The 115,343-nt window shown below is 73.6% G+C and carries 94 protein-coding genes, 3 tRNA genes and 1 other RNA gene (2 of these 98 only partly in view); 31 read left to right on the top strand and 67 right to left on the bottom strand.

Translation table 11 applies throughout. The features are described 5' to 3' along the window. Positions 1–310: the 5' portion of a GatB/YqeY domain-containing protein gene (locus tag H4O22_RS01810; protein ID WP_182525412.1), read on the bottom strand. Its footprint begins 149 nt before the window's first position; 310 of the gene's 459 nt are visible here — the first part of the coding sequence; it begins with the start codon at positions 308–310; its stop codon lies beyond the left edge, outside the window. A 26-nt stretch (positions 311–336) separates the two neighbouring features. Here H4O22_RS01810 and H4O22_RS01805 point away from each other — a divergent pair, with 26 nt between their 5' ends. From H4O22_RS01805 to H4O22_RS01795, 3 genes are all read left to right on the top strand, one after another. Further along, positions 337–1,272: a metallophosphoesterase gene (locus H4O22_RS01805; protein WP_182525411.1), complete on the top strand. Its 936-nt coding sequence runs from the start codon at positions 337–339 to the stop codon at positions 1,270–1,272. Positions 1,273–1,359: 87 nt separating this feature from the next. Next, positions 1,360–1,433: transfer RNA gene (locus tag H4O22_RS01800), tRNA-Pro, on the top strand. Between the two features lie 89 nt (positions 1,434–1,522). Further along, on the top strand, positions 1,523–2,350 hold the full coding sequence (locus H4O22_RS01795) for a hypothetical protein (protein WP_182527262.1): 828 nt from the start codon (positions 1,523–1,525) through the stop codon (positions 2,348–2,350). Positions 2,351–2,374: 24 nt separating this feature from the next. Here H4O22_RS01795 and H4O22_RS01790 read toward each other — a convergent pair whose 3' ends face one another. The 8 genes from H4O22_RS01790 to ffs all read right to left on the bottom strand — a co-directional run bounded on the left by H4O22_RS01790 (position 2,375) and on the right by ffs (position 9,252). Further along, positions 2,375–2,821: a hypothetical protein gene (locus tag H4O22_RS01790; RefSeq protein ID WP_182525410.1), complete on the bottom strand. Its 447-nt coding sequence runs from the start codon at positions 2,819–2,821 to the stop codon at positions 2,375–2,377. Positions 2,822–2,938: 117 nt separating this feature from the next. Further along, the gene (locus H4O22_RS01785; RefSeq protein WP_182525409.1) at positions 2,939–3,982 is read right to left on the bottom strand and encodes an aspartate-semialdehyde dehydrogenase; all 1,044 of its coding nucleotides are present in this window, start codon (positions 3,980–3,982) and stop codon (positions 2,939–2,941) included. After that, entirely contained in the window at positions 3,979–5,250 is a 1,272-nt protein-coding gene (locus H4O22_RS01780) for an aspartate kinase (protein WP_182525408.1), read from the bottom strand. Before H4O22_RS01780 ends, H4O22_RS01785 begins: the two co-directional genes overlap by 4 nt. 94 nt (positions 5,251–5,344) lie before the next feature. Continuing rightward, complete coding sequence (locus tag H4O22_RS01775; RefSeq protein ID WP_227465847.1) at positions 5,345–5,980, bottom strand: DUF5063 domain-containing protein; 636 nt, start codon at positions 5,978–5,980, stop codon at positions 5,345–5,347. Further along, positions 5,973–6,572, bottom strand: coding sequence for a recombination mediator RecR (gene recR, locus H4O22_RS01770; protein WP_182525407.1), 600 nt, complete (start codon positions 6,570–6,572; stop codon positions 5,973–5,975). Before recR ends, H4O22_RS01775 begins: the two co-directional genes overlap by 8 nt. A gap of 9 nt (positions 6,573–6,581) precedes the next feature. Then, on the bottom strand, positions 6,582–6,986 hold the full coding sequence (locus tag H4O22_RS01765) for a YbaB/EbfC family nucleoid-associated protein (RefSeq protein ID WP_182525406.1): 405 nt from the start codon (positions 6,984–6,986) through the stop codon (positions 6,582–6,584). Positions 6,987–7,013: 27 nt separating this feature from the next. Further along, the gene (locus tag H4O22_RS01760; protein WP_182525405.1) at positions 7,014–9,104 is read right to left on the bottom strand and encodes a DNA polymerase III subunit gamma and tau; all 2,091 of its coding nucleotides are present in this window, start codon (positions 9,102–9,104) and stop codon (positions 7,014–7,016) included. Between the two features lie 57 nt (positions 9,105–9,161). Then, positions 9,162–9,252, bottom strand: an RNA gene (ffs, locus tag H4O22_RS01755) — signal recognition particle sRNA small type. Between the two features lie 127 nt (positions 9,253–9,379). Between ffs and H4O22_RS01750 the strand changes: the two genes are divergently transcribed. Continuing rightward, positions 9,380–9,468 (top strand) — tRNA-Ser (locus H4O22_RS01750). 207 nt (positions 9,469–9,675) lie between these two features. Beyond that, entirely contained in the window at positions 9,676–13,188 is a 3,513-nt protein-coding gene (locus tag H4O22_RS01745; RefSeq protein WP_182525404.1) for an Ig-like domain repeat protein, read from the top strand. Between the two features lie 61 nt (positions 13,189–13,249). Here H4O22_RS01745 and H4O22_RS01740 read toward each other — a convergent pair whose 3' ends face one another. The 6 genes from H4O22_RS01740 to H4O22_RS01715 all read right to left on the bottom strand — a co-directional run bounded on the left by H4O22_RS01740 (position 13,250) and on the right by H4O22_RS01715 (position 19,550). Next, positions 13,250–14,512: a S8 family peptidase gene (locus H4O22_RS01740; protein ID WP_182525403.1), complete on the bottom strand. Its 1,263-nt coding sequence runs from the start codon at positions 14,510–14,512 to the stop codon at positions 13,250–13,252. Further along, on the bottom strand, positions 14,503–15,930 hold the full coding sequence (gene eccB / locus H4O22_RS01735; RefSeq protein ID WP_182525402.1) for a type VII secretion protein EccB: 1,428 nt from the start codon (positions 15,928–15,930) through the stop codon (positions 14,503–14,505). Before eccB ends, H4O22_RS01740 begins: the two co-directional genes overlap by 10 nt. 3 nt (positions 15,931–15,933) lie before the next feature. Beyond that, entirely contained in the window at positions 15,934–17,301 is a 1,368-nt protein-coding gene (gene eccD / locus H4O22_RS01730) for a type VII secretion integral membrane protein EccD (RefSeq protein ID WP_182525401.1), read from the bottom strand. Between the two features lie 106 nt (positions 17,302–17,407). Beyond that, a complete protein-coding gene (locus tag H4O22_RS01725; RefSeq protein WP_182525400.1) occupies positions 17,408–17,707 on the bottom strand; it encodes a WXG100 family type VII secretion target in 300 nt (99 codons plus the stop codon). A 30-nt stretch (positions 17,708–17,737) separates the two neighbouring features. Then, positions 17,738–18,064 carry a WXG100 family type VII secretion target gene (locus tag H4O22_RS01720; RefSeq protein WP_182525399.1) on the bottom strand — a complete coding sequence of 109 codons (327 nt, stop codon included), beginning with the start codon at positions 18,062–18,064 and terminating at the stop codon, positions 17,738–17,740. Between the two features lie 127 nt (positions 18,065–18,191). Next, positions 18,192–19,550, bottom strand: coding sequence for a hypothetical protein (locus H4O22_RS01715; protein WP_182525398.1), 1,359 nt, complete (start codon positions 19,548–19,550; stop codon positions 18,192–18,194). A gap of 163 nt (positions 19,551–19,713) precedes the next feature. On the opposite strand from H4O22_RS01715, the gene eccCa reads away from it, so the two are divergent. Beyond that, positions 19,714–23,733: a type VII secretion protein EccCa gene (gene eccCa / locus H4O22_RS01710; protein ID WP_244963064.1), complete on the top strand. Its 4,020-nt coding sequence runs from the start codon at positions 19,714–19,716 to the stop codon at positions 23,731–23,733. A 22-nt stretch (positions 23,734–23,755) separates the two neighbouring features. On the opposite strand, the gene H4O22_RS01705 is transcribed toward eccCa, so the two are convergent. Continuing rightward, positions 23,756–24,205: a nuclear transport factor 2 family protein gene (locus H4O22_RS01705; RefSeq protein ID WP_182525397.1), complete on the bottom strand. Its 450-nt coding sequence runs from the start codon at positions 24,203–24,205 to the stop codon at positions 23,756–23,758. A gap of 142 nt (positions 24,206–24,347) precedes the next feature. Between H4O22_RS01705 and H4O22_RS01700 the strand changes: the two genes are divergently transcribed. The 3 genes from H4O22_RS01700 to H4O22_RS01690 all read left to right on the top strand — a co-directional run bounded on the left by H4O22_RS01700 (position 24,348) and on the right by H4O22_RS01690 (position 25,385). After that, positions 24,348–24,506 (top strand): hypothetical protein, encoded by a 159-nt coding sequence (locus H4O22_RS01700; protein ID WP_182525396.1) that lies wholly within the window; start codon positions 24,348–24,350, stop codon positions 24,504–24,506. Between the two features lie 72 nt (positions 24,507–24,578). Continuing rightward, positions 24,579–24,875, top strand: a complete 297-nt coding sequence (locus H4O22_RS01695; protein WP_182525395.1) for a type II toxin-antitoxin system VapB family antitoxin — start codon at positions 24,579–24,581, stop codon at positions 24,873–24,875. A gap of 3 nt (positions 24,876–24,878) precedes the next feature. Then, positions 24,879–25,385: a LytR C-terminal domain-containing protein gene (locus H4O22_RS01690; protein WP_182525394.1), complete on the top strand. Its 507-nt coding sequence runs from the start codon at positions 24,879–24,881 to the stop codon at positions 25,383–25,385. A gap of 13 nt (positions 25,386–25,398) precedes the next feature. On the opposite strand, the gene H4O22_RS01685 is transcribed toward H4O22_RS01690, so the two are convergent. Together H4O22_RS01685 and H4O22_RS01680 are read right to left on the bottom strand one after the other, a co-directional pair. Further along, the gene (locus H4O22_RS01685; protein WP_182525393.1) at positions 25,399–26,907 is read right to left on the bottom strand and encodes a potassium/proton antiporter; all 1,509 of its coding nucleotides are present in this window, start codon (positions 26,905–26,907) and stop codon (positions 25,399–25,401) included. Between the two features lie 51 nt (positions 26,908–26,958). Beyond that, positions 26,959–27,984, bottom strand: coding sequence for a TlpA disulfide reductase family protein (locus H4O22_RS01680; protein WP_182525392.1), 1,026 nt, complete (start codon positions 27,982–27,984; stop codon positions 26,959–26,961). A 46-nt stretch (positions 27,985–28,030) separates the two neighbouring features. Between H4O22_RS01680 and H4O22_RS01675 the strand changes: the two genes are divergently transcribed. The 4 genes from H4O22_RS01675 to H4O22_RS01660 all read left to right on the top strand — a co-directional run bounded on the left by H4O22_RS01675 (position 28,031) and on the right by H4O22_RS01660 (position 32,979). Continuing rightward, positions 28,031–29,512 carry an FAD-binding protein gene (locus H4O22_RS01675; RefSeq protein ID WP_182525391.1) on the top strand — a complete coding sequence of 494 codons (1,482 nt, stop codon included), beginning with the start codon at positions 28,031–28,033 and terminating at the stop codon, positions 29,510–29,512. A 99-nt stretch (positions 29,513–29,611) separates the two neighbouring features. Further along, the gene (locus tag H4O22_RS01670) at positions 29,612–30,799 is read left to right on the top strand and encodes a pyridoxal phosphate-dependent aminotransferase (RefSeq protein WP_182525390.1); all 1,188 of its coding nucleotides are present in this window, start codon (positions 29,612–29,614) and stop codon (positions 30,797–30,799) included. A 162-nt stretch (positions 30,800–30,961) separates the two neighbouring features. Further along, positions 30,962–31,873 carry a hypothetical protein gene (locus H4O22_RS01665; protein WP_182525389.1) on the top strand — a complete coding sequence of 304 codons (912 nt, stop codon included), beginning with the start codon at positions 30,962–30,964 and terminating at the stop codon, positions 31,871–31,873. Next, the gene (locus tag H4O22_RS01660; RefSeq protein ID WP_182525388.1) at positions 31,870–32,979 is read left to right on the top strand and encodes a hypothetical protein; all 1,110 of its coding nucleotides are present in this window, start codon (positions 31,870–31,872) and stop codon (positions 32,977–32,979) included. The genes H4O22_RS01665 and H4O22_RS01660 overlap by 4 nt, the downstream gene beginning before the upstream one ends. 40 nt (positions 32,980–33,019) lie before the next feature. On the opposite strand, the gene H4O22_RS01655 is transcribed toward H4O22_RS01660, so the two are convergent. Both H4O22_RS01655 and H4O22_RS01650 read right to left on the bottom strand, forming a co-directional pair. After that, positions 33,020–34,396, bottom strand: coding sequence for a vWA domain-containing protein (locus H4O22_RS01655; protein ID WP_182525387.1), 1,377 nt, complete (start codon positions 34,394–34,396; stop codon positions 33,020–33,022). Further along, positions 34,393–35,262: an AAA family ATPase gene (locus H4O22_RS01650; protein WP_182525386.1), complete on the bottom strand. Its 870-nt coding sequence runs from the start codon at positions 35,260–35,262 to the stop codon at positions 34,393–34,395. The genes H4O22_RS01655 and H4O22_RS01650 overlap by 4 nt, the downstream gene beginning before the upstream one ends. 78 nt (positions 35,263–35,340) lie before the next feature. On the opposite strand from H4O22_RS01650, the gene H4O22_RS01645 reads away from it, so the two are divergent. Then, on the top strand, positions 35,341–35,715 hold the full coding sequence (locus tag H4O22_RS01645; RefSeq protein WP_182525385.1) for a hypothetical protein: 375 nt from the start codon (positions 35,341–35,343) through the stop codon (positions 35,713–35,715). Here H4O22_RS01645 and H4O22_RS01640 read toward each other — a convergent pair. The 3 genes from H4O22_RS01640 to H4O22_RS01630 are packed head-to-tail and all read right to left on the bottom strand — an operon-like array spanning position 35,705 to position 39,315. Next, positions 35,705–36,262: a gamma carbonic anhydrase family protein gene (locus H4O22_RS01640; RefSeq protein WP_182525384.1), complete on the bottom strand. Its 558-nt coding sequence runs from the start codon at positions 36,260–36,262 to the stop codon at positions 35,705–35,707. The genes H4O22_RS01645 and H4O22_RS01640 overlap by 11 nt on opposite strands. Before the next feature lie 17 nt (positions 36,263–36,279). Then, positions 36,280–37,083 (bottom strand): hypothetical protein, encoded by an 804-nt coding sequence (locus tag H4O22_RS01635; protein ID WP_182525383.1) that lies wholly within the window; start codon positions 37,081–37,083, stop codon positions 36,280–36,282. Positions 37,084–37,101: 18 nt separating this feature from the next. Continuing rightward, positions 37,102–39,315, bottom strand: coding sequence for a hybrid sensor histidine kinase/response regulator (locus H4O22_RS01630; protein WP_182525382.1), 2,214 nt, complete (start codon positions 39,313–39,315; stop codon positions 37,102–37,104). A gap of 204 nt (positions 39,316–39,519) precedes the next feature. On the opposite strand from H4O22_RS01630, the gene H4O22_RS01625 reads away from it, so the two are divergent. Beyond that, a complete protein-coding gene (locus H4O22_RS01625; protein WP_182525381.1) occupies positions 39,520–39,870 on the top strand; it encodes an Hpt domain-containing protein in 351 nt (116 codons plus the stop codon). Between the two features lie 13 nt (positions 39,871–39,883). On the opposite strand, the gene H4O22_RS01620 is transcribed toward H4O22_RS01625, so the two are convergent. The 4 genes from H4O22_RS01620 to H4O22_RS01605 form a co-directional block, all read right to left on the bottom strand. After that, complete coding sequence (locus H4O22_RS01620; protein WP_182525380.1) at positions 39,884–40,567, bottom strand: response regulator transcription factor; 684 nt, start codon at positions 40,565–40,567, stop codon at positions 39,884–39,886. 77 nt (positions 40,568–40,644) lie between these two features. After that, positions 40,645–41,568, bottom strand: coding sequence for an SDR family oxidoreductase (locus H4O22_RS01615; protein WP_182525379.1), 924 nt, complete (start codon positions 41,566–41,568; stop codon positions 40,645–40,647). 82 nt (positions 41,569–41,650) lie between these two features. Further along, complete coding sequence (locus tag H4O22_RS01610) at positions 41,651–42,409, bottom strand: SDR family oxidoreductase (protein WP_182525378.1); 759 nt, start codon at positions 42,407–42,409, stop codon at positions 41,651–41,653. Positions 42,410–42,451: 42 nt separating this feature from the next. Beyond that, positions 42,452–43,186 carry an SDR family oxidoreductase gene (locus H4O22_RS01605; RefSeq protein WP_244963063.1) on the bottom strand — a complete coding sequence of 245 codons (735 nt, stop codon included), beginning with the start codon at positions 43,184–43,186 and terminating at the stop codon, positions 42,452–42,454. Positions 43,187–43,331: 145 nt separating this feature from the next. Here H4O22_RS01605 and H4O22_RS01600 point away from each other — a divergent pair, with 145 nt between their 5' ends. Next, entirely contained in the window at positions 43,332–44,201 is an 870-nt protein-coding gene (locus tag H4O22_RS01600) for a helix-turn-helix domain-containing protein (RefSeq protein WP_220451249.1), read from the top strand. Positions 44,202–44,354: 153 nt separating this feature from the next. On the opposite strand, the gene H4O22_RS01595 is transcribed toward H4O22_RS01600, so the two are convergent. Beyond that, a tRNA-Ser gene (locus H4O22_RS01595) sits at positions 44,355–44,444 on the bottom strand. A gap of 80 nt (positions 44,445–44,524) precedes the next feature. Here H4O22_RS01595 and H4O22_RS01590 point away from each other — a divergent pair. Further along, entirely contained in the window at positions 44,525–44,899 is a 375-nt protein-coding gene (locus H4O22_RS01590; protein WP_182525377.1) for a VOC family protein, read from the top strand. Positions 44,900–44,910: 11 nt separating this feature from the next. Here the strand turns inward: H4O22_RS01590 and araA are convergent, their stop codons facing one another. The 13 genes from araA to H4O22_RS01525 form a co-directional block, all read right to left on the bottom strand. Next, positions 44,911–46,431, bottom strand: coding sequence for an L-arabinose isomerase (gene araA / locus H4O22_RS01585; protein WP_182525376.1), 1,521 nt, complete (start codon positions 46,429–46,431; stop codon positions 44,911–44,913). A 33-nt stretch (positions 46,432–46,464) separates the two neighbouring features. After that, positions 46,465–47,154 carry an L-ribulose-5-phosphate 4-epimerase gene (locus tag H4O22_RS01580; RefSeq protein WP_182525375.1) on the bottom strand — a complete coding sequence of 230 codons (690 nt, stop codon included), beginning with the start codon at positions 47,152–47,154 and terminating at the stop codon, positions 46,465–46,467. After that, positions 47,154–48,821, bottom strand: coding sequence for a ribulokinase (araB, locus tag H4O22_RS01575; RefSeq protein ID WP_182525374.1), 1,668 nt, complete (start codon positions 48,819–48,821; stop codon positions 47,154–47,156). The genes H4O22_RS01580 and araB overlap by 1 nt, the downstream gene beginning before the upstream one ends. Before the next feature lie 3 nt (positions 48,822–48,824). Next, on the bottom strand, positions 48,825–49,835 hold the full coding sequence (locus H4O22_RS01570; RefSeq protein ID WP_182525373.1) for a LacI family DNA-binding transcriptional regulator: 1,011 nt from the start codon (positions 49,833–49,835) through the stop codon (positions 48,825–48,827). A 38-nt stretch (positions 49,836–49,873) separates the two neighbouring features. Next, positions 49,874–50,875: a galactofuranose ABC transporter, permease protein YjfF gene (gene yjfF, locus H4O22_RS01565; RefSeq protein ID WP_182525372.1), complete on the bottom strand. Its 1,002-nt coding sequence runs from the start codon at positions 50,873–50,875 to the stop codon at positions 49,874–49,876. Beyond that, positions 50,872–51,951, bottom strand: coding sequence for an ABC transporter permease (locus H4O22_RS01560; RefSeq protein WP_220451248.1), 1,080 nt, complete (start codon positions 51,949–51,951; stop codon positions 50,872–50,874). The genes yjfF and H4O22_RS01560 overlap by 4 nt, the downstream gene beginning before the upstream one ends. Then, positions 51,944–53,554 carry a sugar ABC transporter ATP-binding protein gene (locus H4O22_RS01555; protein ID WP_182525371.1) on the bottom strand — a complete coding sequence of 537 codons (1,611 nt, stop codon included), beginning with the start codon at positions 53,552–53,554 and terminating at the stop codon, positions 51,944–51,946. The genes H4O22_RS01560 and H4O22_RS01555 overlap by 8 nt, the downstream gene beginning before the upstream one ends. 125 nt (positions 53,555–53,679) lie before the next feature. Then, positions 53,680–54,678, bottom strand: a complete 999-nt coding sequence (locus tag H4O22_RS01550) for an ABC transporter substrate-binding protein (RefSeq protein ID WP_182525370.1) — start codon at positions 54,676–54,678, stop codon at positions 53,680–53,682. A gap of 691 nt (positions 54,679–55,369) precedes the next feature. Next, a complete protein-coding gene (locus H4O22_RS01545) occupies positions 55,370–56,419 on the bottom strand; it encodes an aldose epimerase family protein (protein ID WP_182525369.1) in 1,050 nt (349 codons plus the stop codon). Positions 56,420–56,435: 16 nt separating this feature from the next. Further along, positions 56,436–57,470, bottom strand: a complete 1,035-nt coding sequence (locus H4O22_RS01540) for a LacI family DNA-binding transcriptional regulator (RefSeq protein WP_220451247.1) — start codon at positions 57,468–57,470, stop codon at positions 56,436–56,438. A 93-nt stretch (positions 57,471–57,563) separates the two neighbouring features. After that, positions 57,564–61,259 (bottom strand): immunoglobulin-like domain-containing protein, encoded by a 3,696-nt coding sequence (locus H4O22_RS01535; RefSeq protein ID WP_182525367.1) that lies wholly within the window; start codon positions 61,257–61,259, stop codon positions 57,564–57,566. Between the two features lie 26 nt (positions 61,260–61,285). Beyond that, on the bottom strand, positions 61,286–65,899 hold the full coding sequence (locus tag H4O22_RS01530) for an alpha-L-arabinofuranosidase C-terminal domain-containing protein (protein WP_182525366.1): 4,614 nt from the start codon (positions 65,897–65,899) through the stop codon (positions 61,286–61,288). 155 nt (positions 65,900–66,054) lie between these two features. After that, positions 66,055–66,795 (bottom strand): SDR family oxidoreductase, encoded by a 741-nt coding sequence (locus tag H4O22_RS01525; protein WP_182525365.1) that lies wholly within the window; start codon positions 66,793–66,795, stop codon positions 66,055–66,057. 184 nt (positions 66,796–66,979) lie between these two features. Between H4O22_RS01525 and H4O22_RS01520 the strand changes: the two genes are divergently transcribed. Both H4O22_RS01520 and H4O22_RS01515 read left to right on the top strand, forming a co-directional pair. Next, positions 66,980–71,626 carry a family 43 glycosylhydrolase gene (locus H4O22_RS01520; RefSeq protein WP_182525364.1) on the top strand — a complete coding sequence of 1,549 codons (4,647 nt, stop codon included), beginning with the start codon at positions 66,980–66,982 and terminating at the stop codon, positions 71,624–71,626. 28 nt (positions 71,627–71,654) lie between these two features. Then, positions 71,655–72,494 (top strand): PfkB family carbohydrate kinase, encoded by an 840-nt coding sequence (locus H4O22_RS01515; protein ID WP_182525363.1) that lies wholly within the window; start codon positions 71,655–71,657, stop codon positions 72,492–72,494. A gap of 90 nt (positions 72,495–72,584) precedes the next feature. Here H4O22_RS01515 and H4O22_RS01510 read toward each other — a convergent pair whose 3' ends face one another. Next, positions 72,585–78,368 (bottom strand): family 78 glycoside hydrolase catalytic domain, encoded by a 5,784-nt coding sequence (locus H4O22_RS01510; protein WP_182525362.1) that lies wholly within the window; start codon positions 78,366–78,368, stop codon positions 72,585–72,587. 282 nt (positions 78,369–78,650) lie between these two features. Between H4O22_RS01510 and H4O22_RS01505 the strand changes: the two genes are divergently transcribed. Beyond that, complete coding sequence (locus H4O22_RS01505; protein WP_182525361.1) at positions 78,651–78,845, top strand: helix-turn-helix domain-containing protein; 195 nt, start codon at positions 78,651–78,653, stop codon at positions 78,843–78,845. 14 nt (positions 78,846–78,859) lie between these two features. Here the strand turns inward: H4O22_RS01505 and H4O22_RS01500 are convergent, their stop codons facing one another. The 3 genes from H4O22_RS01500 to H4O22_RS01490 are packed head-to-tail and all read right to left on the bottom strand — an operon-like array spanning position 78,860 to position 81,701. Next, the gene (locus tag H4O22_RS01500) at positions 78,860–79,459 is read right to left on the bottom strand and encodes a LutC/YkgG family protein (protein ID WP_182525360.1); all 600 of its coding nucleotides are present in this window, start codon (positions 79,457–79,459) and stop codon (positions 78,860–78,862) included. Further along, complete coding sequence (locus H4O22_RS01495) at positions 79,456–80,958, bottom strand: lactate utilization protein B (RefSeq protein ID WP_244963062.1); 1,503 nt, start codon at positions 80,956–80,958, stop codon at positions 79,456–79,458. The genes H4O22_RS01500 and H4O22_RS01495 overlap by 4 nt, the downstream gene beginning before the upstream one ends. Further along, entirely contained in the window at positions 80,955–81,701 is a 747-nt protein-coding gene (locus H4O22_RS01490) for a (Fe-S)-binding protein (RefSeq protein WP_182525359.1), read from the bottom strand. The genes H4O22_RS01495 and H4O22_RS01490 overlap by 4 nt, the downstream gene beginning before the upstream one ends. Positions 81,702–81,817: 116 nt before the next feature. Here H4O22_RS01490 and H4O22_RS01485 point away from each other — a divergent pair, with 116 nt between their 5' ends. After that, a complete protein-coding gene (locus tag H4O22_RS01485) occupies positions 81,818–82,504 on the top strand; it encodes a FadR/GntR family transcriptional regulator (protein WP_182525358.1) in 687 nt (228 codons plus the stop codon). Positions 82,505–82,593: 89 nt separating this feature from the next. Here H4O22_RS01485 and H4O22_RS01480 read toward each other — a convergent pair whose 3' ends face one another. From H4O22_RS01480 to H4O22_RS01440, 9 genes are all read right to left on the bottom strand, one after another. Next, a complete protein-coding gene (locus H4O22_RS01480; protein ID WP_182525357.1) occupies positions 82,594–85,575 on the bottom strand; it encodes a glycosyl hydrolase in 2,982 nt (993 codons plus the stop codon). A gap of 31 nt (positions 85,576–85,606) precedes the next feature. Further along, on the bottom strand, positions 85,607–87,100 hold the full coding sequence (locus H4O22_RS01475; protein WP_182525356.1) for a rhamnulokinase: 1,494 nt from the start codon (positions 87,098–87,100) through the stop codon (positions 85,607–85,609). After that, entirely contained in the window at positions 87,097–89,133 is a 2,037-nt protein-coding gene (locus H4O22_RS01470) for a bifunctional aldolase/short-chain dehydrogenase (RefSeq protein WP_182525355.1), read from the bottom strand. The genes H4O22_RS01475 and H4O22_RS01470 overlap by 4 nt, the downstream gene beginning before the upstream one ends. Positions 89,134–89,190: 57 nt before the next feature. After that, positions 89,191–90,369 (bottom strand): L-rhamnose isomerase, encoded by a 1,179-nt coding sequence (gene rhaI, locus H4O22_RS01465; RefSeq protein WP_182525354.1) that lies wholly within the window; start codon positions 90,367–90,369, stop codon positions 89,191–89,193. Between the two features lies 1 nt (position 90,370). After that, positions 90,371–90,727, bottom strand: coding sequence for an L-rhamnose mutarotase (locus tag H4O22_RS01460; protein WP_182525353.1), 357 nt, complete (start codon positions 90,725–90,727; stop codon positions 90,371–90,373). 206 nt (positions 90,728–90,933) lie between these two features. Next, positions 90,934–91,908 carry a rhamnose ABC transporter substrate-binding protein gene (rhaS, locus tag H4O22_RS01455; protein WP_227465874.1) on the bottom strand — a complete coding sequence of 325 codons (975 nt, stop codon included), beginning with the start codon at positions 91,906–91,908 and terminating at the stop codon, positions 90,934–90,936. A 102-nt stretch (positions 91,909–92,010) separates the two neighbouring features. Then, a complete protein-coding gene (locus H4O22_RS01450; RefSeq protein ID WP_182525351.1) occupies positions 92,011–93,105 on the bottom strand; it encodes an ABC transporter permease in 1,095 nt (364 codons plus the stop codon). Beyond that, a complete protein-coding gene (locus tag H4O22_RS01445) occupies positions 93,102–94,217 on the bottom strand; it encodes an ABC transporter permease (protein ID WP_182525350.1) in 1,116 nt (371 codons plus the stop codon). The genes H4O22_RS01450 and H4O22_RS01445 overlap by 4 nt, the downstream gene beginning before the upstream one ends. Then, positions 94,214–95,746, bottom strand: coding sequence for a sugar ABC transporter ATP-binding protein (locus H4O22_RS01440; protein WP_182525349.1), 1,533 nt, complete (start codon positions 95,744–95,746; stop codon positions 94,214–94,216). The genes H4O22_RS01445 and H4O22_RS01440 overlap by 4 nt, the downstream gene beginning before the upstream one ends. A gap of 171 nt (positions 95,747–95,917) precedes the next feature. Between H4O22_RS01440 and H4O22_RS01435 the strand changes: the two genes are divergently transcribed. After that, the gene (locus H4O22_RS01435) at positions 95,918–96,940 is read left to right on the top strand and encodes a LacI family DNA-binding transcriptional regulator (RefSeq protein WP_244963061.1); all 1,023 of its coding nucleotides are present in this window, start codon (positions 95,918–95,920) and stop codon (positions 96,938–96,940) included. A 26-nt stretch (positions 96,941–96,966) separates the two neighbouring features. Here H4O22_RS01435 and H4O22_RS01430 read toward each other — a convergent pair whose 3' ends face one another. Then, the gene (locus tag H4O22_RS01430; RefSeq protein WP_182525348.1) at positions 96,967–97,605 is read right to left on the bottom strand and encodes a VC0807 family protein; all 639 of its coding nucleotides are present in this window, start codon (positions 97,603–97,605) and stop codon (positions 96,967–96,969) included. 88 nt (positions 97,606–97,693) lie between these two features. Continuing rightward, the gene (gene lhgO, locus H4O22_RS01425; protein WP_182525347.1) at positions 97,694–98,887 is read right to left on the bottom strand and encodes an L-2-hydroxyglutarate oxidase; all 1,194 of its coding nucleotides are present in this window, start codon (positions 98,885–98,887) and stop codon (positions 97,694–97,696) included. A gap of 51 nt (positions 98,888–98,938) precedes the next feature. Between lhgO and H4O22_RS01420 the strand changes: the two genes are divergently transcribed. Next, positions 98,939–99,850: an NAD-dependent epimerase/dehydratase family protein gene (locus tag H4O22_RS01420; RefSeq protein ID WP_182525346.1), complete on the top strand. Its 912-nt coding sequence runs from the start codon at positions 98,939–98,941 to the stop codon at positions 99,848–99,850. Positions 99,851–99,870: 20 nt separating this feature from the next. Beyond that, positions 99,871–100,416: an RNA 2'-phosphotransferase gene (locus H4O22_RS01415; protein ID WP_182525345.1), complete on the top strand. Its 546-nt coding sequence runs from the start codon at positions 99,871–99,873 to the stop codon at positions 100,414–100,416. Between the two features lie 541 nt (positions 100,417–100,957). On the opposite strand, the gene H4O22_RS01410 is transcribed toward H4O22_RS01415, so the two are convergent. The 3 genes from H4O22_RS01410 to H4O22_RS01400 form a co-directional block, all read right to left on the bottom strand. Beyond that, positions 100,958–102,466: a hypothetical protein gene (locus tag H4O22_RS01410; RefSeq protein WP_182525344.1), complete on the bottom strand. Its 1,509-nt coding sequence runs from the start codon at positions 102,464–102,466 to the stop codon at positions 100,958–100,960. A 65-nt stretch (positions 102,467–102,531) separates the two neighbouring features. After that, the gene (locus tag H4O22_RS01405; protein ID WP_182526873.1) at positions 102,532–102,972 is read right to left on the bottom strand and encodes a nucleoside deaminase; all 441 of its coding nucleotides are present in this window, start codon (positions 102,970–102,972) and stop codon (positions 102,532–102,534) included. Positions 102,973–103,017: 45 nt separating this feature from the next. Beyond that, complete coding sequence (locus H4O22_RS01400) at positions 103,018–103,503, bottom strand: tRNA adenosine deaminase-associated protein (protein ID WP_182525343.1); 486 nt, start codon at positions 103,501–103,503, stop codon at positions 103,018–103,020. Positions 103,504–103,623: 120 nt separating this feature from the next. Here H4O22_RS01400 and upp point away from each other — a divergent pair, with 120 nt between their 5' ends. Next, the gene (gene upp / locus H4O22_RS01395) at positions 103,624–104,265 is read left to right on the top strand and encodes a uracil phosphoribosyltransferase (RefSeq protein WP_182525342.1); all 642 of its coding nucleotides are present in this window, start codon (positions 103,624–103,626) and stop codon (positions 104,263–104,265) included. A 13-nt stretch (positions 104,266–104,278) separates the two neighbouring features. Here upp and H4O22_RS01390 read toward each other — a convergent pair whose 3' ends face one another. From H4O22_RS01390 to H4O22_RS01380, 3 genes are read right to left on the bottom strand one after another with little or no spacing between them, the layout of a single operon-like run. Further along, complete coding sequence (locus H4O22_RS01390; protein WP_182525341.1) at positions 104,279–105,652, bottom strand: NAD(P)(+) transhydrogenase (Re/Si-specific) subunit beta; 1,374 nt, start codon at positions 105,650–105,652, stop codon at positions 104,279–104,281. Further along, a complete protein-coding gene (locus tag H4O22_RS01385; RefSeq protein WP_182525340.1) occupies positions 105,649–105,942 on the bottom strand; it encodes an NAD(P) transhydrogenase subunit alpha part 2 in 294 nt (97 codons plus the stop codon). The genes H4O22_RS01390 and H4O22_RS01385 overlap by 4 nt, the downstream gene beginning before the upstream one ends. After that, on the bottom strand, positions 105,939–107,066 hold the full coding sequence (locus H4O22_RS01380; protein ID WP_182525339.1) for an NAD(P) transhydrogenase subunit alpha: 1,128 nt from the start codon (positions 107,064–107,066) through the stop codon (positions 105,939–105,941). Before H4O22_RS01380 ends, H4O22_RS01385 begins: the two co-directional genes overlap by 4 nt. A gap of 151 nt (positions 107,067–107,217) precedes the next feature. Here H4O22_RS01380 and H4O22_RS01375 point away from each other — a divergent pair, with 151 nt between their 5' ends. Both H4O22_RS01375 and H4O22_RS01370 read left to right on the top strand, forming a co-directional pair. After that, the gene (locus H4O22_RS01375; protein WP_182525338.1) at positions 107,218–108,207 is read left to right on the top strand and encodes a hypothetical protein; all 990 of its coding nucleotides are present in this window, start codon (positions 107,218–107,220) and stop codon (positions 108,205–108,207) included. A gap of 34 nt (positions 108,208–108,241) precedes the next feature. Next, positions 108,242–108,544 carry a hypothetical protein gene (locus tag H4O22_RS01370; RefSeq protein WP_182525337.1) on the top strand — a complete coding sequence of 101 codons (303 nt, stop codon included), beginning with the start codon at positions 108,242–108,244 and terminating at the stop codon, positions 108,542–108,544. Between the two features lie 13 nt (positions 108,545–108,557). Here H4O22_RS01370 and H4O22_RS01365 read toward each other — a convergent pair whose 3' ends face one another. The 3 genes from H4O22_RS01365 to H4O22_RS01355 are packed head-to-tail and all read right to left on the bottom strand — an operon-like array spanning position 108,558 to position 111,576. Next, a complete protein-coding gene (locus H4O22_RS01365) occupies positions 108,558–108,992 on the bottom strand; it encodes a VOC family protein (protein ID WP_182525336.1) in 435 nt (144 codons plus the stop codon). A gap of 9 nt (positions 108,993–109,001) precedes the next feature. Then, complete coding sequence (locus H4O22_RS20700; RefSeq protein ID WP_182525335.1) at positions 109,002–110,000, bottom strand: GNAT family N-acetyltransferase; 999 nt, start codon at positions 109,998–110,000, stop codon at positions 109,002–109,004. A gap of 10 nt (positions 110,001–110,010) precedes the next feature. After that, positions 110,011–111,576, bottom strand: a complete 1,566-nt coding sequence (locus H4O22_RS01355) for a peptide chain release factor 3 (protein WP_182525334.1) — start codon at positions 111,574–111,576, stop codon at positions 110,011–110,013. A gap of 207 nt (positions 111,577–111,783) precedes the next feature. On the opposite strand from H4O22_RS01355, the gene H4O22_RS01350 reads away from it, so the two are divergent. The 4 genes from H4O22_RS01350 to H4O22_RS01335 all read left to right on the top strand — a co-directional run bounded on the left by H4O22_RS01350 (position 111,784) and on the right by H4O22_RS01335 (position 114,707). After that, entirely contained in the window at positions 111,784–111,951 is a 168-nt protein-coding gene (locus H4O22_RS01350) for a hypothetical protein (protein WP_182525333.1), read from the top strand. Positions 111,952–112,049: 98 nt separating this feature from the next. Next, entirely contained in the window at positions 112,050–112,607 is a 558-nt protein-coding gene (locus tag H4O22_RS01345; RefSeq protein ID WP_182525332.1) for a hypothetical protein, read from the top strand. 205 nt (positions 112,608–112,812) lie between these two features. Next, the gene (locus H4O22_RS01340; RefSeq protein ID WP_220451245.1) at positions 112,813–114,234 is read left to right on the top strand and encodes an APC family permease; all 1,422 of its coding nucleotides are present in this window, start codon (positions 112,813–112,815) and stop codon (positions 114,232–114,234) included. Next, positions 114,234–114,707 carry a universal stress protein gene (locus tag H4O22_RS01335; protein WP_182525330.1) on the top strand — a complete coding sequence of 158 codons (474 nt, stop codon included), beginning with the start codon at positions 114,234–114,236 and terminating at the stop codon, positions 114,705–114,707. The genes H4O22_RS01340 and H4O22_RS01335 overlap by 1 nt, the downstream gene beginning before the upstream one ends. A gap of 30 nt (positions 114,708–114,737) precedes the next feature. On the opposite strand, the gene thpR is transcribed toward H4O22_RS01335, so the two are convergent. Together thpR and H4O22_RS01325 are read right to left on the bottom strand one after the other, a co-directional pair. Then, on the bottom strand, positions 114,738–115,298 hold the full coding sequence (thpR, locus tag H4O22_RS01330; RefSeq protein WP_227465876.1) for an RNA 2',3'-cyclic phosphodiesterase: 561 nt from the start codon (positions 115,296–115,298) through the stop codon (positions 114,738–114,740). A 12-nt stretch (positions 115,299–115,310) separates the two neighbouring features. Then, positions 115,311–115,343, bottom strand: partial view of a VIT1/CCC1 transporter family protein gene (locus H4O22_RS01325; protein WP_182525328.1) — the 3' end only. It continues 714 nt past the right edge of the window; the window shows 33 of its 747 coding nt (coding positions 715–747); the start codon falls outside the window, past its right edge; its stop codon occupies positions 115,311–115,313.

Genomic DNA, 115,343 nt, shown 5'->3' with positions numbered 1-115,343 from the left:
CGGCGATCTCCTCGACGCTCAGCTGCTGGGGCAGGTAGTCGGCGAGCACCTCGGCCTCGGCCCGCTCCTTGGCGGCCATCTCCGGGCGGTTGCCGTCCTCGAACGCGACCGCGGCCTCGCGGCGCTTCTTCGCCTCGGAGGACAGCACGCCGACGATGTCGTCGTCGGTGAGCTCCTTGGCCTCCTTGCCGGCGACCTCGGCGTTGGTGACGGCCGTGAGGACCATCCGCAGGGTCGAGGAGCGCACCTCGTCGCGGCCCTTGATGGCAGCGGTCAGGTCGGCGCGGAGACGGTCCTTGAGGGAGCTCATGGGGCCCATTGTGGCAGCCTGTGCCGATGCCCCTCCCCCACGTCCTGCCGCGTCTCCTGACCCGCCTGGCGGCCGCCGGCGCGCTCGCCGGCGCCGGGCTGACGGCGTACGCCGCGACGGAGGCCCGGCGCTACACGCTGCGCCAGGTCGAGGTGCCGGTCCTGCCCGCCGGGCACCGACCGCTGCGGGTCCTGCACCTCTCCGACCTGCACGTCACCCCGGGACAGACCCGCAAGCTGGACTGGATCGCCGGCCTGGCGTCGCTACAACCGGACCTGGTCGTCGACACCGGCGACAACCTCGCGCACCGGGCGGCGGTGCCGGCCGTGCTGGACGCGCTCGGCGGGCTGCTGGACGTGCCGGGGGTCTTCGTCCTGGGCAGCAACGACTACTTCGAGCCGAGCTTCCGCAACCCGCTGCGCTACCTGCTCCCCGACGACGGCACGCGGCACACCGACGTCCCCGAGCTGCCGTGGCGCGAGCTCCGCGGCACCTTCACCTCCCGCGGCTGGGTCGACCTCACCAACACCCGGGCGACGCTGACGGTCGCCGGGACCCGGATCGCGTTCGCCGGCGTCGACGACCCGCACCTGGGCTACGACCGGCTCGAGGACGTCGCGGGCCCGGCCGACCCGACCGCAGACCTGCGCCTCGGCGTCGCGCACGCGCCGTACCTCCGGGTGCTCGACCAGCTCGCCGCCGACGGGTACGACGCGCTGCTGGCCGGCCACACCCACGGCGGCCAGGTCTGCCTGCCGGGCGGTCGCGCCCTGACCACCAACTGCGACCTCGAGCCCGCCCGGGCCCGCGGGCTGCACCGGCACCCGGCGGGGTCGCGGCCCGGTGACCCGGGCTCGGCGTGGCTGCACGTCTCGGCCGGGCTCGGCACCAGCCCGTACGCCCGGGTCCGGGTCGCCTGCCGGCCCGAGGCGACGCTGCTCACGCTCCGCCCGCGCCCCTGACCGCACCCCCGGGCCGATTGGGGAGTCACTCTCCGCCTCCGGTATGCTCCGGTGCTTGTGAGCCCGGCCCCGGCCGACGTTCACGATCGGGCTGTGGCGCAGCTTGGTAGCGCGCCTCGTTCGGGACGAGGAGGCCGCAGGTTCAAATCCTGTCAGCCCGACCGATCGACGTCCTCGACGTCAGGAGGAGCCCGGATCCGTCACCACGGATCCGGGCTCCTGCACGTCCCGGGTCTGACAGACTCAGCGCATGGCAGACGACGATCGCGACCCGGGGCCGCCGCCGTCCCTCGAGCCGCCCTCGCTCTTCCGGCGCAAGCGCCGGCCCCGTCCGGCTCCCGTCGACGAGCAGCCGACCGAGGTGATCGAGCCGGTCGCACCCGAGCCTGCTCCGGAGCCCGTCCCCGAGGCGCCCACCCAGGTCATCGCGACGACGCCCGAGCCCGAGCCGACGCCCGAGCCGGTGCCCGAGCCCGTCCCCACGCCGGAGCCGGTGCCCGAGCCGGAGCCGGTGCCCGCCCCCGCACCCGTGTCGGAGGCCGCGCCGCCGCTGTTCGCCGACGAGGTCGAGCCGGCGCCGGTGTCCGCGCCCCCCGCACGGCGCACCGGGGCCACCGCCGCCCCCGCCGCCCCCGCCGTCGCGACGGCGGCCGCACCCGAGAAGACCTCGCGCGTCCCGCGCATCCCCCGGGAGCCCGTGCTCACCGGTCTGGCGGCCGCGGCGGCGACCGGCGCCGTGGTCGGCCTGCTGGCCGTCGTCCTCACCTCGGGCAGCCTGCAGGTCTGCGACGCGGCCCGGGGCACGGCGTCGTGCGGCGACGCCGGGTTCTTCCTGCTCCTCGCGATCGTCGCCGTCTGCGTCGTCGCCGGCTCCGCGCTGCTGCGCTGGTCGAGGGTCCCCGACCCGGGCAGCACCAGCTTCCTCGCGGTCGGCCTGCTGGCCGTGGTGGCACTGCTGTTCCTCGTCGAGCACCTGCTCGACTGGTGGATGCTGATCGTGATCCCGGTCGTCAGCCTGGCGACCTACGCCGCCAGCTACTGGGTGACGACCTCGGTCATCGAGCCCGCCCGCGAGTAGCGGGCGGAGGGCCAGGCATCGCCGCTAGGGCAGGTGGGCGGTGAGCCGGCGGGTGCCGTACGTGCCGTCGCCCTTCGGGGCCCGGACCTTGGCCTTGACCGTGGACAGCCCCCACGGCAGCACCCGGTGGGTGGAGACCTTCTTGTAGAGCGTCACCGCCCCCCGCTGCTCTGCCGAGACCGCGGGGCCCAGGCGGCGCGGGATCGGCTTCCCGACGCCGCGGTAGGCGACGCGCGTCCGGACCGGCACCCCCGCTCGGTTCACCACCTTGAGGACCGAGGTGACCTTCGTCCTCCCGGTCCTGGGGCGGTACACCGTGGCGACGCACAGCTCGGCGCGCACGGACGTGCCCGCGACCCGCTCGAGACCGGTGCAGGTCCGCGAGGTGGCGGCGCCGATGCCGCTGTCGTCAGCGGCGGCCGGTGGTGCGAGCAGGGCCACCGACGCGGAGCAGGCGGCGGCAGCGGTCATGAGCGCCAGGTAACGGCGCAGAGCCTCAGGCATAGATGTCCCCCCATCTACGCGTGAGTGTAGGGGTCGACCCACCCGGAGGTGTGCGAACCCGCACATCGTCCACCGCGGCTCGCCTCAGAGCGCGGCGGCCACCAGCTCGGCGATCTGCACGGTGTTGAGGGCCGCGCCCTTGCGCAGGTTGTCGTTGGAGATGAACATCGCCAGCCCGCGGTCGCCGTCGACGCCCTCGTCCTGCCGCAGCCGCCCGACGTACGACGGGTCCTTGCCGGCCGCCTGCAGCGGCGTGGGCACCTCGGAGAGCTCGACGCCGGGGGCGCCCGCCAGCAGCTCGCGCGCCCGGTCGACCGTCATCGCCGAGGCGAACTCGGCGTTGACCGCGAGCGAGTGCCCGGTGAAGACCGGGACCCGCACGCAGATCCCGGAGACCCGGAGGTCGGGGATGCCGAGGATCTTGCGGGACTCGTGGCGGAGCTTCTGCTCCTCGTCGGTCTCGCCGAGCCCGTCGTCGACGATCGAGCCCGCCATCGGGAGCACGTTGTAGGCGATGGGGCGCACGTAGGTCTGCGGGTCGGGGAAGGCCACGGCCTCGCCGTCGTACGCCAGCTCGCGGGCCTTGTCGCCGGCAGCCGCGACCTGGCCGGCGAGCTCCTCGACGCCGGCGACGCCGGAGCCGGAGACCGCCTGGTAGGTGGAGACGACCAGGCGCACCAGCCCGGCCTCCTCGTGCAGCGGCTTGAGCACCGGCATCGCGGCCATCGTCGTGCAGTTGGGGTTGGCGATGATCCGGCCGTGGGCGAGCGCGATCGCCTCGGGATTCACCTCCGAGCAGACCAGCGGGATCTCGGGGTCCCGGCGGAACGCCGAGGAGTTGTCGATGACCATCACGCCGGCCTCGGCGAACCGCGGCGCGAGCGCGCGCGACGTGCTCGCCCCGGCGGAGAACAGGGCGATGTCGAGACCGGTGGGGTCGGCGGTGGCGGCGTCCTCGACGACGACCTCGCGGCCGGCGTACGCCAGCACGGTGCCGGCGGAGCGGGCGGAGGCGAAGAACCGGAGGTCGCCGACCGGGAAGTCGCGCTCCTCGAGGATCTGGCGCATCGCGACGCCCACCTGGCCGGTGGCACCGACGATGCCGACGTTCACGGTGGCCCTGGTCATCTGCCGGTCCCGCCGTAGACGACCGCCTCGACCTCGTCGGAGTCGAGGTCGAAGGCGGTGTGGGTGGCGCGCACGGCCTCGTCGACCCGGGCCTCCTCGACGATCACCGAGATCCGGATCTCCGAGGTCGAGATCATCTCGATGTTCACGCCGGCCGAGGCCAGCGCGGCGAAGAAGCGCGCGGTGATGCCCGGGTGGGACCGCATGCCGGCGCCGATCAGCGACACCTTGCCGACCTGGTCGTTGTAGAGCAGCTGGTCGTAGCCGACCTCGTCCTGGATCCGCGCCAGTGCGCTCATCGCGGCCTGGCCGTCGGTGCGCGGGAGCGTGAAGGAGATGTCGGTGAGCCCGGTCGAGGCCGCGGACACGTTCTGCACCACCATGTCGAGGTTGACCTCGGTCGCGCCCAGCGCCTCGAAGATGCGGGCCGCCTCGCCCACCTTGTCGGGGACGCCGACGACGGTGATCTTGGCCTCGCTGCGGTCGTGGGCGACGCCGGCGATGATCGCCTGCTCCATCTCTGCTCCCTGCTGTGCGTCGGGGATGATCCAGGTGCCCTCCTTCTGGGAGAAGGAGGAGCGCACGTGGATGGGCATGTCGTAGCGGCGGGCGTACTCGACGCACCGCAGGTGCAGGATCTTGGCGCCGCAGGCCGCCATCTCGAGCATCTCCTCGGTGGAGATGCGGTCGAGCTTGCGGGCGGCGGGCACGATCCGCGGGTCGGCGGTGAAGACGCCGTCGACGTCGCTGTAGATCTCGCACACGTCGGCCTTGAGCGCGGCCGCCAGCGCCACCGCGGTGGTGTCGGAGGCGCCCCGGCCGAGCGTGGTGACGTCCTTGGTGTCCTGGGAGACGCCCTGGAAGCCGGCGACGATCGCGATCGCGCCGTCCTTGATGGCGTTCTCGATCCGGCCCGGCGTGATGTCGATGATCTTGGCCTTGCCGTGCGCGGAGTCGGTGATCACGCCGGCCTGGGAGCCCGTGAACGACTGCGCCTTGTGGCCGAGCTGGGCGATCGCCATCGCGACCAGCGCCATCGACATCCGCTCCCCCGCGGTGAGCAGCATGTCGAGCTCGCGCGGCGGCGGCAGCGGGGTCACCTGCTCGGCGAGGTCGCGGAGCTCGTCGGTGGTGTCGCCCATGGCCGAGACCACGACGACGACGTCGTGACCGGCCTTGCGCGTGTTGACGATCCGCTGTGCGACTCGCTTGATCCCGGTCGCGTCAGCGACGGACGAGCCGCCGTACTTCTGCACGACAATGCCCACGGCGTTCCCTCAGGTTGGTGTGTGACGACGGGGCCGCCGGTCCGGACCCGCCGCTCCTGAGGCTGCACGGGCGGTGTGGCGACCGCGTCCGAGCCTACCGGCCCGCTGTCTCGACCCCGCCGAGCATCTCATCGGCGGCGGCGACCTGCTCGGCGTCGAGGTCGTCGTCGGCGTCGAGGCGGGAGTGGGTCACGATCGAGTGCAGCGCGCTCAGCGCGGCGGTCGCGCTGGTGCCCCACGAGGAGACGTAGGAGAACTGCCACCACCACAGCGCCTCGTTGACGTGGCCGTGGCGGAAGTGCCGCAGCCCGTTGGCGACGTCGCTGGCGATCGCGGTGAGCTCGTCGGAGAGGTTGGCGGTGACCACCTCGGGGACGTAGGGGTCGAAGACGTAGGAGTAGGTGTCGACCGGGTCCAGGAGGGTCGCGAGCCGCATCCGCATCGCGTCCAGGTCGGGGTCGGGCCCGACGTCGGGCTGGTACTCCTGGTCGGGCGTGAAGTCGGCCTGCGCGCCGAGCCGGGCCCCGGCCAGCAGCAGCTGGCTGACCTCGAGGAGCAGCAGCGAGATCGTCGCGCCGCCGTCCTCCTCACGGGAGATCGCCTGGAGCGCGACCAGGAAGCTCTCGACCTGGTCGGCGATCTGCTGGGCGAACTCCTCCATCGCGGAGTCCGGCAGCAGCTGCTCGGCCAGCTGTGCGGCCGTCGGCTGCCCGGTGTCCTGCTCAGTCATCTGCGGACCGCCTTCCCACGAACGCTCGTCCCAGGGTGACCTCGTCGGCGTACTCCAGGTCACCGCCCACCGGCAGTCCACTCGCCAACCGGGTCACGCGCAACCCGAGCGGCCTCAGCATCCGGGTGAGGTACGTCGCCGTCGCCTCGCCCTCGAGGTTGGGGTCGGTGGCCAGGATCGTCTCGGTGATCGCCCCGTCGGCCAGCCGCGTCATCAGCTCGCGGATGCGCAGCTGCTCGGGGCCGATGCCGTCGATCGGCGAGATCGCCCCGCCGAGGACGTGGTAGCGGCCGCGGTACTCGCGGGTGCGCTCGATCGCCACGACGTCCTTGTACTCCTCGACCACGCACAGCACCGACGGGTCACGCCGCGGGTCGCGGCAGATCCGGCACTGGTCGTCCTCGGAGACGTTGAAGCAGATGCTGCAGAACTTGACCTTGGCCTTGACCTCGACAAGCACGTCGGCGAGCCGGCGTACGTCGGCCGGCTCGGCCTGGAGCAGGTGGAACGCGATCCGCTGCGCGCTCTTGGGACCCACCCCGGGAAGCCGGCCGAGCTCGTCGATCAGGTCCTGGACGACGCCTTCGTACAAAGGAGGTCCCTAGAACCCGAGCCGACCGGGGCCCGCGAGGCCACCGTCGCCCGGGTCGCCGCCGAGAGCGCCGCCCAGACCGCCGGCCAGCGGGCCGAGGGCCTCGCCGGCGAGCGCGTCGGCCTGGGCCTTGGCGTCGCGGTAGGCGGCGACGATCATGTCGCCGAGGTCGGAGAGGTCGTCGGCGTCGGTGCCGTCGAACTGCCCGGCCTTGACCACCACGCCGACCAGCTCGCCGGTGCCGTTGACGGTGACGGTGACCGCGCCACCGGCGACGGTGCCGTCGACCGTCGCCTCGGCGAGCCGTTCCTGGGCCGACACCAGCTGCTCCTGCATCTGCTGGGCCTGCTGGAGCAGGGCGTTCATGTCGAGACCACCGGCACCGCCGAGGGCGTCGAAGGGGTTCTGGGTCATGGGGTCCTCACCTCGGGAGAGAGCGGTTCACTGATGGCGGATCTCCTCGATCACCTGGGCACCGAGCTCGCGGGCGAGCAGCTCGGCGCCGCCGAGCCCGTCGGTGTCGGCATCGAGGTCGTCGGGGTGGGCGTCGGCGTCGGCCTCGGCCAGGTCGGGCCCGCGCGGCGCCTCGGCACCGGCCGGCCGGGTCTGCTGGACCGCCTCGCGCGCCCGGGCGATCGCCTCGGGGCCCGCGGCCTCGGCGGAGCGGGCCGGCGGTGTCTCCCGCGGGGCCGGGGAGTCGGACGGCGCCGCGTCGTCCGCGGGACCGGACCCCGGCGCCGCGGCGGGGTCGGCGGTCTGGGACGGCGGGGCGGCGGGCCGTCCGGTGCCGGGCTGGGCACCGGGATCGACGATCGTCTCGATCTTCCAGTCGGCGCCCACGACGTCGATGGCCGCCTGGCGCAGCACCTCGTCGCAGCCGCCGGCGACGAACGAGTCGCGCGCACCGGAGTTGGAGAACCCGAGGGTGACGACCCTGCCCTCGACCGCGACGACCTGGCAGTTCTGGGTGAGGATCATCCAGGCGACCCGTCGGCGCATCTTGGTGGCCTCGACGATGTCGGGCCACAGTCGGCGCACGTCGACGAGCGTGAGGGCGCCGGCCGCCGGGGCGGGCTCCCCCGGCTGCTCGGCGCGCGGGGCAGGCGTGGGCTCAGGCGTGGGCTCAGGCGTGGGCTCGGGCGTGGGCTCGGGCGCCGGCCCCGTCTCGGCCGGAGCCGGAGCCTCCGGGGCGGCGGCCGGCGGGGCCGCGGGGGGCGTGTCCACCGGACGGGGCCCCGCGACGGGCGGGGTGGGCGGCGCCGCGGCCTCGGTGGGCCGGTCGCTGGCCAGGTGGACGTCGGCGGGGCGGTCCTGGGCCGGCAGGGACGGCGCCGCGGGGGCGGCCGGCGCGGAGGGGACGCCGGTGATGGTGAGCCGCTTCTCGAGGCGGTCGACCCGGGCCATCAGCCCGGCCGTCGAGTGGTCGGCGCCGGGCAGCAGCACCCGGGCACAGATGAGCTCGAGCAGCAGCCGCGGGGCGGTGGCCCCGCGCATCTCGGTGAGACCGGTGGCGACCAGGTCGGCGGCCCGGCTCAGCTCGGCGGCGCCGAAGCGCGCGGCCTGGGCCACGAGCCGCTCCCCCTGGTCCTGGGAGACGTCGATCAGGCCGGTCGCCGTCGCCTCGGGGACCGCCGCCACGATCACCAGGTCGCGCAGCCGGCGCAGCAGGTCCTCGGTGAACCGGCGGGGGTCCTGACCGGTCTCGATGACCTTGTCGACCACCCCGAAGACCGCCGCGCCGTCGCCGGCGGCGAACGCGTCGACGACCTCGTCGAGCAGCGTGTCGGGGGTGTAGCCGAGCAGCCCGGTCGCGAGCTCGTGGGTGACGCCCTCGGGGCCGGCGCCGCCGAGCAGCTGGTCGAGCACCGAGAGGGTGTCGCGGGCCGAGCCGCCACCCGCGCGCACGACCAGCGGCAGCGCGGCCGGGGCGATGGTGACCTGCTCGCGCTCGCAGAGGTCGGTGAGGTACGCCGAGAGCAGGCGCGGCGGGATCAGCCGGAAGGGGTAGTGGTGGGTGCGCGACCGGATCGTCGGCAGCACCTTGTCGGGCTCGGTGGTGGCGAAGATGAACCGGAGGTGCGGCGGGGGCTCCTCGACCAGCTTCAGCAGGGCGTTGAAGCCCTGCGTGGTCACCATGTGCGCCTCGTCGATGATGTAGACCTTGTAGCGGCTGCGGACCGGGGAGAAGAACGCCTTCTCGCGCAGGTCGCGGGCGTCGTCGACGCCGCCGTGGGACGCCGCGTCGATCTCGATGACGTCGATGGAGCCGGGGCCGCCGCGGGCGAGGTCGCGGCAGCTGTCGCACTCACCGCACGGGTCGGCCACGGGGGCCTGCTCGCAGTTGAGCGCCCGGGCGAGGATCCGCGCCGAGGTGGTCTTGCCGCACCCGCGGGGGCCAGAGAACAGGTAGGCGTGGTTGACCCGGTTGTTGGCCAGGGCGGCCCGGAGCGGCGCGGTCACGTGGTCCTGGCCGATGACCTCGGCGAACGTCTCCGGCCGGTAGCGGCGGTACAGCGCGAGGGGGGACTCCACTCCAGCACCCTAACGACCGGGTCCGACAGCCCGGTACCGGCCGGGCCCCGGAGACGAGAAGGCCCCCCGCGCACCCGACAGAGCTCACTGACCCTTGCTGCCTTCCGGCCCTGGGGGAGTTGGGTGAGATGCCGCCACACGGGGGGTTGGGCATGAGTGTAGGCGAGCCCCTCCCGGGCCGCCAAAGCCACCCCGCACCCCGCACGGAGCGGGCGCACCGGGGACACGGGGAGGGGATTTCACGACCGTCCGGACCGACCGGTACGCTCCTCGGCGGAGGATTCGCCTAGTGGCCTATGGCGCTCGCTTGGAAAGCGGGTTGGGTTAACAGCCCTCAGGGGTTCGAATCCCCTATCCTCCGCCACTCGACGGCGCCGGCCCCCGCACAGGGGGCCGGCGCCGTCCTGCGTTCCGGGTCCCGCGCGGGTCACCGCACGGTCGCGCTCCACCGTTACCTGCGGAAAACCTCGCGGAAACGCCGCCTCCCTACGGTGACGCCCTCGATCAGTTCTCGCCCGCGGGTCCTCGGTGATGGCCGTGGGCTGTGGGTGACCCGACCTCGGAGCGCCCCTTGCCAAGCACCCTCACGCGGAGCCTGGGGGGCGGCCTCGCCGCCGTCCTCCTCTCCGCCACCCTGACCAGCGTGTCGCTGGCACCGGCCCACGCCGCACCGGCCGACCCGGAGGTCGCCGCGGGCGACGGCTGGACCGTCACCCCCGCCGCCGGCGGCTACCAGGTCACCGTCGACCTCGACGCGCCGCTGCCGATCCGCTCGGACGCGCCGACGATCCTGGTCGACGGCGAGAGCATCGGACTGGCCACCGAGTCCGCCGACGGCCTGTCGCTGTCGGTCTTCACCGCGGACCCGGCGGTCGCGGACGCCGCGCAGGTGACCCCCGGGTGGGCCAGCCAGTCCGACACCGCGGGCGCCCGGACCACCGACGCCGTCGAGGTCCCCCCGGCGACCGCGGCGAAGGCGCTGGACGCCGACCCGTCCTCGATCGGCTCCTACGACTGGACCGAGTCGATCTACAAGTTCGGCGAGCAGAGCATCCCGCTGGCCGCCATCGGCGGGATCGACGGCGAGCTGGAGGGCAAGCTGTACCTGCCCACGACCGGCGGCGCCCGCCCGACCGTGGTCCTGCTGCACGGCCGGCACGGCTCCTGCTACGGCACCGGCACGGCCAACCCGCTGCGCTGGCCCTGCACCACCACTCCCGAGGACACCAGCAGGAAGTCGATCCCCAGCTACCTCGGGTACGACGGCACCGCGCGGGCCCTGGCGAGCAACGGGTACGCCGTGGTCTCGATCTCCGCGAACGCGATCAACGCCAACGACAACCAGCTGGCGGCCGACCAGGGCGCCCAGGCACGCGGCCAGCTGCTCCTCGACACGCTCACCCTCCTGCGGGACGCCGGCAAGGGCGACCCGGTCTCGTACCACGACGCGTGGGAGGACCGGGACGTCAGCCTGGACCAGGCGTTCGTCGAGGGCGCGGAGGCGCTCGCCGAGCGCGCCGAGGGCTTCCCGAACGGCGTCGAGCCGCTCGACCCGGTGCGGGCCGCCGACCTGGTCGGCCGCTTCGACCTGAGCACGATCGGCATGATGGGTCACTCGCGCGGCGGCGAGGGCGTCACCTCGGCCGCCGTCCTCAACCAGGCGCTCGACTCCCCGTGGGCGATCGAGTCGATCCTGCCGCTCGCGCCGGTCGACTTCGGGCGGATGACCGTGCCGGACGTGCCGATGAACGTGATGCTCCCCTACTGCGACGGCGACGTCTCCAACCAGCAGGGCCAGCACATGCTCGACGACTCGCGCTACGCCTTCGACGACGACGTCCTGCGCAGCGGGGTCTGGGCGATGGGCGCCAACCACAACTTCTACAACACCGTGTGGACGCCGGGGCAGTACGCCTACAGCGTCAGCGATGACTGGAGCGGCAGCGCCGCCCGGCGGACGGAGCCGATCTGCGGCACCGACCCGACCGTCGCGGAGACCTCGATCCGGATGACGCCCCAGGAGCAGTACGACCAGGGCACGGCGTACATGGCCGGCTGGTTCCGCGCCACCCTCGGTGGCGAGCGCCAGTTCCTGCCGATGTTCGACGGCACCGGCGCGGTGCCGGCGGTCCTCGGCGACGAGGACGTCCGCAGCATGGCGACCGCCCCGGCCTCGGCCCGGAGCACCGTCACCAGCTTCGAGAGCACCACGTCGCTGGTCCGGACCTTCGGCACCGCCACCGCGACGGTGTGCGCCAGCATGAACGCGCGCACCACCGCCCAGACGCTGCCCGCCTGCACGGCGAACCAGGCCAGCGCCACCGTGCCGCACTGGACCCCGGCCACCAACGGCGGCAACGTGCCGGCCACGCCGGTGACCCGGATGACCTGGACCTCGGGCACCGGGGAGCTGCGGGTCGGCGTCCCCGCCGGCCGGCGCGACGCCCGCGGCTTCGAGCGGCTCTCGGTCAAGATGGCGGCCGACGAGACCGTCGCCTCGGGCACCGACCTCACCCTGACCGTCGTGGACGGCAAGGGCGCCACCTGGCGCTCCCCGGTCTCGGCGCTCAACCCGCTCGCCCTGGTACGGCTGCCGACGTCGACGAACCCGAACGCGACGTCCACGCTGAGGAAGATCGTGCTCCAGCAGGTCAACGTGCCCACCGCCGCCCTCACCGAGGCCGGCCTCACGGTCGGCGACCTGCGGGAGGTGCGGTTCACCGCGGCCCAGGGCCTGGACGCCACCGCCGCCGGCGGGGCGTACCTCTCGGACCTGGCGTTCGAGAGCTCCGCCGTCGGCACCCCGCGGCAGCGGACCTGGCCGACGATCGACGTCTACGCACCCAACACCGTCGAGGGCGACGCTCCCGGCACCGTGGACCTGGCGGTCTACCTCGACGAGCCGGCGACCTCGACGGTCGTGGGGTACGCCTCCCTGCTGGGCTCCAGCTCCAGCCGGGCCGGCGCCACGATGGAGCGGGTGACCTTCGCCCCCGGCCAGACCTGCCAGGTGGTGACCGCCGCCGTGCAGGGTGACGACGCGGCGAGCACCACCAACGGCACGACGGTCAAGGCCAGCGTCATCAACACCTCGGGCGCGGTGATGGGCAAGCGGGCGATCGTGAACATGACCGTCAGCGAGGACGACGGGCTGCTCCCGAGCGGCACGCCTCCCACGACGCCGGCCGCGCTGCCGGCGTACGGCACTCCCGGGCCGGCCTGCGCCGAGCTCGAGGGCGTGCTCGCGGGTGGCACCGTCGAGGGGCCGACGCACGCCGCCCCCGGCAGCGCGTTCACGCTGACGGCCGCCGGGTTCCGCTCCGGGGAGTCGGTGACCTTCACGGCCACCGGGATGGAGCCGGTGACCGTGGTCGCCGACGGGACCGGCCTCGCGACCGCGACGCTGACGGTGCCCGCGGACGTCGCGCGCGGCGACGTCGCCGTGACCGCCGTCGGGGCCGGCACCGGCCGCACGGCCACGGGGGCGTTCTCCACGAAGGCCCCGACCTCGGTCACCCTCGCGATGAGCGAGCCGTCGGGCGTGTTCGGCACCCCGGGCACGGTCGACGTCGAGGTCAGCGGGGCCACCGGGGGCGAGGTGGAGCTCACCGTCGGCTCGACCACCGCCACCGTGCCGGTCGACGAGACCGGGTCGGCGACCTACCAGCTCCCGGCGCTGCTGCCGGCGGGCCGGCACACCGTGCGGGCGACGTACCTCGGCACGGCCGACGCGGACCGGTCCACGTCGACCATGACGTACCGGGTCACGAAGAAGGCCACCCGCACCAAGGTCAAGGCCGCCCGGTCGGTGGCCGGGGGCGGCAAGCTGGCCGTCACGGTGCGGATCCGCGACCTGGTCCCGGGCGCCGCCCCGCTCGGCGAGGTGAAGCTGCGGATCGTGGGCGGCGGCGGGACCTACGACGTGCAGAAGCTGCGCCGGCTCACCGCCGGCCGGACCGGGACGGTGACCTTCACCCTCACGGCGCCGCGCCGGCTCGAGAAGCTGCGGCTCACGGCGAGGTACATCGCGACCGGCAGCTACGCCGGGAGCACGTCGCCGGTGCGGACGGTCCGGGTGCGCTGACCACCCGCTGCACGGCAACGACGGAGGCCGTCCCCGCGCTGCGGGGGCGGCCTCCGGTCGTTCAGCGGCCGGGGGCGCGGCGGGCGAGGAGCGGGCGCAGCACCAGCGCGAGCAGCACGGCGCCGCCGCCGAGCAGTCCCCACCAGACCGCCTCCCGGCGCGGCCCGGCCATCGTGTCCGGCTCCGGCTCGGGAGGTACGGCGCGCACGTCGCGGCGCTCGGTGGTGCGGTCCAGGCTGCCGTCGCGCGCCGGCGAGACGGGCCGCCGGAGGGCGTCGAGCGGCTGGACGACGCCCGCCCCGGTGAGCGGGCTGGGCACGTCGGGGCGGCCGTCGGCGGTGGAGAGCAGCCGGCTGACCAGCTGGCCGGGGGTCGCGTCGGGGTGGAGGGACCGCAGCAGCGCGAGCACCCCGCTGACCTCGGCCGCCGCCCAGGAGGTGGCGACCGCGTCGAGGGTGCAGGTGCCGCCGTTGAGCGCCACCGACACCGCGCCCACGACGGGGGCCGCGACGTCGGTCTGGGTGTTGGGCAGCACGAACGCGGAGGCGTCGGACTCGTCGGCGTCCGGGAGCCCCTCGGCGGTCGCGCTCACCGCGACCACGCGTTCGTAGCCGGCCGGGAAGACGTGGTTCGCGGCGTCCTGACCCGGCTCGGGCGAGGCGAAGAGCGGCCCGAGGGGGACCTCGTCCTCGTCGGGCCGGTTGCCGGCGGCCGCGACCACGATGGTGCCGGCGTCCCACAGGTCCTCGACGAGCTGCTCCACGTCGTCGTCGCGCTCCACCCGCAGCGAGATGTTGACGACATCGACGCCGCCGCGGCGCAGCACGTGGCGCAGGCCGGCCGCGAGCCCGGCGGCGCTGACCCCGCCGTCCTCGGTGGAGTCGTAGACGCGGACGTCGAGGATCTCGGCCGCCGGCGCGATGCCGACCGGCTTCTCCGGGGACCGGGGCGCCCCCGCGATCAGCCCGGCGACCGCCGTGCCGTGGTAGTCGGCGAGGTCGCTCCGCCCCGTGGCGGTGACCGCTTCGGTGACCCGCACCCCGCCGCGCTGGCTGACGCCGGAGTCGAGCACCGCCACGGTCGCGCCCTCACCCGGGTCCACGTCCCGCTCGCGGAGGTACTCGTGCGCCTCGCGGATCCGCATCAGCTCCAGCGGGCGGCTCTCCCTCGTGGCGACCGTAGACTCCGCCGGCGCCTCCTCCTGGATCGCACTGCAGTCCTCCTCGGCGGCCACCGCGGGACCGGCGACCACGACCCCGCCCACCACCGGCACGACCAGGGCCGTGGGGAGGACGAGCGCCGCGGTCGCGACCCTCAGGCGCACGTGCGGACCCGCTCGCGCGCCGGCGGGCAGAGCGCGTCGTCGCGCGAGAGCACCACGCCCTGGCCGAACAGCTCCAGCCAGGTGTCGGGCACCAGCGGCGCGTCGTGGGAGCCGTACCCGAGCTGGTCGGGGGTCTCGGCGCCGACGACGGGGTAGGCGAGGCCCTTGGCGTCGACGACGTACGGCGTGCTGCTGCTCGTGTCGTCCCAGTCGCCGGAGAGGACGTAGGCCCCGTGGCCCGGGTCGACCGTGGTGCGCCCGCCAGCCTCCCCCAGGTCCTCCGCGGAGGCGACCTCGACCGGGTCGGTGGCCAGCGCGACGACCGGCTTCTCGTCGGGCTCGGTGGTGAGCAGCGCGCAGTGCTCGCCGAGCTCCTCGTCGAGCAGCCGGTCGGGCCAGTGCGCGTCGGCGAACGGCGGCAGCGAGCCCTCGACCCGCGGCACCTCGTCGAGCACCCGCGGGGACACGTCGAGCGGCGGCTTCACCTGGGGCCGCTTGACCGCGGCGTACACGGCCTGGGCGAAGGGGTCGAGCTCGGCCGGCCCGTCGGCGGTGAGCACCTGGAAGCGCTCCTGGTCGACCGTGACCACCTCGCCGATGCGCGCGTCGTCGGGCAGCCCGCCGGGGCCCCGGCCGGGCGCCGGGTCTCCGTACCCGGTCAGGCCGAGGCTGGCGAAGTCGAGCGGGGCGCCCTCCGGGAAGAGCCGCAGCCACTTCTCGGGGACCACCCGGGCGTCGTCGGTGATCGGCAGGTTCAGCTCGTCCAGCAGCGGGTCGAGCGGCACCTTCTTGGGCAGCGCGTAGCTGTAGGCGCGGACCGGCTCGCCGGACTCCTCGCGGCCGGTCGCCACGACGTAGAAGCGGCCCTCGCTCTCGACCGTGAACCCCTGCTCGGTCAGCGGCGTGACCGGCCGCTCACGCGACATGGTCACCGCGAGGCCGCCGTCGCCGGCCGTGCACGCGGCCCAGCCGCTGTCGATCAGCCGGCCGGTGTCGGGCACCGTCTGCGGGGCGCCCAGGATGCCGAGGTCGGGGCCGAGGTCCTGGTCGGCGATGGTGTCCTCGGCGAGGATCGTCGGCTCCAGGTCGGAGCCGAGGATCAGCTGGGCCGAGGTGATGTTGAGGACCGAGTGCAGCTCGGGGTCGTCGCTCTCCTCGAGGATGACGTAGAGCCCGCCCTTGTCCTCGGAGATCAGCAGGCCGGGCTTGTTCCAGTCCTCGGGGTCGCGGCCGGTGAGCACGCCCGCGACGGCGGCGCCGGCGACCAGCAGGACCGAGAGCGCGATCCCGCCGACGATGGTGCGCCCGGGTCGGGACGGCTCGACCTCGCGGCCGCCCGGGGCGCCCGAGACGAAGGCGGTGACCAGGCGCCGGCGGCTGAAGGCGTACGCCTCCACGAGGTCGCGCTTGGTGGCCACGCCTCAGCCGCCGATCGAGGAGACGACGCCCGTGGCGACCACCAGGAGCGGCAGCAGGGTGAGCAGGCCGATCGTCTCGACGACGTCGCCGAGGCGGCCGCGCCGCACCGACGGGGTGGCCGGCAGCAGCGTCACGGCCAGCAGCACCGCGCCCGCGGCGGCCAGCACCACGGCGGCGGTGGGCCGCCAGTCCGGCCAGCTCCACAGCACCGAGGCCGCGACGACGCCGAGGCCGAGGACGCCGGAGACGAGGCCGACCATCACCTCCGCACCGGTGCGGTACTGGCGGGTGCGGAGCATGACGACCCCGCAGGCCACCACGGCCAGCACGGTGCCGGCGATGCCGAGCTGGACCGCGAGCGGGACGATCACGACGAGCAGCAGGCCCACCGTGGCGGAGATCGCGACCAGGATGTCGTGGGCGACGCGCGCATCGGCGCGGACCCGGACCGGGTCGATGTCGTCGGGGTCGGCGACGATGTCGGCCGGGGTGTAGAGCTGGTCGACGGCGGTGCCGGTGACGCCGAGCGCGAGCCAGGGGAACGCGCTTCCGGCGAGCACGACCAGGACCAGCGCGGTGGTGAGCACGACCGCCGGGTCGAAGTCGGTGGCGCGCATCAGCAGGCCGGTGGCGAGGAAGACCGCGCCGACCACGACCGGCGGGATGACCAGAGTGCGGCCCTCGCCGATCCCGACCAGGGCGAGCAGGCCCGCGATCATCGCCCCGGCGCCGGCGCACGCCACCCGCAGCCCGAAGAACGGGCCGTCGGTGACGAGCAGCAGGCCGCCGACCGCGGCGTACGCGGTGCCCATCCAGGCGACGGCGACCGCGGCCTCCGCCTCGTGCTGGACCCGGGAGAGCACGACCGCTCCGGCGACCAGGACGACGGCGACCAGGACCGCCGCGACGGCGGCGAGCATCGAGCCCCGCTGGACGAGCAGGGCCACGGCGCCGAGGCCGAGCAGCAGCGCCGCCGCCCACAGCGCCGTACGCCGTCCCGCGGCCGGCTGCCAGGGCCGCAGGTCGCGCTCCACGACGTCGGTCATCGCCTCGACCACGTCGTCGTAGACGCGGGGCGGCTCCTCGTCGATGCCGGCGGCGACCGTCAGCAGCCCGCCGTCCTCGACGCCCTGCATGATCAGCCCGCCGTCGGAGGCGAGCACCCGGCCCTCGGCGGTGACCAGGCGGTAGCCGCCGTGCACGGTCAGCGCGTCGAGGAGGCCGACGCTGCGGGCCAGCTCGGGCAGCAGCTCGGCGACGGGCACCGAGCCGGGGAGCACCAGGTCGACCCGGCGGGTGCCGGAGGCGACCGTGACGCGCACCAGCCCGGACGTGGCAGCGGTGGTGGCGACGGCGGGCGCCTGGGTCATCGGTGCTCCTGGTCTGGTCCGGACGGGGCTGAGCGGACGCCGCCCGGACCGGCAGCTGCCGGTCCGGGCGGTGAGTCCGGTGCGGGGAGGACGCGGGGCGTCCCGGTCACCTGATCTGGAAGGCCTCCGCGCCGCGCTGGTCGGCGGCGGCGTAGTCGGCGTTCGACTGGGTGACCGTGCGGCTGGTCTCGTCGAGGAGGCCCTTCATCTCCTCGATCGCCATGTCCCACTTGGCCTTGGCCTGGTCGTAGGACGCGCGGGCGTTACCGGCCCACTGGTTCCGCAGGTCCGAGAGCTCGCTCTCGAGCTGGTTCATGCGGTTGTCGATGTCCTTGACCTTCTTGTACATGTCCTGCGCCGCCTGGTCGAGGCCGGCGTGGTTGACGCGGATGCCGTCGAGATCCATCTGTTGCTCCTCAGTGAGTGGGGCCGACGCTCAGATGCCGTCGAGACGGCCAGCGGTGCGGACGTAGTTGGAGGACTGGGTGTCGTCGGTCGAGACGTTGTCGCGCTCGGTGGACGTCAGCGACGCCTCGAACTCGTTGAGCGCCTGGACGATGATCGTCTGCTTCTCGGTCCAGGCCTGGTGCAGCGTGAAGAACGCCGCGCCGCCCTGGCCGACCCAGCGGCCCTTGAGGGCGCTGATCTGGTCGTCCAGCTCACGGGCGTAGCCGTCGAAGTCGCGCTTGGCGTCGGCCACCAGCGTGGCTGCCTTGGTGAGCGCCTTCTCTCCCTGGCCGAACTCGTTGGATCCTTGCGTCATCTCGTCTGCTCCTTCCCCGTGGCGGTCGGACACCGCGCTCCGAGATCTGTGGGTGATGTGGTGGTCCCGGTGCCCGACGAGGCCGGTCGGACATCGGCGATCTACCCGAGGCCCTCGGGGGTAAACATCAAGAAGTGAGTTCCCACAGGCCGCGGAACAGGCCGATCGCGACCAGCACGGACGCGATCGCCCCGGAGCCCGCGAGCCCCTCGGCAACCTCCGCACGGCGCGACCACCACGCCGAGCGCCACCCCCGGCCCGTGGCGACGGCGGCCACCACCATCACCGCCCCGAGCCCGGCCGCCACCAGGGCGACGGTGGTCAGCTCCCCGGTGCTGAGGTCGTCGTGCAGGGCGAAGGCGAGCGCCGCCCAGGCCCCGAGACCGGCGGTGCGCAGCAGCACCCGGGCCGGCACGTTGCGGTGGCTGCGCCCGGCGAGCAGCAGCGCCGCGCCGCTGAGCCCGACCAGCACCCGCGCCCCGATCCGGTCGATCGGCAGCGTGGCCGTGGCCAGCACCATCGGGGCGGAGACGGCCACGGTCGCCAGCACGGCCGCGCAGGACGCGACCACCAGGCGGGTGCCCCGGCGCGCGACCTCGGCCACCGCGTCCGGCGGCACCAGCGTCCGCCCGCGGCGTCCGGTCGGCCGCTCGCGGGCCGACCACGCGGTGACCGCCAGCCGCTCGAGGTCGAGGAGGTACTGGTCGGGCACCTCGACCGCGAGCCCCGGGACGAACCGGGCGAGCAGCACGGCCACGATGAGCAGCACCGCCCACGCCGTACGCGGCTCGACGCCGGCGAGCGTGCACAGCCCGGTCAGCGCGAAGACCGCCGTGCCGGCCAGCATCCAGATCCGCAGCGCCTCGTCGGCGCGCTCGTCGAGGGCGCGGCCGACCGCGGCGACGACCGCGGCCGCCAGGGCCGAGGTCCCCACGATCAGGGGCAGCCGCTCCGGGGCGGGGTCGTAGGAGAGCGCGAACGCCGCCGCTCCCCCGAAGACGGGGGCGACGCAGAGGCGGGCGGCGACCGAGGACCCGACCGGGAGCACCGCGAGCAGCGCGGCGACGGCGAGCAGCGCGACGGTGAGGTCCTGGGTCGTGCGGTCGGCGTGCGCCGCGCACCAGCCGGCGAGCAGCGCGGCGGCGGCCGCGGCACCGCACCACCAGGCGTCGGCGCTCCCGCGGCGGCGGCCCCGGGGGCGTACGCCGGCGCCCGCCGCGGTCGGGGGGCCCGACGGCACCGCCCCGGACGGCACCGCCACGAGCAGGTCGCCGGGCCCGACCCCGGCGTCGAAGAGCGGGCGGTCGCGGTGGAGCGGCCGCCCGATCCGGTCCAGCAGCACGGGGCGGGCGGTGCCCGCACGCGCGGCGTACTCCTCGGCGACGTCGTCGGCCGTCGCCCCGGGCGGGACGACCAGGTCGAGCACGCCGGCGTCGCCGTGCACGCTGATCGCGAGGTTCTCGGCGAGCCGTCGGGCTCCTGCCATGGGGACGCCCTCTCGTCTGTCGTCGGTCCGTCGTGCGCTCCCTGCAGGTTGTCCCCGTCGTCGGTCCGGGAAACGCCCACGTTTGCGCGGGTGCCCAGGGGAGCATCGTCCCTGGCGACCCCGTCCGCCGGGACGGTCGTCGTCGCGAGCAGGAGGGGCCTGAGTGAGCACGACGCTGCGGCGGACGCGTCTGGACGAGCCGGAGATGCCGACCGGACGGCTGGTGCTCCAGGCACCGCCCGAGATCGAGCCGCACGAGGGCGCGACCGGCGTGCTGATGAATGCCATCCCGATGCTCGGCAGCCTCGGGTCCATCGTGCTGGTCGCGACCATGGGCAGCAGCACCGGCGGACGCAGCTACATCGCCGCCGGCATGTTCCTCTTCGCGACCCTCGGCTTCATCGTCGTGCAGATCGACCGGCAGCGGAAGCAGCGCGCGCAGGCCGTCACCGGCTCGCGCACCGAGTACCTCCGCTACCTCGCGAACGTGCGCAAGCTCGCCCGCGAGGCCGCCGACCAGCAGCGGCAGGCGCTGACCTGGCACCACCCCGAGCCCGCGTCGCTGCCCGCGCTCGCCGAGGAGCGCTCGCGGCTGTGGGAGCACGGCAGCGGCGACCCCCGCTTCCTCCAGGTCCGCTACGGCCTGTGCCACCAGCCGCTCTCGCTGGAGCTGGTGCCGCCCGAGAGCGCGCCCATCGACCAGGTCGACCCGGCCGCCGCCTCGGCGTTGCACCGGCTGCTCGTCGTGCACCGCCTCCAGCCGGACCTGCCCGCGTCCATCGACCTGCGGGCCTTCGACCGGGTGGAGGTGGTCGGCCCCGAGGAGCCCGCCCGCTCGCTGGCCCGGGCGCTGATCTGCTCCGCGACGGCGTTCCACGCCCCCGAGCACCTGGTGGTCGCCGTCCTGGCGTCCGAGCAGACCCTGCGCCACTGGGACTGGGTCAAGTGGCTCCCGCACGCCGCCAGCGCGCAGGAGAACGACGCCGTCGGCGCCCGCCGGATGGTCTCCACCTCGCTCGCCGAGCTCGCCACCCTGCTGCCGCCCGACCTGGGCGACCGGCCCCGCTTCGGCGCCGACGAGCGGCCCCCGAGCCCGCACATCCTGCTGATCACCGACGGCGCCGAGCTGCCGCCCGGCAACCACGTGGTCCCCCCGGACGGCCTGCACGGCGTCACCGTCCTCGACCTCCCCACCCGCTGGGACGTCGTCGAGGACGCCACCCGGCTGCGGCTGCAGGTCGAGGACGACGACGTCCGCGACGGGCGCCCCGCGCTGGCCGCACTGCGGCTGCGCGAGGAGCCGGTGCGCGCCCGCGCCGACCAGTGCGACCTCGCCACGGCCGAGGCGTTCGCCCGCCGGCTGGCGCCGCTGCACACCGCCACCGCGAACGCCGCGCCCGAGGGCGGCGGCGAGTTCGCCGGTCCCTCCGACTTCACTGACCTGCTCGCGCTGGGCGACGTACGCCGCCTCGACCCGGTCGCCGCCTGGCGCCCGCGACCGGCGCGCGACCGGCTGCGGGTGCCGATCGGCGTCGGCGAGAACGGCGCCGTCGTCCACCTCGACATCAAGGAGTCCGCCCAGCAGGGCATGGGCCCGCACGGGCTGGCGATCGGCGCGACCGGCTCCGGCAAGTCGGAGTTCCTCCGCACCCTCGTCCTCGGCCTGACCCTCACCCACTCCCCCGAGCAGCTCAACCTGGTGCTCGTCGACTTCAAGGGCGGCGCGACCTTCGCCGGCATGTCCTCGATGCCGCACGTCTCGGCGGTGATCACCAACCTCGCCGAGGAGCTGACGCTGGTCGACCGCATGCAGGACGCCCTCTCGGGCGAGATGGTGCGCCGCCAGGAGCTGCTGCGCGACGCGGGCAACTTCGCCTCGGTCCGCGACTACGAGAAGGCCCGGGCCAACGGCGAGGACCTCGCGCCGCTCCCCTCGCTGTTCATCGTCGTCGACGAGTTCTCCGAGATGCTGTCGGCCAAGCCGGAGTTCATCGACCTCTTCGTCGCGATCGGCCGGCTGGGCCGCTCGCTGGGCCTGCACCTGCTGCTCGCCTCCCAGCGCCTCGAGGAGGGCCGGCTGCGCGGCCTGGAGTCGCACCTGTCCTACCGGATCGGCCTGCGCACCTTCAGCGCGCAGGAGTCGCGCGCGGTCCTCGGCGTCCCCGACGCCTACGAGCTGCCGCCGGTGCCGGGCCTGGGCTACCTCAAGCCCGACCCGACCTCGATGGTCCGCTTCAAGGCGGCGTACGTCTCGGGGCCGCCGTCGGGGCACCGCCGGGTGCGCCGCGACGACGGCGGGCACGTCGAGGGGATCTTGCCGTTCACGGTCGCGGAGGTGCAGAAGCTCGAGCTGAACGAGCCGGAGCCCGAGCCGGAGCCGACCACCCCCGAGCCCGGCGAGCAGGCCTCGCTGCTCGACCTCGCCGTGGAGCGGATGGCCGGCCACGGCCCGGCCGCGCACCAGGTGTGGCTGCCGCCGCTCGACGTCCCCGACACCCTCGACGGGCTGCTCGGCGACCTCCCCCGCGACGGCGAGGTCGACCCGGCCCTCGGCCTGGTCTCCGCCCGGTGGCGCGGGCTCGGCGGGCTCGTCGTGCCGCTCGGCACCGTCGACCGGCCCCGCGAGCAGCGCCGCGACACCCTGCGCGTCGACCTCAGCGGCGCGGCGGGCCACGTGGCCGTCGTCGGCGGCCCGCGCAGCGGCAAGAGCACGCTGCTGCGCACGCTGGTGACCAGCACCGCGCTGACCACCACGCCGCTGGAGTCCCAGTTCTTCGTGCTCGACTTCGGCGGCGGCACCTTCACCCCGCTCGCCGGGCTGCCGCACGTCGCCGGGGTCGCGACCCGCTCCGAGCCCGACGTCGTACGCCGGGTGATCGCGGAGGTCGAGGGCGTCGTCGACCGCCGCGAGGCCTACTTCCGCGCGCACGGCATCGACTCGATCGAGACCTACCGGTCCCGGCGCGCCCAGGGCCGCGCCGACGACGGGTACGGCGACGTCTTCCTCGTCGTCGACGGCTGGTCGACGCTGCGCGCCGACTTCGACGACATCGAGATCGCCGTCCAGCAGCTGGCCTCGCGCGGCCTCACCTTCGGCCTGCACATCGTGGCCGGGGCGTCGCGCTGGGCCGACTTCCGGGCCTCGATGCGCGACGTGTTCGGGACCCGCCTCGAGCTGCGGCTCGGCGACGCGATGGACTCCGAGATCGACCGACGGGCGGCCGCGCTGGTGCCGGCCGGCCGGCCGGGCCGCGGCCTGATCGCCGGCAACCTGCACTTCCTGGCGGCGCTGCCCCGCCTCGACGGCACCCCGGAGGGCGACACCCTCGGCGACGGCGTCGACGACCTGGTCTCCCGGGTCAGCGCCGCGTGGACCGGGCCGAGCGGGCCGAAGCTGCGGCTGCTCCCCGAGCGGATCGACCTGGACCGGCTGCGCGAGCAGGCCGGGGTCGGCGCCACCGACGGCGCCGACGAGACCGAGGCCGACCGCCGGCTGCTCCTCGGCGTCGACGAGAAGGAGCTCGCGCCGGTCCGGCTCGACCCGGACGCCGAGCCGCACCTGCTCGTCTTCGGCGACGGCCAGTCCGGCAAGAGCACGCTGCTGCGCACCTACCTCCAGGAGGTGATGCGCACGCGGACGCCGAAGCAGGCGCAGATCGTGGTCGTCGACTACCGGCGCTCGCTGCTCGGCGAGGTGCCCGAGGAGTACCTCCTCAACTACCTGACGTCCTCCACGCAGGCGGCACCGGCGCTGCAGGACCTCGCGACGTACCTCCAGAACCGGCTGCCGGGCCCGGACGTCACCCCCGACCAGCTCCGCAACCGGTCCTGGTGGACCGGCGCCGAGGTGTTCGTGGTCGTCGACGACTACGACCTGGTGGTCACCCAGCAGACCTCACCGGTCCAGGCGCTCCAGCCGCTGATGGCGCAGGCGCGCGACACCGGCCTGCACGTGGCGGTCGCGCGGCGCTCCGGCGGCGCGTCGCGGGCGCTCTACGAGCCGGTGATCCAGTCGCTGCGCGACCTCGCGATGCCGGGCCTGCTGCTCTCCGGTGCGCCCGACGAGGGTCCGCTGCTCGGCAACCTGCGCCCGGTGCCGGCGCCCCCGGGCCGCGGTCGGCTGGTCACCCGCGACCGCGGCGTCGAGGTCGTGCAGACCGCGTGGACCGAGCCGAGCCTCTGACCCGGGCGCCGGCCGCCTCGGCTCAGGCGTGGACGTGCAGCCCGGGGCCGTGGATCTTGAGGCCGGGCAGGTCGTTGAGGTCGTACGTCGCCTCGTAGGTGCGGCGGTAGCCGGTGTGCTCGATCCGCCAGCCCTCGGGCGTCCGGACGTAGCGGTCCTCGTAGAAGGCGGCACCCTCGAGCATGAACTTGAACGCCTCGACGATCACCTTGTCCTGGAGGTACCACCGGCCGGTGGCGGTGTCGCCGTCCACGTCGATCTCCGGGTGGTGGGCCTGGTGGAGGGTGATCATCCCCTCGACCATGTGCTTGCGCATGTACCCGACCAGCGCGGTGCGGTCGTCGAAGACCAGGCCGTTGTAGTCCCCGGTGGCCCCGGCGACGAAGCACTCCTCGAACTCCTCCCACTGCTTGGTGTCGAGGGCCCGCAGGTAGCGGTACTTCAGCTGGCTGATCTGGGTGATGTCGTCCACAGCTGGCAATCTAGAACATGTTCTCGTTCTTGGGGGGACGTGCGCCCGATCCCGCCACACGTTCGTAACTCGCGGTCAACGTCCCGGCCATGTCCGTCCTGCACGCTGGGGGTTCGCTTGGAACGATCCAGAGGAGACCCGGATGGACCACGTCATCGACGAGACCCGCATCGAGCGCCGCGACCGGCTGCGGTTGCAGCACTCCCAGGCCGTGGCCCGGCTGCTGGAGGAGCGCGAGGACCTGTACGGCGTGACCGGGCTCGCGGACCTGGTCGCCGACTCGCTGCGCTGGAGCGCGTGACCCGCGTGACCCCCGGGCGGCGGTGTCGGCGACACCGCTGACCGCGCCGCATCCTCTCGTTACACTCACGCAGTGATCTTCAAGCGCGTCGGTGACGGCCGCCCGTACCCCGACCACGGGCTGTCCTCCCGCGCCTGGGCCGCCGTGCCCCCGCGGCAGGTGCGCCTCGACGAGCTCGTCACCACCAAGGACACCCTCCAGCTGGCCGCGCTGCTCGACGAGGACTCCACCTTCTACGGCGACCTGTTCGCGCACGTCGTGGAGTGGCGCGGCGAGTACTACCTCGAGGACGGGCTGCACCGGGCGCTCCGCGCGGCCCTCCAGCAGCGCAACGTCCTGCACGCGCGGGTCCACCCCGTGGGGGCCTGAGCGATGACCGAGGGAGCACGCACCACGACCACGATCCTGGTGCTCTGCGGGCTGCTGGCCGCCGGCCTCGTCTGGGGCTGGTCCGCGACGACGGCACCGCTGCCCAAGTCGGCCGAGGTCGCCGCCTGCGAGCCGACCACCGTCGCAGCCGGCGAGAAGGTCTACCCCGACCAGGTCGTCGTGAGCGTCCTCAACGCCGGCAGCCGTGAGGGTCTCGCCGGGCGCACCATGCAGCTCCTGGTCGACGAGGGGTTCGTCGAGGGGCGGAGCACCAACGCGCCCAAGCGCACCGACGTGCCGTTCGCCGAGGTCTGGGCCGAGGACCCCCGCAGCCCGGCGGCGCGGCTCGTGGCCTCGCGGCTGGGCAAGAACGTCGAGGTGGTGCGACCCCGCGTCGTCGAGCCGGGCGTGGTGGTGGTCGTCGGCGACGAGTTCAAGAAGCTCGCCAAGGGGCGCAAGGCGGTCGCCGCCGACACCGAGACCACGGTCTGCATGCCTCCGGGCGCCTGAGCGGCCGGGCTGCTCAGCCCTTGCCGGGGTCCTGGGGCAGCCACTGGGCCAGCCGGCCGCTCCGGCTGACCTGGCGCAGCCGCTCCTCGGTGCGCCAGCGCAGCCGGCGCGGGGTGACCACCAGCAGCTCGTCGCCGTGCCGCAGGACGGCGCGGCGCTCGGGCACGATCGTCTCGCCGTCGCGGATCACCATGGAGACCGACGCCCCGGTGGGGAGCCGCAGCTCCCCGACCTCCACGCCGTGCAGGCGCGAGGTCGGGCTGATCGTCACCTGGAGCAGGTCGGCCGCGACCCGCTCGAGCGGCGCCGCCTCGAGGTCGAGGTCGCGCGGCTCGGAGCGCCGCGCCACCCGGAGCACGCGCGCGACGAGCGGGAGGGTCGGGCCGGTGAGCAGCGTGTAGATCACCACCAGGACGAAGACGATGTCGAAGAGCTTCTCCGCGCCCTCGATGCCGTCGGCCAGCGGGATCGTCGTGAAGACGATGGGGACGGCGCCGCGCAGGCCCGCCCACGAGATGAAGGCCAGCTCGCGCGGGGGCATCCGCTGCACGAGCGCGCAGGCCAGGACGGAGAGCGGCCGGGCGACCAGGGTGAGGATCAGCCCCGCGGCGAAGGCCAGCCCGACGATCTCCCAGGTCAGCCGGGAGGGCGAGAGCAGCAGGCCGAGCATCACGAACAGCCCGATCTGGGCCAGCCAGGCGATGCCCTCGGAGAAGGACCGGGTGGCGGCGCGGTGCGGGAGGTCGAGGTTGCCGAGGACCAGCGCGGCGACGTACACCGCGGCGAAGCCGGACGCGTGCAGGGCGGCGCCGGTGCCGTACGCCAGGACGGTCAGGCACAGCACCGCGATCGGGTAGAGGCCCGACGACGGCAGCGCCGCCCGGCGCATCACCCAGCCGCCGCCGAAGCCGACCGCCAGGCCGATCGCGACGCCGGCCACGAGCTCGAAGACGATCAGGGCGATCATCGCCAGCACGCCGTCCTCGGCCGCGGCGCCGGAGGAGACCAGGATGACCAGCACCACGACGGGCGCGTCGTTGAGGCCGGACTCCGCCTCGAGCGCCCCGGTCAGGCGGCGCGGCAGCGGCACCGAGCGCAGCACCGAGAAGACCGCGGCCGCGTCGGTCGCCGAGGTCACCGCACCGAGCAGCACCGCCAGCTGCCAGTCCAGGCCGAGCAGGAAGTGCGCCCCGCAGGCGACCACCCCGACCGAGACGGTCACGCCGATCGTGGAGAGCGCCACGCCCAGCCGCATGGCCGGGCGGATCTCGCGCCAGTTCGTGGTCAGGCCGCCCTCGGCCAGGATCACCACGAGCGCGCCGAACCCGAGCGCGTGCGCCAGCTCGGCGTCCTCGAACGGGATGCCGAGACCGGACTCCCCGAGCAGCACGCCCATCAGCAGGTAGATCAGCAGGCTCGGCAGCCCCGCCCGGCTGGACGCGCGGACGGCGAGGATCGCCAGGAGGGTGACGCCCGAGCCGATCAGCAGGAACGAGTCCAGCTGGTGGGCGTCGAAGGTCATGTCACCTCTGCGAGGGGGGCGGCGGGCCCGCAGTCTATCGGCCGCCCACGCTCAGCCGGTCGGCGTGTACCCGGGCCGCCCCGAGGCGTCCCACTCCTCCCAGAACGAGGTGAACTCCTCGCCGAGGAACGGGTCGCCGCCGGTCATCATGATCCCGCCGCGGCGCACCGTCCAGTCCCAGGGCGAGAGCTCCTGGGCCGTGGCGAGGTGGGTCCGGGCGGCCCCGGTCCGGCCCCGCGCCTGGAGGTGGGCGGCGACCCGCCGCTCGGCCAGGGCGCGCTGCTCGTCGTCGGTGCGCTCGGGCCCCGGGTCGCTCGCGCCCTCCGGCAGCACGCCGTCGCGCACCCAGGCCCGCAGCAGGTCGTGGTGGCGCTCGGCCTCGATCCGGGTGAACGCCACGAACTGGTCGTCGCCGGGCGCGATCGTCGGCGGCTTGACGACCCGGTCCTGCTCGTCGACCCACACCACGGAGGGCACGTTGGTGATGCCGTAGCGCTCGGCCGTGACGTGGGCGGTGTCGACGGCGACGGGGTACGTCGGCGCGGCCGCCTCGATCCAGGGCCGGCTGTCCTCGGGGTCGGCGTCCAGCGCGACGGAGAAGATCCGCAGCCCGGTGTCGGCGAGCTCGTCCTGCAGCCGCTGCCAGCCGCCGAGCTCGTGGCGGCAGCCGCACCAGCTCGCCCAGGTCACCAGCACCCGCTTGTGGCCGCTGAGGTCGTCGAAGGAGACCGGCTCGCCGTCGACGTCGGGCAGCACCAGGCTCGGCGCCCGGCCGTCGCCGAGCTCCTGGCGGCGGACCGCCGCCGAGGGCGCGAGCGCCGCGACCCGCTCCGCCGCGTCGTGGGCGAGCAGCAGCCCGAGCGTCTCGGCCCAGGCGGCGAGGTCGATCCGGCCCTCGCCGTCCGTGACGGTGCGCCCGAGCAGCGGGACGCACACGTCGCCGCGGCACAGGCCGACCGGCTTCAGGACCCACCCGGTCGCCGCGGCGAGGTCGTCCGCGTCGACGTACCGCCCGCCGGCGTCGCAGCCGACCGCGTGCTCGCGACCGTCGACGGCGACCAGCGTCAGGGTGGGCACGAGACGAGGATCGCACGAAACCTAGAACATGTTCTAGGTTGATGCCATGAGCAAGGGCACCGCCGTCCCCGACGTCCTCCCCGCCTCCGCGCTGGACGCCACCACCCCGACGTACGACGTGGTGGTGGTCGGCTTCGGCATCGCCGGCGGCTGCGCCGCGCTCGAGGCGGCCCGGGCCGGCGCCCGGGTGCTGCTGCTGGAACGCGCCGCGGTGCACGGGGGCACCTCGAGCATGTCGGGCGGCCACTTCTACCTCGGCGGCGGCACGGTGGTGCAGAAGGCCACCGGTCACGAGGACTCGGTCGAGGACATGGTCGACTACCTGGTCGCGACCTCCAAGGAGCCCGAGCACGACAAGATCCGCGCGTACTGCGAGGGGTCGGTCGAGCACTGCGACTGGCTGGAGACGCTGGGCTTCGAGTTCGAGCGCTCCTACTACCCCGAGAAGGCGGTCATCCAGCCCGGGACCCAGGGGCTGATGTACACCGGCAACGAGAAGGTCTGGCCGTTCCGCGAGCAGGCCCGGCCGGCCCCGCGCGGCCACAAGGTTCCGGTGGCGGGCGACACCGAGGGCACCAAGATGGTGATGGACCTGCTCCGCGACCGGATCGAGGAGGCCGGGGTCGAGGTCCGCTACGAGACCGGCGCCACCAACCTCGTGACCGACGAGGACGGCACCGTCGTCGGGCTCGCCTGGCGCTCCTTCGAGGACAGCGGCGTCGTGCGCGCGCCGTCGGTCGTCATCGCCGCGGGCGGCTTCGTGATGAACACCGACATGGTCGCCGAGCACACCCCGCAGCTGGCCGAGAAGCCGTTCACGCTGGGCTCGACGTACGACGACGGGCTCGGCATCCGGCTCGGCGTCTCCGCCGGCGCCGCGCTCAAGCACATGGACGAGCCGTTCATCACCGCGCCGATCTACCCCCCGGCCGCGCTGATCACCGGGATCATCGTCAACCAGGACGGCGAGCGGTTCGTCGCCGAGGACAGCTACCACTCGCGGACCTCGCAGCACGTCATCGAGCAGCCCGGCTCCGCGGCGTACCTCGTCGTCGACAGCGAGCACGTGGTGTACCCCAAGTTCCCGCTCGTCCCGCTCATCGACGGCTACGAGACCATCGAGGAGCTCGAGACCGCCCTCGCGCTGCCGGCGGGCTCGCTCGCCCGCACGCTCGAGCGCTACAACGAGCACGCCGCCCGCGGCGAGGACCCCGACTTCCACAAGGGCAGCGAGTGGCTGGCCCCCCAGGCGACCGGCCCGTGGGCGGTCTTCGACCTGCGGCTCGGCCACGCGATGTACGCCGGGTTCACGCTCGGCGGGATGCGGGTCAGCGTCGACGGCCAGGTCCAGCGCAACGACGGCTCCGTCGTACCCGGCCTGTACGCCGCCGGCGCCTGCGCCTCCAACATCGCCCAGGACGGCAAGGGCTACTGCTCCGGCACCCAGCTCGGCGAGGGGTCGTTCTTCGGTCGGCGGGCGGGTCGGCACGCGGCGCTCGCGGCGGACAATTCACCGGTCGACCGGTGAATCTTGCGCTTGACCGACGGAGTTTCATCGGTCAAGGGGAAGTTCCACCGGTCGACCGGTGAATCTTCCCGCCCATTCCATCGAACCTAGGCTCACCGCATGACCGACCGATTCGCCGTCGCCAGCCGCGCCAACGTCCCGCCGTTCCACGTGATGGACCTGCTGGCGGCGGCGACCGAGCGGCAGCGGCGGTACGGCGACCTGGTGGACCTGCTGGCGGGACAGCCGAGCACCGGCGCGCCCGGTCCGGTGAGCGCGGAGGCGGTGCGGCTGCTGGGCAGCGGCGACCCGCTGGGGTACACGCCGGCCTCGGGGATCGTCGAGCTGCGGGAGGCGATCGCCGGCCACCACCGGCGCGCGCACGGGATCGACGTGCACGCGGCGGACGTGGTGGTGACCACCGGCAGCAGCGGCGGGTTCCTGCTGGCGTTCCTCGCGGCGTTCGAGGCCGGCGACAAGGTGGCGATGGCCCGGCCGGGCTACCCCTGCTACCGCAACGTCCTCACCGCGCTCGGGTGCGAGGTGGTGGAGATCCCGACCGGCCCCGAGACCCGCTTCCAGCCCACGGTTGAGCAGCTCGACGCGCTCGGTCCCGACATCCGGGGCCTCGTGGTCGCCAGCCCGGCGAACCCCACCGGCACCATGCTGCTGCCGGCCGAGCTCGCCGCGCTCGCGGCAGCCTGCGAGGAGCGCGGCATCCAGCTGATCAGCGACGAGATCTACCACGGCATCGAGTACGCCCCGCTCGACGGCCACGCGTCGCTGGCCCGCAGCGCGTGGGAGACCAGCCGCGAGGCGGTGGTGTTCTCCAGCTTCAGCAAGTACTTCTCGATGACCGGCTGGCGGATCGGCTGGATGCTGGTCCCCGAGCGGCTGCGCCGCGCGGTCGACGTGCTCACCGGCAACTTCACGATCTGCCCGCCGGTGATCGCGCAGCGCGCGAGCCTGGCCGCCTTCACCGAGGAGTCGTACGCCGAGCTGGACGGCCACGTGCACCGGTACGCCGCCAACCGCCGCCTGCTGCTCGACGGGCTGGCCCGGCTCGGCATCACCCGCCTGGCCCCGGCCGACGGCGCGTTCTACGTGTACGCCGACGTCGGGCACCTCACCACCGACACGATGGCGTTCGCCCACGGCCTGCTCGCCCGCACCGGCGTCGCGGTCGCGCCCGGCATCGACTTCGACACCGTCGACGGCGGCCGGTTCGTGCGGATGAGCTTCGCCGGGTCCGCCGCTGCGATCGAGACCGCGCTGGAGCGGCTCGCCCCCGAGCTCGCCACGCGCTGAACCGGGGTCGACGCCGCAGCGCGCCTCGGGGTACGGCCGGTTTCAACTGTCCTGCCGAGGGAAACCCGACCTCAAGGGGGATGGAGGACCGATGGACGGCGACACCGAGGCAGGGCGGCCACCCGGCGGCCCCCTGCCCGCACGGCCCGGGACCGCGGTCCCGTGACCATCCTCGACCTCGGCTCCGGGTCGCCGTGGTCCTCGGGGATCCTGGACGCGCTCCCCCGCCGCCTCGCGCTGACCCTCCCCGAGCTGCAGCTGGTCGCCGCCGGCGGGGCGCCGCTGCCGTTTGACCTCGACCCGCAGGCCGGGCCCGACCAGGACCCCGACGACCAGGCGGCGTACGCCGCGGCGCTGGCGTCGTTCCACGACCCCGTCACCTCGCTGTCCCGGCGCGGCCTGCTCGACCCCCGGGGCGCGGTCGACGAGGGCGTCGCGGGGGCGGTCGGCCTGCTGGCGGTCCCGGCGGTCGCGGTCGACCTCGAGCTGGTCGCGGGCGGTGTCCACGCCCGCGCCTGGCACCGGCAGGCGGCGGACGCCGTGGCGACGCTCGCGACCGTCGACGGCCTGGTCTTCGAGCTCGCCTGGTTCCCCGCCGAGCAGTGGGCGATCGAGCTGGCTCGCCTGGCCGTGCTGCCCGAGGGCCTGCCCCTGGGCGTCTCCGCGGTGCCGGCGGTCCTCACCGTGCCGCGCGGGCTCGCCGACGCCGCGACCGAGGCGGTGCACCTGGGCCGCCCCGACCTCGTCGACGTGCTGGCCGCCCGGCACGGCGGCGCCGTCCTCGACGGCGCCGGCGACCCGCTCGGCCCGGCCGCGGTCACCGCGGCGCTCGTCGGGCTGGCCACCGAGGCCCGCGGCCGGCTGCGGGCGCTGGTGGCCGACGCCACCGGGGGCTCGCCCGGCGCGGTCGGCGTCGTCTCCTGGACGCTGCTCGCCGACGGCTGGCACTCCCTGACGCTCCGGCAGGGCGCCGGCGGCGACCGCCCCCGCCTGGAGGTACGCCGGGTCGGGGCCGCCGACCTCGCCGGAGGGCTGGCGCCGGTGCTGGCGACGGTCACGGGGACGGCGCGATGAGCGTGGATCCCGACGACACGCCGCTCGGCGACCCCCTCGCGACGGCCGCCGAGATGGAGGTGGACGCCGACGCCGTCGTGCTGCGCGCGACGGTGCTCGCCGACCGCTCGGCCGAGGCGCTGCGGCAGCGGGCCGACGAGACCGTGGCCTCGGTGGCGGCCCGCGCGAGCGGCTACCTCGCGCCCGACGTGGTGCTCGGCGGCGCGGTGGTCGCGGCCGGCGTGATCGAGACCGACGCGCTCGACCGGGGCGACGTCGCGACGTACCTCGGCGAGCTCGCCGAGAGCCACCCCGGGCTGATGGGTCACGTCGCGAGCGGTGGCGGCCCGCTGCTCGACGGGCTGCGCCTGCGGTCCCTGGTGACCGCCTCGTTCCTCTCCGGCGCGGCCGGCCCCGCGGCGGCGAACGCCGGGATGCGCGCCCTCGGGTCGCCGGCGTTCGACCCCTCCTTCGGCGCCGCGCTGCGCGACGTGTGCGACGAGGCCGTCGCGGGCGTCGCGCCGCCGGGCCGCACCGAGCACCGGGAGCCGGCCCGGTCGCTCGCCGACCTGGTGCGGCGCCTGGTGACGGTCGGCACGGGCGTCCGGGTCGAGCGCGCCGCCCCCGGCCGGTTCGTGGCCTACCTCCCCGGCCCGCACCCCGGCCGCCGGCGGCGGCTGCGGCTCCTCGGCGGTGACCGGACGGCGTACGCCGAGGAGATCGTCCGGACGCTCGAGGCGGCGGTCGCGGGCGAGGAGGACCCGCACGTGCTGCTGGTGGGCTGCGGGCCGGGCGGGATGACCGCCACCGAGCTCGCGGTGGCGCCGCGCACCGGGGCGTTCACGATCGACGAGGTGGTCACCGTCGGGGCGCCCGCCGCCCAGCTCGCCGCGATCCCCGACGGCACCCGGGTGCTCAGCCTGGAGGACCGCTCCGACCCCGTCGTGCTGCTCGGCTCGCTGCTGAACACCGGCGTCCGCGGCCGGCTCACCGTCGCGGTGACCGGGCAGGCGCCGGAGGGCGAGGATCCGCGCCTCGCCACGGCGTACGCCGCGGACCGGTGCGCCGACCCGCGGCTGCGGGCCGCGGTGGACCGGCTGCGCGAGCGCGGCTACCTCGCGCGCTGACCGGCCGGGCGGGCGAGGCGGTCGAGGCGGGCGGGCGGGCTCAGAGGATGTCGTGCACGAACTCCGTGAGCTGGGTGAGGTTGCGGCACTCGACCATCGGCACCACCTCGCCGTACGCCCGGGCGGCGGAGTCGCCGGTGTCCCAGTGCCGCCGGTGCTCGGGGTTGAGCCACCAGGCGTGCCGCGCCCGGCCGGCCATCTCGCGCAGCGAGTCCAGGGCCAGGTCGCTGTAGTTGGAGCGCGCGTCGCCGAGCACCAGCAGCGAGGACTTCGGTCCCAGCGCGTCGCCGTGCTCCTCGGCGAACTTCGTGAACGCCCGGCCGTAGCTCGTGCGTCCCCAGAGCGCGGCGTGCGAGGTGCTCGCGGCGAGGTCGGCCATCACCTCGGCGACGTCGGCGCCCGGCCGGAAGTGGTGGGTGACCTCGTGGACGTGGTCGATGAACGTGAAGGCGCGCAGGTTCTGGAACTGGTCGCGGAGCGCGAAGACCAGCAGCAGCGTGAACTGCGCGAAGTTGGCGACCGAGCCGCTCACGTCGCAGAGCACGACCAGCTCGGTGCGGTGCGGCCGCTTCGGGCGGTGGTGGGTGGTCAGCGGGACCCCGCCGGTCGACAGCGAGGCCCGGACGGTGCGGCGGAAGTCCAGCGGCCCGCGGCGCCGCGCATGGTGCTCCTGGGTCAGCCGGGTCGCCAGCCGCCGGGCCAGCGGGTAGATCTCGCGCCGCATCCCCTCGAGGTCCGAGCGGCGGGCCTGCAGGAAGTCGAGGCGGTCGATCGAGGGCCGGACCGCCACGTCCGCGACGTGGTCGGGCCCCTTCTCCTCCGCGATCCGGCGCCGGGCGTCGCCCTCCACCATCGCGGTCAGGCCGCCCACCCGCCGGCCGGCGACCCGCTGCGCCTCCTCGTCGGTGCGGCCCTGGGCGAGCAGCCCGGCGACGATCTTGTCCACGAGCTGGGAGGGCGCCACCCGCCGCAACGCGGTGTACGCCGACCAGCTCGACAGGCCGGGCCCGCGCCCGGGCATCGCTCCGAAGCGGCCCACCATCTCGGCGGCCAGCCGCTGCAGCGCCTCCTGGTCGCCCTGGGTCAGCGCGTCGAGGAGCTGCTCGCGGAACGCCGCGAGGGCCGGACCGCTGTCCCCCACCCCCGCCTCGTCGGCGCCGTCCTGGTCCCGGCCGACGCCGTCGCCGACCATCCGCGGGAAGTAGAGGTCGAAGAGCGCGTCGAAGGTCGGGCGCAACGACGGCTTCTTGACCAGCGTCGCGGCGTACGCCTCCCGCACCGTCGCGCGCTCGTCCCACGGCAGCGCGCCGAGCGCCGCCACCGCGTCCAGGTCCTCGGCGAGCGAGACCGGCAGGCCCGCGCCCCGCAGCGCCTCGAGGAAGGCGAGGTGGCGCTCGAGCAGGCCGCTGGAGGTCATCGCCGCAGGCGGAGCTCGCGGACCGCGCGGTCCTGGTCGGAGGAGTGCTTGAGCACCACGCCGAGGGTGTCGTCCACGGCCTTGTCGTCGAGGTCGTGGATCTCCAGCGCGAGCAGGGTGCGCGCCCAGTCGACCGACTCGGCGATGGACGGCGCCTTCTTCAGCTCCAGCTCGCGCAGCCGGCCGACGGTCGCGACCAGCTGCTCGGCGAGCCGGTCCTCGAGGTCGGGGACCTGCGAGGAGACGATCTCGCGCTCGCGCTCGGCGTCCGGGTAGTCCAGGTGCAGGAAGAGGCAGCGCCGCTTGACCGCCTCGGAGAGCTCGCGGCTGGCGTTGGAGGTCAGCACCACGAACGGCCGGCGCACGGCGACGACCGTGCCCAGCTCGGGGATGGTGACCTGGAAGTCGGAGAGCACCTCGAGCAGCAGTCCCTCGACCTCGACGTCGGTCTTGTCGACCTCGTCGATCAGCAGCACCGTCGGCTCCGCGCGCCGGATCGCGGTCAGCAGCGGGCGGGTCAGCAGGAACTCGTCGGTGAAGATGTCGTCGTGGGTCTCGTCCCACGCCTGGTCGGTGCCCTGGCTCGCCTGGATCCGGAGCAGCTGCTTCTTGTAGTTCCACTCATAGAGCGCGCGCGCCTCGTCGAGCCCCTCGTAGCACTGCAGCCGCACCAGCTCCGCCCCCGTCGCGCGTGCCACGGCCTTGGCCAGCTCGGTCTTGCCGACCCCGGCGGGGCCCTCGACGAGCAGCGGCTTCTCCAGGGCGCCCGCGAGGTACGCCGTGGTGGCGGTCGCCCGGTCGGCGAGGTAGCCGGCCTCGCCGAGGCGGTAGGCGGCGTCGGCGGGCGAGGCGAACCAGGAAGTCATGGCGTCATCCTTCCGCACCGGCCCGGTTCCCGCCCGGTTCCTCCCGTCACCCGGGCCACGGGCCGTCGTTGACCGGGCATGAAGCACCGCGCCGTCCGGCTCGTCCGGGCCCTCGCCGTGGGCACGCTGCTGGCCGTGCTGGTGGTGCTGTGCCTGACCGGCGCCGGCGCGCCGCGGCGTACCGAGGGCGGGCGGAGCATCACCGCGGACGCCTACCAGCAGGTCGTCGCCCAGCTGCTCGACCGGCACCGGTGCTCCCCGCGGTGGCCCGGCGGCACCGACGGCCGGCCCGCGTCGGCGCTGATCCGCACCGAGCGCGGCCGGCTCGTCGTCGTACCTGTCGACCGCGGGTGGGCGGTCTACCGGGGCGTCCGGCCCGGCACGCTGATGGCGGTCTGCCTCGACCGGCCGTCGGCGCTCCGCGCGGACGTCGGGCGGTCCGTCAGCGGCTGACCGGGTCCGCGGAGGCGTCGGCCTCGACCGGGCGGGCGCCGTCGCGGTGCCGCTGCGCCAGCTCGGCGTAGTAGCCGGGGTTGGTGTCCACCCAGAACTCCGACGAGGTGCCCTCGATCGGCTTCCGCACGGTCGCCGGCGAGCCGGTCACCACCATGCCGCCGGGGAGCTCGGTGCCGGGGGTGACCACGGCGCCGGCGGCGACCAGCGTGCGCGGCCCCACGGTGGCCCCGTCGAGCAGCACCGCGCCGTTGCCGACCAGCGCCTGCTCCCCGACCGAGGCGCAGTGCACCACGCAGGAGTGCCCGACGGTGGCGTGCGGTCCGACCTCGAGGGTCTGTCCGGGACCCGCGTGCAGGACCGAGTTGTCCTGGACGTTGGTGCCCTCCCGGACCACGATCGTGCACACGTCGCCGCGCAGCACCGCGCCGTACCAGATGCTCGCGCCGCGCTCGACCGTGACGTCGCCGATCAGGGTGGCGGTCGGGGCCACCCAGGCGTCCGGGTGGACCGAGGGCCGCGTGCCCTCGAACTCGATGAGGATCATGCCCTCATTCCACACCGTCACCCGGTGCCGTCGCCGTCCGGCTCCCTCCCGCGCTCCCACTCCGCGAGGGCGTAGCTGCGTACGGCGGGGCTGCGGACCACCGGCCGGACCGCCTCGTCGAAGACCTCGTCGGCCGCCGCGGACTGCCCGAGGGCGCGCAGGGCCAGCCCTCGCTGGACGAGGAGGAGCGCGGTCGCGTCGTCGGAGTTGCTGATCCCGCTCGTCACGGCGACCACGTCGTCGTGGCGGGCGGCCAGGGCGTAGCAGTCGGCGAGCACCATCGCGGCGAGCACCGAGGGGTCGAGCTCCTCCGCGACCTCCACCGCCTCGTCGAGACGGCCGGTCGACCGCGCCAGCGCCACCAGCCACAGGCCCACCACGTCCCGGCAGACGGGGAACAGCGCAGACACGTCGCCGGCCACCGGCACGGACACGGTCGCGTGGGCGAGGTAGCGGCGCACGAACGGCTGGTCCTCGAGCAGGTCCTCGCTGCGCCAGGCCTCGTCGAGGAGGTCCCGCACCCGGTCGGCACGGTAGGCGCCGACGGTGGCGGCGACCAGCCCGGCGAGCGCCGCCGTGAGCGGGCCCCGGCGCGGGGCCGCCGCACGCATCCCGTCCACGTCACCGGCCATCAGGCTGCGGTGCAGCCGCCGCTCCCAGCGCGGGGCGGTCGGGCCCGGCAGGACCGTCCGGCGGTCGACCTCGCGGCCCGGCACCGCGGCGCGCAGCCAGAGCCGTCGATCGGCGCCGCTGGAGGGATCCCCCACCGTCACCCGGACGCCCGGCAGAAGCTTGAAAGCCTCCTGCCGTCGGAATCCCATACCGGAACGGTACCCGCGTCAGTCGCCGACGTTCTCGGCTCTGGACCGGTCCAGCGCGCCGGTGAGGGCGTCCAGCGTGACCGGCTTGCTGACGTAGTCGTCCATGCCCCCGGCGAGGAAGCGGTCCCGGTCGCCCGAGAGCGCGTTCGCGGTCAGCGCGATCACCCACGGCTGCACCGGGAGGTCGAGGTCGCGGATCAGCCCGACGGCCGTGAGGCCGTCCATGACGGGCATCTCGACGTCCATCAAGACGGTGTCGTAGGCGCCGGTCTGCACCGCCTCGACCGCCTCGCGCCCGTTGCCGACCACCTCGGGGACGATCCCGATCCGGCCCAGCATCCGGACGACGACCTTCTGGTTCACCAGGTCGTCCTCGGCCACCAGCACCTGCCGCTCGGAGTGGTCGGAGATCGCGGCGAGCGGGCGGGCCACCGGCACCGGCGCCTCCTGCACGGTGTCGTGGACCATCCGGATGGTCACCGTGGTGCCGACGCCGACCTCCGACTCCAGGTCGATGGTGCCGCCCATCGCCTCCACCAGGCGGCGCGAGATCGCCAGGCCCAGCCCGGTGCCGCCGTACTCCCGCGTCGTGGAGCCGTCGCCGCGCACGAAGGAGCGGAACAGGTCGGGGATCCGCGCGCTCGGGACGCCGATGCCGGTGTCGGTGATCCGCAGGACGATCTCGCAGCGGTGGCCCCAGGGCGAGCCCACCCGCTCGCACTCGACGACGATGGAGCCCCGGTCGGTGAACTTCAGCGCGTTGCCCACGACGTTCACCAGCACCTGGCGCAGCCGCATCGCGTCGCCGCGCAGCAGGGCGGGCACGTCGGGCGACTGCTGGAGGCGCAGCTCGATGCCCTTGGCCTCGGCGCTCGCGACGAACATGGTCAGCGTCTCGTCGACGACCTCGCGGATCGAGAACGGCTCGTTGGCGTACTCGAGCCGGCCGGACTCGAGGGCGGAGTAGTCGAGGACGTCGTTGACCAGCGCCAGCAGGTGGGCGCCGCTGCGGTGCGCGGTCTCGGCGTAGTCGCGCTGCTCGTCGTCGAGCTCGGTGAGCAGCAGCAGGTCGGTGAGGCCGAGGACGGCGTTCAGCGGCGTCCGGATCTCGTGGCTCATGGTGGCCAGGAAGCCGGCCTTCTCCTTGGCGGAGGCCTCCGCCGCGCGGCGGGCCTCCTCGAGCAGCCGCTCGGCCTCGTACCGCTCGGTGATGTCGGTCTGGACGGCGAAGAACCCCTCGAGGTTGCCGTGCTCGTCGTGCAGCGGCGAGAGGTCGAGGGAGATCCAGGACTCGCGGCCGTCGGCGGAGTACTGCGCGAGCTCGGCGCGGGCGGGCAGGCCCAGCGCCTGCGCCTCGTCGATCTTGCGCAGGGCGATCGGGTCGGTGGCCGGGCCGAACATGAACTCCCGCGGCTCCCGGCCGAGGATGTCGGCGAGCCGGTGCCCGGTGGAGCGCTCGAAGGCCTCGTTGACCCAGGTCATCCGGCCGTGCCGGTCGGTCGCGGTCAGCGCGATGTCGGTGGCCTGGACGATCCGGGAGTACCACTCCAGCTCGGCGTTCACGAACTTCAGGTCGTCGAGCGCGGCGATCCGGCGCCGGTTGTTGCGGACCAGGACGGCTCCGGCCAGGACGGACGCCGCCACCCCCGCGACGAAGAGCACCGCGAGCAGGATCAGGACGCGGGTCATGTCGCCGACCATGTCGTCGGCCGCCTCCTGGGCCGCGCCGACGTGCTCGCTCCCGTTGGCCACGGCCTCGTCCAGGAGGTAGTCGTAGCCCTCGTCGCCTTCCAGCACCTCCAGCTTGTCCAACGCATTGGCACGCGCTGACGTCGCGAGCACGCCCGTGCCCATCGACTCGTCGATGCGGCGCTTCGCGTTGTCCCAGTCCGCCTGCAAGCCCTGGGCATGCGCGCGCAGCGAGTCCGACTGGGCGTCGTAGGACGTCGTGGTCTCCCCGACCGCCTCGGAGACGACCTCCGCCTGGTCCTGGACCTCGCGATCCGTCGCGCCGGCCTCGAGCAGCAGGCGCAGCCGCAGCAGCTCGCGCTGCGTCTTGCCCACCTGGACGGCGTGGGGCTCGACGAGCTCCCCGGTCACCTTGACCCGGTCGTCGAGCTCGCGGGTGCCGACCACCAGGTCGGCGGCCACGGCGATGGTGAGCGCCAGGATGATGAAGGCGAGTGCCGCCAGCGCGCTGGCCCGCGAGCGGTGTCCGACGTCCTGGCTCATGCGACCTCGATGCTCTGGGGCGGCCTGTCGTGGGCGGGACCGAGCCGGGGGCCACCGGTCCCGTGGGCGACACGGTACGACGCCGGACGGCGAACCGGGCACGCCGCGCGGGGGTGTCGGGAGCACCTCAAGGCAGACTCAGGATTCTGACAAGATCGTTGACCCGCGGTTCTGCCTCGCACGGAACGTCCTTACGCTCGGAGCATGGAAGCAGTGGACCGCGCGGTGCTCGAGCGCCTCGCGGACGAGCTGGGCGACCCGGAGGCGGCCGTCGACATCGTCCGCGGGTACCTCGACCTGCTCCCGCAGCGGCTCAAGGAGCTCGGGGACGACCCGGGCGACCCCGCCGGCGACCCCGACGCCGACCTGGCCCGGCGGCGCGCGGCGCACACCCTGAAGTCCGGCGCCCAGCTGCTCGGCGCCTTCCCGCTCGCCGAGGCGGCCGCGGCCGTCGAGCACGGCGGTGGCTCGGCCGACGCCGTACGCCGCGAGGCCCGGGCCGCCTCCCGGGCCTGGCGCCGGTGGCTGGCCGCGGCGCTGGCCCGCCGGCCGTAGCAGCGCGCCGCGGTCACGTGACGGGGTCGAACTTGTAGCCGACGCCGCGCACCGTGCGGATCGGGTCCTCCTCGCCCAGCGCCTGGCGGAGCTTGCGACGCAGGTTGCCGATGTGGACGTCGACCACGTGCGCGTCGCCCTGGGCGTGCCCCCAGATCGTCTCGAGGAGCTGCACCCGGGAGAAGACACGGCGCGGCGTCTCGCTGAGCACGTGCAGCAGGTCGAACTCGATGCGGGTCATCGCCACCTGGCCGCCGTCGACGGTCACCTCGCGCGACTGGGGGTCGAGCTCCATCCGTCCGAAGGCCCGCGCGCCTGCCGCCCGCGCCTGCCGCGGGCGGCGTCGCATCGCGGCGATCCGCGCCGACAGCTCGGCCGGGGAGTAGGGCTTGGTGACGTAGTCGTCGGCGCCGACGCGGAAGCCCACGATCTTCTCGACCTCCGCGGTGCGGCCGGTGACCATCAGGACGTAGGCGTCGCTGAAGCCGCGCAGCTGCTGGCAGACGTCGAAGCCGTCCATCCCGGGCAGCGCGACGTCGATGAGGACGAGCTCGAAGTCCTGGTCGCGGGCCATGCCGAGCGCCCGCTCCCCCGAGGTGGCGACGTGGACCTCGAAGCCCTCCTGCTCCAGGATCCGCCGCGCCATGCGCACGAACTCCTCGGCGTCTTCGACGACGAGGGCTTTCGGCGAGGGCATGCCTCACCCTATTCCCTGGGAGAGCAGCGCGAACGCGCATTCCGCCACCCGACGACCGGCGATTTCCGGCTCGTTCCTCAGCCGGATCGGTTCCTCCCCGCCGGTCGCGCCGCGCCGGCCGGGCGCAGGGTGTCGGCCAGGCCCATCCGGTGCAGCAGCCGCGAGCGCTGGGCCTGCGCCACCGCGGACACGGCCTCGTCGCCGAAGTCGGAGTAGTCGACGCCGCTGCGGTAGGGGCGGTCACCGTGGGGCAGCGCGACGACGCGGGCGATCTCGTTCGCGACGCCCTGGACATCCTGCTCCACCCCGGGCGCGAAGAGGGACTCGGTCGCCTCGCCGTTGCGCGCCAGCGCCGCGCCGTACAGCGCGTCGTACGCCGCCGCGACGGCCTCGTCGCGGGGGAACTCGGCGTTGGGGAAGTGCGCGGTCCCCTGCGTGAACGGTCCCGGGAGGACGATCGAGGTCTCGATCCCGAAGCGCGCGACCTCGACGGCGACCGACTCGGCGAACGAGTCGAACGCGGCCTTGGCGGCGGTGTAGGGCGAGAGGAACGGGGGCACGACGAAGCTGGTGCCGCTGCCGACCCAGACCAGCAGGCCCGAGCCCTGCTGCCGCATCACGGGGAGGGCCGCCCGGTTCACCCGCAGCGCGCCGACGGTGTTGGTGTCGAAGGCGGCGAGGACCTGGTCGGGCTCGAACGCCTCCGTGATGCCGAACATGAGGTGCGCCGCGTTGTGGACGACCACGTCCAGGCCCCCGGCCGTCTCGACGATCTCGGAGACGGCGTCGTGGGCGGACTGCTCGCTGAGGACGTCGAGCTCCACGACGCGCAGGTCGACGTCGTGCTCCTCGGCGTGCCGGAGGAGGCCGGCCGCCTTCTCCCGGTTGCGGGCCGACGGGTCTCGCATGGAGGCGACGACGCTGTGGCCCTGGTTCGCGAGGGTGAGGGCGGTGAGGCGGCCGATGCCGGTGCCGGCGCCGGTGATGAGGATGCGGGACATGGTCTCCTCCTGTGGGATCGGTGGGAGGGTCGGTGGCGGGTGGTCGGCGGCAACCCGTGGGGACAGGTGCCGGAGGGAGCCGTCAGACCATGCCGCCGTTGGCGTAGAGGGTCTGGCCGTTGATCCATCGCCCGGGACCGGCGAGCAGGGCGACGACCTCGGCGATGTCCTCGGGGGTGCCGAGCCGCTCGAGCGGGTTCATCCTCGACATCTGGCTGATGGTCTCCTCGTCCTTGCCGTCCAGGAAGAGAGCAGTGGCGGTGGGACCGGGCGCGACGGCGTTGACGGTGATGTCACGTCCGCGCAGCTCCTTGGCGAGCACGAGGCTGACGGCATCCACCGCGCCCTTGCTCGCGGCGTACGGGCCGTAGCCGGGGAGCGCGAGCTTCTTCACCGACGTCGAGAAGTTGATGATGGCTCCGCCGTCGCGCAGCCGGCGGGCGGCGGCCTGGTTGACGACGAACGTGCCGCGGATGTTGGTGCGGTGCATCCGATCGAGCACGTCCAGGTCGAAGTCGGCGATCGGGCCGAGGGTCATCGTCCCGGCCGCGTTGACGACGACGTCCACGCCGCCGAACCGGGCCTCGGCCTCGTCGAAGAGCGCCGCGACGTCGTGCTCGTCGGCGACGTCGGCGCGCTGGGCGAAGGCGTGGCCGCCGTGCGAGGTGATCGCGTCGACGGTCTCCTGCGCGGCTGCCTCGTTCCCGGCGTAGCCGACCGCGACCCGCTGCCCGTCCGCCGCGAGTCGTCGGGCCACCTCGCGGCCGATGCCTCGGGAGCCGCCGGTGACGATCGCGACCCGCTGGTCGTCCGTGGTGGTCGTGGTGCTGGTCTCTGTCATCGCGTTGGCTCCTGTGACCGGTCGGGATGGGGTGCTTCTCGGCTATCCACGCTGACGGCTCGGACGGATCACGATCTCGTTGACGTCGACGTCGGCCGGCTGGTCCATCGCGAAGGCGATCGCCTGGGCGATCGCCTCGGGCGAGATCGATGCCGCGCGGTAGGACCGCATGGCCTGGGCGGCGTCCGGGTCCGTGATCGTCGACGCCAGCTCCGACTCGACGACGCCCGGCGAGATCGTGGTGACCCGCAGCGAGGAGTCGGACTCCAGGCGAAGCCCCTCGGTGATGGCCCACGCTGCGTACTTCGTGCCGCAGTAGACCGCAGCCGTCGGCGCCACCGAGTGGGCACCGATCGAGGCGACGGTCACGACATGACCCGAGCCCTGCTCGGTGAAGTGGGGCAGCACGGCGGCGATGCCGTGCAGGAGGCCACGGACGTTGACGTCGATCATCTGGTCCCACTCGTCGACGAGCTGGGCGTCCAGGCGCGACAGGGGCATCACCCCGGCGTTGTTGACGAGCACGTCGACGCGCCCGAAGCGCTGGACGGCAGCCTCGACGAACGCCCGGGTGTCCTGCCGGTCGGTCACGTCCAGGGCGCGTGCCTCGAGGCACCCTCCGGCAGCCTGCGCCGCGGCCCCGTGCTCCTCGACCAGGGACTGCAGCCGGTCGGCCCGGCGCGCCCCGGCGAGGACCTGGTGGCCGGCTCGCGCCAGGTGGGCGGCGACAGCAGCCCCGATGCCGCTGCTCGCGCCAGTGATCACGACGACACTCACGATGACCTCCTGCGGACTGCAACTCCGACACGGGCGGTCGGACAAGCACCACGGTCCATCGACAGGGACCGGGACGAACAGACCGCGGCGTTCCTGGGAGCAGCGCACCTAGGCTCGCCGCGCGAATCGCCGTAGCCTGGGGAGGGTGAGCGAGCTCGGTGAGTACCTCCGGTCGCAGCGGGAGCGGCTGACCCCGGCCCAGGTCGACGTGCCGCACACCGGCCACCGGCGAGTGCCGGGGCTGCGCCGGGAGGAGGTCGCCATGCTCGCCGGCATCAGTGTCGACTACTACGGACGCCTCGAGCAGGGCCGTGAACGCAGTCCCTCCACGCAGCTGCTCGAAGCGCTCGCCGCAGCGCTCCGACTCGACGACGACGGACGCCAGCACCTCTTCCGCCTGGCCGGACTGGCCCCCCGCGCTCAGCCCGGGCCCACCATCGAGCGGGTCGACCCCCGCCTGCGCCAGCTGATGGATGCGTGGAAGACCCACCCGGCGCTCGTCGTCACCCGCGCCTACGACGTCCTCGTCGCGAACGAGCTGGGCGACGCCCTGTTCGGGTGGTCCGACGCCGAGGGGAAGCGACGCGACAACCTGATGGCGCTGGTCTTCCTGGAGCCGCGGGGTCGTTCGCTCTACCGCGACTGGGATCGCGTGGCCATCGACTCGGTCGCCGCGTTCCGCCTGGGACACGGAGCCGACCCGCACCACCCCCGGACCCAGGAGCTGCTGGCCGAGCTGCTGAGCCGCAGCCCGGAGTTCCAGGAGCTGTGGGCCAAGCACGACGCGCGCGGGAAGAGCGCGGGGACCAAGGAGTTCGTGCACCCGGAGGTGGGACCGCTCACGCTCCACGCGCAGGCGTTCGACGTCCGATCAGCCCCCGGCCAGGAGCTGGTCGTCTACCACGCAGAGGCGGGCTCCCCGTCGGCCGCGGCCCTCGACCTGCTCGGCACGCTCGCCGCCACCGCCCGCCGACACCAACCGGCTCCCGACGACCGCCTCCTGCGGGACGCCTAGCGCCCCCACCCGCCGAGTCGGCGCGAATGTCCGGGTTTTCCCCAGGCGGGCTGTGGAGAAGCCGGACACCAGCGCCGACTCGGCGGGCGGAAACAGACCAGCCCGGACCCACGAGTGCTGGGTCCGGGCTGTCGGATGTCGGATGACATCGCCTGGCGGTGGCGGTGGGATTTGAACCCACGGTGGGTTTGACCCCACACATCATTTCGAGTGATGCACCTTCGGCCGCTCGGACACGCCACCGCGGAGGAATGTACCGGAGCGCGCAGGGGCGGGCGAAATCCCCCCTTCGCACTGTCGGCAGGCGGCCCTACTGTCGGTCCATGACGCTCTCACTCGGCATGATCAACTTCGACAGCACCGACCCCGCCCCGCTCGCCGCCTGGTGGGCCGAGCAGACCGGCGGGACGGTCGACGATCCGTACGGCGGCACCTTCCTGCTCGTCCGCGGCGGCTCCCTCCCCCTGATGCTCGCCTTCCAGCAGGTCGGCGACCCCACCCCGGGGAAGAACAAGATCCACCTCGACCTCAGCGCCCCCGACCTCGACGCGGAGGTCGAGCGGCTGGTCGCCGCGGGCGCCACGGTCGTGGGCGACCGCGGCGACGAGGACTTCCGGTGGGTCACGCTGGCCGACCCGCAGGGCAACGAGTTCTGCGTGGCCGCCGCCGACACCGCCGAGTCCGAGATGGGCGGCTGACGGGGTCGGCCTCAGATCCCCTGCGCCAGCCGGTGGTACGCCGCGTTCCAGCGCAGCTCGCGCTGGAAGGCCCGCGGGGTGGTGTCGGCGTCGATGGTGAGCATCTCGGTGCCGGTCATCTCGGCGAAGTCCTCGAGCACCTCGGCGCCGATCGACTTGGACAGCACCGTGTGGTGCGGGGCGCCGGCCATCAGCCAGGACTCGGCCGAGGTCGAGAGCGACGGGCGGGGCTCCCAGACGGCGCACGCCACCGGCAGCCGCGGCAGCGCCTCGTCCGGCTCGACGACGTCGATCTCGTTGACGGTCAGGCGGAAGCGGTCGCCGAGGTCGGAGAGCCCGGCGACGACGCCGGGGCCGGGGTCGGCGGTGAACCGCAGCCGCACCGGGTCCTCGCGGCCGCCGATCGAGAGCGGGTGCACCTCCAGCGACGGCCGGGACGTGGTGATCGACGGGCACACCTCGAGCATGTGCGCGCCGAGGATCTTCTCCTCGCCGGGGACCAGGTGGTAGGTGTAGTCCTCCATGAACGAGGTGCCGCCGGGCAGCCCGGCCGCCATCACCTTGGTGGCGCGGAGCAGCACCGAGGTCTTCCAGTCGCCCTCGCCGCCGAAGCCGTAGCCGTCGGCCATCAGCCGCTGCACGGCCAGGCCGGGCAGCTGGCGCAGCCCGCCGAGGTCCTCGAAGTTGGTGGTGAAGGCGCCGAAGCCGCCCTCGGTGAGGAACTCGCGCAGGCCCAGCTCGATGCGCGCGCCGACCCGCAGCGACTCGTGGCGATCACCGCCGGGGAGCAGCTCCGGGGCGACGGCGTAGGTGTCGGCGTACTCGGCGACGAGCTTGTCGACGTCGGCGTCGGCCACCTGGTCGACGACGGCCACCAGGTCGTTGACGCCGTAGGTGTTCACCGAGACGCCGAACCGCAGCTGCGCCTCGACCTTGTCGCCCTCGGTCACCGCGACGTCGCGCATGTTGTCGCCGAACCGCACCAGCTTGAGGCGGCGCAGCTCGTCGCGGCCCAGCGCGGCGCGCGCCCACTGGCCGATCCGCGCGGCCACGACCGGGGAGTCGACGTGGCCGGCGACGGTCTTGCGGGCGACGCCGAGCCGCGACTGGATGTAGCCGAACTCGCGGTCGCCGTGCGCGGCCTGGTTGAGGTTCATGAAGTCCATGTCGATCGTCGACCACGGCAGCTCCATGCCGGCCTGCGTGTGCAGGTGCAGCAGCGGCTTGCGCAGCGCGTCGAGCCCGGCGATCCACATCTTGGCCGGCGAGAAGGTGTGCATCCACGCGATCACGCCGACGCACTGCGGGTCGCTGTTGGCCTCCAGCATCCGGCGGTGGATCGAGACCGCGTCGAGCAGCACCGGCTTCCAGACGACCCGGACCGGCTGGTCGGGCGTGGCGTCGAGGCGCGCCGCGATCGCCTGCGACTGCGCGGCGACCTGGTCGAGCGTCTCCGGCCCGTACAGCGCCTGGCTGCCGGTGAGGAACCAGACCTCCGGGGCGGGGGTGGACGGGGCCGTGGGGGTGCTCATGGTGTCGGTGCTCTTTCCGTAGTGCCGCGCGGGTCAGCGCTGGCCGTAGACGTTCTGGTAGCGGTCGTGGAGGGCGTCGACGGCGGACTGCTCGATCGCGAGCGGCTCGCCGAGCTGGCGCGCGACGTGCACCGTGCGGGCGACGTCCTCGCACATCACCGCCGCCTTCACCGCCGCCTTCGCGGTGGGCCCGATGGTGAAGACGCCGTGGTTGCGCATCAGCACCGCGGGCGAGCGGCTCCCGCGCAGCGTCTCGACGATCCCGCGGCCGATGGAGTCGTCGCCGATGATCGCGAACGGCCCCACGGGGATCTCGCCGCCGAACTCGTCGGCGCCCATCGTCAGCACGCACGGCACCGGCTCGCCGCGGCTCGCCCACGCGGTGGCGTACGTCGAATGGGTGTGCACCACGCCGCCGACGTGCGGCATCTCGCGGTAGACGTAGGCCTGCGCCTCGGTGTCGGAGGACGGCGCGTGCTCGCCGTCGACGACCCGGCCCTGCAGGTCGCAGACGACCATGTTCTCCGGCGTCAGGTCGTCGTAGGAGACCCCGCTGGGCTTGATCACCAGCAGGTCGTGGCCGGGCACCCGCGCCGAGACGTTGCCGGCGGTCCACACGACCAGCTGGTAGCGGGTCAGCTGCTCGTGCAGCGCGCAGACCTCGCGGCGCAGCCGGCCGATCGTCTCCTGCACGTCGGTGCCGGCGCTGGTGCTCGCGCTCATCACTCCCCCGTCCCGGCCAGCGCCCCGCGGCGGATCGCCTTGAGCCGGCGCATCGTGGTGGTGTCGCGCCCGAAGTGGTCGTGCAGCTCGAGGTAGATCCCGAACAGCGCGTCGTACGCCTGGGCGCGGGCCTCGTCGGGCCGGTAGACCGCGTGCCGGACCTTGCCCATCGCCTTCGCCGCCGTGGGCACGTCGGGGTAGGCGCCCGCGGCGACCGCCGCGTGGATCGCCGAGCCCAGCGCCGGGCCCTGCTCGGAGTCGATGATCGAGAGCGGCAGGCGGGTGACGTCGGCGTAGACCTGCATCAGCAGGGGGTTCTTCGCCAGGCCGCCGGCGACGATGAACTCCTCGACCGGGACGCCGCTGTCGCGGAAGGTCTCCACGATCACCCGGGTGCCGAAGGCGGTCGCCTCGAGCAGCGCCCGGTAGACGTCCTCGGGCCGGGTGGCCAGGGTCTGCCCGACGACCAGCCCGGAGAGCTCGTGGTCGACGAGCACCGAGCGGTTGCCGCTGTGCCAGTCGAGGGCGACCAGGCCGTGCTGGCCGACCTCCTGGGCCGAGGCCAGGCGGGTGAGGTGCTCGTGCAGCGACTCGCCCGCGGCGGCCGCCGCCTCGGCGTACGCCGGAGGCACCGAGGACGACGTGAACCAGCCGAAGATGTCGCCCACGCCGCTCTGGCCGGCCTCGTAGCCCCAGCTGCCGGCGACGATGCCGCCGTCGACGACCCCGCACATGCCGGGCACCTCCCGGAGCACGTCGGCGCTCATCACGTGGCACGTGGAGGTGCCCATGATCGCGACCATCTGCCCGGCGTCCACGGCCCGGGCGGCCGGCGCGGTGACGTGGGCGTCGACGTTGCCGACCGCGACCGCGATGCCCTCCGGCAGGCCGGTCCACGCCGCGGCCTCGGCGGTGAGGGTGCCGGCGCGCGCGCCGAGCTGGCCGATCGGGTGCTCGACCTTGTCGGCGAAGAACGGCCCGAAGCCGGGGGCGAGCGCCTCGAGGTAGTCGGCCGAGGGGTACTCGCCGTCCTGGAGCACGCCCTTGTAGCCGGCCGTGCAGGCGTTGCGGACGTAGTCGCCGCACAGCTGCCACACGATCCAGTCGGCCGCCTCGACCCAGCGGTCGGTGCGGTCGTAGAGCTCGCGGTCCTCCTCGAAGAGCTGCAGGCCCTTGGCCAGCTCCCACTCCGAGGAGATCAGGCCGCCGTACCGCGGCAGCCAGGACTCGCCGCGCTCCTTCGCCAACCGGGTCACCCGGTCGGCCTGGCCCTGCGCGGCGTGGTGCTTCCACAGCTTGACGTAGGCGTGCGGGCGGTCGGCGTACCCGGCCTCGGAGAGCGGGGTGCCGTCAGCGAGGCAGGGCACCATCGTGCACGCGGTGAAGTCGGTGGCGATGCCGATCACGTCGGCGGGGTCGACACCCGACGCGGCGACGGCCGCCGGGACGGCGGTGCGCAGCACCTCGCGGTAGTCCTCGGGCACCTGCAGCGCCCAGTCCGGCGGCAGCCGCCGGCCGTCGTCGGGCAGCCGGTCCTCGATCACGGCGTGCGGGTACTCGTGCACGGCGGTGCCGAGCTCGGCGCCGTCGCTGACGCGGACGACCACGGCGCGGCCGGACAGCGTGCCGTAGTCCGCGCCGACGACGTACTGGTCCCGGTCGGGCATCTGCTACCTCTTCCTCGGTCGGGTCTTCGCACGGGGGGCGGGCGGGCCGCTGCTGGCGCGCACGACGAGCTCCGGGCCGATCAGCCGCTCGGGGCCCGGCGAGCCCGCGAGGGCGGCCTGGAGGATCTCGATCGCGCGCCGGCCGACGGCCGTGAAGTCCTGGCGCACGGTGGTCAGGGGCGGGACGAGGTACGCCGCCTCCGGGATGTCGTCGAACCCGACGACGCTCACGTCGCCGGGGACCGACCGGCCGCCCTCGGACAGCGCCCGGAGCAGGCCGAGCGCCATCTGGTCGTTGGCGCAGAAGACCGCGGTGACGTCGTCGCGCCGGACGATCTCGAGGCCGGCCTCGTAGCCGCTGCGCGCCGACCAGTCGCCGCCGACGTGCTCGGAGGGACGCAGGCCCGCGGCGTACATGGCGCGCTGCCACCCGGCGAGCCGGGCCCGGGCCTCGGTCCAGGACTGCGGCCCGGCGAGGTGCAGGATCTCGGTGTGCCCGAGCTCGACGAGGTGACGGGTGCCGAGCTCGGCGCCGGCGACCTGGTCGACGCCGACGGTCCACCGGGTCTTGTCCTCCTCGCCCTCGACCACGATCACCGGGGTGCCGAGGTCCTCCTGGCCGCGCGCGACGTCGAGCGCCTCGTCGGTGGCGGCGATCAGCACGATCGCCTCCACGCCCTGGTCGCGCAGGTGGTTGATCGCGTCGAGCAGCTCCTCGCGGGTGAGGCTCTGCAGGTTGGCGGAGCTGACGTAGTAGCCGGCCTCGCGGCCCGCGGCCTGGATCGAGCGGTGCACCGTGCTCGGGCCCCAGAACCCGCTCTTGGAGCCGATCACCCCGATCGTGGCCGACCGCTTGGTGACCAGCGCACGGGCCGCGGTGTTGGGGCGGTAGCCGAGCTGGCGGATCGCCTCCAGCACCCGCTCCCGGGTCTCCGGGCGCAGGTTGCTCTGCCCGTTGACGACCCGCGACACCGTCTGGTGCGAGACGCCGGCGAGGCGCGCGACGTCGGCCATCACCGGCGTCCTCTCGGCCGATGGGCGGGTGGTCCCGGTCATGGCTGGCGCCGGGTCGCGAACCGCTGGACGACCACGAAGGCGAGCAGCAGGGCTCCGGTGATGATCCGGATCCAGTAGGAGCTCAGCGTGCCGTCGAACGCGATCAGGGTGCGGATCAGGCCGAGCACGAGGACGCCGAGCAGCGACCCGATGACGTACCCGCGCCCGCCGATGAGCAGGGTGCCGCCGATGACCACCGCGGCGATCGCATCGAGCTCGGCGCCCAGCGCGTGCAGGCTGTTGCCGGAGAGGATGGTGAGCGAGTACAGCAGCCCGCCGAGCGCGGCGCAGAAGCCGCTGATCACGTAGACGCCCACTTTGGTGGACGCCACCCGCAGCCCCATCAGCATCGCCGAGCTCTCGCTGCCGCCGATGGCGTAGACCGTGCGGCCGAAGCGGGTGCGGGCCAGGACGTACGCCGCGATCGCGACGATGAGGAGCGCGGTGATCGCCGTCCAGCGCAGGTAGTACTCGCCGAAGTAGACCTGCTTGATGGCCAGGTCGATGAAGACCGGGTCGTTGATCGAGATCGACTCGACGCTGATCAGGTAGGTCAGTCCCCGGGCCAGGAACAACCCGGCCAGGGTGGCGATGAACGGCTGGATGTCGAAGTAGTGGACCAGCAGGCCCATCAGCAGCCCCATGACGATGCCGGTGGCCAGCACCGCGGCGATCGAGAGGTACGGCGACCAGCCCATCTCGAGCGTCTTGGCGGCGATCATCGTCGACAGCGCGACGACGGAGCCGACCGAGAGGTCGATGCCGCCGGTGAGGATCACGAAGGTCATGCCGACCGCGAGCACGATGAGGAAGGCGTTGTCGATCAGCAGGCTGAGCAGCACCTGCGGGTCGGAGAACCCCTCGTAGCGCAGGCCGCCGACGCCGAACATGCCCACGAAGAGCGCGAAGCTCGCGATCACCGGGATGAAGCGCGTGGGCGGGGTGTAGCCCTTGACGCGGTCCCAGGCCGTCGGGGTCGAGACGGTGGTGGCGCTCATGACGGCGAACCTGCCTTCGCGAGGTCGGGGGCGGACGGGGCCGGCGGTGCGGACGGCGGGCCGGAGCGGCGGACGTGGAACACCGAGCGGGCCTTCGGCGACTGCAGGAGGCACACGGCGATCACGACGACGGCCTTGAAGAGGTAGTTGATCTCCGAGGGGATGCCGATGTTGGGGATGGTGCGGGAGAGGGTCGCGATGAACAGCGCGCCGATCAGGGTGCCGGTGAGCGAGAACCGGCCGCCGGCCAGCGACGTACCGCCGATGACCACGGCGAGGATCGCGTCCAGCTCGATCCACAGCCCCAGGCTGTTGGCGTTCACCGAGTTGGTGTTGGCCGCGATGACCAGGCCGGCGATGCCCGAGCAGAGCCCGGAGAAGGCGTAGACGGTCCAGATGATCGTGCGGGACCGGACGCCGGCGAGCCGGCTGGCCTCGGGGTTGATCCCGACCGACTCGATCAGCATGCCGAGCGCCGTACGACGGGTCAGCACGGCGGTGAGCGCGAAGACGGCGAGCGCGAGGAGGAAGGCCACGGGGAGGGTCAGCACGAACCCGGAGGCCAGGTCGCTGAAGTGGGAGTTGTTGACGGTGGTGATCTGGCCGTCGGTGATGGACATGGAGATGCCGCGGCCGGCGACCATCAGGATCAGCGTGGCGATGATCGGCTGGATGCCCAGGACGGAGACCAGGAAGCCGTTCCAGACACCGAGCGCCACGCACACGGCGAGGGCGTAGGTGCCCGCCATCACGGCGGTGCTCAGCGCGCTCTCGTCGCCGGCCCCGACGATGCGGGTGCAGGCGACGGCGGCGGCGATCGCGGCGATCGCCCCGACCGACAGGTCGATGCCCCGGGTGGCGATCACCAGGGTCATTCCGAGGGCGACCAGGAGCACCGGGGCGCTGTTGCGCACGATGTCGGCGACGTTGCCGTAGAGGTGGCCGTCCTGCATCCGGATGTCGAGGAACGAGGGGTTGGCCACGACGTTCACGGCGAGCAGCGCGACCAGGGCCAGGACCGGCCAGAGCAGCGGGTGACGGGCCACCCGCTGGAGGAGGGTGGGTGAGTCAGGCACGGGAGGTCTCCTCCTCGGCGCGGGCCCCGCCCGCGATGATCTCGAGGACGTCGCTGACGCTGACGTCGTCGTTCGGACGCTCGTCGATCTTGCGGCGGTCGCGCATCACCACCAGGCGGTGGCTCAGGCGCAGCACCTCCTCGAGCTCGGCGGAGATGAAGATGACCGAGATCCCCTGGTCGGCCAGCTCGGCGACCTTGGCCTGGATCTGGGCCTTGGCGCCGATGTCGATGCCGCGGGTGGGCTCGTCGAGGATGAGGATCTCGGGGTCGGTGATCAGCCACCGGGCCAGCAGCACCTTCTGCTGGTTGCCGCCGGAGAGGTTGCGCATCAGCGCGTCGGGGTCGGGGGGACGGATGTCGAGCGCCTCGATGTAGCGGGCGACCAGCTCGTTGCGGGTGGCCTGCGGCACCGGGCGCAACCAGCCGCGGGACGCCTGGAGCGCGAGCAGCATGTTGTCGGCGACGGTCAGGTCGCCGACGACGCCCTCGGCCTTGCGGTCCTCGCTGGAGAACGCGATCTTGCGGTCGATCGCGTGCCGCGGGCTGCGCAGCCGGCGCCGCTCGGAGCGGACGGCGACCTCGCCGGTGTCGGCGGTGTCGGCGCCGAAGAGCAGCCGGGCGAGCTCGGTGCGGCCGGAGCCGAGCAGGCCGGCGAACCCGATCACCTCGCCCTCGTAGACCTCGAGGTCGGTGGCCTGCAGCGAGCCCTTGCGGCCCACGCCGTTCGCGGTGAGGACCGGGACGGCGGCGGCCCGGGCGACGTCGGTGTGGTCCTGGCGGTCGAGGCGCTCGAGCACCTCGATCTCCCGGCCGATCATCAGCTGGACGAGCTCGAGCTGGCTGGTCTCGGCGACCATCCGCTCCTCGACCAGGCGACCGTTGCGCAGGATCGTCATCCGGTCGGAGATCTCGTAGACCTGGTCGAGGAAGTGGGAGACGAAGACGATGGCGACCCCGTCGTCACGCAGGCGGCGCATCACCTCGAACAGCTTCTGCACCTCGTCGGCGTCGAGGCTGGAGGTGGGCTCGTCGAGGATCAGCACGCGCGCCTGCACGTCGACGGCGCGGGCGATCGCGACCAGCTGCTGGATGGCGATGGGGTGCTCGCCGAGCGTCGAGGCCGGGTCGATGTCGAGCCCGAGGCCCTGGAGGGTCTCGCGCGCCCGGCGGTTCATGGCGCGCACGTTGATGGCCCCGAACCGTCGCGGCTCACGGCCGAGCAGCATGTTCTCGGCGACGCTCAGGTTGGGGACCAGGTTGACCTCCTGGTAGACCGTGCTGATCCCGGCCGCCTGGGCGGCTCCGGGCGAGGAGAACGCGCGCTCCTCGCCGTCGACCAGCACGGTGCCGGTGTCCACGCTGTAGACACCGGTGAGGGCCTTGATCAGCGTCGACTTGCCGGCGCCGTTCTCGCCCATGAGGGCGTGCACCTCGCCGGGGTAGAGCCGGAGCGAGACCCCGCTGAGGGCCCGGACGCTCCCGAAGGTGATGGAGATGTCGCGCATCTCGATCACCGGCGCCCCGTCGTACGGGCGGCCCGCCGCGGCGGCCTCGGCTGCGGCCCCCGTCCCGGCGGGCGGCTGGACGTCCATCTGCGTCATCTCGTTCCTTCCCTGGTGCCACGACCCGTCGCGCGGGTGTGCCGCCGGGCCGGCCGGAGGTGTCCGGCCGGACCCGGTGGCGACCCGGTGGGGGCCACCCGAGCGACGTGGGGTGGTGCGACCGGTCAGTACTCGCGGGTCGGCAGGGCTTCCTTCGCCTGCTCCTGCGTGAAGGTGGTCTCCTCGGTCACGACCCGGGGCTCCACCTCCTCGCCGGCGACGACCTGCTTGGCGAGGTCCATCAGCTGCGGGCCGAGGAGCGGGTTGCACTCGACGATGAAGTTGATCTTGCCCTCGGAGAGCGCCGTCATCCCGTCCTTGACGGCGTCGACGGTGATGATCTTGACGTCCTCGCCGGGCGTCATGCCCGCGGCCTCGATGGCCTCGATGGCGCCGAGACCCATGTCGTCGTTGTGTGCGTAGACGACGTCGATGCCGTCCTCGGACTGCAGGAAGGACTCCATGACCTGCTTGCCGCCGTCGCGGGTGAAGTCGCCGGTCTGCGTGGCGACGACCTCGATGGTGGGCTCGGTCTCGATCACCGTGGCGAAGCCCTCGGCGCGGTCGAGGGCCGGAGCGGCACCGGTGGTGCCCTCGAGCTGGACGACGTTGATCGCGCCGTCCCCGTTGGTGTCGGCGTCGGCGGCGTTGTCGACCAGCCACTGGCCGGCCTTCTCGCCCTCCAGCACGAAGTCGGAGCCGAGGAAGGTCTCGTAGAGCGAGGTGTCCTCGGAGTCGACCGCGCGGTCGGTCAGGATCACCGGGATGTTGGCGGCCTTGGCCTCCTGGAGGACGGCGTCCCACCCGGTCTCGACGACGGGGCTGAAGGCGATCACGTCGACCTTCTGCTGGATGTAGGAGCGGATCGCCTGGATCTGGTTCTCCTGCTTGCCCTGCGCGTCGGTGAACTTGAGCTCGATCCCCTCCTGCTCGGCGGTGTCCTGGATCGACTTGGTGTTGGCGGTGCGCCAACCGCTCTCGGCGCCGACCTGGGCGAAGCCCATGGTGATCGAGTCATCACCGCTGCCGGAGCCGCTCCCGCTGTCGGAGTCGCTGCCACAGGCGGAGAGCGAGAGTGCGCTCAGGGAGATCGCTGTTGCCGCGATCGCAGTCTTCTTCAGCACGGTTCTTCCTCCAGATCGACGGGCGGTCCGGCCCTGTGACCGGCGTCACTGGTCACTGAGTGTGAGCGCTAACATCAGGGGCGTCAACCCCTGTGTTGGAGAAATCCTTCGCCCATGTGAACGCTCACTCCGCGCTGCGTGGGATGTGATCGATCCAAATGTCGGCGCGGTGGTCGCGTGGGCTACTGGTGCTCGCGGCCTGCCCGGGACGTCATACGAACTGGTCGCCATCGCCGCCGCTGCGTACGACGTCCCGCCGGACGTCCGGGACGTCATACGAATTGGTCGCCATCACCGCCACCACGTATGACGTCCCGCCGGACGTCAGACGAACTGGTCGCTATCGCCGCCGCCACGCATGACGTCCCGCCGGCCGCCCGGGACGTCATACGAACCGGTCGCCATCACCGCCACCACGTATGACGTCCCGCCGGCCGCCCGGGACGTCATACGAACCGGTCGCCATCACCGCCACCACGTATGACGTCCCGCCGGACGTCAGACGAACTGGTCGCTGCCGCCCCGCCCCGCCTCGCCCCGCCCGATGCCCGGGACGTCATACGAACTGGCCTCCATCACCGCCACCACGTACGACGTCCCGCCGGACGTCAGACGAACCGGTCGCTATCACCGCCAGGACGTATGACGTCAGCCGGCGGCGGGACCGCAGGCAGCGCAGCGGAGCGCGGCGTCAGATGGCGCCGAGGCGCCACTCCAGCACCGAGCGGTAGGTCTCGCCGGGCCGCAGCACCGGGGAGGGCCACTGCGGCCGGTGGGGCGAGTCGGGGTGGAGTTGCGGCTCGAGGGCGATGCCGTCGCCCTGGCGGTAGCGGCCGCCGCGGGTCGAGCGGCGGGTGCCGTCGAGGAAGTTGCCGGTGTAGACCTGCAGGCCGGGCTGGTCGGTGCGCAGCTCGAGGCGCGTGCGGGTGCGCGGGGACTCCAGCACCGCGGCGAGCCGGAGGCCGGCGCCGCGGACCAGGAGGTCGTGGTCGATCCCGCGAGCGGCGGCGACCTGCTCGTGCTCGCGGCGCACCGCCGTGCCGAGGCGCGTCGGCTCGCGCAGGTCGAACGGCGTGCCGTCGACCGGCGCGGTCCCGCCGAGGGGGATGCCGGTGGCATCGACGGGGACGTACTCGTCGGCCACCACCGTGAGCAGGTGGTCGTCGATGGTGCCCTCGCCCTCGCCGTCGAGGTTGACGTAGGCGTGGTTGGTCAGGTTGATGACCGTCGGCGCGTCGGTCGTCGCCTCCATCGTCACGCGCACGACGTCGCCGCTCACGCGGTAGCCGACCCGCGCCGACACGGCGCCGGGGAACCCCTGGTCGCCGTCCGGGCTGACCAGCGCGAGCACCACCTCGTCCGGGCGGTGCGCGACGACGTCCCACAGCCGCCGGTCGAAGCCGTCGGGCCCGCCGTGCAGGCTGTTCCCGCGGTCGTGGGCGCCGACGACGACCTCGCGGCCGTCGAGCGGGAACCGGCCACCCGCGATCCGGTTGGCGTAGCGCCCGATGGTGCCACCGACGTAGTCGCCGCTCGCGAGCCGCTCGGCGGCGTCGGCGTGGCCGAGCACCACGTTGCGGCGTACGCCGTCACCCCCGGTGGCCTCGAGCCGGTGCACGGTCGCGCCCAGGGTGAGCACCTCGACGACCGGCCCCGACGCGGACCCGATGGTCAGGCAGCGCACCTCCCGGCCGTCGTCGAGGGTGTCGAACACCCGCTCCGCGGGGGCGGCCTCCGTCATGGTGTGAACGCTAACATCAGCGCCGGGCGGGCGCTCCTGTCGACGACCGGACGACGAGGGTCGGCGTCACCAGGTCGGTCGACGGATCCTTCTCCCCCGCCAGGGCGCGGAGGGTCAGGTCGACCGCGCGTCGGCCCAGCACCGAGAACTGCTGGCTGACGGTGGTCAGCCCCGGCCAGAAGTACGCCGCCTCGGGGACGTCGTCGAAGCCCACGACGCTGATGTCGCCCGGCACCGAGCAGCCGCGCTCGTGCAGCGCCTTGAGCACGCCGAGCGCCATCGCGTCGTTCGCGACGAACACCGCCGTCACGTCCGGGTCGTCGGCGATCCGCTGGCCCGCGTCGTACCCGCTCCGGGCCGACCAGTCGCCGACCAGCTCCGGCCCGGGCAGCAGCCCGCGCCGCTCGTGCGCCGAGCGCCAGCCCTCGCGCCGCTGGCCCGCCTCCACCCACTCCCGGGGGCCGGTGAGGTGCGCGACCCGGCGGTGCCCGAGGTCGAGGAGGTGGTCGGTCGCCAGGCACGCGCCGGCGGTCTGGTCGATCCCGGCGGCCATGGTCTCCCCCGCGCTCACCCCCTGCACCAGCACCACCGGCACCGGGAGGTGCAGCGACAGCGCCCGCTCGGTGGCGGTCCGGTGCGCCACCGCGACCACCAGGGCCTCGACCGCCTCGTCGAGCAGCCGGTCGACGGCGCCCTGCAGCGACTCCGGGGCGAAGTCGGAGAGGCCGACCAGCGACACGTCGTACCCCGCGTCGTGCCCGGCCTCCTGGACCGAGACCGCGATCATGCTGGGGCCGTGCAGCGCCAGGTGCGCGGAGATCATGCCGATCCGCCCGGAGCGGTTCGTGGCGAGCATCCGGGCGGCGTTGTTGCGCCGGTAGCCCATCGTCTCGATCGCCGCGAGCACCCGGGTGCGGGTGGACTCGGCCACCAGCGGCGAGCCGTTGAGCACCCGCGACACGGTCTGGTGGGACACCCCCGCGTGCGCGGCCACCTGGGCCATGCTCGGGGAACGACGCCCGCCGTTCCGCTCCCGCAGCTGCTCCGACATGCCCCGCATCGTAGGGGTCCCGCGAGATAGTCCGGCACGTTTCGGTCGTCCGCGGACCGCGAGCACGACCCGAACGTGCCGGACTATCCCGGATCAGCGGGCGGGGACCCTCGCGGAGTCCGACGAGCCGGCGAGGGTGTCGGTGCGGGGGGTGGTGGCGGTGACGGTCCACCGGCCGCTGCCGAGCCTCGGCAGCTCCCAGCGGGCCCGGCCCCGGTCGGTCAGGTCGAGCCAGCGGGAGGAAGCCCCCGTCGACCCGCTCCTGGCCAGGGTCACCCGCACCCGGTCGGGCAGCTGGCCGGCCGGGTCGGTGCCGACCCGCACCGTCGCGACCGCACCGGCGCCGCGGCGGTCCGGCCGGCTGACCGTCAGCCTCGTGGTCGAGGCGGCCCGGGTGACCCGCAGGTCGACCCGGTCCTCGTCCGCGGCGTGGGTGGCGTCGCCGTCGTACCGGACCACCAGGGTGTGCGCCCCGGTCCGGCCGAGGTCGGCGCTGTCGACGACCAGGCGCACCCGCCCGTCCCGTCCCAGCCGGCCGGCCGCGAGCTGCGTGCCCCCGGACAGCACCCGGACGACGCCGGTCGGGACCGACGCCCCGCCCTTGACCCGGACGGCGACCGCCACCGGCGCGCCGTACCGCACCCGGTCGGGGTCGGCCACCGCGACGACCGTGCTGGCCGCGACCTCCTCGCCCGTCCCGGGGACGACGACCCGGTGGGTCGGCTCGGTGTTGCCGGCCGTGTCGACCGCGCGGTACTCCAGCGTGCCGCCGGCGTCGCCGACCTGCACCGGCCCGTCGTACGGCGTCCAGGCCTCGGCGCCGGCGAGCCGGGTCTCGACCCGCGCCACCCCGGACGTCGTGTCCGCGGCGCGGACGGTGACCTGACGGTCCGCCGCGACCGTGGCGCGACTGACCGGGGCGGTGGTGTCGATCTTCACCTCGGCCTCCTCGGCCGCCGAGGTGTTGCCGGTGGTGTCCAGCGCCCGCACGGCGAGCGTGTGCCGCCCGTCGCCGGTCACCGTGGCGGTCGCCGCGGCGCCCTCGGTCGTGGTCCAGTCGCCCCCGTCGAGCGCGGTCTGCACCGACGCCACACCGGTGTCGTCGGTCGCCGTGACCCGGACCGTCGCCGGGTCGGTGACCCACCAGCCGGCCTCGCCGTCCGGCGTCTGCGACACCGCCACCTCCGGGTCGAGCGCGTCGGTGACCACCACGGTCGCGACCGGACGGTCGGCCGAGCCGCGCACCACGGTGCCCTCGACGGTGAACGTCCCCGGCTCGGCGTACGCCGCGGGGTCGACGTCGTCCCAGTCGACCTCGACCTGGCCGGTCGAGCCGTCGCCGAACGTCGCCGCCACCGTGGCGGGCAGCACCGGCGCGACGCCCTCCCGGGTGCGCACCTCCACGTCCTGCACCGTCCGCACCAGCAGCTCGGGCTGGTAGGCCTCGCGCATCCGGTCCAGCTCGGCCTGGGTGACCGGGATGACGGTGCCGTGCCGCGGGCTGCTGGGCAGGTCGGCGTCCGGCACCGAGGTCCAGCTGCCCGAGGCCAGGTCGTCGGTGCGGAAGGCCAGGTAGCCCTGGCCGCCGTGGTAGCTGGGCTGGTCGATGAACAGGTACCAGCGGCCCGGGACCTCGTTGTCAGGGAACATGGTCGGGCCCTCGCCGTTGGTGAACGTCCCGCCCCACGGGTTCGGCTGGCCCACGCCGACCCGCTCCTTGACCAGCTGCCAGCCCGGCGTGGTGCTCGTGGTCGGCAGCGAGCCGGTCACCGTCGCCCGCAGCTCGGTGGAGCGCTCCTGGCGGGGCGTCATGCTCGCCTCGTCCTTGAGGATCCGGTAGAACATGTCGCCGTCGCGGACCACGGTGGCGTCGATGATGCCGCGGCCGGCGCCGCGCCGGACGTCGACCCACACCTGCGGCTCGCTGAAGGTCACGAAGTCGCGTGTGGTCGCGTACATCATCCGCTGGTACTGGGTGTTGATGTCGCGGCCGGTCGTCTCGGTCGTCGGGTAGAGCGCGGAGGCCCAGAACACGACGTACTCGCCGGCCTCCTCGTCGTAGAACGCCTCCGGCGCCCAGGTGTTGCCCGCGAAGTCGGAGGAGACCTTCACGTGCCGCTGCTCCGACCAGGTCACGAGGTCGGTCGACTCCCAGATCTCGACGTACTTGCTGCCGGTCTCCTGGGCCTCGCCGAAGTCGACCTCGGGGTAGGCCTTGAGGTCGGTGGCGAGCAGGAAGAACCGGTCGCCCTCGGGCGAGCGGATGATGAACGGGTCGCGCAGGCCCTTCGTGCCGTACGCCGACTCGAGGACCGGGTCGCCGTCGTTGAGCTCGTCGTACTCGAGCGGGTCGTTGCCCTTGCTGGCCGCGAAGTAGATGCTCTCGCCCTCGTCGGTGCTCTCACCGGCGAAGTAGGCGAACGCGTAGCCCTCGTAGTCGGCCGGCGCCGGCAGCGGCTGCACGCGCACGACGATCGCCCGCGAGGCGGTCGCCGCGTTGCGGGTGGCGGTCACCGTCAGCGTCACGTCGACGGGCTGCTCGCCGTACGCCGGCCGGGTCACCTCACCGCTGGCGCTGACCACCGCGGGGGCCGACGACGACCAGGTCAGCGTGGTCTGGTGCAGCCCGGCCGCCGGGAGGGTGAGGTTGCCCCGCACGTCGTCGGGGTGCACCAGGACGACGGCGGCGACCGCCTCCTGCACCTTGCCGGTGTCGTCGAGCTCCTCGGCCGGCACGGTGACCTCGAACGTCCTGGTGCGGCTCACCGCGCCGCGGGTCACGGTCGCGGTGAGCGTGGCGGCGCCGTCGGGCTGGCCGAACGCCGGGCGGGTCACCGCGCCGCTCGCGCTGACCACGCCCGGGTCGCTCGTCGCCCAGGTGACGGTGCTGCCGGACGGGCCGGTGGCGGGCAGCGCGAGGTCGGCCACGACCGCGCCGGTGTCCCCGAGGGTGAGCGCGGCCGTGTCGGAGTCGGCCGCCGCCGTGCTGGTGTCCGCCGCGCTCTCCGCCGCCTCGGCGCCGGTCAGCGCGCGGGAGTAGACGCGGAAGTCGCGCAGCCGCCCCTTGAACGACAGGTCACCGGCGTACGCCGACCGGCCCAGGTAGTTGTGGGTGGTGGTGCCGTCGGGGGTGCCGAGCAGGCTGGGGTTGGTGGTCAGGGCGGTGTTCTCCGCCGCCAGCACGCCGTCCTCGTAGAGCCGCATCGCGCCGGGGGCGGCGGGGGTGCCGCCGTCGATGCTGAGCGTGACGTGCCGCCAGTGCCCCGTGGGCACCCGGCCGGCGCGGGCCGCGCTCTGCTCGGTGGGGAAGCCGCTCTCCGCGATGGTGCCGCGCAGCCGGTTGTTGCTGTCGTTGGTGGTGAACAGGTAGCCGGTGCCGTCGGGGTAGGTCGCCGGGTTGCCCAGGGTGAACATGAACCAGTTGCCGCTGGTCAGCGTCGGGTCCACCCACACGTCGAAGTCGACGGTGACGTCGGTCAGGCCGGTCACCAGGTTGTCGGGCAGCTTGATGGCGTTGCCGCCGCTGGCGGCGCCGCCGCCGAAGGTGAACCCGTCGCCGCCGTTCCAGGTCGCCGCTCCGACGACGGCCGCGTCGCGGCCGTTGCCGGAGGAGTCGGCGGCGACCGTGCCGCTGGTCTCGTCGAGCTTCCACCACCCGACCAGGTCGGTGGTGAGGTCGCCCTCGACCGCCCCGGCCGAGGGGGTGCCGACCGCGGCCAGGCCGCCCGCGCCGGCGGCGAGCGCCACCGTCGCGGTCAGCCAGGTGCGCAGCCTCGTCGCTGTCGTCACGGTCCTGCTCCGTTCGCTCGCGCGGCTCATCGGCCGGCCTTCGTGACCCGCAGGGCGGTGCTGCCCGACGAGGGCGCGACGTCGGCCGAGCCGGCGTACGTCGCGGTGACGCGGTAGCCGCCGGCGCGCAGCCGCGGCAGGGTCGCCGTGGCGTCACCGTCGCGGCGGAGAGCGACGGTCCGGGTGGCGACGACCCTGCCGCCCGACCGGACGACCACCCGGACGGTGCCGGCGGCGGCGACCGCCGCGGCGACCTGGACCCGGACCGTCGCCTGCGTGCGGGTGGTGGTGCGGCCGCGCACCGTGACCTCGGTGCGCGAGGAGGCGCGCAGGACGCGGACCCCCACGGCGTCCTCGGACGCGGCGTGCGCCGCGTCCCCGGCGTACCGGACCGTCAGGGTGTGGCGTCCGGCGCCGAGCTCGGCGGTCGGGACCCGCAGCGTGGCGCGTCCTCCGGCGAGGGTGCCCGACGCGAGCACGTCGTCGCCCGCGAGCACGGTGACCGCGCCGGTGGGCGTGCCGCCGGTGACCCGGACCCGCAGCCGCACCGTGCCCCCGAACTCCACCCGGTCGTTCGCGACCACGGCCGCGGTGGTCGTGGCGACGGGCTGCGCACCCTCCGCCGGGACCTCGAGGACCCCCGGCTCCTCGGTGTTGCCGAGGGCGTCGACGCCCCGGTGCTGGAGGGTCACGGCCCCGTCGCCGACGGCGACCGGCCCGCCGTACGTCGTCCACGCGCCGCCGTCGAGGCGGTACTCGATCCTGCCGAGCCCGGCTCCGGAGTCCGCGCCGGCCAGCGTGACCGTCCGCGCCGCCGCGTCGTACGTCGCGCTGGTGACGGGGGCGGTGGCGTCGATGCCGACCTCGAGCGGCCGGACCTCCCCGACGTTGCCGGAGGCGTCGACCGCGCGCACCGAGACCGTGTGCAGCCCGTCGCCGGTGACCCGGACGGTGCCGGTGGCGCCGGCGATCTCGGTCCACGGGCCGTCGTCGACCTGCACCTCGAGGTGGTCCACCGTGCGGTCGTCGGTCGCGGAGACCCGGACGGTCGCCGGGTCGGCGTACCACCCGCGGGCCGACTCGCCCTCGACGCGCAGCTCGGACACGACGGGGGCGACCCCGTCGGCGGTGTGCAGCCGCAGGAAGGTGACCGACGACGCCGGGAACTCGTAGGTGAAGTCCTCGGAGATGCCGGAGACCTCGCGCGTCCGGGGCTTCACCCGGTTCGGGTCGGCCTTGGTGTTGATCGCCGACGGCGCCGCCGCCAGGGTCGTCACCGTCGCGGTGGGCTCCACGTCGACGTCGCTCACGGTGACGTCGGTGCGGACCGGCGAGGTCGTGGTGTTGACGACCTTGGCGACCACGTCGCCGGTGGCCTCGTCCCGGGTGACGACCTGGAAGAGCCGCTCGCTGCTGCCGGCCTGGTCGTAGGTCAGCTGCAGCTCGCCGTCGAGGTAGAGCTCGATGGTGGTGCCGTCGACCACGACCTTGACGTCGTAGGTCTGCCCGGTCTCGACGCCGGTGCCCTCCAGGGCCACGACCTCGTTGGCGGCGCCACCGTTGGCGCGCTGGAGCACCGAGCGGGTGTTGTTCCAGCCGCCGATGTTCCACCAGTAGTAGTCGTTCGGTCCGCCGGCCGCGAACCCAACCATGAACCCCTCGGCGCCGGCGAGCTTGGTCGCCTTCAGCTCGAGCGTGTAGTTGCTCCAGTCCTTGCCGTAGGCGTCGGTGATGATGCTGCGGGCGTCGTTGACGCCGGTCGCGGACTGCACGTAGCGACCGCCGCCGACCGCCCAGCTCCCGGCCTGCGGGGACCACTGCGCGGCGCTGGAGAAGTCGTCGGAGAACAGCACGTCGCCGCTGTCGTTCTCGGTCACCCGGACGTCGTCGTACGCCGCGGAGGTCGCCCAGGTGGACAGGAAGATCCCGCCGTCGATCGGGGCCGGGGCGTTGACCGCGCCGTCGAAGGTGCTCGGCACGACCTGGTCGCCCACGTTGTTGCCGAAGAGCTTCTGCACCTCCCAGTTGGGCGACTCCCACGACTCGTCGTTGTCGAACCAGATCGCGTCCGGGCTCCACTGCACGTGGGCGTCGTTCGCGAGCAGCGGGGCGTACGACGCCAGCCGCACGATGTCGGCGTTGCGCTGCAGGCCGGTCATGTACGACGCCTCCGCCAGCGCGTTGAACCAGGTGTTGCCGCGCGAGGCGTACTCACCGAGGAAGACCTTCGGGCCCTCGCGGTCGTAGTCGTCGTAGCGGTGGTTGTTGGCCAGGAACCAGTCCGGGTCGTTGTAGTAGTGCTCGTCGACCAGGTCGACGTCCTGCTCGCGGTTGAACTCCCACAGGGCGTCGAACCGGGCGCCGGCGTCGTCGGGGCCGGAGTTGGAGATGATCGCGATGTCCGGGTACCTCGCCGCGATGGCGTCGCGGAAGGCCGGGAAGTTGGCCTCGAACGTCGTGGTGTTCTCCTCGTTGCCCAGCCCGATCATGTCCAGCCCGAACGGCTCGGGGTGGCCGAGCGCGGCCCGCCTGGCGCCCCACTCGGTGGTGACGTCGCCGTTGGCGAACTCGATGAGGTCCACGGTGTCGTCGACCCACCGCTGGATCAGCGCGGGGTCCGTCATCTCGGGGATCGTGCTGCCGCAGCCGTTGGCCCCGACGGACACGACCGGGAGCGGCTCGGCGCCGAGGTCCTCGGCGAGCTCGAAGTACTCCAGGTAGCCCAGGCCGTAGGTCTGGTTGTAGCCCCAGAAGTTCTTGTTGGTCGGGCGCTCCTCGACCGGGCCGATGGTCTCCTTCCACTGGTAGGTCCGCTGGCGGTCGGTGTAGCCGCTCTCCTCGTAGGTGCGGAAGGTGCCGACGTTGGTGACGCAGCCGCCGGGGAAGCGCAGGAACGTCGGGTTCATCGCGTCGACCTTCTCCACGAGGTCCTTGCGCAGCGTCGAGCGGCCGTTGACCGGACCGACCCAGGTGTCGCGGGGCAGCACCGAGACCATGTCGAGCGCGACGGTCGAGGGGGCTCCGGCGAGCACCGCGACCCGCCCGGCGTTGGTGGTGCCGGTGGCGGTCAGCGTCACCGGGAGCTTCTTCCACTGGTCGCTGCCGTCGAGGGCGACGGTGCCGGTGGCGAGCACGCCGGTGCCGGCCTCGTCCTCCACGCGGACGGTCAGCGACTGCGCGGTGGTGGACCGGGCCCAGACGTAGGCGTCGTACTGCTCGCCCTGCTCGAGGGCGACGCCGTCGAAGCCGAGGTTGCGGACGCCGTCGCCGGCCGCCGCCGCGGTGAGCCGCAGGTAGTGGCGGTTCATCGCGTTGAGGCGCCCGTCGTCGTCCACCACCTGGGCGGTGGTGCCGGCGGCGCTGCGGTCGAGCACCTGCCAGCCGGTCAGGCCGGTCCAGCCGGCGGCGTCGGTGGCGTCGAACTCGAAGGAGCGGTTGCGGACCAGCTCGGCGTACAGGCCGCCGTCGGCCGCCCAGTTGATGTCCTCGTAGAAGATGCCGAACATCGTGTCGCTGATCTCGGCCCCCAGGCCGTCGCCGTCGATGGTCATCGTCGCGGTGCTGTCGTCGACCTCGGCGAGCGCGAAGCGGACGGCGTCCGCCTCGGCGCCGGTGACGAGAGCGCCGCCCGCGCCGACCACGACGTACGCCGTGGGGTCGCCGTCGGTGCGCAGCACGACGTTGCCGCCGCCGGCGTCGGTGATCCGCATCGGGGTGGGCTGGTCGGCGCCGCTGCCGAGCCGCAGCGCACCACCGGTCAGGACGACCGGCCTGCCGTCGCTGGACAGCGCGACCGCGCCGTCCCCGAGGGCGGTCGCCCGGAGCCGGAGGCTGGCGGTGGGCTGGTCGGCGCTCAGCTCGAGCGCGCCCTCGTCGTCGACGAGGTACGGCGCGTCGCCGTCGGCCTGGAGCACGAAGCTGCCGGACGGCACGACGTCCGCCCCGGCCTGGTGCTCGATGGTGAAGCTGTCGAAGGCCGCCGGCAGCGTGCTGCCGTCCTGCGCGGCGAGGGCGTAGAGGCCCACCTGGGTGGTGTCGAACGCGACCTCGGTGGACCCGGCGGTGGCCCAGGCGGCGCCGGTCCAGTAGCTGGTGGTGATGGTGTCGCCGGTGCGCTGGAGCCGGATGCGCTCGGCGCTCGAGCCCGGGCGGTCGGTGAACGAGACGGCCGAGAACACCCCGCCGGACTCGACGTCGTTCTCGATCGCGACGCCCGACGGGGCGAGCGTCCCGACGTACGTCAGGCCGGAGCGGACGTAGTTGTCCATGTCCTGCCAGGCGATCAGGCCGGCACCCTGGTAGACCTTCGCGACCGCGGCCGAGACGTCCGCGGTGGCGGTGAAGTCGCCGGCGGGGACGTCGAGCATCACGACGTTCCTGGCGGTGTTGGTGGTCTGGTAGGTGTCACCGAGCTGGCCCTCGAGGCGCAGCGAGCCGCCCGCGACCGACAGCGCGCTCGGCTCGGGGTTGACCACCTCCCACCGCGCGTCGAGCTCGGCGCCGTCGAAGGTGTCGGTCCAGGTGACCGGCTCCGCCGCCGCGGCAGCGGGTGCCACGGTGGTCGCGACCACCACCACTCCCGCGCCCAGCAGGGTCATCACCGCGGTGAGGGCTGCGGTCGTGCGTCGCCCGAAGGTCATGGCTGGTTCCTCGTGCTTCCGTCGTCGTCCGAGGGCGCGGCGCCCCCCGGCCGCCCGCGCCGAGTGTGACCGTCGACACATGCCAGAGTGTTAGCGCTAACATGCCCGGCGTCAAGAGGTCCGCGGACCTTTCACCCCTCCGGCGCTCCCGAACCTCAGGCCTGCTGGGCCGCACTCCAGAGCTGCCACACCGTGGTGCGCACCGAGCGGGGCTGCTCGAGGACCACCCGGGTGGCGTGGGCGACGTCCTCGGGGCGCAGGTAGTCGTCGAGGTCCGCGGACCCGGCGGTGCGGCCGTGACCGATCGCGAACTCGGTCGCCGTCCCGGCGGGGCAGATCAGCGTGACCCGCACCCCCTCGGCCCGGAGCTCGCGGTCGAGCGCCCCGGCCAGACCGACCTGGGCGAACTTCGTGCCGGCGTACACCGCCTCGTTGGCGTCGCCCCGGAAGCCGGCCACCGAGCTGAGGATGACCAGGTCGCCCCCGCCGCCCTGCTCGCGGAACCGGCGGACGGCCGACCGGGCGGTCCAGACGGTCCCGGTGTAGTTGGTGTCGATCATGTCGCGGACCTGGTCGTCGTCGAGGTCGAGGATCCCGCCGTACGCGCCGAGCCCGGCGTTGGCCACCACGGTGTCGACCCGGCCCCACCTCTCCACGCCCGTGCCGACCAGCGCGTCGTTGTACGCCGGGTCGCGCACGTCGCCGGCCACGGCGACGGCGTTCTCCTCGCCGAGCGCCTCGACCAGCGCGTCGAGCCGCTCCTGGCGCCGGGCGCCCAGGACGACGCGGACGCCGGCCGAGACCAGGCTGTGCGCGATCGCCTCCCCGATGCCCGCGCTGGCTCCGGTGATGACGGCGACGGTGCCCTCGAGCGAGCGGGTCGGGGTGTAGGACATCGGTTCCTCCAGGGGTGGCGGACGGGCGATCCGACGTGGATCCCCGCTCTGTGGCGCCGAGAGGTACCCACTGTGAGCGTTCACACGAGTCCCGGCCCGCGGCGCCCCCGGGGTTGACGAGGCCGTGTGACCGTGGTCACATGGCGAGACTGTGAGCGCTAACAACCGAACCGGAGACGCGCGCATGTCCGCTGCCCCGCCCCTGTCCCCCCTGCGCGGCCTCCGTGGCCTGGCCTCCGCCGTGGCGCTGGCGCTCGCCGGCGGCCTGCTGCTCGGCACGCCCGCGGCGGCGGCCGCCGCCGCTCCCGCACCGCCGACCGACGGGCTGCTGCTGCACTACGAGCTCGACCAGGCCTCCGGCACCGTCGTCACCGACGCCTCCGGCCACGGGCGTGACGGCACCGTGGTCGGCGGCGGCACCTGGACCGACCAAGGGCTGGCGCTCGACGGGGTCGACGACCACGTGCGGCTGCCGAACGACCTGATGCGGGGGCTGTCGTCCATCACGGTCTCGACCGACGTGTACGTCGAGCCGAGCCAGTCCGGGAGCTACTTCATCTGGGGCCTCGGCAACCCGGCGGTCGGCAGCCCGGCCTCCGGCACCGGCTACCTGATGGCCACCGGCAACAACCTCCGGGCCGCGATCACCGACCAGTGGTGGAACAACGAGAAGAACACCGCACCGACCCCGGCCCGTGCCCTGGCCCGCGGCGTGTGGAAGACCGTCACCTACACGCAGACCGGCACCACCGGCACCCTCTACGAGGACGGCGTGCAGGTCGCGCAGAACACCGCCGTGACGGTGCTCCCGAGCGCCGTCGGCGGAGGCACGACGACCCACAACGTCCTCGGCGAGTCCAGCTACGCCGCCGATGCCACCCTGCACGGCAAGGTCAAGGACTTCCGGGTCTACGACCGGGCCCTCAGCGCCGCCGAGGTCGCCGAGATCGCCCTCACCGACGCGGGCCGGGTCGCCGCCGACCGGGAGGCCCTCGACCTCGGCGACCTCTCGGCCGTCACCGACGACCTCGCCCTGCCCTCCACCGGGCCCTTCGGCTCGGCCGTCTCGTGGTCCTCCAGCGACCCGGCGCACGTGTCCGCCACCGGCGCGGTCACCCGGCCCGCCCCCGGCGAGGCGCCGGCCGTCGTGACGCTGACCGGCACGATCAGCCGCGGCGCCGAGTCGGCCACCCGGGCCTTCGAGGCCACCGTCGTCCCGGACGAGGACGACCAGGCGAAGGCGGACGCCGCCGCGGCCGCGCTCTCGCTCGTGCACCCCGACGACGTCCGGGGGCACCTGACGCTGCCGACCACCGGCCGGCACGGCGCCAGCGTCACCTGGGCCTCCTCGGCCCCCGAGGTCGTCGCCCCCGACGGCCTCGTGACGCGTCCCGCACCCGGTGCCGGCGACGCGGCGGTCACGCTCACCGCCACGGTCACGGTCGGGTCGGCCACCGCCACCCGCGCGGTCGCGCTGACGGTGCGGCAGCTGCCCGCGCCTGCGCCGTACGCCGGCTACGCGTTCAGCTACTTCACCGGCAACTCGATCGCCGGCGAGAAGATCTACTTCGCCGCCAGCCGGGGCAACGACGCGCTGCGCTGGGACGAGCTGAACGGCGGCCGGCCGGTGCTCGAGTCGACGTACGGCGAGCTCGGCCTGCGCGACCCGTTCCTCATCCGCTCCCCCGAGGGCGACCGGTTCTTCCTGATCGCCACCGACCTCTCGATCGGCCGCAACGGCGACTGGGACCGGGCGCAGCGCCAGGGCAGTCGCCACCTCGAGATCTGGGAGTCCACGGACCTGAAGAACTGGTCCGAGCAGCGGCACGTGCTGGTCTCCCCGCCCACGGCCGGCAACACCTGGGCGCCCGAGGCGTACTGGGACGAGGACCTGCAGCAGTACGTCGTGTTCTGGGCCGCCAAGCTCTACGCCGAGGACGACCCGGGGCACACCGGCAACACCTACAACCGGATGCTCTACGCCACCACGCGCGACTTCGTGACCTTCAGCGAGGCGAAGGTCTGGCAGGACATCGGCACCTCCCGCATCGACTCCACGGTGATCAAGGAGGGCGAGACCTACTACCGGTTCACCAAGGACGAGGGCGCGGGCAGCACCGGCTGCTCCGACATCATCCAGGAGAAGAACGACAGCCTCACCGAGCCCGACCTGGTCGGCAGCAAGGCGTGGGCCTTCCAGGACGGCTGCATCGGCCGCGACGCCGGCACCTCCGCGGTGGAGGGCCCGACGGTCTTCGAGCGCAACCCCGGCGACACCTCCGGCGGGCAGTACTACCTCTTCGTCGACGAGTACGGCGGCCGCGGCTACATCCCGCTGACCACGAACGACCTGGAGAACCCCGACTGGCAGGTGCCCCCGGCGTACAAGCTGCCCGCGAGCCCGCGCCACGGCACGGTCATCCCGGTGACCCAGGCCGAGCTGGACGCGCTGCGCGCGGACCTGCCCGCACCGCCGCCGCCGGTCCAGAGCGACGAGGACGGGCTGGTCGCGCACTACCCGCTGACCCAGGACGCGGAGGACGTCAGCGGCCACGGGTACGACGGGACGGTCACCGGCGACGCGACGTTCGCCGACGGGGCGTTGAACCTCGGCGGCAGCACCGGGCACGTCGAGCTGCCCGACAACATGATGGCCGGGCTGGAGGAGATCACCGTCTCCACCCGGGTCTGGGTCGACAGCGCCCAGGCCGGCAACTACTTCGTCTGGAACCTCGGCAACACCGGGACCGACGGCGCCGGCAACGGCTACCTGTTCGCCACCGGCAACAGCACCTACCGGGCCGCGATCGCCTCGGGCAGCTGGACCACCGAGCAGGGCATGACCTCCGGCTCCGCGCTGCCGCGCGGCGCCTGGAAGACGCTGACCTACACGCTGGGCGACGGGGTCTCCACCCTCTACCTCGACGGCCGGCAGGTCGCCCGGAACGCCGACGTCAGCCTGGAGCCGGGCGACATCGGCGACGGGGTCACGACCGCCAACTACATCGGTCGCTCCGCCTACGAGGCCGACAACCGGCTGCGCGGCCGGGTGCGCGACTTCCGGCTCTACTCCCGGGCCCTCTCCCCCGCGGAGGTCGCCGAGCTGGCCGCGGCGCCGACCGACGTCATCGACGTGACGCTGGACGCGCTCAAGGTGCCGGCGATGATCGACGGCGCCGCGGGCACCATCACCCTGCCGGTCCGGCCGGGCACCGACCTGACCACGCTGGACCCGACGTACGTCGTGCCCGCGGGCGCGACCGTGACGCCCGCCGGCCCGGCCGACTACTCCACGCCGGTCACCGTCACGGTCACGAACGGCACCCAGAGCCGCACCTGGACCGTGCGCGCGGTCGAGATGCGCTCTCCGGTGCTGCCCGGGCTGTACGCCGACCCGAACATCGCGGTGTTCGGCGACACCTACTACCTCTACGCGACCACCGACGGCACCCCCGGCTGGGGCGGCAAGGACTTCTACGTCTGGACCTCGAGGAACCTGGTCGACTGGGAGCGCTCCGCGGAGCCGATCCTCACCCTCGACGGCGAGGCCGGGGACGTGCCGTGGGCCAGCGGGAACGCCTGGGCGCCGACGATCATCGAGCGGGACGGGAAGTACTACTTCTACTTCTCCGGCCACCACCCGACGTACGACCGCAAGACCATCGGGGTCGCGGTGGCCGACCGTCCCGAGGGGCCGTTCACGGCGGAGCCCGAGGCGATGATCCTGAACGACGAGGCGGTGACGTCGGGCCAGGCGATCGACCCGGCGGCGTTCCGCGACCCCGCGACCGGCAAGCACTACCTGTTCTGGGGCAACGGCTCGCCGGTGTACGCCGAGCTCGCCGACGACATGACGTCGCTGGTGCCCGGGACCATCAAGCGGATCGAGGGGCTCACGAGCTACCGCGAGGGCACCTTCGTCCACCACCGGGACGGGCTCTACCACCTGACGTACTCGATCGACGACACCGGATCTCCGAACTACCGGGTCGGCTACGCGACCTCCGAGAGCGTCGACGGCCCGTGGACCTACCGCGGCGTGATCCTCGAGAAGGACGCCAGCCAGGGCATCCTCGGGACCGGGCACAGCTCGGTCGTGCAGGTCCCCGGCACCGACGAGTGGTACATCGCCTACCACCGGTTCGCGATCCCCGGCGGCGACGGCACGCACCGGGAGACCACCATCGACCGGCTCGTGCACGGACCCGACGGGCTGATCCAGAAGGTCGTGCCCACGCTCGAGTCCGTCGACCCGCTCGCGGTCCCCGAGGACCCCGCCCCGGTCGCCACCTCCCGCCCCCGGGTGACCGGGACCGCCGTGGTCGGCCACCGGCTGACCGCGACGGCCGGCACCTGGGACCGCGACGACGTCACCGTCGGCTACCAGTGGCTGCGCGACGGCGACGTCGTCCCCGGGGCGACCGGCCGGCGCTACCGGCTCGGCGCCGCGGACGTCGGCGCGCGGATCGCCGTCCGGGTGACCGCGACCGCCGAGGGCGCCACACCGGGCACCGCCGTGTCGGCACGGACCGCGCGGGTCCGCAGGGCGACCGGGTCGGTCACGCTGAAGGTCACGCCCAGGGAGCCGCGGGCCGGCGCCGGGGCGAGGGCGGTCGTCAGGCTCACCGCCTCCCCCTCGTCGGTGCCCGCCTGGGGGACCGTCACGGTCAGCGTCGACGGGACGGTGGTGCGGACCGTGCGCGACGCCGGCCGGCGGACCGTGGTGGCCCTGCGACTGGGGCCTGGTCGACACACCGTCACGGTGCGCTACCTCGGCTCGGCCCTCGTCACCGCGGACAGCGCGACGACGGTGGTGAGGGTCCGGCGCTGACCCGGGCCCGCACTGCGACGATCTCCCCATGACGGGCGTGGTCGTGGTGGGCGGGATCAATCAGGACATCACCGTGCGGGTCGACCGGCGCCCTCGCGCAGGCGAGACCGTCGTCGGCGACGGCCCGGCGGTCAGCGCGGGCGGCAAAGGCGCCAACATGGCGGTGGCCGCGGCCCGGGCCGGCGGTGTCCGGGTCGCCCTGTGCGGCGCCGTCGGCGCGGACGCCGCGGGCCGCGACCAGGTCGAGCAGCTGCGGCAGGCCGGGGTCGACGTCGCCGGGGTGGCCGTGCGTGCGGACGCCGCGACCGGCTCGGCGCTGATCGTCGTGACGCCCGACGGGGAGAACTCGATCGCCGTGGGCGCCGGCGCGAACGCCACGCTCACGGACGCGCAGGTGGCGGCGGCGTGCCGGGGCGCCAGGGTCGTCCTCGCACAGACCGAGGTCGGGCCCGGACCGGTGGTCGCGGCCGCCCGGGTGACGGCGGACGATGCCAGGCTGGTGCTGAGCCCGGCGCCGGTGGTCGAGCTCCCGGCGGACGTGCTGGCCCTCGCCGACCCGCTCGTGGTCAACGAGGAGGAGGCGGCGGACCTGGCCGGCGTACCCGACGCCGCCCGGGTCCGGGAGCGGACGGGGGCCCGGTCGGTGGTGCTCACGCTCGGCGCCGCGGGGGTCGAGGTGGCCGACGCCGCCGGCACCCGGCGGCTGCCGGCGCCCACGGTGACGGCCGTGGACACCACCGGTGCCGGCGACGTCCTCGCCGGCACCCTCGCCGCGGCGCTCGCCGGCGGCCGCTCCCTGGACGAGGCCCTGGAGGCGGCCGTCGCGGCGGCGGCCCGCTCGGTCCAGCACCGGGGCGCCCGCGCCTGACCCCCCGGAACGCCGAGTCGGCGCTTGTGTCCGCGGACACAAGCGCCGACTCGGCGTTGTTCGGTCGACCTAGTGCTCAGGTCAGGTCAGTCACCGGACCCGGATCGTGCGCGGCGCCGAGGTGGACCGCGCCACCTTCCGCGAGCCGAGGTACGTCGCGGTCACCTTGTGACGTCCGGTCGCGCGGACCTTGATCGTGATCACGGCCTTGCCCTTGCGGACCTTGGCCTTGCCCACCACCTTGCCGTCGACCCGCACCGCGACCTTGCCGGTGGCCTGCGCCTGCGAGGCGACCCGCACCGTGACCTTGACCGGCTTGCCCGAGGCGACCTTGCTGCGGTTCACCGTGAGCTTCGTGCGCGAGGTCGCCTTGGCGACCGGCGCGGTGGCCGTCGACGTGGCCACCCCGGGCTCCTTGCCAGGCTTGGCCGCGGTGACCCGCACCGACAGCCGCTTCCCGAGGTCGGCGGCCGAGAGCCGGTAGGTCGAGCCCGTCGCGCCGCGCACCGGCGAGCCGCCGCGCAGCCACTGGTAGTCGAAGCTCAGGCCCTTGGTGTTCCAGGACCCCGGCGTGGCGGTCAGGGTCAACCCGAGCCTGGCCGCCCCGGTGACCTGGGGCACGACCAGTGCGGCGACGGCGTCGACGTCGGCCAGGCTGACCGTCTGCGTCCGCACCGGCTCGGGGTTGCCCGCGACGTCGGTGGAGGCGAAGTCGACGACGTGCTCGCCGAATCCCTCGACCCGCACCGGCTCGTCGCCGACGGCGGCCCACTCGCCCCCGTCGACCCGGTAGACCGTCGAGGCCACGCCGCTGGTGGCGTCCGTGGCGGCGAACGTCACGGTGGCGGAGTCCGCTCCCTCGACACCCGCTCCCCGGGTCGCCGCCATCGTGGTCTGCGGCGCCGTGGCGTCGATGGCCACGGTCGCGGTCCGGACCGCGGAGGCGTTGCCGGCGTCGTCGGTGGCCCGGTAGGTCACCTCGTGCTCGCCGTCACCGGTGACCGCGAGCGGCCCGGCGTACGGCGTCCACCCGCCGCCGGCGCCCGTCTCCACGGTCGGCGTGGCGTCCCGGTTGTCGACCGCGCTCACCTCGACGCCCACGTCCGAGCGGTACCAGCCGGCGTCGCCGACCGTGCCGCTCACGACCGACGCCGAGACGTCCGGCGCCTGCGTGTCCGCGGGCACCTTGAGCACCCACAGGTCCGCGATCGAGGGGTCGTGGAAGCCGGCGGCGTCGCGGGGGTACTCGAACTTGATCCGGACGTTGCCGTCGTTCTCCTCGACCGCGGGGCCGGAGAGGAGCGCGTCGTAGACCTTGATGCCCGGGCCGCTCTCGGTGCGCGGCACCAGCTGGGTCTTGACCAGCACGTCGTCGACGTAGACGTGGTACTTCTTGGGCGTCGGCCCTCCGTAGGTCTCGACGCCGCGGAGCAGGAACGGCTCCCCCGCAGGGACGTCGACCGTCACGGAGTACCACGCGCCGGGCGTGCCCGCATTGGCATAGCGCCGCGTGAGGCCGGCCTCGACGTTCGTGCCGCTGGTGGGCGAGGCCTGGATGCCGTGCGCGTTCTCCGAGGCCGGGGCCCCGAAGTCGACGTGGTCGACGTAGGCGGTCGGCGGACGGGGCAGGTCGAACGTCGCCGTGGTCTCGGCCGAGACCAGGCTCGCGCCGGCCCGGCGCACGTCCACCGTCACGGGGACGGCACCGCCGACCAGGTCCAGCGGGAGCACCACCGGCACCTCGACCGCGCTCTCGCCACCGGCGGGGACGAGCACCTCCGCCGAGGGCACCGAGCCGAAGCCGTCCGGGACGGTCAGCACCACGCGGGCCCGGACGTCGGCCGTGCCGGTGTTGGCCACCGGGACGGTGACCGTCGCGTGCTCGCTGCGGTCGGCCCCGTCGATGGCGACGGCCAGGTCACCGATCTCCAGCCCGGAGGTGACCGTGACCCAGTCGGTCGTGGTGTCGGTCACCGTGAAGGTGTCCTCGCCCGAGGTGTAGGTCAGCGACAGGACGGCGTCGTACGCCTGGGGGTCCTGGCGCGCCGGGACCTCGATCGCGACGGGCAGCTGCACCGACTCGCCGGCCGGCACCCGCGCCAGCTCGACGGCGGCCTCCCCCAGTCCTCGCACCGCGACCTCGCCGCGGAGCGCGGTGAGGTCCGTGGTGCCGTCGTTGGTCACCTCGATGGTGCCCTGGACGGCGCTGCCGGGCAGCACCGCGCCGGCCACCGGCGGCAGGGTCACGGTGACCCCCATCGACGTGGTGACGCCCCGGACCAGCGCGGCCTCGATCGCGGCCATCCGGCCGTCCAGGTCGGCCCGCACGGGGGCGGCGACGCCGGATCCGGCCAGCCAGGTCCGCAGGGTCCGCAGCTCGGCGAGCGCCGACTCCAGCTTCGTGGTGACGGTGGCCCCGTCCTCCTCGAGGCCGGCGAGCAGGGCGTCGCGCACGTCGCCCGTGACCGCCTCCACGCCCTCGTCGAGGTGCGTGCGGTCCGCCGCCGCGAGGTCGCCCTCGTCGGCGAGGTCGGCGACGTGCGTCCGGAGCGCCTCGAGGTCCTCGAGGACCGAGCCGAGCAGGCCGCTGCCCGCCGAGACCTCGAAGTCGTAGCTGCCGGAGCCGACCGTGACGGTGACCGTGTCGCCGTCGTCGGTCGTGCCGGTGACGCCGTCGACGTCGTCGAGCAGCTCACCGCTCTCCGTGACCGCGTAGGCGTTCTCCGCGGGGAGGACGACCTCGGCCGTCGTGTTGACGGGGACCTCGACCGTCAGCGCCACGTCGTCGCCGGCGAGCTCCCAGTCGGTGCGGATCGGCCCGTAGACGGAGTCGTAGTCGCCCCCGCCGTGGGTGAGCCCGCCGCCGATGACCGGAGCCACCTGGGTCTTCTTGTAGCCGGGCTCCAGCGCCCGGATGCCACCGATGTTCTGGTACATCCAGTCGCCGACCGCGCCGTAGGCGTAGTGGTTGAAGGAGTTCATCTCCACCGGCCCGAACGAGCCGTCGGGCATGATCGAGTTCCAGCGCTCCCACATGGTGGTGGCGCCCATCTCGACCTCGTAGCCCCAGGACGGGTAGTCCTTGTGCATCAGCATCGTGTACGCGAGGTCGTCGCGGCCGATGCTGCTCAGCGCCGGCAGCAGCCACGGCGTGCCGAGGAAGCCGGTGCTCAGGTGGTAGCCGCTGCGGGCGAGCTTGGCGACGAACTTCTCCGCCACGCGGGTGCGCAGCGCCGGGTCGTCGACCAGGTCCATGCCGAGCGCCATCGCGTAGCCCGCCTGGCTGTCGCCGCGGACGGTGCCGTCGGCGCTGATCAGCTGGTCGGTGAAGGTGGCGCGGATCCGGGTGGACAGCGCGGCGTACTCCGCTGCCTCGGCGTCCTTGCCGAGCTCCTCCGCCATCTCCGCCATCATCCGGGCGTCCTCGGCGAAGTACGCCGTGCACAGCACCTCGCACGGGGTCGGGTCGTCGAGGTTGAGCCAGTCGTTGTAGCTGCCGCGGGCCGAGTCGATCAGGTCCGCGCCCGCACCGGCCTCGACGAAGTCGAAGTACTTCGCCATGGCGGCGTAGTTCTCCCGCACGATGGAGGCGTCGCCGTGGGCGCGCCAGACCGCGTAGGGGACGGTGATCATGGCGTCGGACCAGCCGACGCCGCCGCCGAGCGGCATGGTGGGCAGCTCCGGCGCGACGCCGGGCAGGTCGCCGTTCGGCCGCGCGGAGTCGCGCAGGTCGACCATCCACTTGGTGAGGAACGCCCGGGTGTCGGTGAGGTAGCTCGCGGTGGGGGCGAAGACGTTGATGTCGCCGGTCCAGCCCATCCGCTCGTCACGGGCGGGGGTGTCGGTCGGGACGGAGAGGAAGTTGCCCCGCTGACCCCACGAGATGTTGCTGACCAGCTGGTTGAGCATGGGGTCGGACGTCTCGAGGTCGCCGGTGTCGGGCAGGTCCGAGCCCCAGACCACGCCGGTCACGTCCGCGACCGCGGGGGGCGTGGCCGCACCCGAGATCTCGATGTAGCGGAACCCGTGCTGGGTGAACTTCGGCTCGTAGGTGACCGTGCCGTCCTCGGCGAACGTGTAGTGGTCGGTCACCTTCGCGCTGCGCAGGTTGGCGGTGTACATGCTGCCGTCGGGGTTGAGCTCCTCGGCGTACCGGATGGTGACCGTCTTGCCGGCCTGGCCCTGGATCCTCATCCGGGCGACGCCGACCATGTTCTGCCCGACGTCGTAGATGAACCTGCCGGCCGGCGCCTCGGTCCTCTCGACGGCCGGGAGCTCCTCGAGCACCCGCACCGGCTCGTCGGGCTGCGGCAGGACCGCGCCCGCCGGCTTGGTGCGGACCACCACCGGTCCCCAGCCCGTGGCGTCGTAGCCCGGCTGGTCCCAGCCGGCACGCTCCTGGCGGGCGTCGTACGACTCGCCGTCGATGTTGTCGGTGAAGGTGTAGGGACCCGAGGCGGTGGTCCAGCCGCTGTTCGTGTCGACCCACTGGCTGGTGCCGTCGGTGTAGTCCACCCGGAGGCGGGCCAGGAGGGAGAGCTCGGAGCCGTAGAGGCGGCGGCCCAGGTGCGCGAGGCGGCCGGACCACCAACCGTCGGCCAGCTCGGCGCCGAAGGAGTTCGCGCCACCGCGGACCTGTTCGGTCACGTCGTAGGTCTGGTGCTGGAACCGCTTGGTGTAGTCGGTCCAGCCGGGGGCGAGGAACTGGTCGCCGACCTTCTCGCCGTTGAGGTTGAGCTCGTAGATGCCCCGGGAGGTGGCGTACACGCGGGCCCGCTCGACCGTCTTGCCCGACTCGGTGGCGAACTCGGTGCGCAGCAGCGGCAGGTTGTCCTCCGGCACGCGCCAGAGGGTGTCGGCGCGGCCCGACTGGGCGTAGCCCTCCGGGGTCAGCGTCCCGCCGGTGAAGGGGTTCTCGCCGGAGGCGAAGTCGGTGTCGAGGAGGACCTCGCCGGTCTTGGCGACCACGCGCACGTCGCGGACGGTCTGCGCCTCGGCGCCCTCGGTCGCGGTGTCGGTGCGGAAGCCGACGAAGCCGCGCCGGAAGGAGCTGTCGGTCCGGCGGTCGATCTCCTTGCCGTCGAGCGTGGTGACGATGAGGTTCCCGTCGAAGGTCACCTCCATCGTGTGGAAGCCGGTCCTCAGGTCGGCCGCCGAGATCGTCGAGGAGATGTCCTTCTCGGCCATCAGCGCGTAGCCGCCGTTGGTCTTCTTGTGCGGACGGAAGCGCGGCGTCCCGTTGGCCACGTTGAGCTGCCACATGTAGCCGTTGTTGAGGTCCGCGGCGCGGACGTAGGTGCCGAAGACCAGGTTGTCGATGCGGAAGTCGAAGGTGGCGGTGTAGTCGGTCCAGCGGGCCAGCTCGTCGCCGGTCGCTCCCCCGACCCACTGCGCCGAGTCCCAGTCGGAGGCGTCGAGCATGCCGGTCTCGAAGGACGCGGGCTCGCTCCACGCGGACTCGGTGTCCGAGCCGTCCCAGGTGCGGACCTGCCAGATGTAGCGGGTCTGCGAGGTCAGCGCGGGCCCGCCGTACGCGACGTCGACCTGGCGGGACGAGGCGACCTTGCCGCTGTCCCAGACGTCGGCCTCGGCCAGCGCGTCCTCGTCGGAGGCGACCCGGACCTGGTAGGCGCTCTGCTCGACGCCGCGCGCGGTCGAGGTGGCCTTCCAGCCCAGGCTCGGGGTCGCGCCGGGGATGCCCAGCGGGTCGGTGCGGCCGTTGGTGGTCAGGCCGGAGACCTGCACCTCGGCGGCCTCAGCGGCAGCGCTCGCGGCGGTCGCGGCGGGGCTCGCCGCGCCCGCGGACGGCGGCACCGCGGTGGCGAGGCCGCCCATCAGGGCCAGCACCGCCAGCGTCGAGGTGCTCCGTCGCAACCCGTCCCTCAGAACTCCAGTCACTGCGTCTTCCCATCCGCTCAAGCCAGTGTCGGCAACGGAGGGGCGCCGGCGCGTCGCGCGGGACACCACCCTCCACTGTGAACCGTTTCACAGTGGAAGCGGCCCGGCCAGGGCTTCCAGACAAGTTGACCGTGTTCGGTCACCCCTCCGCGGAGGGCGGGAACCCGTGGACGAGGCTTCCGGACTGGCGTGATCACTGCCACAATCCCCTGCGGACTGATGAATCGTTACAGAGCGCCGCGATGGAGGAGGCCCCCGTTGGAGCGACCCGACGAGCTGACGCTGCGGATCCTGGCCCGGCTGGCCGACGGCGCGACCGCGGCCGAGGCGGCCGTGGCCTGCAACGTCTCGGAGAGCACGCTGAACCGCCGGCTGCTCTCGCTGCGCCGGGCGTGGGGGCTCGAGAACAACACCCAGGTCCTGGTCCGGGCGGTCCGGGTCGGCCTGGTCTGAGGACGCCGGTCGGCTCAGCCGACGAGGATCACGTGCAGCGTGCGGGGGCCGTGGACGCCCTCGACCCGGTCGAGCTCGATGTCGCTGGTGGCCGACGGTCCGCTGATCCAGGTCAGCGGGCGGGCCGGGTCGAGGAGCACCAGGGCGTCGGGGACGTCGGCGACCACCTGCTCGGTGCGGACGATGCAGACGTGCCGGTCGGGCACCAGCGTGAGCGCCCGGCGGCCCATCCCCGCGGTGTGGTCGAGCACGATCGTGCCGGTCTCGGCGACCCCCACCCGGGCGTCGGTGACGACCACGTCGAGGGCGTCGAGGTCGGCGGAGGTCAGCGTGCCGTCGTCGACGGCCGCGCCCGCGACGTCGACCGAGAGACCGGCCGGCACCACGACCGAGGCGCCGGGGGGCACGGCGGCGGCGACCCTCCCGGCCAGCTGCTCGGGGGTGCACCGCTCGACGATCGCCCGGTAGTCCTCGACCCGCTCGGCGAACAGGTCGACGACCTCCTCGGCCGGTCGTACGGCGAGCCGCGGCGCCACGACCGGCTCGCGGTCGGGCTCCACGTCGGCCAGGGCGGCGCGGACCCTGCCCAGGATGTCCTCACGGGCCGAGCTCATCGTCGTCCTCCGTCGGTGCGCTTCCACCAGGCGCGGAAGGACTCCGCGGGCGGGGCGGGCAGGTCGCGGGCGCTGGTCCACTTGCCCACGCCCGGCCCGGGGACCCGGCCGGCGGCCGCGCGGCCGCCGGGCAGCGACGTACGTCCGAAGCGCGTCATCACCCGACCGGCGAGGCCGGAGGCCCGCTCGGCCCAGGCGAGTCGCCGGGAGTCCCCGAGGGCGTACGCCGCGCCCTTGAACGCGACGGCCTCCGCCTTCGGGACGGTGTCGTCGCGGTGCCCGTCGACGACCTTGGACCGCAGGTGGACGAGCACCTCGGGGATGTCGATCCGGACCGGGCAGGCCTCGAAGCAGGCGCCGCACAGCGACGAGGCGTAGGGCAGCGAGTCGGTCTGCGGGTCGCCGGTGCCCTTGAGGAGCGGGTTGAGGATCGCGCCGATGGGCCCGGGGTAGACCGAGCCGTACGCGTGCCCGCCGGTGCGCTCGTAGACCGGGCAGACGTTGAGGCAGGCCGAGCAGCGGATGCAGCGCAGCGCCTGGCGGCCGACGTCGTCGGCGAGCGCGCGGGTGCGGCCGTTGTCGAGCAGGACCACATGCACCTCCTGCGGTCCGTCGCCGGGGGTCACCCCGGACCAGGTGGAGGTGTAGGGGTTCATCCGCTCGCCGGTCGAGGAGCGCGGCAGCAGCCGCAGCAGCGGGTCGAGCTCGGCCCAGGTCGGGACCACCTTCTCGATGCCGACCACGGACACCAGCACCTCGGGCAGGGTCAGGCACATCCGGCCGTTGCCCTCGGACTCGACCACCACCAGGGTCCCGGTCTCGGCGATCGCGAAGTTGGCGCCGGAGACGGCGACCTTGGCGCGCAGGAACTTCTCGCGCAGGTGCTCGCGGGCGGCGCCGGCGAGCACGGCCGGCTCGTCGGTGAGCCCCTCGGGGGCGGGCTTGCCCACCTTGCCCATCTCGCGCAGGAAGATCTCGCGGATCTCGGCGCGGTTGCGGTGGATCGCGGGCACCAGGATGTGACTGGGCAGGTCGTCGCCCAGCTGCACGATGATCTCGGCGAGGTCGGTCTCCCAGGCGTCGATGCCCTCGGCCTCGAGGGCCTCGTTGAGGCCGATCTCCTGGGTGACCATCGACTTGACCTTGACGACCTCCGTGGCCTGGTGCCGCTGCGCGACGGCGACCACGATGGCGTTCGCCTCGGCGGCGTCGCGGGCCCAGTGCACGGTGGCGCCGGCGGCGGTCAGCCGCTCCTCGAGGAGCACCAGCTGGGTCTCCAGGTCGCGCAGCGCCCGGTCCTTGACCCCGGCCCCGGCGAGCCGGAGCGCCTCCCAGCCCCCGCTCTCCGGCATCGACTCCTCGACCTCGGTGACCAGCCTGGAGCGCTTGGCCCGGATCACCCCGGTCGCGTGCGCCAGGTTGTGCCGCAGCTGGGTGTCGCCGAGCGCCGCGCGGGCGGCCTCGGGGAACGCCGGCATGCCGACGAAGGTGCCGCTCACGCGGTCACCGCCGCGTCCTCGGTCGCGGCCAGGATCTCGGCCAGGTGCATCACCCGGACGCCGGAGCGCTGCCGGGACAGCACGCCGCCGATGTGCATCAGGCAGGAGTTGTCGCCCGCGACCAGCACCTCCGCACCGGTGTCGCGGACGTGCCGGGCCTTGTCGGCGCCCATCGCGATCGAGGTGTCGGCGTTCTTGACCGCGAAGGTGCCGCCGAACCCGCAGCACTCCTCCGCCGCCGGCAGCTCGGTGAGCCGGAGGCCGCGGACCTGCTCGAGCAACTGCCGGGGCCGGTCGCCGACCCCGAGCATCCGCAGCGAGTGGCAGGTGGGGTGGTAGGTCACCCGGTGGGGGAAGTAGGCGCCGACGTCGGTCACGCCCAGCACGTCGACGAGGAACTCGGTCAGCTCGTAGGTCCTCGGCGAGGTCTCGGCGACCGCGCGCTCCAGGGCGGCGTCGCCCGAGCGCCGGGCCACGATCCCGTGCTGGTGCCGCGCCGACCCGGCGCACGAGCCCGACGGCGTGACGATCGCGTCGTACCCCGCGAAGGCGTCGACGAAGGTGCGCACCACGGGCACCGCCTCGTCGAGGTAGCCGGTGTTGACCATCGGCTGCGCGCAGCAGGTCTGCGCGGTCGGGAACTCGACGTCGACGCCGAGGCGGCGCAGCAGCGTCACGACCGCCTTCCCCGTCTCGGGGAACATCGCGTCGTTGACGCAGGTGACCATCAACGCGACGCGCATCCGACCTCTTCTCGAGAACCCGTACCAGGGTGTGGTCTGACCACAGGCTCCGACGATAGGCTCGCGCCCGCGACGCCGTCAACACCGGCGTACGCCGACCGTGGCGAGGAGACCGGGTGCGCGCCTACAAGCACGTCGTGGAGCGGGTCGAGGAGCAGATCCTGGCCGGCACCCTCAAGGTCGGCGACCGGCTGCCCCCCGAGCGCGACCTCGCCGCGCAGCTGCAGGTCTCGCGGGCCGCCGTCCGCGAGGCGATGCGGACGCTCGAGGCCCAGGGCGTCGTGCGCTCGGGCGTCGGCTCGGGGCCGGACGCCGGCACCGTGGTCTCCGCGCTGCCCTCCGAGGCGCTGACCCGGCTGCTGCGGCTGCACGTCGCGCTGGCCAACTTCGCGATGGACGACGTGGTCGCGGCCCGGGTGATGCTGGAGCGCTCCAGCGCCGCGCTGGCGGCCGCCCACGCCTCGCCCGCGGCGCTCGCCGCCGTCGCCGAGCCGCTGCAGGCGATGGCCGCCGAGCCGGACCGGCACGAGTTCAACGACCTGGACACCGCCTTCCACATCGCCGTCGCCGAGGCGGGCGGGAACCGGCTGGTCGCCGACATGACCATCGCGATCCGCGAGGCGATGCGGCTGCCGATCCTGCGCGAGCTCGAGCAGCTCGGCGACCGCTGGCCCGCCGTACGCAGCCGGCTGTACGCCGAGCACCGCGCGATCCACGACGCCATCGCCGCCGGCGACGAGACCCGCGCCGGCGACCTGATGGCCGAGCACATCCACTCCTCGCGGCGCCTCCTCGCGCCGTAGCGCCGCCCCGCCGCCTGTGGAGAACCCCGCCGAGTCGGCGCACATGTGCGCCGACTCGGCGATCTTCTCCACAGGCCGGGGCGGGTGGGTCAGACCTTGAGGGTCCGCTCGGCGTACGGGACCAGGCGGACCGGGCCGAGGAGGCCGTAGGCCTGGCGGGCGGCCACGCCGTACACCTCGGGGGTGACGGTGCGGAGCCGGTTCAGCAGGGTCGAGGCGACCTCGACCTCGATGACGTTGCGCCCGCGGCGCAGCCGGCCGCCGAGGTCGACGGTGGTGTCGAGGACGTCGCACGGCGGCAGCCGGTCGCCGTTCACGGTCACCCGGAAGGTGTCGTTGACCTCGCCGAGCTCGAGCAGCGCGCCGTCCTCGTCGGTCCAGTCGCGGCCGAGGTCGACCACGGTCCGGTAGCGGCCGATGCCGGAGACGTCCTCCAGCCCGGGCACCTGCGACCAGGGCGCCAGCGTCGTGAGGGTGGTACGACGCACCGGGCGCACCGTGGACGTGGCGGTGGCGCCGGGCTGCCAGTCCTCGACCGACAGCTCCCACGACGTGGGTACGACGGGCTCCCGCACGCGGTCCACCGACGTGCGGACCACGCGTCCCGACGCCAGCGTGACGCTGTGCGCGCCGGCGGCGGCCGCGCGCAGGACCACGCGCTTCCCGTCGCGACGGACCGTGCCGGTCGAGGCGACCACGGCAGGGGTCCGCTCGCTGCGCGACGGCGGGGTCAGCGCGACGATGGTCGACTGGCCGGGCAGCAGGTCGACGCTCACCCGCACCCGTTCGCCGTCCCGCTCGTACGCCGCGATCGGCGTGACCGTGCCCGACCAGGCGTCGAGCAGGTAGGGCACCGACGAGGAGTCGGTGGCGGTGAGCCAGACGTCCTGGGTCACCGCGACCAGCTTGCGGTTCTCGGCGTGCTTGGCGTTGGCCAGGTAGTAGAGGTCGGTGTCGCCCTCGACCCGGCGCAGGTGCTGGACGGTCGACGTCTCGTGGCGGACGTCCGGGGTGACGCCGAGCTCGGCGAGGGCGGTGCCGACCTCGGCCTCCGGCACGGTCCGGGTCGTCGGCAGCGCGGCGATCCGGGTCATCAGCGAGCGGACCTCGGCGAGCTCGGCCTCGGTGTGCACGCCGACGGGGTGCACCTGCGACCAGTCGCCGATCAGCACGATCGGCAGCCCGGCCCGGCCGTAGCCGAGGACCTTGCGGGCGGCGTCGAGGTCGATGGTCATCTCGCTGCCGCGCAGCTTGTCCGGCCCGATCACCATCGCCTTGTACGCCGGCCCGTCCGGCGCGAGCCGGCCCCGGCGGACCTTCGCCAGCGGCAGGTCGAGCAGCGACCCGGTCGCGAAGGAGTGCGACCAGCCGATCGCGGTGCCGTTGTTGGTGACCCAGTGCGGCCCGACGCCGGTCGAGGCCCAGCCCTTCTGGCGCAGGAAGACGATGTCGTACTTCGGGGCGCCGGTCTGCAGCACCAGCTGGGTCCGGGCGAGGTAGCCGGCGACGTCCGGCATGTGCCGCCACTGCGGGGTCCGCGGGCCCCAGGCCTCGCCGTACCCGATCGCGCCGTCGTAGTACGGCGAGAACGCGGCGAATCCGGGCCAGGTCACGCCCGGGGCGTCGGCGTACGCGAAGCCGTGCAGCACGCACTGGTTCACCCCGGCCGCGAAGATGCTGTTCAGCGTCTGCAGCGCGCGGTCCCAGGTGGTGTTGTAGGCGGCGCCGTTGTAGCAGGCCGCCTCGCAGGACAGGATCGTGTGCCCGGCGAGGTCGCGGCCACCGGCCATCACCCGGTAGTCGTCGAGGTTCTTGAAGCCGAGCGACTCGGTCTCCGGCACGTCGAGCAGCGCGGAGTGCTCGACGGTGTCGGTCTCCAGCCCGTAGGGCTGCACCCGCAGGCCCATCCCGAGGGAGCGCGCGAAGCGCTGGAGCGGCAGCAGGTGGTGGTCGCGGTAGAGGTCGCTGAGCACCTGGTTGAAGTCGTCGCGGACCCGGGTGGTGGTCGCGGCGTCGAAGGTGAACAGGTACTTCTCGTGCGCCTCGACGACGACGGGCAGGTAGGGCAGCAGGTCGTAGCCGGCGCGCGTGCGGAACTCCGCCAGCATCCGCGGGGTCCAGATGGTCGCGTCGGTCTCGATCTCGAGGGAGTCCTCGAAGAGGTAGCCGCCCGCCTTGCGGAGCAGCAGCCGCAGCTCGCGGTCGAGGACCCGGTCCTCCCACAGGTCGACGACGGCGTCGGAGCCGGCGGCGCTGAAGTGGTCGACGACGTACGACGGCGGGTCGGTGTGCGGCCCGGCCTCGGGCTGCTGCCCGGAGCCGCGGCGCCAGTAGGACAACAGCACCCAGGCGCCTTCGGCCGGCGCGGTCCAGGTCAGCCGGCCGTCGCGGACCCGGTCGGTCAGGTCGACCCGCGAGGCGGGGTCGAGGGTGGTGACCGCCTTGACGGTGCCGAGGTCGCGGAAGGCCTGGACGGCCACCAGCTCGCTGCGGGTGCTCGCCGCGTCCGCCGCGACGACGGGCGCGGGCACCACGCCGTCGTACGACGCCCCGGCGGCGACCGTGGCCTGGCCGTGGGCCAGCTCGGTGCAGGCGGCGTCGTCGTCCGGGGTGACCGTCGGGACGGCGGCCGGCCAGGACGGCCCGACCGTGATGTCGATGCGCACGTCGCGGCGGGCGCCCCGGGCGAGCGCCGCCTTGACGCCGCGCACCCAGGACGGGGTGCCCCAGCCGTACCGGCCGAGGTCCATCTCGATGTCCCGGGCGCGGAGGCTGTGGGTCACGTCGGCGATCTCGAGGACGCCGAACCCGGCGTCGGCCACCTGGTCGACCTCGCGCTCGATCTCCCGGGGGTCGACGAGCCCGTTGGGCCACCACCAGCGGAAGCCGGCGGCGGTGGCGGTGCCCGGCCGGGCGAAGGACCGGAGCAGCTGCTTCGCCGCCGCCGGACCACCGCCCGTGGCGCCCGCGGGCACCGCGCCGGAGACCGCAGCGACACCGAGGCCTGCGGCGGCGCCGCCGAACAGGGTCCGGCGACGGACGGGGTGAGGGGTCGGACGGACGTCGTTCATGCGTGCTCCCGGGGGGGGTGGTGGTGGGGGGTCAGCGGGACAGGCGGGCCTCGGCCGCGTCCCAGTCGGAGCCGGGACGGGGCTCGTAGCGGTGCAGCTCGTGGGTACGGCGGACCAGGTCGCGCATCGCGGCCAGGTCCGGCAGCCCGGCGCCGAGGGTGCGGGCCTGGACGAGCACGTTGCCGAGCGCGGCGGCCTCCGACGGGCCGGCCAGGACGGGGATCCCGGCGGCGTCGGCGGTGAGCTGGCACAGCAGCGCGTTCTGCGAGCCGCCGCCCACGACGTGGATGACCGAGACGTCCCGGCCCGCCAGGTCGGCGGCGGTGCGCAGGTGCCGGCGGTAGGCCAGCGCCAGGCTGTCCAGGACGGTGCGGGCGATCGCGACCGGGGTGCGCGGGATCGGCTCCCCCGCCTCCTCGGCCAGCCGCTGGACCCGGGCCGGCATGCCGTTCTCGGCCCCGGTGCCGGGCGGCAGCAGCCGCGGGTCGTTGATGTCGATGACCGTACGCAGCGCGGGCGCGTCCTCGGCGCCCTCGAGCACGGCGGCCAGGCTCGCCTCGCGGATCCGCTGGTGGGCCCAGGTGCGCAGGCACTCGGAGAGCACCCACAGGCCCATCACGTTCTTCAGGAACCGGACGGTGCCGTCGACGCCGCCCTCGTTGGTGAAGTCGGCGAGCCGCGCCGCCTCCGTCAGCACCGGCTTCTCCAGCTCCAGGCCGACCAGCGACCAGGTGCCGGAGGAGATGTAGGCGAAGTCGTCCTCGACGGCCGGCACGCCCACGACGGCCGAGGCGGTGTCGTGGGAGCCGACGGCGACGACGGGGACGTCGCCGCTGACGCCCAGCTGCTCGGCCACGTCGCCGAGCACCGGGCCGATGACGTCGCCGGGGTCGCGCAGCGGCGGCAGGATCGCCCACGGCAGCCCGACCCGCTTGGCGAGGTCGACCGCCCACGTGCGGGTCTGCACGTCGTACAGCCCCGTGGTGGAGGCGTTGGTGCGCTCCGCGCCGACCTGGCCGGTCAGCCAGTAGGCGAGCAGGTCGGGCAGCAGGAGCAGCTGCTCGGCCGACTCCAGCGCCGCCGTGCCCCGCGCGGCCGCGAGCTGGTAGACCGTGTTGAACGGCAGGTTCTGCAGGCCGGTGGTGGCGTACAGCTCGGCCGCCCCCACCGTCTCCAGCACCCGGGCGGCGACGCCGTCGGTGCGGGAGTCGCGGTGGCTGAAGGGGTTGCCCAGCAGGTGGCCGTCGCGGTCGAGCAGGCCGTAGTCGACCGCCCACGAGTCGATGCCGATGCCGTGCAGCGGCCCCGTGCGGGCGACCTCACGGACCCCCGCCAGGACCTCGCGGTGGATGCCGAGCACGTCCCAGAACAGCGAGCCGTTCGCCTCGACGCCGCCGTTGGGGAATCTGTGCATCTCCTCCAGGTGCAGCGAGCGCGGCCCGACCCGGCCGGCCATGATCCGGCCGCTCGTCGCCCCGAGGTCGACGGCGGCGACCCGGACCGACCGGGCGGAGCCGGCGATCATCGCAGGAAGGCTGCGGCGACGCCCGCGTCGACGGGCACGTGCAGACCCGTGGTGTGGCTCATGTCGGGCCCGCAGAGCACGAAGACGGCGTTGGCGATGTTCTCCGGCAGCACCTCGCGCTTGAGGATGGTGCGCTGCGCGTAGAACTTGCCGAGGTCCTTCTCCTCCACGCCGTAGACCGCGGCGCGGTTGGCGCCCCAGCCGCTGGCGAAGATGCCCGAGCCCGCGACGACGCCGTCGGGGTTCACGCCGTTGACCTTGACGCCGTGGGCGCCGAGCTCCGCGGCCAGCAGCCGGACCTGGTGGGCCTGGTCGGCCTTGGTCGCCGAGTAGGCGATGTTGTTCGGGCCCGCGAAGACGGAGTTCTTCGAGGAGATGTAGATGATGTCGCCGCCCATCTCCTGCTCGATCAGCACCTTGGCGGCCGCCTTGGAGACCAGGAAGGACCCCTTGGCCATCACGTTGTGCTGCAGGTCCCAGTCGGCCTCGGTGGTCTCGAGGAGCGACTTGGAGAGCGAGAGGCCCGCGTTGTTGACGACCAGGTCGACCCCGCCGAAGGCGAGCACGGCCGCGTCGACCATGGCCTGGACGGCGTCCTCCTTCGACACGTCGGCAGCGACGCCGATGGCGACGTCCGGGCCACCGATCTCGGCGGCGGCGGCCTGCGCCTTCTCGAGGTCGAGGTCGGCGACGACGACGCAGGCACCCTCGGCGGCGAGCCGCTTCGCGGTGGCCTTGCCGATGCCGCCGGCGGCGCCGGTGACCAGCGCGATCCGGGTGGCGAGCGGCTTGGGCTTCGGCATCCGCTGGAGCTTGGCCTCCTCCAGCGCCCAGTACTCGATGCGGAACTTCTCGGCCTCGTCGATCGGGGCGTAGGTCGAGAGACCCTCCGCGCCGCGCATGACGTTGATGGCGTTGGTGTAGAACTCGCCGGCCACGCGGGCGGTCTGCTTGTCCTTGCCGAAGCTGAACATGCCGACGCCGGGCACCAGCACGATCAGCGGGTCCGCGCCGCGGATCGCGGGCGAGTCGGGGGTCGCGTTGCGGTCGTAGTAGCCCTGGTAGTCCTCGCGGTAGGACACCGCGAGCTCCTTGAGGCGGGCGATGCTCTCCTCGACCGAGGCGCTCGCCGGCAGGTCCAGGACCATCGGCTTGACCTTGGTGCGCAGGAAGTGGTCGGGGCAGGAGGTGCCCAGCTCGGCCAGGCGGGGGTGCTCGCTGCTCGCGAGGAAGTCGAGGACCACGTCGTGGTCGGCGAAGTGGCCGACCATCGGGCGGTCCTGGCTCGCGATCCCGCGGATGGTCGGGGCCAGGGCCGCGGCCTTGGCGCGACGCTCGGCCTCCGGCAGCGCGGCGTACCCCTCGAGGGCGGGGCCGAACGGCTCGGCCTTGCTGTGCTCGGCGATGTACGCCGCGGCGGTGTCGATGATCCACAGCGAGTTGGCCTCGGCCTCCTCGGAGGTGTCGCCCCACGCGGTGATGCCGTGGCCGCCGAGGATGCAGCCGATCGCCTGCGGGTTCTGCTCCTTGATCGCGGCGATGTCGAGGCCGAGCTGGAAGCCCGGACGGCGCCACGGCACCCAGACGACCCGGTCGCCGAAGATCGTGGCGGTCAGCTGCTCGCCGTCCTTCGCGGTGGCGATGGCGATGCCGGAGTCGGGGTGCAGGTGGTCGACGTGCGCGGCGTCGACGAGCCCGTGCATGGCGGTGTCGATCGACGGCGCGGCGCCGCCCTTGCCGTGCAGGCAGTAGTCGAACGCGGCGACCATCTCGTCCTCGCGCTCGATGCCCGGGTAGACGTCGACGAGCGCGCGCATCCGGTCCAGCCGCAGCACGGCCAGGCCGGACTCCTTCAGGGTGCCGAGGTCGCCGCCCGAGCCCTTGACCCAGAGCAGCTCGACGGGCTCACCGGTGACCGGGTCGGTCTCGGTGCCCTTCGCCGAGGTGTTGCCGCCCGCGTAGTTGGTGTTCTTGGGGTCGGCGCCGAGGCGGTTGGACCGGGCGATCAGCTCGGCCGCAGCGGGGTTCGTCATGGTTCCTTCCGGAGGGTGGTTCATACGGTGTCGAGGTGCGGGCGGGTGCCCGGGACCTCAGGTCCAGGAGAGCTGGGTCCCGCCGACGCGGGACCCCTCGATCTCCTGCTGGTAGCCGGACGCGGCGTACGCCTTCATCGGGCTGGCGGGCAGGCCGCGCTCCTCGCGCCACGCGGCGAGGTCGGCGCGGACGTCGGTCTGGTAGGCGTCCATGAGGACCTCGTGCGCGCCGAGGACGTCGCCGGCCTCCTGCGCGACGGTGAGCGCCTCCCGGTCGACGAGCAGCGCGCGGGCGGTCATCTCCTGCACGTTGAGGACCGAGCGGATCTGGCCGGGGATCTTGTCCTCGACGTTGTGGCACTGGTCGAGCATGAACGCGACGTCGCTGTGCCCGGACTCGGCGGCGGGACCGTAGCCGCCGCCGCGGATCACCTCGAACATGATCCGGAACAACTGGAACGGGTCGGCCGCGCCGACGATCAGGTCGTCGTCGGCGTAGAAGCGCGAGTTGAAGTCGAACGAGCCGAGCTTCCCGAGCCGCAGCAGCTGCATGACGATGAACTCGATGTTGGTGCCGGGCGCGTGGTGGCCGGTGTCCAGGCAGACCGTCGCCCGGTCGCCGAGGGCGCTCACCTGGGCGTACGACGTGCCCCAGTCCGGGACGTCGGTGTGGTAGAAGGCCGGCTCGAAGAACTTGTACTCGAGCACGAGGCGCTGGTCCTCGCCGATCCGCTCGTAGATCGCGGCGAGCGACTCGTGCAGGCGGTCCTGGCGGCCGCGGAGGTCGGCCTGGCCGGGGTAGTTGGACCCGTCGGCGAGCCAGATCTTCAGGTCGCGGGAGCCGGTCGCGCCCATGACGTCGATGCACTCGTAGTGGTGGTCGATCGCCTTCTGGCGGACCTTCGGGTCCACGTGGGTCAGGGAGCCGAACTTGTAGGCGTCGTCCTGGAAGGTGTTGGAGTTGATGGTGCCCAGCGCCACGCCCTGCTGCTCGGCGTACGCGCGGAGCGCGGCGTAGTCCTCGACGCGGTCCCACGGGATGTGCAGGGCGACCTTCGGTGCGAGGCCGGTGAACCGGTGCACGGTCGCGGCGTCGGAGATCTTCTCCTCGACCGAGCGGGGGGTGCCCGGGGTCCCGAACACCTTGAACCGGGTGCCGGAGTTGCCGAACGCCCAGGAGGGCAGCTCGATGGCCTGGCCCTCGAGCTGGGGCGCGATCTGGCTGAACGTCGTCATGTCACTTCGCTTCTCGTGCGTGGTGGTGGTCGAGCTGGTCCTCGAGGTGGAAGACCTCCTCGAGGACGAGGAAGCCCTGGTCGGGCGGTACGCCGTCGAGCTCGACGAAGAACTCACCCATCTCGGCCTGCCAGCGGGCGTTGACCTCGGTGGCGGCCATGCCCGCCTGGGCGGCGGCGAGGTCGGGAGTCTCGAGGTAGCCGATCAGCAGGCCGTCCTCGCGGAGGAACAGCGAGTAGTTGTGCCACCCGGTGTCGTGGAGGGCGGCGAGCATGTCGGGCCACACGGCGGCGTGGCGTTCCTTGTACTCCGCCATCCGGTCGGGGCGGACCTGGAGCTGGAAGCAGACGCGCTGCAACGGTTCCTGCCTCTCGGCGTGGTGGGGGGACCCGGCCGGCCCCGCGGAGGGGCCGGCCGGGCGGTGCGGTGGTGCGGTCTGGCTGCTGACTCGGCGGTGCAGGTGGCCTCTCGGCTCACCGGGTCTCGACACGCCGGTTGCGACTTCGTTCCTCAGTCGCACGGCTTGCTCGACCACCGTCATCGAGTCCGCTGACGCGTCCTCGATCAGAAGTCGAACTCGTCGATGTTGTCCGCGTTGAAGACGAACGGGTCACCGAGGAGCACGGTGTTGTCGGCGCCGACGGTGTAGTCGCCGAGCTTGCCGGCCTCGAAGGAGTCGCCCTCGCCCTCGATCTCGCCGTCGACCAGCGCCTTGGCGGTGTACGCCGCCAGGTAGCCCAGGTCGGCCGGGTTCCACAGCGCGAACGCCTCGACGGTGCCGTCCTTGACGTACTCACGCATCTGGTTCGGGGTGCCCAGGCCGGTCAGCATGACCTTGCCCTTCGCGTCCGAGGTCGAGAGGTAGCGAGCCGCGGCCGCGATGCCGACCGTGGTCGGGGAGACGATGCCCTTGAGGTCCGGGTGGGACTGCAGGAGCGCCGCGGTGCGGTCGAACGAGGTCTGGTCGTCGTCGTCGCCGTAGACGGTGTCGACCACGGTCACGTTCGGGTGGTTGGCCTCGAGCTCGTCCTCCATGAGGGCGATCCACTCGTTCTGGTTGGTCGCGTTCGCCGCGGCCGAGAGGAACGCGATCTCGCCCTCGTCACCGATCTGCTCGGTGATCAGGTCGACCTGCGCCTGGGCGATGCCCTCGGCGTCGGCCTGCGAGATGAACATGTCGCGGCAGTCGGGGTTGGTGTCGGCGTCGTAGGTGACGACCTTGATGTCGGCGCCGCGCGCCTCCTCGATCGCGTCGCACAGCGCGTCGGGGTCGTTGGCGGAGATCACCAGGGCGTTGCGGCCCTGCTGGGTCGCGGTGTTGATGTACTGCACCTGGCCGTCGGGGGAGGCCTCGGCCGGGCCGACCTCCTCGTAGCTGCCACCGAACTCCTCGATGGCCTCCTCGCCACCGGCGTTGCTGGTGTCGAAGTAGGGGTTGCCGAGGTTCTTGGGGATGAACGTGACGGAGGCGCTGCTCTCGCCGCCGCCGCCGTTGCCGCCCTCGGAGTCACCCTCGTCGTCGCTACCGCAAGCGCTCATGGCCAAGCTGGCGACCAGCGTGAGAGCCGCGAGGCTCGCGAGTCGTCGATTCTGGAGCTTCATTGTTCTTACCTTTCGATTCCATCCGGCGAGATGCCGGATTCAGCTCAGCGACCGCTTGCCGGCGCTGTCCGAGGTGCGGCCCGAGGAGCGCGCCCCCTTGCTCGCGGCCACCGCGCGGTGGGCCAGTGCGAGAAGACTTGTGGACATCACGGAGAGCACCAGGAGGCTTCCGATGACGATGTTGATGATGTTGACCGTCTCGCCGTTCAGGAGCATCGCCCGCTGGATGACGCCGATCAGCAGCACGCCGGCGATCACGCCGGGGAGGGCGCCGCGGCCACCGAAGATCGAGACGCCGCCGAGCAGCACCGCGGCGATCACCTGGAGCTCCAGGCCGACCGAGTTCTCGGCCCGGGCCACGCCGGTGACCAGCGTCGTGTAGATGCCGACGAAGCCGGCCACGGCGCCCGCGAGGACGAACAGCACCGCCTTGGTGCGGGCCACGTCCACGCCGGTGAAGCGCGCGGCCTCGTCGTTCAGGCCGATCTCGTAGATCCCGCGCCCGAACGAGGAGAAGTGCAGCAGCAGGCCGAAGGCGATCGCCAGCACCAGGAACGGGATCAGGATCATCGGGTAGGGCTGGTCCTCGACGATCCGCTCCTTGGCGAGGTCGGTCCAGCTCTCCGGGAAGTCGGTGCGCGACTCGGTGCCGAGCAGACCGGCCGCGATGCCGCGGTACAGCGCCAGGGTGCCGATGGTCACCGCGATCGAGGGCAGCCCGACGTACGCCACCAGGAAGCCGTTGAACGCGCCGCAGACCGCGCCGATCAGGACGGCGACCAGCGCCGCGAGCCCGATGGAGAGACCGGCGTCCGCGTGCAGCATGCCGAAGGCGACGCTGGTGAGGCCGACGGTGCTGGCGACCGACAGGTCGATCTCGCCGGTGATGATGATCGCGGTCATCGGGAGGGCCAGCAGCAGGATCGAGGCCGAGTCGCGGAACAGGTAGTACATCGTCTGCGGGCCGTCGAAGTAGTCGACCTCGGAGCGGGAGTAGACGATCGCGGCGATGAGCAGCGCGATCACTGCGAACTCGCGGCTGAGCACGACGCGCTGCCAGAACGGGCGCGAGTACGACGGGTAGCTGCGCTGCTCGCGCGCCCCGGAGTCCGGCGTCTGCGTCAGGGTGCTCATCGGACGACCTCCTGGGAGTCGCTGCCGGCGCTGCCGGACGTGGCGGGGACCGGTGGCCCGGCGTCGGGCCCGTGCTCGCGGGCGGCGATGAGCGCGCGCTCCTGGCGGTTCACGAGCACGCGGTCCAGGACGATCGCCCCGACGATGAGCAGCCCGACGACCGCCTGCTGCCAGAAGTCGGAGATCCCGAGGACGGGGAGCGAGCGGTTGATCGTGACCAGCAGGAAGGCGCCCAGGGCCGCGCCCCAGACGGTGCCGCTGCCGCCGAAGATCGCCACGCCGCCGATGACCGCGGCGCCGACGGCCTCCAGCTCGATGCCCGAGCCGACGGTCGAGCTCACGGTGCCGAACCGGGCCGCGGAGACGACGCCGGCGAGGCCGGCGAGGGCGCCGCTGAGCACGAAGGCGAACATGATCCGGCGGTTGACCGAGAGGCCGTAGAGCCCCGCGGCGTCCGGGTCGGACCCGATCGCGTACAGCTCGCGGCCGCCGCGGGCGGTGCGCAGGTAGTAGCCGACCAGGGCGAGCACCACGAGCGCGACGATGGTCAGCACCGGGATGCCGAGGATCGAGTCGGTGCCGAGGTCGCGGAACGCGCGGGGCATGTCGCCCGCGTTGATCCGGTCGCTGCCGGCCCAGGTCAGGAAGGCGCCGCGGTAGATGTACATGGTGCCCAGGGTGATCACCAGGGCGGGGACCCGGCCCCAGGCCACCAGCACGCCGTTGATGACCCCGAGCGCGGCGCCCATCGCGATGCCGGCGAGGACCACGACGATGATCGGGAGGCCCGGCTGGTCGATGAACAGCCGGCCGGTGAGGTACGCCGTCAGCCCCATCGTCGAGCCGACCGACAGGTCGACGTTGCGGGTGATGATCACCGCGGTCTGCCCGACGGCGAGCAGGACGAGCATCGAGGGGGTCAGCAGCAGGTCGCGCCAGCCGGTGGAGCCGAAGAGGAACGAGCTGCTCTTGGCGGTCGTGACCGCGATGAGCAGCACCAGGACGACCGCGACCGCCAGCTCGCGGGAGCGCAGCACGTCGCGGAGGACGCGCGCCGTCGGCGACGCGTCGCTCGGGCGGCTGAGGCTCGTGGCCGAGGGGGTGGTGCTCATGCCGGGACCTCCGTACCGGTGTGGGTCACGGTGTTCGTGGCCGCGAACATGACGTTCTCCGCTGTCGCCTCGTCGCGGTCCAGCTCGGCGGTGATCCGCCCCTCGCAGACGACCAGCACGCGGTCGGCCATGCCGAGGACCTCGGGCAGCTCGGAGGAGATCATCAGGATCGCCAGGCCCTGGCCGGCCAGCTCGGAGAGCAGCCGGTGCACCTCCGCCTTGGTGCCGACGTCGATGCCGCGGGTGGGCTCGTCGATGATCAGCAGCTTCGGCTCGGTGGCCAGCCACTTGGCGATGACGACCTTCTGCTGGTTGCCGCCGCTCATCGTGGTGGCGTGCATGTCGAGGGCGTTGGTCTTGACCTCGAGCCGCCCGGCCCACGGGCCGGCGGCGCGGTTCTCGGCGCCGGCGGTGAGCACGCCCATCGTCGTCAGGCCGCTCCGGATCACGCCGGCGACGTTGCGGGCGACGGAGGACTCGGTGACCAGGCCCTGCTTGCGGCGGTCCTCGGGGACGAAGGCGATGCCGGCCCGGATCGCGGCCCGCGGGTTGCGCGGCGGCACCTGCTTGCCGAGCAGCTCGACGCGGCCGGCGTCGTACCGGTCCACACCGAAGACGGCGCGGGCGATCTCGGAGCGGCCGGCGCCGACCAGGCCCGCGAGGCCGACGATCTCGCCGGCGCGCACCTGGAAGGAGACGTCGCGGAAGACCCCGGTCGAGGCCAGGCCCTGGACGTCGAGGACGACCTCGCCGATCGGGGCGGGGGTCTTCGGGAACAGCTCGGCGACCTCGCGGCCGACCATCTCGGAGACCAGCCGGTCGACCGTCGTGTCGGCGATCTGCTGCGTCGAGACGTAGGAGCCGTCGCGCATCACGGTGACGGTGTCGCAGAGGTCGAAGACCTCGTCGAAGCGGTGGGAGATGAAGACCAGGCCCCGGCCCTCGTCGCGCAGGCTGCGGGCGACCGCGAAGAGCCGCTCCACCTCGACGCCGCTGAGCGCTGCCGTGGGCTCGTCCATGATCAGCAGCGCCGCGTCCAGCGAGATGGCCTTGGCGATCTCGATGATCTGCTGGTCGGCGATCGAGAGGCCGCGCGCCGGGCGGCGCGGGTCGATCTGCACGCCCAGCCGGGAGAAGAGTCCCTCGGCCTCGGCGTGCATCCGCGCGCGGTCGATGCGTCGCCCGGCGCCGAGGGGCTGGCGACCCATGAAGATGTTCTCGGTGACCGAGAGGTCCGGGAAGAGCGTCGGCTCCTGGTAGATCACCGCGATGCCGGCGCTCTTGGACTCCGCGGTGGACCCGAAGTCGACGTCGCGGCCCTGGAACCGGAAGGTGCCGCCGTCGCGGCGGTGCACGCCGGAGACGATCTTGACCAGCGTCGACTTGCCGGCGCCGTTCTCCCCGATCAGGGCGTGGATCGAGCCGGGGTGGACGACGATGCTGCCCGACCGGAGCGCGGCGACCGCCCCGAAGGACTTGGTGACGTCCGCGAGCTCGAGGACTGGGCCGTCCTGCTGCGCCTCCGGCATTCCTGACTCCCTGCATTGAAAGGTTTCACAAACTAAGGGGACGGTAGGTGACTGCTGTCACAACGTCAAGACGGTGTGCCGAAATTGGTAGGAAATCTCTAAGCCGCCCCCCGGACACGTGGCAGGGCTAGGCTGCCTGAACGTTTCAATCAGGGCCGAAGGGGGTCACGCGTGGTGGTGCAGCAGGGCCGTTCGGCCTCGGTCAAGGACGTTGCTGCGGCCGCCGGCGTCTCGCTCGGCACCGTCTCCAACGTGCTGAACCGCCCTGCCCGGGTCAGCACCGCGACCCGCACCCGCGTGCTGGACGCGATGGCGGAGCTCGGTTTCGTCCGCAACGAGTCCGCCCGCCAGCTGCGCTCGGGCACCAGCCGGACGCTCGCCTACGTCATGCTCGACGCCGGCAACCCGTTCTTCACCGACGTCGCCCAGGGGATCGAGTCGGCGGCCGCGGACGTCGACCTCTCCCTCCTGCTCTGCAACAGCGGGAACGGGCCCGCCCGCGAGCGGGCGCACCTGGTCCTGCTGCAGCAGCAGCGGGTGCAGGGCATCCTGATCACGCCGGTCGACCCCGACTCCGAGGTGCTCCGCGAGGTACGCCGCCACGGCACCCCGCTGGTCATCGTCGACCGGATCGGCGACGACCAGTCGTTCTGCTCGGTCGCCGTGGACGACTTCCTCGGCGGCCGGCTCGCCGTCGAGCACCTGCTCGACCGCGGCCACACCCGGGTCGCGTTCATCGGCGGACCCACCACGCTCGGCCAGGTGCGCGAGCGCCTCGAGGGCGCCCGAGCCGCCTGGGCCGCCAGCGGGCTGCCCGAGGAGGACCTGGTGGTGGTCCCGACCAGCGCGCTGGTCGTGAACGAGGGCCGCGAGGCCGGTCAGCGACTGGCCGGGCTCCCCCAGCGGCGGCGACCCACCGCGGCGTTCTGCGCCAACGACCTGCTCGCCCTGGGGCTCCTGCAGCACGCGATCGGGTCCGGCGTGCGCGTCCCCGAGGAGCTCGCGATCGTCGGGTACGACGACATCGAGTTCGCCGGCGCGGCCGGGGTGCCGCTCTCCTCGGTGCGCCAGCCCCGGCAGGAGCTCGGGAGCACCGCGGCGCGGCTGGTCCTCGACGAGGCGTCCAACCCCGACCACGAGCACCAGCAGGTGCTGTTCACGCCCGAGCTGGTCGCGCGCGCCTCGACGCTCTGAGGTCCGTCGCCGAGGTCCGTCGCCGCTCAGGCGTGCGCGAGCAGGCCCTCGCTGCGGGCGACCCGCGCGGCGTACGCGATGGTGGCGCCGACGGCGAGCACGTTGAGCGCCAGCAGGGCGGCGTCGCGGATGACCACGAACGTCTCGACCGGCATCGTCGACTCCAGCATCCACAGCGCCATGCCGGCCTTGCCCAGGCAGAGCACCGCCCACATCACGGTGAGCCGCCAGAAGAGCCGGCGGATCGGCGGGCGCAGGTGCAGCTCGCGGTCCATCGGGTAGAAGTCGCCGGCGAGCCGGGCGACCAGCGGGCGGGCGGTGGCGAGCGAGAGCAGGAACGCCCCGGCGACCACGCCGTCGCTGATGATCGGCTGGAGGAAGTACAGGTAGGTGCTGTCCGCGAGCAGCGCGACCACGGTCCGGCCGGTCATCACGACCGCGGTGAGGATCAGCAGCCCGGAGGCACGCCGGCCGGTCACCGCACGCCAGCCGATGGCGCCGTAGGACCACGCCAGCGCCGCGATGATCGCGGGCCAGACGCCGAGGGTGAGCATCACGGTGCAGAAGAGGACCGCCGGGACGACGCAGGCGACGAGCAGGCTCGCGGCGGTGCGGCGGACGATGGTGAGCAGGCGGGGACGTGGCGGGGCGGAGAGAGAGCTCATGCATCCTGCCCGGCCCGTGCGGCCTGTCGAGGTCACCTGCACGGTACCCACATCGGCGTCCCGCGGACCGACCTTCGCGGAAACCGGCTCAGAGCCCCATCCGGTCGACCACGTGCTGGGCGATCGCCAGGCTCGAGGTCGCGGCCGGGGACGGCGCGTTGCGGACCGTGGTGATCCCGTCGGCACCCTCGATCCGGAAGTCGTCGACCATCGAGCCGTCCCGGTCCACGGCCTGCGCGCGGACACCGGCGCGGGACCGGACGACGTCCGCCGGGCCGATCTCGGGCACGTACCGGCTCGCCGCCGCCAGGTACGCCCGGGTGGACAGGCTGCCGCGGACCTCGCCCACCCCGGTGCGCCAGTGCTGCCGCGCCATCCGCCAGAACCCGGGCCAGGTGACCATGCTGCGGACGTCGGCGAGGCTGACGTCGCGGCGCCGGTAGCCCTCCCGCCGCAGCCCCAGCACGGCGTTCGGGCCGACCTCCAGGTAGCCGGAGACCCGCCGGGTGAAGTGCACGCCGAGGAACGGGAAGCGCGGGTCCGGCACCGGGTAGACCATCCCGCGCACCAGGTCGCGCTTGGCGGCGGACACCGCGAGGTACTCGCCGCGGAACGGCACGATCCGCGGCCCGTCGACGCCGTCGGCGAGGCGGGAGACCCGGTCGGCGTGCAGCCCCGCGCACACGACCAGCCGGTCGAAGCGGTGGGGCCCGCGGTCGGTGGCGACCTCGACCGCGCCCACCCCCCGGCGTACGCCGGTGACGGTGGTGGCGAGCCGCACCTCGCCGCCCGCGCGCTCGACGTCCGCCCCGAACGCCGCCGCGACCGTCGGGAAGTCGGTGATGGCGGTCGCCGGTGAGTGCAGGGCGACCAGGCCGGCCGCGTGCGGCTCGACGTCGGTGAGGTCACGGCCCGCCACCCGGCGCAGCCCCGGGACGCCGTTGGCGCGCGCGTTCGCCTCGAGCGCGTCGAGCCGGGGGAGCTCCGCGGGGTCGATCGCGACCACGAGCTTGCCGCACTCGTCGTACGGCAGGCCGCGCTCGCGGCAGTACTCCCGCAGCAGCAGCCGGCCGCGCGTGCACAGCTCGGCCTTGAGGCTGCCCGGCGCGTAGTAGATGCCCGCGTGCACGACGCCGGAGTTGCTCGCGGTCTGGTGGGCGCCGAGCCGGTCCTCCTTCTCGAGGACGACGACCCGCGTGCCCGGGTGGCGCTCCGTGAGCTCGCGGGCCACCGCGAGGCCGACGATCCCGCCGCCGACCACGCCGATGGTGCGTTCCGCCATGCGGGCCATGCTCGCACTCAGGCGTGTGGAGCGCCGTGCCAAGGTGGCGGCATGAGTGAGTCGAGCACCTCGTCCGTCGTCGTCGTGACCGGGGCCAACGGCCTGGTCGGGTCCCGGGTCTGCGCCGCGCTGGTCGAGCGCGGCGCCACCGTCCGGGCCGTCGTACGCCGTGCGGGCGCGGCGCCGGCGCTCCCCGGCGTCGAGGAGCGGGTCGGCGACTTCGGCGACCCGGCGTTCGCGGCCGAGGTGCTCGCGGGGGCGAGCGCCGCCGTCACCACCGTGCACCCGATGGGCAGCGACCGGGACGCCCAGCAGCGGATCGGGGTCGAGGACACGCTGAGGTTCGCGCGCGCCGCCGCCGATGCGGGCCTCGAGCGGCTGGTCCACGTCTCGACCGCGGCCGTCTACGACCGCTCGCCCGGGGTCGGCGACGTGGACGAGTCCTCGCCGCTGGTGGCCGACGACGCCGGCGACTACCCGGTCACGAAGCGGGACGTCGACCTCGCCCTGGACGCGGTGGACGGGCCGACCCGGGTGCTGCTCCGGCCGCCCGCGATCCTCGGCGCGGGCGAGAGCTCGGTGTGGAACACGCTGCGGCCCGCGGCGATGCGCGAGGACGAGCGGGCGCGGCACGCCGTACCCCACCAGACGTTCGCCTGGGTGCACGTCGACGACCTCGCCGCGATCGCGGCGGACGTGGCCTCCGGCCGGATCGCCACCGCGGCCGACGCCGCGACCGGGCCGGTCGCCGGCGCCTGCACCGCCGTCAACGTCGTGGGCGGCTGCGCGACCGTGCGCGACTACCAGGAGACGGTGACCCGGGCGCTGGGCGTGGAGCCGGTCTGGGACGACGCCCCGGCGTGGACCGGCGAGCTCCTCGCCGACCGCGCCCGCGCCTGGGGCTGGACGCCGCAGGTCGACCTCGCCACGGCGCTGGCCGAGATCGAGTCCGGTCTGCGCTGACCGGGGACGGGAGCGACAGGGTGGCCGACCGGGACGACGTACGGCTCTCGAAGCACCTCTCGCTGGTGCTCCGGCACCGGCCGGGGTCCGTGGGGCTGGAGCTCGACCCGCGGGGCTGGGTCGAGGTGGCGGCGCTGCTCGCCGCGCTGGGCCAGCACGGCCGCAGCGTCACCCGCGAGGACCTCGACCGGGTGGTGCGGACGAACGACAAGCAGCGCTTCGAGTGGGACCGCGCCGGCGACCGGATCCGGGCGCGGCAGGGGCACAGCGTCCCCGTAGAGCTCGGGCTCGCCCCGGCCGAGCCGCCCGCGGTGCTGTTCCACGGGACCACTCAGCGGGTCGTCGCCGCGATCCTCGCCGAGGGGCTCGGCCGCCAGCAGCGGCACCACGTGCACCTCTCCCCCGACGCCGCCACGGCCCGTCGCGTGGGCGCCCGCCGCGGCGAGCCGGTCGTCCTCGAGGTCGACGCGGCCGGCATGGCCCGCGCCGGCCACCGGTTCTGGCGGACCGCCAACGGCGTCTGGCTCGCCGACCGCGTGCCGCCGGAGTTCCTCACCCCGGGATAGTCCGGCACGTTTCGGTTGCCGAGGGCGCCCGATCACGACCGGAACGTGCCGGACTATCCCTGCGGGGGCTGGCGGGATAGTCCGACACACTCTTGTCGTTCCCGAGCCTGCAAACAGCACAGGTGTGTCGGACTACCCGAAAAAGCGCGACTCAGCAGCCGGGCTGCTCGACATACAGCAGGTCGGAGAGATAGTCCGGCACGTTTCGGTTGCCGAGGACGCCCGATCACGACCGGAAGGTGCCGGACTATCCCTGCCAGGGGCTGGCGGGATAGCCGACACACTCTTGTCGTTCCCGAGCCCGCAAACAGCACAGGTGTGTCGGACTACCCCAAAAATGCGCGACTCAGCAGCCGAGCTGCGCGACGGACAGCAAGGTCGGAGAGATAGTCCGGCACGTTTCGGTTGCCGAGGACGCCCGATCACGACCGGAACGTGCCGGACTATCCCTGCCGGGACTGGCGGGATAGTCCGACACACTCTTGTCGTTCCCGAGCCCGCAAACAGCACAGGTATGTCGGACTACCCGAAAAAGCGCGACTCAGGAGCCGGGCTGCTCGACGTACAGCAGGTCGGAAATCGCGGCGATCCGGCCGGGGGCGGCGTCCAGGCGGACCACGAGGTCGCCGAACGTCCCGGCCGGGACGGCGAGCGTGAAGGCGCCGTCGGGGCCGATCTCGGCGCTCGCGAGCGCAGGGTCCGCCGCGCCGGGACGGCCCAGGAGGAGGACGGCGTCCGGGACGGCGGGGCTGACGGTGCCGGTCACGACCGGGGCCTCCCCGGCGGTCTCGATCCGGGCCGTGATCGCCGGCGTCATCGGAGGCGTGGCGGACGGCGAGGGCTTGGCGGACGGGGTCGGGTCCGCAGTCGGCGACGGCTCCGCGGACGGGGTCGGCTCCGCGGACGGGGTCGGCTCCGCGGACGGGGTCGGCTCCGCGGACGGCGAGGGCTTGGCGGACGGAGACGGCTTGGCTGACGGCGAGGGGTCGGCGGACGGCTCCGCGGACGGCGACGGCTCAGCGGACGGCGAGGCCTCCGCCGGCGCCGCAGGGGGCGTCCCGGCGCGCCCGACGGTGACTATGTGCTGCGCCGAGGTGCTGCCCTCGGCGAGGGGCCGGTCGACGAACCGGAAGCGGTACGTCGTGGTCCGCGCCGGGTTGACCTTCACGACGGGGTCGGCGGCAGCGGCGTCGACGACCTCGACGACCTCCCAGGCCGATGTGCCGGCCTCGCGGCCCTCGAGCACCAGGGTGGACCGGGGGACCCGGCTCCCGGTGTGGTCGCGGACGGCGCCGGTCAGCCGGGCGGTCCCGTCGGCGGGGACGGCCCGGTCGCCGGTGATCGAGGTGGTCGTGGCGAGCCCCTCGAGGTCGTAGGTGCGGACGCCGTCGGCGCCGCCGATCCGCAGGGCGTCGAGGGAGAACGGCCGGCCGTCGCAGCCGAACCCGAGCGAGTAGAGGCCGGCGCCGTCGCCGCCCCGGCTCGCGCTGAACGGCTTCACGCGCATCGGAGCGGAGGGGCCGGCCTGGAGCACGGCACCAGTGCCGAGGTCGTGCTTGGTCCAGCGGTAGGAGAGCCGGGTCGCGTCGTACCGCTGCCAGCCGCCGGCGGCGACCAGGTCGGCGCGGCCGAGCCAGACCCGGGGGGTCCCGGCGTCGGCGGGCTCCTGGTAGCCGGCGTACGCGACGCCCGTCGAGCCGGCATCGGCGTGCACGGCGATCTCGGCGGTCGTCGTGCGGCGCACCGAGCCGACCATGAAGAGCGGCCCCGCGGCGTTGCCGCCCGCGAGGTCGAACCCGAGGCTGCGGGCTCCGGCGGGGGCGGCGCCCGGCCCGAGGCCGACGTACGGCTGGGGGCTCTCGGGGGTCACGCCGTGCAGGGTGGCGCAGCCGGTGAGCGAGAGCTGGGCGGTCAGCGGCTCGGGGAGGCCGGTGCCGCGGACGACGACGCTGCCGTCGGCCGCCTGCGCGGGCGCAGCAGCGAGAGCGGCGGCCGACAGCACCGTGGCCGCGAGCGCGCCGGTCGCTCGTCCTAGGATCCTCGACCGCACTCGACCATTGTGCCCCCGAGGAAAAGCCCGGTCAGCACCAATCTCGGGGATCGGCCGTCCGCGGGTCACACCTCACCCCGATGGGCGATGAAGAACTCCTCGAGCAGCGCCGTCGACTCCCCCGCGAGCAGCCCGGCGACGACCTCCGGGCGGTGGTTGAGGCGTCGGTCGCGCACCACGTCCCAGAGGCTGCCGGCGGCGCCGGCCTTGGCGTCGTACGCCCCGAAGACGACGCGGTCCACCCGGGCGAGCACCGCGGCGCCGGCGCACATCGTGCACGGTTCCAGGGTCACCACCAGCGTGCAGCCGGCGAGCCGCCACTCCCCGCGGGCGCGCGCGGCGGCCCGGAGGGCGACGACCTCCGCATGCCCGGTCGGGTCGGCCTCGGCCTCCCGCACGTTGCGGCCGGCGCCGAGCACGGCGCCGGTGTCGTCGACGACGACCGCACCGATCGGTACGTCGCCGGTCGCGAGCGCGGACCGGGCCTCGGTGAGCGCGGCCAGCATCGGCTCGCGCCAGCGGTCGTGGAGCACGGGGTCGGTCGCCCGCCCTCAGGCGGAGGTGAGGCCGACGGCGTCGTCGAACAGCTCGCCGAAGCCGAGCCTCCGGGCGATGTCGGACAGCATCTCGTCGGGGTAGAGGTCGAAGTCGTCGAGCAGGACGCCGAGGTCCGTGGCGTGCATGCCGAGGTCGGCGAGCAGCTCGAGGTCGCCGGCCGGCACCTGCTCGTCGTCGTCCTCGGGGAGCAGCAGGCCGAGGTACTCGACGGCCGAGGCGGCGAGGTCCCACTCGTCGGCGGCGGTGATGTCGGAGAGCAGCACCCGGGTGCTGGGCCCGGAGACCCGGACCAGGATGAAGAAGTCCTCGTCCATCGCGACCAGCCCGACCGCGCCGTGGTCGCCGGGCAGCCGGCGCAGCGCGTCGCCGAGGGTCTCGACGTCGACGAGGTGGTGGCGGGTGAGCTCCTGGACGGTCCACTCGCCCTGGTCCCGGTAGGCGGCGAGAGCGAAGTCGACAGCGTCGAACTGGTCGATCACCTGACCACCTCCCGATCCGAGAGCACCCGGCCGGGTGCCCTTCCAGGGTCTCAGGTCTCCGTCGTGGGGCCAACCCCCTTCCCGGCCGTGGACGGCGCCGCAGCGACTAGGGTTCGCCCCATGCGCACCCACGTCGTGGACCACCCGCTCGTCTCCCACAAGCTCACCACGCTGCGCGACGTGCGGACCGACTCGCCCACCTTCCGCAGCCTCACCGACGAGCTGGTGACGCTGCTGGCCTACGAGGCCACGCGCGACGTCCGGGTCGACCCCGTCGACATCAACACCCCCGTCTCCCCCGCGACCGGGGTCCGGCTGACGACGCCGAAGCCGCTGGTCGTCCCCATCCTGCGCGCCGGGCTCGGCATGCTCGACGGGATGATGCGGCTGCTGCCGACCGCCGAGGTCGGGTTCCTCGGGATGGTGCGCAACGAGGAGACGCTCGAGGCCGCGACGTACGCCGAGCGGCTGCCCGACGACCTGTCCGGCCGCCAGTGCTACGTGCTCGACCCGATGCTCGCGACCGGCGGCACGCTCGCCGCCGCGATCCGGTTCCTCACCGATCGCGGCGCCGACCACATCACCGCCATCTGCCTGCTGGTCGCGCCCGAGGGGTGCGCGCGGCTGGAGAAGGAGCTCGAGGGCCTCGGCGTCCCGGTCACCGTCGTCACGGCGGCGATGGACGAGCGGCTCGACGAGAAGGGCTACATCGTGCCCGGGCTCGGCGACGCCGGCGACCGGCTGTACGGCATCGCCGGCTGACGCACCGCCGCGCTCAGAGCGCCTTGACCGCGCTGAGCACCTTGGACAGCGTGTCCTTGGCGTCGCCGAAGAGCAGCGTGGTGCGCGGGTCGAAGAGCAGCTCGTTCTCGATGCCCGCGAAGCCGGGTCGCATCGACCGCTTGAGGAACACCACCTGGCGGGCCTCGTCGACGTCCAGGATCGGCATGCCGTAGATCGGGGCGCCGGGGCTGGTCTTGGCGGCCGGGTTGACGACGTCGTTCGCGCCGACGACCAGCACCACGTCGGTGTGCTTGAACTCGGGGTTGATGTCGTCCATCTCGACCAGCTGCTCGTAGGGCACCTGCGCCTCGGCGAGCAGCACGTTCATGTGGCCCGGCATCCGGCCGGCGACCGGGTGGATGGCGTAGTCGACCCGGGCGCCGCGCGCGAGGAGCACGTCGACGAGCTCGCGCAGCGTGTGCTGGGCCTGGGCGACCGCGAGCCCGTAGCCGGGCACGATGATCACGCGCTCGGCGTACCCGAGCAGGATCGCCACGTCCTCGGGCGTCGCGCTGCGCACCGGCCGGTCGGAGGCCTTCCCGGCCCCGAGGGTGGAGCCGCCGCGCAGGGCGCCGAAGAGGATGTTGGCCACCGAGCGGCCCATCGCGCGGGCCATCAGCAGGGTGAGGAAGGTGCCGGAGGCGCCGACCAGGGTGCCGGCGACGAGCAGGACGACGTTGCCGAGCACGTAGCCGCCGGCCGCGACCGTGAGGCCGGTGAACGCGTTGAGCAGCGAGATGACGATCGGGACGTCGGCGCCGCCCACCGGCAGCACCAGCAGGACGCCGACGACCAGGCCGACGACGGCCAGCACCACGCCCAGCGGGACCGCGGGATCGGTGACCACGACGACGCCGAGCGCCACCGCGGTGAGCAGCCCGAGGCCGAAGACGACCGGCAGCCCCGGGAAGAGCACCGGACGGGAGGTCATCAGCTCCTGGAGCTTGGCGAAGGTGACCACCGAGCCGGAGAACGAGACCGCGCCGACCACGATCGTGAACGCCGTCGCCACGACGTCGAACTCGGGCGTCAGCGCGCCCATGTGGTCGAGCTCGAGCAGCGCGACGAGCGCGGCCGCGCCGCCGCCGACGCCGTTGAACAGCGCCACCATCTGCGGCATCTGGGTCATCTGCACGCGCCGCGCCCCGAGCACGCCGACCGCCGAGCCGACGGCGATCGCGGCCAGGATGGGCACCAGGTGGTCGAGCTCGAGGTAGAAGAACGGTACGGCGACCGCGACGACCGCGGCCCCCGCGCCGACGAGGTTGCCGACCCGGGCGGTGCGCGGCCCGGCGAGGCCCTTGAGCGCGAGGATGAAGCAGACGGCGCAGGCGAGGTAGACCAGCTGGGCCCAGGTGGGGATCACGAGCGGCCCCCGCGCCGGCGCGTGAACATCTGGAGCATCCGGTCGGTGACGACGAAGCCGCCCACCATGTTGATCGCGGCCAGCACGATCGCGACCAGCCCGACCACCAGCGCGAGGGTGCCCTCGGTGCTGCCGGTGACGATGACGGCGCCGAGCAGGATCACCCCGTGGATCGCGTTCGCCCCCGACATCAGCGGGGTGTGCAGCGTCGAGGAGACCTTGGCGATCACCTCGACGCCGACGAAGACGCTGAGCAGGAAGATCGTGAGCCAGACGACGGGCTCGCTCATGGGACCGGCCCTTCGACCAGGAGACGGGTGGGCTCGTGCAGGATCCGGCGGCCGCGGGTGACGCAGGAGCCGGCGACGATCTCGTCGTCGAGGTCGGGGGCGAAGACGCCGTCGGCGGTCATCAGCGCGACCAGGTTGACGACGTTCTGGGCGTAGAGCCGCGACGCCGGGCCGGGCATCTGCGCGGCGACGTTGCGGCCGCCCCAGACCTGCGCGTTGCCGATCCGGACCACCTCGCCGGCGACGACGCCCTCGACGTTGCCGCCGCTCTCGGCAGCGAGGTCGACGACCACCGACCCGGGCCGCATCGCCTCGACCATCGCCGCGCTGACCAGCAGCGGCGCCGTGCGGCCGGGGACGGCGGCGGTGGTGATCAGCGCGTCGGCCGCCGCGACGTACGGCGCGAGCAGCTCCATCTGGCGGGCCGCGCGCTCCTGGGTCATCTCGCGGGCGTAGCCGCCGGCGCCCTCGAGGGCCGGCAGCTCGAGGTCGATCGCCTGGGCGCCCATCGAGCGAATCTCCTCCGCGGCGGCCGGGCGGACGTCGTACGCCTTGACGACGGCGCCGAGCCGGCGGGCGGTCGCGATCGCCTGGAGGCCGGCGACGCCCGCGCCGAGCACCACCACCTCGGCCGGCGGGACGGTGCCGGCCGCGGTCATGTTCAGCGGGAAGAAGCGGCGCAGCATGCCGGCGGCGACCACGGCGCAGCGGTAGCCCGCGACCAGCGCCTGCGAGGACAGCGCGTCCATCGCCTGGGCGCGCGAGATGCGCGGCACCAGCTCCATCGCGAACGCCGTGGCGCCGACATCGCGCAGGTCGGCGACGAGCGAGAGCTCCTGCGCGGTCGGGAGGAACGAGATCGTGGCGGCGCCCACCCGCAGCCGGCGTACGGCGTCCGGCGCGAGCGGCTGGACGGAGAGCACCACGTCGGCGTTCGCGACCGCCTCGTCGTCGATGCCGGCCCCGGCGTCGACGTACTCCTCGTCGGTGATCAGCGCCCGGCGGCCCGCGCCGGGCTCGAGGTCGACGTCGTACCCCAGCGCGGTGAGGCGGCCGACGAGCTCGGGCACGAGCGCGACCCGCGCCTCGCCCTCCCGGGTCTCCCTGACGACTGCGATCCTCACCTCCGCGAACCTAGTCCACGAGACCAGGCCGTCGGGAGCACCGCGCGCGGGCCAGCCCGGACGGTGCCGCCGCATGGCACGGGCGGGCTATCGCGCGCGCCGCGGACGCGGCCCACACTCGAGGTGGGTGGGGACTCGCCGAGGAGGCAGCATGAGCACGTCGACCCACACGCGCAGAGCGGCCGAAGCGCCACCGCCGCCTCCCGGGCGGCCGGTGCCGGGCATGGCGCTGCGCACCTACCGGTTCCTCAGGTTCTCCGTCCTGGCGGTCATCGCCGCGCTGACGACCTCGCTGGTCATCGAGATCGCGGAGACCGGGTGTGTCCAGGGCTCCATCAGCGCCTACTACTTCACCGACGCGCGGTCCTTCTTCGTCGGTGCGCTGGTCGCGATCGGGCTCGTCATGATCGTGCTGTGGGGCAAGTCCCCTGCCGAGGACGGCTGGCTCAACCTCGCCGGGATGCTGGCCCCGGTGGTGGCGTTCGTGCCCACCACCGAGACGGCGGACACCAGGAAGTGCGCCCTCGAGACTTCCAGCGGCGCGACCGTCACCTCCGACCGCCAGGAGGTCGCCATCGTCGAGACCGCCGGGCGCAGCGCGATCGACAACAACATGCTCGCCTACCTGGTCGTGATCGGCCTGGTGCTCCTCGCCGTCCTGGTGCGCGGGCTCCTCGCCCACCGCAGGACGCACGAGGCACTGGTGGTGGACCACCCCTACGCCTACTGGCTCCCGTTCGGTGCCGCGTCCGCGCTCTGGCTGTTCGGGGTCGCGCTCTTCCTCGAGGACGGCCGGACCTGGCTCTACGACCACGCGCACATGTGGTCGGCCATCCTGCTGTTCGTCTGCGTCGTCGCGGCCGTCATCGCCATCGGGTTCCAGAAGCGGAACGGCGAGCGGGGCGGTCCACCGAGCCGGGGATGGGCGAGGTTCTACTGGTGGCTCGCCGCCGCGATGACGCTCGGCGCCGGCCTGGTCGTCCTCCTGTCGCGCGCGGTATTCCCGGACCACGTCATCCTGCTGCTGGAGGCGTGGATGATCCTCGGGCTTGCGGTCTTCTGGGTCGCGCAGACCATCGACCGCTGGTACGACGGCGCCCCGACACCGGCCGACACGAAGGCCGGCACCGCGGGCACGTAGCGTTCGACCCCCAGCCCACGACCCAGGAGACGACATGACGGCGAGCCGATCGGCCCGCGAGCGCAAGGCCGCCGCAGAGGCCGGGCCCCTGGCGAAGGTGAAGATCGAGGTCGACGAGCAGGACCAGCTGGTCTACAAGGTCAGCTGCACCGAGTGCGTCGCGCGCGGCAGCAAGGCCTGGTCGGCGTACCGCCCGGGCGGCGACAACGGCTACCTCGCCGCGATGGACCGCTGGACCTTCCACCTGCACGAGAAGCACCCGGACGCGGAGGCGCCCTGCCTGGCGTACCTGGCGGCCGCCCAGCAGCGGCTGCACGAGCGGCGCGAGCAGGGCTGACCTCGGGCGGGCGTCAGTCGAGGCAGAACTCGTTGCCCTCGACGTCCTGCATCACGATGCAGGACTCGTTCACCTCGTCGGCGGGCAGCAGCCGCACGCGTACGGCGCCGAGCGCCACGAGCCGGGCGCACTCGGCCTCCAGCACGGCGAGCCGCTCCTCACCGGTGAGGCCGGCGCCGGTGCGGACGTCGAGGTGCAGCCGGTTCTTGACCACCTTGCCCTCCGGGACCCGCTGGAAGAACAGCCGCGGTCCCACCCCGTGGGGGTCGACGCACGCGAACGCCGAGCCCTGGCGCTCGGCGGGCAGCGCCCGGTCGAAGTCGGCCCACGTCGCGAACCCCTCCGGGGGCGGCGGCACGACGTACCCGAGCACCTCGCACCAGAAGCGGGCGACCCGCTCGGGGTCCGCGCAGTCGAAGGTCACCTGGAACTGCCGCACGGACGCCATCGCCCCACCCTAGGGTTCGCCGGGTTCCGCGCAAGCCCTCTGCAGCACGACCTCGGACTCCACCGGCACGAAGCCGAGCTCGTCGTTGATCGCGCGCATCCAGACGTTCTGGTCGTCGCTGCTCGTCCGCACCCGCGTCGCGCCGCCGTGCTCGCGGCCGTGCTCGCGGGCGGCGAGGAGGGAGGCGACCTTGACCGCCCGGCCCAGGCCGGCCCCGCGGTGCTGCGCGAGGACGAGGGTCCCCTCGACGTGGGCCGGCCGGTCGGGGTCGGCGCCGACGACCAGGCAGGTCCAGGCGGCGACGGCTCCGTCCGCGGTGACCGCGACCGACTCGATCGCGGTGCGGCCCTGGCGCCGCCACAGGGCGATCTCGTCCAGGTAGTCCTCCTCGGAGACCGGCGTGGGCTCCCAGCCCAGGTCGCCGCTCGGCGCCTCCGCGTCCACCAGCCCCTTGAGCACGCCGACCTGGGCGCGGAGGTGGTCGGGGACGCCGTCGAGGTAGGTCGCCACCGTGACGCCGTCGGGTGGCCGGCGGGCCGGCAGGTCGGCGGCGGCCAGGTCCAGCTCCACCACCGTCTCGGTGCTGGCCCGGGCGTAGCCGAGGGGCTCCGCGAACCTCCGGGCGAGCTCCTCGGTCGCTGTCGCCGTCGGGAGGTACGCGCTCGCGACGAACCGGGTCACGGCGGCCGGGCTCCCCTGCTCCGCGGCCCGGACCAGCCGGGTCCCGACGCCTCGCCGCTGGGCGCGCGGGAGGACGCAGGCGTCCACCCAGCAGGTGTCCGGGGTGTCGTGGCCGGTCGAGCCGACCGCGAAGCCGATCAGCGCTCCGTCCTCGACGGCGCCCACGAGGTGGTGCGACCACCCGGTGTCGGCCTGCCACGCCGCGACCCGGGCGGACTCGTCGAGCGGCACCCACCCGTCCCGGGCGTGCCGGGTCGCCGCGCACTCCACGGCGTACACCTCGCCCAGGACCGCGCGGTCCCCGAGGCGCAGGGCTCGGAGCTCCACCGTCACGAGGTCAGCTGCCGCCGGCCGGCAGCGCCTCGAGCATCACGTCGGGGTTGTCGCGCGCGGTGACCTTGGCGCGCCACTGGTCGACGAAGAGCGCCAGGTGGGTGCCGTCGCTGCGCTGCAGCACCTCGACGCCCCGGATCCCGGACAGCGCCGCGGCGCCGGCGGCGTCGGTACGGCGGGCCACCTGGTAGTCGAGCCGGCTGAAGCGGATCGGCGCGTTGAACTCGTTGGTCATCCGGTCCTCGACCACCTCGAACTGCATCGGGCCGACCGCGGCGAGGACGGGGTTCTGGTCGCCGCGCAGGTCGGAGCGGAGCACCTGGACGACGCCCTCCTGGTCGAGCTGCTCGATGCCGCGGCGGAACTGCTTGTAGCGACCGATGTCGCCGGCGCTGGCGGTCACGAAGTGCTCGGGCGCGAAGGTCGGCACGGGCGGGAACTCGATCGGGTCGCCGACGTACACGGTGTCCCCGACGCGCAGCGCGTTGGCGTTGACCAGCCCGATGATGTCGCCGGGCTCGGCGTTCTCGACCGACGTCGTCTCGCGCCCGAAGACCGTCTGGGCGAACTTCGTCGCGAACGGCCGACCGGTGCCGGCGTGGGTGACCACCATCCCCCGCTCGAACGTCCCGGAGACCACCCGCGCGTAGGCGAGGCGGTCGCGGTGGGCGGCGTTCATCCCGGACTGCACCTTGAAGACGAACGCGCTGAACTCGTCGTCGGGCCGGCGGACGGAGCCGTCGACCCCCGGGGTCGGGTTGGGTCCGGGGGCCAGGTCCAGCAGCAGGTCCAGGAGTTGCGCGACGCCGAAGTTCTGCAGGGCCGAGGCGAACATGACCGGCGTCGTCTCCCCGGCGAGGAAGCGCTTCTGGTCGTGGTCGGCGTCGTCGAGGCCGAGCAGCTCGTGCTCCTCGACCGCGTCCGCCCACACCCGGGCGTCGTTCTCGTCCACCTCGTCGGGACCGAGCCGCTTCTCCGGGGCCCGCGTGGCCCCGCCGGCCGTGCGGGTGTACTTCACGAACTCGCCCGTACGGCGGTCCAGGACGCCGCGGAAGTCGCCGGCCTCGCCGACCGGCCAGGTCAGCGGCGTGGGACGGAGCTTGATCTTCTCCTGGATCAGGTCCATCAGCTCCAGCGCGGAGAGGCCGGGGCGGTCCCACTTGTTGATCACCGTGATCACCGGGATGCCGCGCAGCGCGCAGACCCGGAAGAGCTTGAGCGTCTGCGGCTCCAGGCCCTTGCCGGCGTCGACCAGCATCACCGCGGAGTCGACCGCGGACAGCACCCGGTAGGTGTCCTCGGAGAAGTCGCTGTGGCCCGGGGTGTCGACCAGGTTGATCACGTGGTCGCGGTAGACGAACTGCAGCGCTGCCGAGGTGATCGAGATCCCGCGCGCCTTCTCCATCGCCATCCAGTCCGACACCGTGGCCCGGCGGTCGCCCTTGCCGTGCACCGCGCCGGCCTCGGTGATCGCCCGGGCGTGCAGCGCGAGCGCCTCGGTCAGGGTCGACTTGCCCGCGTCGGGGTGGCTGATGACGGCGAAGGTACGGCGGGGGCGGGTGTCGGGCACCGCACGAATCTACGCGGCGCGCGCCCGGACCCGTGCTTCACCGGCGCGGAGCCGCCGCTCACACCCGCGCGCAGATCCTCGCCAGGAAGTCGGTGAGGTTGGCGCGCAGCCGGTCCACGCGGGCCTCGACGCCGATCGTCTCCGACCTGCCCGCGGCATAGGATCCGTGAGCCCGACCACAGGGGGACGGGACGACCGAGGGGGATCATGGCTGAGGCAGACCAGAAGCACGACTGGGAGTCGACGTTCAAGACCTTGGCCTGGGTCGGCTTCGCCACCATCCTGATCGGGCTCTTCGGGTTCGGGTCGGTCCCCGTGATGCTCGTCGGCGGCGTCATCCTGGCCGTCTTCGGGTTCCTCGGCTACGGCACCTGAGCACGGTCGTCCAGCGGCCCCGTGCCGCACCCTTCCCAGGATCGACACGCCGCCGCACACTAGGGCTCCGAGGACGGGGGGCGACCATGGTGCTGCGGGTGTTGAGAGTCGGTGTCGGACTGCTCCTGGGCACGTCCGGCGCGCTGATGTTCGCGGCGTCGTGGCAGCGCTGGGCCGGCGCCTGCTCGTGGGGCGACGGCGACAGCGGGCCGTGCTCGGTGCGCCAGGACCACCTCTACGACTTCGTGGTCCCCACTGGCCCGTGGGAGCCGGTGGGGAACGCCGCGGAGCTGGCCGGGTGGTCGCTGCTGGTCCTCGCCCTCGCGTTCGTAGCCCTGCCGTGGGCCCTCACCGGCCGCCGACCCGGCGTCTTCTCGGCGACGGCGCTGGTCGGCGTGGTGCTGGCGACGGCGGCGGTGGGCGTCGCCACCCTGCGCTCCGGGCTCAGCGGCGACGTCGTCGAACCGTTCGCCCCCTACCTGGTCGGGTACGTGTGGTTCCTGGTGCCGACGGTCCTGCTGGGCCGGTTCGCCGTCGCCGCCCGCGGCTGGGCGCTGGCCGCGGCGATCTGGCTGTTCCTGGCCACGCCGTTCATCGCGCTCACCTCCTACGCGATCGGCCCGTACGACGCGCGCCCGTGGTGGGAGGCGGCCTGAGGCGTGCTCACCGCGCTCGCCGGTCTGTGCCTGCTGGGGGCGGCCGCGTTCGGCGCCCGGCCACGGCGCGAGCACCCCGGAGACGCCCACGTCCCGGATGCCGCACAGCCGTCCCGCACGATCTCCCCGACCGGGATTCATTGACAACGGAGCCGGGAAGGGGTGGGGTCGTCCCACCACACCCTCTTCGATTCGAGGTCCAGCCGTGGTCCACAGCGCTCCGACCGCCGACGACGACCTGGCTGACGAGGGTGGCGGCCTCAAACGGTCCATCACCGCTGGGCAGCTCTTCTTCTACACCCTGGGCGACGTGCTGGGGTCGGGGATCTACGTCCTCATCGGCCTCGTCGCCGCCGCGGTGGGCGGGGCGTTCTGGATCGCGTTCGCCGTCGGGGTCTCGGTCGCGGCGATCACGGGGTCGGCGTACGCCGAGCTGGTGACGAAGTACCCGCAGGCCGCCGGATCCTCGCTCTACGTCCAGAAGGCGTTCGGCAACAAGGCGCTCACCTTCTTGATCACCGTGTCGTTCCTCGCCGCCAGCTTCGCGGCCAGCGGCTCGCTCGCGGCCGGCTTCGCGTCGTACTTCGCCGAGGTGTGGGCCGGGCCGCCCGCGCTGCTGGTGTCACTCGTCTTCGTCGCCGTCCTGGTGCTGATCAACTACATCGGCATCACCGAGTCGGTGGTGATGAACATGCTGATGACCTTCGTCGAGCTCAGCGGCCTGCTCATCGTGATCATCATCGCGATCTACTACGTCGGCCAGGGCAAGGCCGACTTCGGGACGCTCACCGACATCAGCGTCTCCGGCAGCCCGGTGATGGCGGTCCTCGCCGGCGTGGCGCTCTCCTTCTTCGCCATGACCGGCTTCGAGAACACCGCCAACGTGGCCGAGGAGACCATCGACCCGTACAAGGCCTTCCCGCGCTCGCTCATCGGCGGCATGGTCGTGGCCGGCTTCGTGTACGTGCTGGTCTCCATGGCGGCGGCGCTGACGGTGCCCACCGACCAGCTCGCGGACTCCGAGGTGGCCCTGCTCGAGGTCGTCGAGCAGGGCATCCTGCCGTTCTCCACCGACGTGATGACCACCATCTTCACGATCATCGCCCTCGTCGCGATCACCAACACCACCCTGGTCACGCTGGTCACGCAGCCGCGCATCCTCTACGGCATGGCTCGGGAGGACGTCGTCCCGGGCGTGTTCGCCAAGATCCACCCGACGCGGCGCAGCCCCTGGGTCGGGCTGCTCTTCAGCGGGCTGGTGGTGGGCGGCCTGCTCGTCACCGGGACGTTGATCACCGAGGCGGGCGGGGACCTCGACGTGGTCGAGCGGCTCGCCCTCGTGACGGTGGTGTTCCTGCTCGCGATCTACGCGCTCGTCATCGTGACCTGCCTGAAGCTGCGCGGCCGCGACGAGGACGAGCGGGCGTTCCGGGCCAACACGCCCCTGCTCCTCGTCGGGCTGGTCGGCAACCTCGCGATCCTCTACTACGTCATCTACGACGACCCGGGCTCGCTGATCTGGTGCGCAGCGCTGCTCGCCATCGGCGGGGCCCTGTACGTCGCGGAAAAGCTCTTCGGCAGCAAGTCCGGGTCCGCCACCACCTCCGACCGGTCAGGAGACCGCTGATGCACGTCATCGTCGCCACCGACGGCTCCAAGCAGTCCCTGGCTGCCGCGCGCCACCTGAAGTCCTTCGCCGACCCCAACGCCATCAGCGACATCTCGGTGGTGGCGGTCATCCGCCCGCTGGCCGCCGTGGCCTTCGCCGACGAGCTCTCCGAGAGCGAGCACAAGGCGTCCTGGGACTCGCTGTCCTTCCGGGAGGCAGCCGAGAACGCCGTCGCGACCATCGCCGCCGAGTTCGACGGGTGGGGGCCCAAGGTGCACCAGCGGGTGCGCTCCGGCTCCCCCGCCAACGAGATCATCAAGGCCGCCAAGCAGTACGACGCCGGGCTGGTGGTGGTCGCCGCGGGCGGCAGGGGGATCAGCGAGAGCGTGCTCATCGGCAGCACCGCACAGCGGGTGCAGCACTACGCGCCGTGCCCGGTCCTCGTCGTCCGCCCGCGACCCCGGAAGGCCACGAAGGCCAAGAAGTCCTGACCGACCGCGGTGCCGGCGGCGCCGCGGCGCTCACGGGCCGAACGGGAGCTCCTCCACGACCTCGTACCGCGGCCGGCCGCGCGGGCCCTCACCGAGGTACGACGCGACCAGCGCCAGCCGGTCGACGGTCCACGGCGGGCCGGCGTACGCGTCGAGGAGCCGGACCCAGTTGCTGACCTCCGCCGGCCGGCCGAGGCGGGCGACGGTGAGGTGCGGGCGGAACCGCTGCCCGTCCACCTCGATGCCCGCCTTCGCGGCCGCCGCGCGGGCACCGGTGGCGAGCCGGTCGAGCTCGGTGCCGGACGCCTCGTCGAGGTCCAGCCCCGCCCACAGCACGCGCGCCCGCGCCGCGTTCGGGAAGGCGCCGCCGCCGGCGACGCGCGCCGCGAAGGGGGTACGCCGCGCCGCAGCGCGGCCGAGTCGCTCGACGAGGTCGTCGAGTGCCCGGTCCGGGACCGAGGCGAGGAACGCGAGCGTGAGGTGCAGCTGCTCGGCGCCGGCCCAGCGGAACGGCGCCGCGTCGCGGCGTACCTCCAGGAACTCGTCGAGGTCCTCGACGACGTGGTCGGGCGGCACGACGGCCGCGAACATCCGCACCGCGCCTCAGACGTGGGTGCCGAGCATGGACCCGATGGC

The organism is Nocardioides dongkuii, assembly GCF_014127485.1.
Classification (GTDB): domain Bacteria; phylum Actinomycetota; class Actinomycetes; order Propionibacteriales; family Nocardioidaceae; genus Nocardioides; species Nocardioides dongkuii.
The sequence above is the reverse complement of the archived record's forward strand: the minus strand, read 5'-3'. Positions and strand labels throughout refer to the sequence as shown.

What these genes read in the sequence shown, in the direction of transcription:
- H4O22_RS01805 (WP_182525411.1), top strand. Translation starts at nt 337, where the DNA reads ATGCCCCTCCCCCACGTCCTGCCGCGTCTCCTGACCCGCCTGGCGGCC.
- H4O22_RS01795 (WP_182527262.1), top strand. Translation starts at nt 1,523, where the DNA reads ATGGCAGACGACGATCGCGACCCGGGGCCGCCGCCGTCCCTCGAGCCG.
- H4O22_RS01790 (WP_182525410.1), bottom strand. Translation starts at nt 2,821, where the DNA reads ATGACCGCTGCCGCCGCCTGCTCCGCGTCGGTGGCCCTGCTCGCACCA.
- H4O22_RS01785 (WP_182525409.1), bottom strand. Translation starts at nt 3,982, where the DNA reads ATGACCAGGGCCACCGTGAACGTCGGCATCGTCGGTGCCACCGGCCAG.
- H4O22_RS01775 (WP_227465847.1), bottom strand. Translation starts at nt 5,980, where the DNA reads ATGACTGAGCAGGACACCGGGCAGCCGACGGCCGCACAGCTGGCCGAG.
- H4O22_RS01765 (WP_182525406.1), bottom strand. Translation starts at nt 6,986, where the DNA reads ATGACCCAGAACCCCTTCGACGCCCTCGGCGGTGCCGGTGGTCTCGAC.
- eccD (WP_182525401.1), bottom strand. Translation starts at nt 17,301, where the DNA reads ATGACCCAGGCGCCCGCCGTCGCCACCACCGCTGCCACGTCCGGGCTG.
- H4O22_RS01725 (WP_182525400.1), bottom strand. Translation starts at nt 17,707, where the DNA reads ATGGATCTCGACGGCATCCGCGTCAACCACGCCGGCCTCGACCAGGCG.
- H4O22_RS01720 (WP_182525399.1), bottom strand. Translation starts at nt 18,064, where the DNA reads ATGACGCAAGGATCCAACGAGTTCGGCCAGGGAGAGAAGGCGCTCACC.
- H4O22_RS01715 (WP_182525398.1), bottom strand. Translation starts at nt 19,550, where the DNA reads ATGGCAGGAGCCCGACGGCTCGCCGAGAACCTCGCGATCAGCGTGCAC.
- H4O22_RS01700 (WP_182525396.1), top strand. Translation starts at nt 24,348, where the DNA reads ATGGACCACGTCATCGACGAGACCCGCATCGAGCGCCGCGACCGGCTG.
- H4O22_RS01690 (WP_182525394.1), top strand. Translation starts at nt 24,879, where the DNA reads ATGACCGAGGGAGCACGCACCACGACCACGATCCTGGTGCTCTGCGGG.
- H4O22_RS01685 (WP_182525393.1), bottom strand. Translation starts at nt 26,907, where the DNA reads ATGACCTTCGACGCCCACCAGCTGGACTCGTTCCTGCTGATCGGCTCG.
- H4O22_RS01675 (WP_182525391.1), top strand. Translation starts at nt 28,031, where the DNA reads ATGAGCAAGGGCACCGCCGTCCCCGACGTCCTCCCCGCCTCCGCGCTG.
- H4O22_RS01670 (WP_182525390.1), top strand. Translation starts at nt 29,612, where the DNA reads ATGACCGACCGATTCGCCGTCGCCAGCCGCGCCAACGTCCCGCCGTTC.
- H4O22_RS01660 (WP_182525388.1), top strand. Translation starts at nt 31,870, where the DNA reads ATGAGCGTGGATCCCGACGACACGCCGCTCGGCGACCCCCTCGCGACG.
- H4O22_RS01655 (WP_182525387.1), bottom strand. Translation starts at nt 34,396, where the DNA reads ATGACCTCCAGCGGCCTGCTCGAGCGCCACCTCGCCTTCCTCGAGGCG.
- H4O22_RS01650 (WP_182525386.1), bottom strand. Translation starts at nt 35,262, where the DNA reads ATGACTTCCTGGTTCGCCTCGCCCGCCGACGCCGCCTACCGCCTCGGC.
- H4O22_RS01645 (WP_182525385.1), top strand. Translation starts at nt 35,341, where the DNA reads ATGAAGCACCGCGCCGTCCGGCTCGTCCGGGCCCTCGCCGTGGGCACG.
- H4O22_RS01640 (WP_182525384.1), bottom strand. Translation starts at nt 36,262, where the DNA reads ATGATCCTCATCGAGTTCGAGGGCACGCGGCCCTCGGTCCACCCGGAC.
- H4O22_RS01635 (WP_182525383.1), bottom strand. Translation starts at nt 37,083, where the DNA reads ATGGGATTCCGACGGCAGGAGGCTTTCAAGCTTCTGCCGGGCGTCCGG.
- H4O22_RS01630 (WP_182525382.1), bottom strand. Translation starts at nt 39,315, where the DNA reads ATGAGCCAGGACGTCGGACACCGCTCGCGGGCCAGCGCGCTGGCGGCA.
- H4O22_RS01625 (WP_182525381.1), top strand. Translation starts at nt 39,520, where the DNA reads ATGGAAGCAGTGGACCGCGCGGTGCTCGAGCGCCTCGCGGACGAGCTG.
- H4O22_RS01620 (WP_182525380.1), bottom strand. Translation starts at nt 40,567, where the DNA reads ATGCCCTCGCCGAAAGCCCTCGTCGTCGAAGACGCCGAGGAGTTCGTG.
- H4O22_RS01615 (WP_182525379.1), bottom strand. Translation starts at nt 41,568, where the DNA reads ATGTCCCGCATCCTCATCACCGGCGCCGGCACCGGCATCGGCCGCCTC.
- H4O22_RS01610 (WP_182525378.1), bottom strand. Translation starts at nt 42,409, where the DNA reads ATGACAGAGACCAGCACCACGACCACCACGGACGACCAGCGGGTCGCG.
- H4O22_RS01590 (WP_182525377.1), top strand. Translation starts at nt 44,525, where the DNA reads ATGACGCTCTCACTCGGCATGATCAACTTCGACAGCACCGACCCCGCC.
- araA (WP_182525376.1), bottom strand. Translation starts at nt 46,431, where the DNA reads ATGAGCACCCCCACGGCCCCGTCCACCCCCGCCCCGGAGGTCTGGTTC.
- H4O22_RS01580 (WP_182525375.1), bottom strand. Translation starts at nt 47,154, where the DNA reads ATGAGCGCGAGCACCAGCGCCGGCACCGACGTGCAGGAGACGATCGGC.
- araB (WP_182525374.1), bottom strand. Translation starts at nt 48,821, where the DNA reads ATGCCCGACCGGGACCAGTACGTCGTCGGCGCGGACTACGGCACGCTG.
- H4O22_RS01570 (WP_182525373.1), bottom strand. Translation starts at nt 49,835, where the DNA reads ATGGCCGACGTCGCGCGCCTCGCCGGCGTCTCGCACCAGACGGTGTCG.
- yjfF (WP_182525372.1), bottom strand. Translation starts at nt 50,875, where the DNA reads ATGAGCGCCACCACCGTCTCGACCCCGACGGCCTGGGACCGCGTCAAG.
- H4O22_RS01555 (WP_182525371.1), bottom strand. Translation starts at nt 53,554, where the DNA reads ATGACGCAGATGGACGTCCAGCCGCCCGCCGGGACGGGGGCCGCAGCC.
- H4O22_RS01545 (WP_182525369.1), bottom strand. Translation starts at nt 56,419, where the DNA reads ATGACGGAGGCCGCCCCCGCGGAGCGGGTGTTCGACACCCTCGACGAC.
- H4O22_RS01540 (WP_220451247.1), bottom strand. Translation starts at nt 57,470, where the DNA reads ATGTCGGAGCAGCTGCGGGAGCGGAACGGCGGGCGTCGTTCCCCGAGC.
- H4O22_RS01530 (WP_182525366.1), bottom strand. Translation starts at nt 65,899, where the DNA reads ATGACCTTCGGGCGACGCACGACCGCAGCCCTCACCGCGGTGATGACC.
- H4O22_RS01525 (WP_182525365.1), bottom strand. Translation starts at nt 66,795, where the DNA reads ATGTCCTACACCCCGACCCGCTCGCTCGAGGGCACCGTCGCCGTCATC.
- H4O22_RS01520 (WP_182525364.1), top strand. Translation starts at nt 66,980, where the DNA reads ATGTCCGCTGCCCCGCCCCTGTCCCCCCTGCGCGGCCTCCGTGGCCTG.
- H4O22_RS01515 (WP_182525363.1), top strand. Translation starts at nt 71,655, where the DNA reads ATGACGGGCGTGGTCGTGGTGGGCGGGATCAATCAGGACATCACCGTG.
- H4O22_RS01500 (WP_182525360.1), bottom strand. Translation starts at nt 79,459, where the DNA reads ATGAGCTCGGCCCGTGAGGACATCCTGGGCAGGGTCCGCGCCGCCCTG.
- H4O22_RS01490 (WP_182525359.1), bottom strand. Translation starts at nt 81,701, where the DNA reads ATGCGCGTCGCGTTGATGGTCACCTGCGTCAACGACGCGATGTTCCCC.
- H4O22_RS01480 (WP_182525357.1), bottom strand. Translation starts at nt 85,575, where the DNA reads ATGAACGACGTCCGTCCGACCCCTCACCCCGTCCGTCGCCGGACCCTG.
- H4O22_RS01475 (WP_182525356.1), bottom strand. Translation starts at nt 87,100, where the DNA reads ATGATCGCCGGCTCCGCCCGGTCGGTCCGGGTCGCCGCCGTCGACCTC.
- H4O22_RS01470 (WP_182525355.1), bottom strand. Translation starts at nt 89,133, where the DNA reads ATGACGAACCCCGCTGCGGCCGAGCTGATCGCCCGGTCCAACCGCCTC.
- rhaI (WP_182525354.1), bottom strand. Translation starts at nt 90,369, where the DNA reads ATGACGACGTTCAGCCAGATCGCGCCCCAGCTCGAGGGCCAGGCCATC.
- rhaS (WP_227465874.1), bottom strand. Translation starts at nt 91,908, where the DNA reads ATGAGCGCTTGCGGTAGCGACGACGAGGGTGACTCCGAGGGCGGCAAC.
- H4O22_RS01450 (WP_182525351.1), bottom strand. Translation starts at nt 93,105, where the DNA reads ATGAGCACCCTGACGCAGACGCCGGACTCCGGGGCGCGCGAGCAGCGC.
- H4O22_RS01445 (WP_182525350.1), bottom strand. Translation starts at nt 94,217, where the DNA reads ATGAGCACCACCCCCTCGGCCACGAGCCTCAGCCGCCCGAGCGACGCG.
- H4O22_RS01440 (WP_182525349.1), bottom strand. Translation starts at nt 95,746, where the DNA reads ATGCCGGAGGCGCAGCAGGACGGCCCAGTCCTCGAGCTCGCGGACGTC.
- H4O22_RS01430 (WP_182525348.1), bottom strand. Translation starts at nt 97,605, where the DNA reads ATGAGCTCTCTCTCCGCCCCGCCACGTCCCCGCCTGCTCACCATCGTC.
- lhgO (WP_182525347.1), bottom strand. Translation starts at nt 98,887, where the DNA reads ATGGCGGAACGCACCATCGGCGTGGTCGGCGGCGGGATCGTCGGCCTC.
- H4O22_RS01420 (WP_182525346.1), top strand. Translation starts at nt 98,939, where the DNA reads ATGAGTGAGTCGAGCACCTCGTCCGTCGTCGTCGTGACCGGGGCCAAC.
- H4O22_RS01405 (WP_182526873.1), bottom strand. Translation starts at nt 102,972, where the DNA reads ATGCTGGCCGCGCTCACCGAGGCCCGGTCCGCGCTCGCGACCGGCGAC.
- upp (WP_182525342.1), top strand. Translation starts at nt 103,624, where the DNA reads ATGCGCACCCACGTCGTGGACCACCCGCTCGTCTCCCACAAGCTCACC.
- H4O22_RS01385 (WP_182525340.1), bottom strand. Translation starts at nt 105,942, where the DNA reads ATGAGCGAGCCCGTCGTCTGGCTCACGATCTTCCTGCTCAGCGTCTTC.
- H4O22_RS01375 (WP_182525338.1), top strand. Translation starts at nt 107,218, where the DNA reads ATGAGCACGTCGACCCACACGCGCAGAGCGGCCGAAGCGCCACCGCCG.
- H4O22_RS01370 (WP_182525337.1), top strand. Translation starts at nt 108,242, where the DNA reads ATGACGGCGAGCCGATCGGCCCGCGAGCGCAAGGCCGCCGCAGAGGCC.
- H4O22_RS01365 (WP_182525336.1), bottom strand. Translation starts at nt 108,992, where the DNA reads ATGGCGTCCGTGCGGCAGTTCCAGGTGACCTTCGACTGCGCGGACCCC.
- H4O22_RS01350 (WP_182525333.1), top strand. Translation starts at nt 111,784, where the DNA reads ATGGCTGAGGCAGACCAGAAGCACGACTGGGAGTCGACGTTCAAGACC.
- H4O22_RS01335 (WP_182525330.1), top strand. Translation starts at nt 114,234, where the DNA reads ATGCACGTCATCGTCGCCACCGACGGCTCCAAGCAGTCCCTGGCTGCC.
- thpR (WP_227465876.1), bottom strand. Translation starts at nt 115,298, where the DNA reads ATGTTCGCGGCCGTCGTGCCGCCCGACCACGTCGTCGAGGACCTCGAC.